Genomic DNA, 110,575 nt, shown 5'->3' with positions numbered 1-110,575 from the left:
CGAGCGGGCGAAGCCGCCCATGACCAGGAACTCGACCCCCTTGTCGGCGGCATAGGCCTGGAACGCCTCGGCGATGTCTCGCCCGGCGTCGTCCACCTCGTCGACGGTGGCCGTGATCCCGTGGGCCGCCAGGTGGCGGACCAGGTCGTGACCGCATCCGGCGGTGACCGAAGGCTTCTCGTTGATGACGCTGAGCACGCGCACGTCGCGCGCCTGCTTGAGGAGCGGCAGGGCGTCGCCGACGGCGCGGGCCGCCGGGCGGCTGCCGTCCCAGGCGATGGCCACGGTCCGGTAGGGACCGGTCTCGGCGTCGAGCGGGCCGGTCTCGGGCGTCACCACTACCGGGCGGCCGCTGTCGAACAGCAGGTGCTCGGCGATCGGCTGGCTGGAGGCGGGGGCGGGACCGACCGGCACGATGGTCATGTCGCGGGTGCGGGCGTGTCCGACCACGACGTGAGCCTCGTCGTAGAGGTGGCTCGCCTGAATCTCCTGAAAGGCGGTCAGGCCGACCGCGCGCGCGTCGTTGCTGAACCGGTCCAGCGCCTCGCGCAGGGAGGCGGCGCTCTTGGCGCGCTCGCCGGCGGCCAGTGATTCCAGTCCCAGCAGGGCCTCGGCGAGCATGTTCTTCGGCGCCTCGACGCGGATCTGGACGCCGAGCGCGGTGACCTCGCCGCCGAGCCGCCGGGCGACCCGGACCGCGCGGTCGATGGCCGGGCCCGGGGTCGCGTCGGGATAGCTGACCAGCGCCAGGAGGATGTCGTGAAAGGCCATGAGCCGATTTCCCCTTGCGCCGGGGGACCGAAGCCGGCGCGTCTCGGACATCCTAAGCCTCGTCCAATTCGCGGCCCTGATGCAGATCAAGGCCGGTCGGGCTCAGGCCCGGAGGCGGTAGCCGACGCCGGGCTCGGAGACGATGCGCTCGGGCCCGAGCTTCTGGCGCAGCTGGCCGAGGTAGACGCGCAGGTACTGGATGTCGGCCCGCTCGTCGCCCCAGACGGCGCGCAGCAGGTCCTTGTGGCGGACGGTGCGGTCGAGGTTGACGGCCAGCTCGCAGAGCAGATCGAACTCCTTGGGCGACAGCTTGATCGGCTCGCCTGCCCGGGTGACCGTCCGTCGGCCGAAATCGATCACCACGTCGCCGGCCCGAACCAGCGGCTCGGCGCCGCGCGCCTGCACCGCATGGCGCAGCCCGGCGCGCAGGCGGGCGAGCAGTTCATCGACGCCGAATGGCTTCTGCACATAGTCGTCGGCCCCGAGGTCCAGCGCCTCGACCTTCACCGCCTCGGTGTCGCGGGCGGAGAGCACCACGATGGGGGTGCGGCTCTTGTGGCGGATCTCGGCGATCACCCCGAGGCCGTCGCGGTCCGGCAGGCCGAGATCCAGCAGGACGAGGTCGGGCGCATAGTGCGCGAACCAGCGCAGGCCCTCGGCGGCGCTGCGCGCCGTCACCGCCCGATAGCCGGCGAGGCGCAGGGTCGTGGCGAGCGCGGTGTTGAGGCTCGGGTCGTCCTCCACCACGAGCACGGTGGCGGGATCGGTGACGGCGTCAATGGCGGGGCTCACGCGGGCTGCGTCCTCGCGGCGGCGACGGGCGCGATCAGCCGCACGTAGGCGCCCGGCGCATCGGCCCGCGCCCCGGCCTCGATCCGGCCGCCCTGCGCCTCCAGGAAGCCCTTGGCGATGGCGAGGCCGAGGCCCGTGCCCGGCGGTCGCCCGTCGCCGGCGACGCCGCGGGCGAACTTCTCGAACAGCGGCTCGGGCGGGCCTGGGAAGCCGGGGCCCTCGTCGGCCACCTCGATCCAGCCCTCGCCCTCATCGAAGCCGGCGCTGATCCGCACACCGGTGCCCTTGGGCGCATATTTGCCGGCGTTCTCCAGCACGTTGGCGAGGGCGCTCTCGAAGAGCGAGGCGTCGACCATCAGGCGCGGGCCGGCGGTGACCTCGTTGGCGAGCGGGTGCCCGGCGAGCGGCGCCTGGGCGCGGCGGACCGCCTCGGCGACCAGGTCGGCGGCGTCGACGGGGGCGGCGCGCACGGCCACGGCCCCGCCCTCGAGGCGGTTCATGTCGAGCAGGTTGCCGACCATGCCGGAGAGCCGCGCGGTCTCGGTCTCGGCAAGGTCCAGGAGGGCGTCGCGGTCGGCGCTGTCGCGGGCCTTGAAGCGCTTGAGGGTCTGCAGGGTGAAGAGGATGGTCGAGAGCGGCGTCTTCAGGTCGTGCGAGACGGCCGCCAGGAGGTTGGTCTTGAGCTGCTCGGAGGCCTTCTGGACGCGGTTCTCGAGGAGCTGGCGGGCGTATTCCTCCCGGTCGAGGGCCACCGCGAGGTAGCCGCCCACCGTCTCCACCAGCCGCTCGGGCTGGGCGGGGCGGCCTTCATCGCGGCCGCTGATCGCCAAGCCGATGGCGATGTGGCTGCGCAGAGGCGTGACCACCGGCCAGAAGTCGAAGCTCGCCGTCTCCACCGGATAGGCGCCGCCGCGGGTCGGCAGGCGCGAGGCGAGCGCCCAGCGCGCGGCCTCCCTGTCGCCGTCCGAGACCTCCGCGCCGCCCTCGAGCCCGAGCCCCGACTGGGCCACCAGGATCATCTCCTCGGGCCCGGGCGCGAGGATCACGGCCGGCGCATGGAAGAGGGCGTGCAGGGCCTCCGCGCCGGCGGCGACGATGCGCTGGCGGTTGGCCGCGCCGGCCAGCTCGCGCGCCAGCGCCTGCAGCGCCTGGGCCTGCTCGCCGGCCGCCGCGCCGGCCAGCGCCTGGCGGCGCGCCTGCGCGGCCAGGGCGCTGACGATGGCCGCGGCGATCAGGAAGAGCCCCAGCGCCCAGAGGTTGCCAGGGTCGGCGACGCGGAAGGTGTAGAGCGGCGGGATCAGGAAGAAGTTGTAGGCCACCACCCCGAGCAGGGCGGCCGCGAGCGCCGGTCCGAAGCCGAAGCTCATCGCAGCGATCAGCACCGGCAGCACGAAGACCAGCGACAGGTTCGGGATCGCCACCAGCTGGTTGACGATCACCGCGGCCAGGGTGGCGGTCGCGACCAGCAGCACGGACAGGCCGTAGCCCAGCCATCGCGGCCCCTCGCGCAGCGGGCTTCCGAGGGCAGGCGGGATCGTCTCGACCATGGCGCGCTCCTTTCGAACGCGGGGTTCCATGCAGAGAGAAAGGACTCCCATTGCGGCAAAGCAAGGACGGCGACGCTTCGAAGGCCCACAACCACATGGGATTTTTATGCGATCGGAGTGAGAAGCCGCGCCGCAACAGCGCCGGATCTTCATCGCACAATGTCCGCGTCCCTGGCCGAGACGGGCCGTGAGCCGTCCAAGTCCCTCAAGAGCCTCGCCATCCTGGCGATCGCCTCGGCCGGCGTGGTCTATGGCGATATCGGAACCAGCCCGCTCTACGCCTTCAAGCAGTCCATCGGGCACCTGCGACACGCGGACGGGAGCATCGCCGCCGCCGACATTGTGGGCGTCGTTTCGCTGATGTTCTGGACCCTGATGGTGATCTGCACCGTCAAATACGTGCTGGTCCTGCTGCGTTTCGACAACAAGGGCGAGGGCGGCACGCTGTCCCTCACCGCCCTGGTCCAGAAGGCGGGCGGGTCCGGCCTGAAGGCGATCACCGCCATCGGGATGTTGGGGGCGGGGCTGTTCTTCGGCGACGCCATCCTGACGCCCGCGATCTCGGTGCTCTCGGCGGTGGAAGGGCTGAAGGTGATCGACAGCCTGAACGGCCGGATCGACGCCTTCGTCGTCCCGATCGCCCTGGTGATCCTGGTGGCGCTGTTCATGTTCCAGCGGCGTGGCACAGGGGGGGTGGGCCGCTGGTTCGGTCCCATCTGCATCGTCTGGTTCGCGGTCATCGCCTGCCTGGGCCTGGCCTCTATCGCCCACGCGCCGCGCATCCTTCAGGCCCTCGATCCGCTGGAGGGGCTGGCCATCTTCGAGCGCCATCCGCGCCTCTCGCCGGCGGTGCTGGGCTCGGTGTTCCTGACGGTGACGGGCGCGGAGGCGCTCTACGCCGACATGGGCCACTTCGGTCGCAAGCCGATCCAGATCACCTGGCTGGCGCTGGTCTTTCCCTGCCTGACCCTCAACTACCTGGGCCAGGGGGCGCTGGTGCTCTCCGACAACGCCGCCGCCGCGAGCCCGTTCTTCCTCATGGCGCCGGACTGGTTCCAGCTGCCGCTCGTCTTCCTGGCCACAGCGGCGACGGTGATCGCCAGCCAGGCGGTGATCTCCGGCGCCTTCTCCCTCACCCAGCAGGCGGTCCAACTCGGCCTCCTGCCGCGCATGACCCTGACCCCGACGTCCGAGGAGCACGAGGGGCAGATCTACGTGCCGCAGATCAACTGGATCCTGATGACCGGCGTCGCCGCCCTGGTGCTCGGCTTCGGGTCTTCCGACGCGCTCGCCGACGCCTACGGCATCTCGGTCGTGGGGGCGATGATCACCTCCTCGATCCTGGCGGTCGTCGCGGTTCGCCGGATCAAGCATCGGCCATTGTGGCAGGCGGTCATCGCCTTCTCGCCCTTCCTCCTCGTGGAGGGCGCCTTCCTGGCGGCCAACCTGCTCAAGGTGATGCACGGCGGATACGTGCCGCTCGCCATCGCCTTCGGCCTGATTCTCGTCATGTGGACCTGGACCCGCGGCCTCGAGCGGCTGGCGCGGGCCGAGCAGAGCGACCTCTCGATGGCCGACGTTATCGCCATGCTGGCCTCGCGACCGCCGATGCGGGCCCGCGGCACGGCGGTGTTCCTGACCCAGGACCCGGAGATCGCGCCGGCCTCGCTGCTGCACAACCTCAAGCACAACCAGGTGCTCCACGAACAGGTCGTGCTCCTGACCGTCAAGATCCAGCGCCGCCCCCGGACACCCGAGGCCGAACGCGTCGAGGCGCGCGAGCTCGGCCCCGGCTTCAAGGCGGTCACCCTCAACTTCGGCTACATGGAGCGGCCGAATGTGGCCCAGGGCCTGGCGCTCGCCCGCGCCAAGGGCGTGAAGTTCGACATCATGCGGACGTCCTTCTTCGTCAGCCGGCGCACCCTGCTTGCCCGGCCCCACGCGGGGCTGCCCCACCTGCAGGATCTGCTGTTCATCTTCCTGATGCGCAACGCCCAACGGGCGGCGGACTTCTTCCAGATTCCGCCAAGCCGGGTGGTGGAGCTGGGCGCCCAGGTCGCCTTCTGAGGCAGATCAAGACTGAGCGGGCATCGCCGGGCTAGATTGCGGCGATGCCCAGCACATCCTCCGCGCGCGGCGAGGCGCCGACGGATCTCCAGCGCCTGCTTCAAGGTCTGACGGCGGAGGAGGCCGCGCGGCGGCTGGAGGCGTTCGGGGCGAACCGGCTGGCCGTGCGGCGGACGCGCAACGTCTTCCAGATCGTCCGGGAGGCCATGCGCGAGCCGATGTTCCTGCTGCTGCTCGGCGCGGTGGGCATCTACTTCGCCATGGGCGACCCGGCCGAGGCGCTGTTCCTGCTGGTCAGCTCGGTGGCGACCATCGCCCTGGTGGTCTTGCAGGAGGCCCGCAGCGAGCGGGCGCTGGCGGCGCTGCGCCGGCTGGCCGAGCCGCAGGCGCGCGTGATCCGCGATGGCGAGACCCGGCGGGTGGCCGCAAGCGACCTAGTGCCCGGCGACATCCTGCTGACCGGCGAGGGCGAGCGTCTGCCCGCCGACGCCACCCTGATCGCCGGCGACGTGCTGAGCCTCGACGAAAGCGCCCTCACCGGCGAATCCGTGCCGGTCGACAAGACCCCCCATCCCGAACTCGCGGCCGACGGCGCGGGGGCTCGGCCGGGCGAGGCGGACGGCCCCTGGCTGTTCGGCGGCACCTTGGTCACCCGCGGCCAGGGCGTGGCCGTGGTGACGCGGACCGGCGCGGCCACCGAGATCGGCCGCATCGGCGCCTCCCTGGCCGGCCTCGACCTCGAGGCCGCCCCGCTGCAGAAGGTGACCCGCCGGCTGGTCCGTCAGATGGGCGTCCTGGCGCTGCTGACCTCGGCCGCGGTGTTCCTGCTCTACGGCGTGGTGGAGGGCGACTGGACGCGCGGCGCGCTCTCCGGGATCACCGTCGGCATCGCCCTGGTGCCGGAAGAATTCCCGATGGTGCTGGCGATCTTCCTGGCGCTCGGCGCCTTCCGCATGGCGCGGGAAAAGGTGCTGGTGCGCCGCGGAGCGGCCATCGAGACCCTCGGCGCCATGAGCGTGCTCTGCGTCGACAAGACCGGCACCCTTACGGAGAACCGGATGCGGGTCGCTGCCCTCTGGCGAGAGGGCGAGACGCTCGCGCCGGACGCCCGCTCGCGGGAGGCCGAGCGGCTGGTGCAGGCTGCGGCGCTCGCTTCGGCGCCCGAGCCGGTCGACCCGATGGACCGGGCCGTCCGCGAAATGGCCGGCGCGCGCGCCGACGCCGGTCGCCGGCCCCTGAAGACTTTCCCCTTGACGCCGCAGCGCCTCGCCTTCGTGCAGATGTGGCGGGAGCCGGACGGCCAGATGCTGCTCGCCGCCAAGGGCGCTCCCGAGGCGATCTTTCGCCTCTGCCGGATGAGCGCGGCGCAAGCGGCGTCGGTGGAGGCCGCTGTCGCCGGCTTCGCCGCCCGCGGCCTGCGGGTGCTGGGCGTCGCCTCCGCCAGGCTGGCCCACGACGGCCTGGTCGATCCGGCCGAGGCGGCCTTCGCCCTGGAGGGCCTCGTCGGCTTCGAGGACCCGGTGCGGGAGGACGTCCCGGCGGCGCTCGCCAGGGCGCGCGCCGCCGGGGTCGAGGTGGCGATGATCACCGGCGACTATCCCTCCACCGCCCTCGAGATCGCACGCCAGGCCGGCCTCGACGTTTCGGGCGGCGTGCTCTCGGGCGCGGAGATCGCCGTCCTGTCGCAGGCCGCGCTCATCGAACGGGTGCAGCAAGTCCGTGTCTTCGCCCGCGTGGCGCCGGAGCAGAAGCTGGCGCTCGTCGAGGCGTTCCGGGCCGGCGGGGCCGTGGTCGGGATGATCGGGGACGGGGTCAACGACGCCCCGGCCCTGGAGGCCGCCGACGTCGGCGTGGCCATGGGCCGCCGGGGTACGGACGTGGCGCGCGAGGCCGCGGACCTCGTGCTGCTCGACGACCGGTTCGCCTCCATCGTGCAAGGCGTCGCCCACGGCCGGCGGATCTTCGCCAACCTGCGCGCCGCGCTTTCCTACATCATCGCCGTCCACGTTCCGGTGGCCGGCCTGGCGCTCCTGCCGGTCATCCTCGGCATGCCGCCGGTCCTCTTCCCCATGCAGGTGGTGGTCCTGGAGCTGATCATCGATCCGATGTGCTCGGTGGTGTTCGAGGGCCGCCGCGCCGCCCGGGGCGCCATGGCTCGCCCGCCGCGGCGGCTGGGCGAGCCGCTGTTCAACGGCGCGCGCGTGCTCGTGGCTTGCCTGCAAGGCGTGGCCATGTTGGCCGTCGCCTTCGGCCTCGACTGGGGCCTCATGGCTCTGGGCCAGGGCGAGGGGGCGGCCCGCGCGGCCGCGCTGATCGCCGTGGTCGGCGGCGACCTCGGCCTCGCCGGGGTTGTGGCGGGACTGCGCGGCGGCGAGGGGCGGCGCGGCTTCATCGTTACCTCGGCCGTGGCGGTGGCGCTGCTCGCCACGGCCCTCGCCACCCCATGGCTCGCCGCCCTCTTCCAGTTCACCACCCCGGCGGCTTGGGCCATCGCCCTGGCGGCCGGCGCGGGGTTCGGCGCCGGCGCCCTCGCAGGCCTGGCCGGCGCCGCCGTCACCCGCGGCCCCTAGGCGTCACCAGTCGTACTTCAGCTCCGCCAGCACCGCCCGCTGGGGGAAGGGATGGAACAGGAAGTACGAGCGGTCGCCGAGGTTCTCGACCCCGAGCGCGGCCTGCCAGTGCTCGTCCAGCTTCAGGACCGCCCGGGCGTCGACCACTAGGTAGCCCTCGAAGCCCATGTAGGTGTGGGAGAGCCGGTCGGAGTTGTCGATCGTCCCGTACACACGGTCGGAATGGCGGATGGCGCCGGTCAGGGTGAGCCGCTCGCTGGCCCGCCAGGTGGCCACCGCCGTCCAGCGCAGGCGCGGGATCTGCGGCGTGCGCTTGCCCTCGGCCGCCGGTAGGGCGCGGTCGCGCACGATCTTCGAGTCCACGTAGGTGAGGCTCGCCGCCAGATCGAGCCTCGGCAGGACGTCGCGCGCCTCGACCTCGGCCTCGGCCCCGCGCGACCGCACCCTGTCGACGTTCTGCACGAAGGCGCTGGAGCCGAACGGGGTGAGCGCGGTCTGCGAGATGAGCGCGTCGTCGACGTCCTCGGTGAAGACCGTCAGGCGCGTCTCGCCCCAGGCGAAGCGCCGACGGGCCGACAACTCGGTGGAGATCGCCCGCTCGGGCGCGAGGCTCGGGTTGGGGACATAGACCTGCGAGCCTTGGGGCACGGCCTGGTAGAGCTCGCTCACCGTCGGAAAGCGCCACGCCATGCCGCCCGCAGCGGTCAGGGTCCAGTCGGCGTCAGGCGTCCAGGCGAGCACGGCCTTGGGCGAGGTGCGGCTGGCGCGGCGGCCAGGCTGATGGACGGCGAGGGCCGGCGCGCTCTGGAAGTTGAAGCCGTCGGAGGCGCGCCAGGCTTCCTGCCGCGCGCCGAGGGTCAGGTTCAGCGCCGGGGTCAAGGCGATGAGGTCCTGCAGATAGAGCGCCCTGGTCTCGGTCCGGCCGCGCGCGGCGGCGAGGAGCGCGCCCTTGGGGCCGCCGATCCAGTCGGTGGTGGCGTAGCGATCGGACCCCAGGCGGTACTGGTCGTAGTGCGCGCCGCCGGTCAGGCCCTTCCAGGTGAGGCTCGCATCGAGGGTGCGCCAGCCCGTGCCGCCGAGGTCGAGGATCGTGCCTGCGCCGCCGGCGGCCGCGGCAGGCAGGGCGAGCGTCGGCGTGCGCTGCCGGTCGAGGCCGTAGTCGTAGAGGCTTGCGCTGGCCCGCCAGACCAGGTCGGCGGAGGGCCGGCCGGAGAGCGTGAGCGCCTGCATCCAGTGCCGTTCGTCGAGGCGGTAGGTGTTGTTCGAGAAGGCGCTGGCCGGGACCTGGTAGGCGTAGCCGCCGATGTTCAGGGCGCCGGCATAGACCGGTCGGCCGGCCGCGTCGGTCAGGTAGCTCTGCACCTCGGCGCGGTCTTGGTTGGCGAACAGGCCGGCGCGGTAGCGCGCCTCGAAGAAGGGCGACGGTGTCCAGGCGAGGGCGAGGCTGGCGTTGTCCACCTGCTGGCGCTCGATGCCGCCGGCGCCCAGCACCACGATCGGCTGGCCCGTGCGGTTTAGGTCCGGATAGGCGCCGGTGACGACCGTCCCGGCGGCGCTGGGGCGGGCCGGCCGGGTCGCGGTCACGAAAGCGAGCGGCTGGCCACGACTGTCGAGGTGCTCGAAGCTCAGCCGCCAGGCGAGCTCCCCCGCGCGATCGCCGATCGAGGCTTGGCCGAGGTAGGCCGGATAGGTCCCCTTGGTCCCGTACTGGCGATAGGACTGGACCTCGACGGTGGAGGCGAGGCTGGCCTCGAAGGCCGCCGGCTCACCCGTCGCGATCTCGACGACGGCGCCGATCGAATTGCCCGGGTAGGCGGCGGAGAAGGGGCCATAGCGGACCTCGATCCGGTCGATCTCGCTCGGCTGGACCATGCCCCAGCGCGGGGAGGCCGTGGAGTTGTTGTTGCCGATGAGGGCCGAGATCAGCACCCCGTCCACATAGATCAGGCTCCGCGCGCTGGACCCGACGCCAGAGGTTCGGGTGGTGATCGGGGCCTGGGTGTCGCCGATGTGACGACGGCGGGCGAAGATCGCCGGCTGGTACTTCAGGGTGTCTTCGGCGGTGGTGGCGTTGATCGTCCGGGCGATTTCCTCGGCCGCGAGGCTGCGGGTCGAGAGCGGTTCGTCCGGCGCTGGCGCGTGGCCCTGGACGGTGACGGGACCGAGGACCGGCGCCTCGTCGGCGAGGGCGTGGGTTGCGGGAAGGGCGCCGGCGGCGGCGCAGGCGAGGACGGCGCGGCGGAGCGCGCAGAAAAGCGTGACCATGTTGTTCCTGAGATGCGAGGACGCAGGCGCGCCTGATGCGGACGCGCGGCTTCGACGTGCGGCTCTGAAGTCTCAGGGGATCGGTGGGCCTTGCCCAAAGGGGCGCGGCGGCGCGCGGGCGAGCGCCAGGCGAACGGCCGGGCGGACATCGTGCGCGATGCGGACGAAGACGGCGGGGCCCGGTTCGACGGAGAGGACCGGGGTCGCCAGGAAGGCGCTCACCGCCACCAGGCAATCCTGGCAGGGCAGGCCGGCGAAGCCCTTGGGCTTGGGCTGCGGCAGGGCCTGGCTGAAGACCGTCTTCGAGCCGTCGAGGGTGCAGACCACCAGGGCCGGGCCGTCGCCGCGGGTTGCGGCCAGGGCGGCGGCGGGCAGCAGGGCCTGGATCAGCAGGGCGAAGACCGCGAAGGCGGCCGCGATGGGCGCGAGCCCTTCGCGCGAACGATCGCCGTTTCTGCGTCCCCGGTTCATGGCGGCGCTTGTGGTGAGGCAGGGGGGCGGGGGGCGTCGTGTCTGGCCGGCGTGCGCAGAGAACGCCGGTCCGAATTGGCCGTTCCCGGGCCCCCGACAACTCTCCGCCAGGCGGAATCTTGCGCCTCGCCCACCGGTGCGGGCGAAAAGTTGCGGGGCGGCGCCTTGTCAGGGGCGGCCCATGCTGTAGCGGTAAGCGCAATCGCAAATCCGCGCCGGAAGTCGCGCGGCAAGCCTCGGGGAAACCGCCTCATGAATCCGATCCGCACGCTTCTTCTGGGCGCCGCCGTCTGCGCGCTGGCCGCCGCCGCGGCCGACGCCGCTCCGGCCAAGGCCGGCAAGACGCCGGCCGCCGGCGCCGCCGGAAGCGTCTTCGCCAAGCCGAGCCCGCTGTTTCTGCACGCGCCGCAGTTCGACAAGATCAAGGACGCCGACTTCAAGCCGGCGATCTACGCCGGCATGGCGGAGCAGAAGGCCGAGATCGCCAAGATCGCCAACAACCCCGCGCCTGCGACCTTCGAGAACACCATCGTCGCCATGGAGCGCTCGGGCCAGATGCTGGACCGGGTGATCAACGTCTTCTCGGCCCTGACCAGCGCCAACACCAACGACACCCTCGACAAGATCGACGCCGAGACCTCGCCGAAGCTGGCCGCCCACCACGACGCCATCTTCCTCAACCCCAAGCTCTTCGCCCGTGTCCAGACCGTCTACGACAAGCGCGACAGCCTCAAGGATCCCGAGGCGCGCCAGCTGGTGAAGGTCGTCTATGACGAGTTCGTCCGCTCCGGCGCCAAGCTTTCGGCCGCCGACCAGACCAAGCTGAAGGCGATCAACGAGCAGCTCTCCAGCCTCGGCACCGCCTTCCAGCAGAAGCTGATCGCCGCGGCCAAGGCCGGGGCCTATGTCACCGACGACAAGTCGAAACTGGCCGGCCTCTCCGAAGCCCAGGTCGCGGCCGCCGCCCAGGCGGCCGAGGCGCGCGGCCTCAAGGGCAAGTGGGTCCTGCCGCTGCAGAACACCACTCAGCAGCCGCTGCTGCAGGATCTCTCCGATCGCAGCGTGCGCCAGGAGCTGTTCGAGCACAGCTGGACGCGCGCCCAGAAGGGCGACGCCAACGACACCCGCGACCTGATTGCCTCCATGGCCAAGCTGCGCGCCGAGAAGGCCAAGCTGTTCGGCCAGCCGAACTACGCCGCCTACGTCCTCGAGAACCAGATGGCCAAGAACCCCGAGGCGGTTCAGCGCTTCATCGGCCAGCTCGCCCCGGCGGCGCGCGCCCGCTCGGAACGCGAGGCGGCCGACATCAACGCCGCCATCAAGGCGGGCGGCGAGGACTTCACCGTCAAGCCGTGGGACTGGGAGCGCTACTCCGAGCGCGTGCGCAAGGCCAAGTACGACCTCAACGACGAGGAGCTGAAGCCCTACTTCGAGATCAACAAGGTGCTCACCGATGGCGTGCTCTACGCCGCCACCGAGCTCTACGGGATCACCTTCAAGGAGCGGAAGGACATCCCGACCTACGTGCCCGAGATGCGGGTCTTCGAGGTCCACGACAAGGACGGCTCGGTGCTGGGCCTGATGTACTTCGACTACTGGAAGCGCGACAACAAGTCGGGCGGCGCCTGGATGAGCAACTTCGTCGGCCAGTCGAAGCTGCTGGGCACGAAGCCGGTGGTGTTCAATGTGGCGAACTTCACCAAGCCCGCGCCCGGCCAGCCGGCGCTGATCAGCTACGACGACGTCACCACCATGTTCCACGAGTTCGGCCACGCGCTGCACGGCCTGTTCGCGGCGCAGGAGTATCCGACCCTCTCGGGCACCAACGTCGCCCGCGACTTCGTGGAGTTCCCGTCACAGTTCAACGAGAACTGGGCGCTGGAGCCGAAGGTGCTCGCCCATTACGCGGTGCACTACAAGACCGGCGCGCCGATCCCGCAGGAGCTGGTGGCAAAGATCCGCCGGGCCAAGGACTTCAACCAAGGCTACACCATGGGCGAGCTCATCGCCGCGGCCGAGCTCGACATGCAGTGGCATTCGCTGGGCGCCGACGCGCCCAAGCAGACCGACATCGACGGCTTCGAGGCGAAGGCGCTGAAGGCCGGGAACGTCGACTTCGCCGACGTGCCGCCGCGCTACCGCTCCAGCTACTTCCTGCACATCTGGGGCAACGGCTATGCGGCCGGCTACTACGCCTACCTCTGGACCCAGATGCTGGCGGACGACAGCTGGAGCTGGTTCTCGAGCCATGGCGGCCTGTCGCGCGAGAACGGGCAGCGCTTCCGCGACCTGATCCTTTCGAAGGGCCACACCGAGGAGTACGGCCCGATGTTCCGCGCCTTCTACGGCAAGGATCCCGACATCGGCCCGATGCTCAGCCACCGCGGCCTCGCGGCCGAAGGCGGCGACAAGTAGTGATGACGAAGGGCGGCTCTCGGGCCGCCTTTTTTTTTTTGGACCGCAGAAAACGCGCGGAGGTCAGGCCTTGCGGAACCGCACCGGCATGGCCTTGGGCCCCGAGATGAAGTTCGAGGCCAGCCACTCGGGTTCGGCGGCGAGCTCGAAGTCCTTCATGCGCGTCAGGACCTCCTTGAACATCGCGTCAATCTCGATGCGCGCCAGGTGCTGGCCCAGGCACACGTGCGGCCCGTTGCCGAAGGCGATGTGTTCGTTTTCCGGACGGGCGAGGGCCAGGGCGTCGGGCGCCTCGAACTTGGCGGCGTCGCGGTTGGCCGAGCCGAAGTACATGACGACCTTGTCGCCTTTCTTGATCTGCGTGCCGCCCAGCTCGGTGTCGCGGGTCGCGGTGCGGCGCATGTAGATCACCGGAGAGGTGTAGCGCAGCAGCTCCTCGCGGGCGGCCGGCAGGCGGGCGTCCAGATCCTCCATCAGCCAGCGGAAGTGGTCCGGGTTCTGCATCAGGGCCAGGAGGCCGCCGGACAGCAGGTTGCGGGTGGTGTCGCCGCCGGCGTCGACCAGCAGCAGGAAGAACAGCAGGAACTCCGGATCCTCCAGCCGGCGGCCGTCGACCTCGGCGTGGATGATCTTGGAGGCGAGATCGTCGGTGGGGCGGGCGCGCTTCTCGGCTAGCACCCCCATGGCGTATTCGAACATCTTGCCGACGGCGGCCGCCCCGGCGCCGGGCGGCAGGGCCTCGGGCGCGGTGTGGATGGTCTCAGTCAGCTCGTAGAGCTTACGGCCGTCGTCGAGCGGCAGCCCCATCAGCTCGGCGATGACGTAGGAGGGCATCTCGCCGGCCACCTCGGCCACGAAGTCGACCTCGCCCTTGTCGGCCACCGCATCGACGATCTGGCGCGCCAGCTCCTGGATGCGGCCCTCGCGCAGGTGGGCGGCCGGCTGGGTGAACTCCGAGCGGATGAGCTTGCGGAAGCCGGTGTGCTCCGGCGGGTCCATCATCAGCATCATCTTGTAGGGGCCGAACGCCGTGCCCGCCTCCGGCGTCGGGTCGGCGATCATGATCGTCGGCTCGGAGGAGAAGGTCTGGAAGTCACGGTCGACCGCGCGGACGTCCTCGTAGCGCGTCACCGCCCAGAACCCGGGACCGCCCGGCTCCGCGTGCCAGTGGACGGGGTCGTGCTCGCGCAGCCAGCGGAACTGGTCGTGCGGCTGGCCGCCGGCGAAGCGCTCCGGCGACAGGAGATCGATGTCCATGGCGGCCCTCCCAAGGCACTTGCCCAAAGGCTTTTACCCAAGGGCTCTTCTTGGGGAGGGATCAGGCCAGACTTACCGCGGGGCAGGCAAGCGCTAGCCGACGCTGACCGGCAGGCGGAGGAAGACATGGCCGCCAGGCGTCGGCGGGGGCAGGGCGCCGGCGCGGATGTTGACCTGCAACGACGGCAGGATGAGCGCCGGGGGCGCCAGGGTGGCGTCACGCGCGCGGCGGACCTGGACGAAGGCGTCCTCGGTGACGCCCTGGTGGGCGTGGACGTTGCCGGCGGCCTCCTCGGCGATGGTGGTCTCCCAGCGGTTCTCGGTGCGACCTTCGGGCGGCAAGTAGTCGTGCCCGACAAAGACGCGCGTCTGCGGCGGGAGGCTGAGGATCCGGCGGATCGAGCGGTAGAGGGCGGTCGCGTCGCCGCCGGGGAAGTCCGTCCGCGCAGTCCCGTAGTCGGGCATGAACAGGGTGTCGCCGACGAAGGCCGCATCGCCGATCACATAGGTCACGCAGGCCGGGGTGTGGCCGGGCGTGTGCATGACCTCGATGTTAAGGTCGCCCAGGGCCAGGGCCTCGCCGTCGTCCACCAGGTAGTCGAAGACGCTGCCGTCGGCGCTCACGTCGTCGGCCTCGAAACGGGGGATGAAGACCTTCTGCACCTCGGTAATGTGCGCGCCGATGACGATACCGGCGCCGGTCTCGCGCCGGATGTAGTCCCCGGCCGACAGGTGGTCGGCGTGGGCGTGGGTCTCGAGCACATAGGTCACGTGCAGGCCCTGAGCCTTGGCCGCCTGCAGCACCGCGTCGGCCGAGCGGGTGGAGATACGCGCCGACTTGGGATCGAAGTCGAGCACCGGGTCGACGATGGCCGCGGCCTTGGTCGCCGGATCGGAGACCAGGAAGGTGGCGGTGGACGTGGCCGGGTCGAAGAAGGCCTGGACGTCGGGTCGATGGGCGGAAGGCATGGGCGCGGCTCCTTGTCTCCTGCATATAAGAAGTTGCTAATTTAGAAACAACTCATATATCGGAATCATGTTCGATCTCGCCAGCTTCGACATCACCGAATTTGAGGCCAGCGCCGGCCGCGCCGCGCAGCTGATGCGGGCGCTCTCCAACGAGCGGCGGCTGATGATCCTTTGCCAGCTCGGCGACGGCGAGCTGTCGGTCGGCCAGATCCAGTCGCTGGTGGGCCTCTCCCAGTCCGCGCTCTCCCAGCATCTCGCGCTGCTGCGCGAGCAAGGGGTGGTCGCCACCCGCCGCGAGGGCCAGACGATCTTCTATCGCTTCGCCGACGAGGCCGCCGCCAAGGTGGTGGCCACCCTGGCCGAGATCTTCTGTCCGCCCCGGGAGGGCAAGGCGCCGTGACCAGCACCATCACCCTGGCCGCCTACGATTCCCTGGACCTGTGGGCCTATGTGGCGGCGGCCTTCGGCGGCGCCGGCATCGGCTTCCTCCTCGCCCTGTTCGGCGGCGGGGGCTCGGTTTTGGCGACGCCGCTGCTGCTCTATGGGGTGGGCGTGCGCGACCCCCACGTGGCGATCGGCACGGCTTCGGCGGCGGTCAGCCTCAACGCCCTGGTGGCGCTCGGCGCCCAGGCCCGCGCCGGCCAGGTGAAGTGGCCGTGCGCCGTCGCCTTCGGCGCCGCCGGCCTGATCGGCTCGCTGACCGGCGCCCAGATCGCCAAGCAGGTCGACGGCCACAGCCTGCTGCTCTGGTTCGCCCTCGCCATGGCGGTGATCGGCGCCTCCATGCTGGCCCCGAAGAAGAGCGAGGGGGACCCGTCGGTGCGGCTCACCCTGCGCCACGTCCTGCGCATCGCCCCGCTGGGCCTGATCACCGGCCTCGCGGCCGGCTTCTTCGGCATCGGCGGCGGCTTCCTGATCGTGCCCGGCCTGATGGCCGCCACCGGCATGACTCTGGCCCACGCCGCGGCCTCGTCCCTGGTGTCGGTCGCCCTGTTCGGCGCGGCGACCAGCGCCAGCTATGCGGCCTCGGGCCTCGTCGACTGGCCGCTGTTCCTCGCCCTGATCGCCGGCGGCGGCCTCGGCGCCCTGGCCGGCGCCCCGACCGCGCGCCTGCTGGAAGGCCATGCGACCACGGCCCGCCGAGTGTTCGCGGTGATGGTCATCCTGGCCGCCGGCTACGTCGCCTGGCGCGCCACGCATTAGCGTCTGCGGGGCCTGAAGAACCTGAGCTTCGCCGCTTCGGTGGCCGCCAGATAGGCCGCCACCAGGGCGAAGATCCCGAGCAGCAGCATGGGCGGCAAGGGGGCGAAGCCGAACAGGCGGGAGACCGGCCCCAGGAACGGGGTCAGGAGCGCCGCGGTGCCGACGACCGCGGCCGTGCCCTCCAGCAACGGGCTCGCCCGGCTCTTCCAGACCGGCCCATGGGTGCGTAGCACCATGATCACCGTCAGCTCCGTCAGCACCGAGAGCATGAACCAGGCGGTCTGGAAAAGGGGCTCGGTGGTGCGGAACACGGTCAGCAGAAGGGCGAACGCGGTCAGGTCGAAGACCGAGGATATGAGGCCGAAGACCACCATGAAGCGGCGGATGTCGGCGATGGTCATGCGCTGGGCGGTGCGCAGCTGGGCCGGATCGACCGCATCGCTTGAGATCGCCAGCGCCGGCAGGTCGGAAAGGAAGTTGTTGAGCAGGATCTGCTTGGCGGCCATCGGCAGGAAGGGCAGCAGCGGCGCGGCCAGGGCCATCGAGACCATGTTGCCGAAGTTCGCGCTGGTGGTGATCGAGATGTATTTCAGGGTGTTGGCGAAGGTGCGCCGGCCGCCGGCGACTCCCTGGCGCAGGACGTCGAGATCGCGCCGCAGCAGCACCACGTCGGCGCTCTCGCGCGCCACGTCGACGGCCTGGTCGACGGAGATGCCCACGTCGGCGGCGTAGAGGGCCGGGGCGTCGTTCACACCGTCACCCATGTAGCCGACGCAATGGCCACGCCGCTGCAGGGCGCGGATGATCGCCTCCTTCTGCTGCGGATCGACCTCGGCAAACAGCTGCGCGTGCTCGACCCGGTGCGCCAGGGCCTGGGCGGAGAGGCCGGCGAGGGCCTCGCCGGTCACCACCTGGTTGGCCTTCAGCCCCACCGCCTCGGCCACGTGGCGGACCACATGACGGTTGTCACCGCTGATCACCTTCACGGCCACGTGCATGCCGGCTAGGTGGTGGATGGCCTCGACGGCCTCGGGCTTGGGCGGGTCGAGGAATATCAGAAACCCCTCGAAGCGCATCTCCGCCTCATCGCCGAGCGTCAGCCGCCCGCCGGGTGCAAGGATGCGCGTCGCCAGCCCGAGCAGGCGCAGCCCTTCGCGTCCCTTGGTCTCGTAGAACGCCTGCAGCTTCGCCCTCGCCTTGGCGTCCAGCGCCGCTTCGCCCCGGGCGGTCGCCACCCGTGTGCACAGGGCCAGCACCGGGTCGAAGGCGCCCTTGGTGATCAGCAGCGGGCGATCCGGATGACCATCCTCGCGCACCAGCACCGACAGCCGTTTGCGCGTGAAGTCGTAGGGGATCTCCCCCAGCTTCCGGATGCGCTTCACGGAGAGACCGGCGCCGGCCTGGCGCACCGCCTCGTCGAGCGGATTGTCCATGCCGTCCTGGAGCGCCGCGTTCAGGAAGGCGAGGCGCTTGACGTCGGCCGAGGGGTGGCCGGCGGGATCCACTGCGTCCATGAGCCGGATCGCGCCCTCGGTCAGGGTGCCGGTCTTGTCGGTGCACAGCACGGTCATCCCGCCGAGATTCTCGATGGCCTCGAGCTGGCGGACGATGACCCCTTCGCGCGCCAGGCGCCGCGCACCGGCCGAGAGGGTGACGCTGACGATGGCCGGCAAGAGCTCCGGCGACATGCCGAGGCCGAGGGCGACGGAGAACAGCAGGCTGTCGATGAAAGGCCGCCCAAGGAGCTGGTTCACGATCAGCACGAAGAGGACGATGCCGATCATCACCTGGATCAGCATGGTCCCGAAGCGGCGGAGCGAGCGGGCGAACTCCGTCTCGATGGGCTTCTGCTTCAGCCGTTCGGCGATGGCCCCGAACTCGGTGGCGCGGCCGGTGCGCGCCACCAGCGCCTCGCCCGCGCCGGATCGCACGGAGGAGCCCAGGAAGACGGCGTTGGTGCGGGCGGGCAGGGCGGCCTCGGCGGCCACGGTCCCGGGCTTCTTCTCCACCGGGAAGGATTCGCCGGTCAGCGCCGCCTCGCTGACGAGCAGGTTGGTGGCCTTCAGGATCAGGGCGTCGGCCGGAACGACCGCGCCGGCCGAGAGCAGGACCACGTCGCCAGGCGCGATCTCGGAAAAGGGCAGGGTGGCCACCGCGCCGTCGCGGCGCACCTTGGCGGTCAACGCCAACCTTGCGCGCAGCTCGGCGACGGCCCGCGAGGCGCGGTGCTCCTGGAAGAAGCCGAGGAGGGTCGAGCCCAGCACCATGGCCAGGATGATCGAGGCGTCGATCCATTCGCGCAGGCCGCCGGCGATCACCGCGGCGAACACCAGGATCAGCACCAGCGGGCTCTGGAACTGGCGCAGCAGCAGGCGGGCGGCCGAGAGGGCCTCCTGCTCGTGCACGCTGTTAGGACCATGGACCTTCAGCCGCCGCGCCGCCTCGGCCGAGGTCAGGCCCTCGGGGCTGGCGCCCAGGCGCTCGAGCAGCGCCTTCGGCGCGGACGCCCAGAAGGGCGGCGCGGACTCTCCGGCCAGCGTCGGGGAGCGAGCGTGCATGAGGTTTCATCTCATGCGCGGCGCGGACGCGGCCTTGATCTGGATCGCCGTTGCTTGACCGGCGATTTTGGGGGAACAAGCGGCAAGGACCCATCCGTGACTGATTTCGCCCCCGACGCCGCCCAGCCGAACGCCGCCTCGTCCGACAGCGCCGGCCCCGACGCCGGGCCGGCCGCGCAGCGCATCCTGGAACTCCTGCCCGATCCCGTCCTGCTGGTCCGAGCCAACGGAGCCGGAGCGCCGGAGATCGCCTACGGCAACCAGGCCGCCCGCAGCCTCTACCGGGTCGAGCTGGCCGGATCGCCGGTCGGGGCCGTGCTGCGCCAGCCGCAGGTGCTGGAGGCGGTCGAGGAGGCCATCGCCACCGAGAAGCCGGTCGAGGTCGCCTACGAGTCCATCGGCGTCCAGCCACGCTACTGGCGCGCCTTCGTGCGGCCGCTCAAGGATGACGACGTGCGCGAACTCGTCGTCATGCTGCGCGACGAGACCGACGCCAAGCGCACCGAGCGCATGCGCGCCGACTTCCTGGCCAACGCCAGCCACGAGCTGCGCACCCCGCTCGCCTCCCTGGCCGGCTTCGTCGAGACCCTGCGCACCCACGCCAAGGACGACGCCGCGGCCCGGGACAAGTTCCTGGCCATCATGGCCGAGCAGGCCGGCCGCATGACCCGGCTGATCGGAGACCTGCTGTCGCTCAGCCGCATCGAGCTCAACGAGCACGTGCCGCCTTCCGGCGTGGTCGACCTCGCCCAGACGGTCCAGGATGTCGTCGACGGCACCCGCCCGCTGACCGCCGAGCGCGGCGTGACGGTGGAGGTGGAGACCGGCGAGGGGCCGTTCACGGTGACGGGCGACCGCGACCAGCTCGTCCAGGTGATCCAGAACCTGCTGGACAACGCCCTCAAGTACTCGCCCGACGGCAAGGCGGTCCGGGTGCGCATCGAGCGCGCCGCCACTTTGGAGGCGGCGCGCGCGGCGAGCGGCCGGGAAGGCTGGGTGGCGCTGTCGCTGCTGTCGCCCGACGCCAGCCCCCAACAGGCGGCGGGCCAGGCGTTCGTGGCGGTGCGCGTCACCGATGAGGGCCGCGGCATGGCCCGCCAGCACCTGCCGCGTCTCTCCGAGCGGTTCTACCGCGTCGAGGGGCAGAAGAGCGGCGGCACGGGGCTTGGCCTCGCCATCGTCAAACACATCGTCAACCGCCACCGCGGCGGCGTGCTCGTCGAGAGCGCCGAGGGGCAGGGGACGACCTTCAGCGCCTATCTGCCGGCGGCCTGAACGGCCCGAGCGGCCTAGCCGCCCAGCATCACCCCGCCCTCGACCATCAGCACCTGGCCGGTCGTGTAGCCGCCCTTCATCGAATAGAGGTAGGCCTGCGCCGTCTCCTGGGGCGTGCCGATGCGTGGGATGAGTTGGCGCTGGGTCATCAGGGCGATGCGCTCCTCGCGGATCTCCGCCGGGATCAGGCTGTCCCAGATCTCGGTGCTGATCATGGCGGGGCAGACGCAGTTCACCCGGATCGGGGCCAATTCGACGGCGAGCGCGCGGGTCAGGTGCTCGAGCCCGCCGGCCATGGCCGTGGAGATGGCGCTGCCCTTCGAGGGTCTGTGGGCGATGGTGCCGTTGGTCAGGGTGAAGGAGCCGCCGGCCGGCAGCCGGCGCGCGCCATGCTTGGCCACCGCCACCGCGCCCCAGAAACGGACCTTGAAGGTGTCGGCCGCGGCGGCGAGGTCGAGGCTTTCGAGCGTGCCGCGCCGCATGCCGCCCCAGTCGCCGGCGGTGAAGACGATGTGGTCGAAAGCATGATCGGCGTCGAAGAAGGCCTGCACGCCGCCCTCGTCCGTCACGTCCAGCGGGCGGCCCTCCGCGCCGGCCCCGAGCCGGGCCGCCGCGGCGGTGATCTTATCCGGGTTGGAGGAAGCGACCACCGCCCTCGCGCCCTCGGCCAGGGCGGCCTCGGCCACCGCGTAGCCGATCCCCGAGCCGCCGCCGACCACCAGGATGCGCTTGCCTTCGAGACCCATCGATCACTCTCCGTTTGAGAGGCGACTATAGGTGCGGGGCAGTCGGTCGCAGGCAAGTTTCGCGCAGGGTCAGCGCGACTGTCACATAACTGTCATACGGCACCGCTACTTTCCCACGCCTGAACGAAGGTGCGCGCTGTGGCCCAACCGATTCCCAAGAGTTCCTACGCCGCCGAGCTGCGGGCCCTGGTGGCGGAGGTCATCCGCATGGGCGGCCTCGCCGAAGCCCAGGTGGTCGATGCGGTCGACGCCGTGGTGCGCCGCGACGTGCCGCTGGCCCAGGCGCTGATCGTCCGCGACCTGCGGCTCGACGACATGCAGGCCGACATCGAGCGGCGCGCGCTCTCGCTGATCGCCGACCAGGGACCCTCCGACGAAGACCTGCGCCGGGCGGTCTCGACCATGAAGCTGGCGATGAACCTCGAGCGCTGCGGCGACCTGGCGCGCAACATCGCCAAGCGCAGCCTGGTGCTCTCCGGCTCCGACCCGGTGCTGCCGCTAATGAGCGCCATCCAGCGCATGGGCCGCCTGGTGGCCGCGCGCCTGCGCGAGGTGCTCGACGCCTACGCCGCCCAGGAGATGGACGCGGCCATGGCCGTCTGGCGCCGCGACGAGGAAGTCGACGAGCACTACGAGAGCATCTTCCGCGAGCTGCTCACGCTGATGGCCAACGAACCGGACACGGTGGCGCCCGGCGCCCACCTGCTGTTCATCGCCAAGAACCTGGAGCGCATCGGCGACCACGCCACCAACATTGCCGAGATCCTCCACTTCCAGCTGACCGGCGAGGAGCTCTCGCAGCCCCGGCCGAAGGTCAGCCTGCTGGAAGCCGACCGTCCGAGGGATACGCCGCAGTGACGCCGTACATCATGGTGGTCGAGGACGAGGACGCTCTCGCCACCCTCCTGACCTACAACCTCGAGAAGGAGGGTTTCCGCGTCGAGCACGCCGGCGACGGCGAGGAGGCGCTGCTCAAGGTCGAGGAGGAGACGCCCGACCTGATCCTGCTCGACTGGATGCTGCCCAAGGTCTCCGGCGTCGAGGTCTGCCGCCAGCTCCGCGCGCGGCTGGAGACCAAGCGCACCCCGGTGCTGATGCTGACCGCCCGCGGCGAGGAGACCGACAAGATCCGCGGCCTCGACACCGGCGCCGACGACTACGTGGTCAAGCCCTTCGCCATGAGCGAGCTCACCGCCCGCATCCGCGCCCTGCTGCGCCGGGCGCGGCCGGAGCTGGTCGACGAGCGCCTGGAATACGCCGACATCGTCCTCGACCGCGGCAGCCGCCGGGTGACGCGCTCGGGCCGCAACGTCCACCTTGGGCCCACCGAGTTCCGCCTGCTCGACTTCCTGATGCAGCGGCCCGGCCGGGTGTTCAGCCGCGAGCGCCTGATGGACGCCGTCTGGGGCCCCAACACCTATGTCGAGCTGCGCACGGTCGACGTCCATGTGGGACGCCTGCGCAAGGCGCTGCGCGCCAACGGCTCGGACGACCCGATCCGCACGGTCCGCTCGGCTGGCTACTCCCTGGACCAGCAGGGGTGAGCGCGAGGCGTGTCACGCGCCCGTCACCGATTCAGCCGCTAGCTCATCTCCGTTGGGGGAGATCGCCATGACGCAGACGCTGCGCTGCCGCACCGCCTTCATCTCGGACGTCCACCTGGGGACCAAGGGGTGCCAGGCCGAGCAACTGCTCGAGTTCATCCGGGTGCTCGACTGCGAGACGCTCTACCTGGTCGGCGATATCGTCGACGGCTGGAAGATGAAGAGCGGCTGGTTCTGGCCCCAGGCGCACAACGACGTGGTCCAGAAAATCCTTCGCCTGGCCCGCAAGGGCGTGAAGGTCGTCTATGTGCCCGGCAACCACGACGACCGGGTGCGCGACTTCTGCGGCGTCCACTTCGGGGGCGTGGTGGTGGCGCGCGACGCCATCCACGAGGCGGCCGACGGCAAGCGCTACCTCGTCACCCACGGGGACGAGTTCGACGGGGTGATCCAGCACGCCCGCTGGCTGGCCTTCCTGGGCGACTGGGGCTACCGGGCGCTGCTCGGCCTCAACACCCATTTCAACCGCCTTCGCCACGTCATGGGCCTCGGCTACTGGAGCCTTTCGGCCTATGTGAAGCACCGCGTGAAGAACGCGGTCGCCTTCATCGACAAGTTCGAGGCGGCCATGGTTGAGGAAGCTCGCCGGCGCGGCGTTCAGGGCGTGATCTGCGGTCACATCCACCATGCCGAGATGCGCGACATCGACGGCGTCGCCTACGTCAACGACGGGGACTGGGTCGAGAGCTGCACGGCGGTCGTCGAGCGCTTCGACGGCGGCCTCGAGGTAGTCCGCTGGCACGAGGTCCGCGACCGGTACGCCGAGGCCGGTCTTGGCGAGCTGCCCGGCGCGGAGCCCCTGGCGGCCTAAGTCCTCCCGAGGACGGGAGCCTCTCCCCAAAAAGAAGCGGCCGCGGCCCGATGGTGAGCCGCGGCCGAGAAGGCCCTGCGTTGGGGGCTGGTTTCCTACAGGGCGGATCTCATTGGGCGGATCTCATTGAGCGGGGTCACGCGGCGACCGCCGGCGCGCGGGGCGTTGCGCGCAATCGACCGGCCAGGCTGCCGTCGCGGAGGTAGATCAGGACTTCGGCCGGCTCGCCGGCGTCGGCGAGCCGATGGGCTAGGCGCCGGGCGGCGGCCTCGGCCTGCGCCCCGGTGGTGAACACCTGGAAGCCGTCCTGCGCGTCGATGCGCAGGCTCCAGCCGAAGGCGGCGGGACGAACGGCGAGGATGCGGGTCATGGCGATGCTCCCGATGTGATGGCCCAGCCCGAACGCCGCGCAATCTAGGGGTGCGGTGTGTCGGCCCTATGACGACTTGATTGCAGTCCTGCGCCGGTGCGGCCGGACCAGGGACTCGGGCTCGCCGCATGTGTGGCGGGTTTGATGCGCCTCAACGCGTGAGGCCGGCTTTCGGCGCACTTACATCGAAGTGTCACGCAAGCTTTGTAAGACGCCCTCGCGCGGCACGACGGAGGCCGTGCGGAAGAGGGGTTTCCAATGAACAAGAAGATGTCGCTGCTCACGGGGGCGGCGCTGGGCGTCTTCCTCGCCGCCGGCGCCACGGCCCAGGCCGACGCCAAGACCAAGGCCAAGCCGCATCACGCGCCGGCCGAATCGCTGGCCGCCAAGCAGGCGCAGGAGATCGAGCTGCTGAAGGCCCAGGTCGAGTCGCTGAGCGAGCGCCTGCTGGCGATCGACCAGCAGCAGGCCCAGGTGAAGGCCCAGGCCGACCAGGCGCAGGCCGCCGCTCAGGCCGCGCAGGCCGAGACCGCCGCCCAGATCAAGACCATCCCGGCCACGGTGAAGACCCAGGTCGCCGCCGCCCTTCCGAAGCCGAAGCCGAGCTGGGCCGACAGCACCCAGGTCAGCGGCCGGATGTACTTCAACCTCTCGAACATCGAGCAGAAGAGCAACGGCGCGAAGGTCGCCCCGTCCGGCACGGGCTTCGACATCAAGCGCTTCTATGTGGGCATCGACCACAAGTTCAACGACACGTTCTCGGGCAACATCACCACCGACATGAACTACGTGTCGAACGACGGTGAGACCCAGGTCTACATCAAGAAGGCCTACCTGCAGGCCAAGCTGTCGGACGCCGCGATCATCCGCGTCGGCTCGGCCGACCTGCCCTGGGTGCCCTTCGCCGAAGACGTCTACGGCTACCGCTTCATCGAGAACACCGTGGCCGACCGCACCAAGTTCGGCACCTCGGCCGACTGGGGCGTGCACGCCTCGGGCAAGCTGATGGACGGCAAGCTCGGCTACGCCGTCGCGATGATCAACGGCAACGGCTACAAGAACCCGAGCCGCGCCAAGTCGGTCGACTTCGAAGGCCGCGTGAACCTCAACATCGACAAGGCCGTGTTCGCGGTCGGCGGCTACACCGGCAAGCTCGGCAAGGAAGTCACCGGCGGCGTCGCCACCCCGCACACCGCCACGCGCGTCAACGCCCTGGCCGCCTGGGTGGACAAGAAGTACCGCGTCGGCGTCGAGTACTTCTCGGCCAAGGACTGGAACAACGTCACCACCGCCGCCGAGGACAAGGCCGACGGCTACTCGGTGTTCGGCTCCTACAGCTTCACCCCGGAGATCTCGGCCTTCGGCCGCTGGGACCGCGTGAAGCCGTCCAAGACCCTCAAGGCCTCGGAGAAGGACAACTACTTCAACCTTGGCCTGAACTGGGAGCCCACCAAGATCGTCGACCTGGCGCTCGTCTATAAGCGCGACAAGGTCGACAACGGCCTGCTGTCGACCAGCAATGGCACGATCGGCGGCTCCAACAGCGGGACCTACGACGAGGTCGGCCTGTTCGGCCAGTTCCGCTGGTAAGGAGAGCGCCCGCGGCGCCTTCCTCCCAGCCGCGGACGAGACCTGCGAAGAGCCCCCGGAGACGGGGGCTCTTTTGCGTTCGGGCCGCTCCGTGACGCTGTCTCCGATCCGTCACGCAAGCTTCGCCGAAGCGACATCTGCGGGGGTTAAGCCGTGCTGCGAGAGCGACGGGGACTCGGGCGCTCGAATTCAGGAGACACCAATGTTCAAGACCCTCGCAGCCGCCCTGGGCGTCGCGCTCACCGTGGGCGCTTCGACCGTGGCTCAGGCGGCCACCATCACCGGCGCCGGCGCGACCTTCCCGGCGCCCGTCTACGCCAAGTGGGCGGAGAGTTATAAGGCCTCCACCGGCACGGCCCTGAACTACCAGGCGATCGGCTCCGGCGGCGGCATCAAGCAGATCAACGCCAAGACCGTCGACTTCGGGGCTTCCGACAAGCCGCTGAAGCCGGAAGACCAGGAAAAGAACGGCCTGACCCAGTTCCCGACCGTCATGGGCGGCGTCGTGCCGGTCATGAACCTGGAAGGCTTCAAGCCGGGCCAGATCAAGCTCACCGGCACCCAGCTCGCCGACATCTACCGCGGGGTGATCAAGCGCTGGGACGACCCGCTGCTGCAGCTCACCAACAAGGGCCTGGCCATGCCGCACCTGCCGATCACGGTGGTGCACCGCTCGGACGGCTCGGGGACGACCTTCCTGTTCACCAGCTACCTCGCCATGAAGGCCCCGCACTGGGCCTCGGACGTCGGCGCCTCGGACAGCGTGAACTGGCCGACCGGGCTCGGCGGCAAGGGCAACGACGGCGTCGCCGCCATGGTCAAGCAGACCCCCGGCGCGATCGGCTACGTCGAGTACGCCTACGCCAAGCAGAACAACCTCACCTACGCCCTGATGCAGAACAAGGCCGGCAAGTTCGTCGCCCCGACCGCCCCGGCCTTCGCCGCGGCCGCGGCGGGCGCCGACTGGTCCAAGGCCCCGGGCTTCTACCTGCTGCTGCTCGACCAGCCGGGCGCGAACTCCTGGCCGATCACCGGCGCCACCTTCATCCTGATGCACAAGGAGCAGGCCAATCCGGCGGCCGGCGCTGAGGTGCTGAAGTTCTTCGACTGGGCCTACAAGAACGGCGACGCCGCGGCCCAGCAGCTCGACTACGTGCCGATGCCGGCGAGCGTGAAGACGCTGATCCGCAAGGCCTGGAGCCAGCAGATCAAGGCGGGCGGCAAGGCCGTCTACGCCAGCCGCTAAGAGGACGTGGGGACGCTCCGCCGGGCTTCGCCGGGGCGTCCTTCTCTTGACGGCGATCAAGGCCGCGCGCCCGCTGTCATCCAAGCTTCGCGAAACTGTCACGGAAGTGTCTTCGGGGGCGGTTATGCCCCTGTCACCGAATTGCCGCGAAGGTCGGAGGACAGGTGATGATCAGACGAGTTTTCCTGGCGCTCGCCGCCACGGCCGCCCTGGCGGCGCCCCTGGCGGGCTGCTCCGGCAAGGGTGGTGAGGCCAAGGCCCCGGCCGGGCCGCAGATTTCCGGCGCCGGCGCGACCTTCCCGGCGCCGCTCTACGCCAAGTGGGCCGAGGCCCAGAAGCAGGCCACCGGCCTGACCCTCAACTACCAGGCCATCGGCTCCGGCGGCGGCATCAAGCAGATCGAGGCCAAGACCGTGGCCTTCGGCGCGTCCGACAAGCCGCTGAAGCCGGAGGACCTCGAGAAAAACGGCCTCCTGCAGTTCCCGACCGTGATGGGCGGGGTCGTGCCGGTGGCCAACCTGCCGGGCGTGACCCCCGGCGGCCTCAAGCTCACCGGCCCGCTGCTCGCCGACATCTACCTCGGCAAGGTGACCAAGTGGTCGGACCCGGCCATCGCCGCGCTCAACGCCGGCGCCAAACTGCCGAACCTGCCGATCACGGTGGTGCACCGCTCGGACGGCTCGGGCACCAGCTTCCTGTTCACCAGCTACCTGACGACGGTCGCTCCGCAGTGGGCCAAGGTCGGCGCCTCCGACAGCGTCGCTTGGCCGGCCGGGCTCGGCGGCAAGGGCAACGACGGCGTCGCCGCCATGGTCAAGCAGACCCCCGGCGCGATCGGCTACGTCGAGTACGCCTACGCCAAGCAGAACGGCATGACCTACGCGCTGCTGCAGAACGCCTCGGGCGCCTTCGTGGCCCCGACGGCCGCCAACTTCGCCGCCGCCGCGGCGGGCGCGGACTGGACCAAGGCGCCCGGGTTCTACCTGCTGCTGCTCAACCAGCCGGGGAAGGACGCCTGGCCGATCACCGGCGCCACCTTCATCCTGATGCACCGCCAGCAGAGCGACGCGGCGACCGCCAAGGCCGTGCTCTCCTTCTATGACTGGGCCTTCAAGAACGGCGACGCCCAGGCCCAGGCGCTCGACTACGTGCCGCTGCCGGACGCGGTGAAGACCCTGGTGCGCCAGAGCTGGTCGGGCGTGGTCGGACCGGACGGCAAGCCGGTCTACCAGCCGGCGTCCTGAGCCAGCGGATCGGCGGGGGCTGACGAGAGATGAGCGCCGAGACGGATCAAGTCGAGACCGCGCCCGCCCGCACGGCCAAGGGCGTGGTCTTCGACCGCACCTTCGAGGCCCTGTGCTTCGCGGCGGCGACCCTGCTGCTCACCGCCCTCGGCGGCCTCATCGTCAGCCTGGCGATCGGCGGCTGGCCCGCCTTCCGGACCTTCGGCCTGAGGTTCTTCTACACCTCCACCTGGGACCCGGTGCAGGAGGTCTATGGCGCGTCCGGCGCTATCGTCGGCACCCTGATCACCTCGGCCCTGGCGCTGGCCTTCGCCCTGCCGTTCGCCCTGGGCGTGGCGATCTTCCTGGTCGAGCTCTGTCCCGAGCGCCTGCGCCGCCCGATCGGCACGGCGGTGGAGCTGCTCGCCGGCATCCCCTCGATCGTCTACGGCATGTGGGGGCTGTTCGTCTTCGCTCCCTGGTTCGCCAAGCACGTCCAGATGCCGGCGATGATGGCCTCGCCTCCCGGCTCGGTGTGGGAGAAGCTGACGGCCGGGGTGCCGAACGGGGCCAACATCCTCTCCGCTTCGCTCATCCTGGCGATCATGATCCTGCCGTTCATCGCGGCGACCATGCGCGAGCTCCTCCTGACGATCCCGCCGGCGGTGCGCGAGAGCGCCTATGGCCTCGGCTCGACCACCTTCGAGGTGATCCGCAAGGTCTCGATCCCCTACGTCCGCTCCGGCGCGGTGGGGGCGATCATGCTCGGCCTCGGCCGCGCGCTCGGCGAGACCATGGCGGTCACCTTCATCATCGGCAACGCGCACGGCTTCCCGAGCTCGCTGTTCGCCTCGGGGGCGACCATCGCCTCGACCATCGCCAACGAATTCGCCGAGGCCACCGGCGAGCTGCACACCGCCTCCCTGGTGGCCCTGGGCCTCGTGCTCTTCATCATCACCTTCGCGGTCCTGGCGCTCGCCAGGCTGCTCATCGGCCGGCAGGCGCACTCATGAGCGCGGGATCCCCGAGACTTTCCAGGCGCGCGGCGGAGTACGCCTTCCTGGTCTTCTGCTGGCTGGCCACCGGCCTCGCTCTGGTGGCGCTCGCGGCCATCCTGTGGGCGCTGTTCAAGCAGGGCGTCGGCGGGCTGAACCTCGCGGTGTTCACCAGGTCGACCCCGGCGCCGGGCTCGGAAGGCGGCCTGCTCAACGCCATCCTCGGTTCGGTGATGATGTGCGTCGTCGCCATGGCCGGGGCGGTGGCGGTGGGCGTCATGGCCGGCACCTGGCTGGCCGAGTTCGCCAAGGACAGCGCCTACGGCAAGGTGGTGCGCTTCGTGAATGACGTGCTGCTATCGGCCCCGTCGATCCTGGTCGGCCTGTTCGTCTACGAGCTGCTCGTGCGGCCGATGAAGGGCTTCTCGGGCTATGCGGGGGCCGCGGCCCTGGCGCTGCTCGCCATCCCGGTCATCGTCCGCACCACCGAGGACGTGCTGCGGCTGCAGCCGGTGGCCCTGCGCGAGGCCAGCGTCGCGCTCGGCGCGCCGGTCTGGAAGACCATCCTGGCGGTGGTCTGGAAGGCGGCCCAGGGCGGCATGCTCACCGGCGCCCTCCTGGCCTTCGCCCGGATCAGCGGCGAGACCGCGCCCTTGCTGTTCACCGCCCTCAACAACCAGTTCCTGAGCCTCGACCTAGGCAAGCCCACCGCCAACCTGCCGGTGGTGATCTTCCAGTACGCCCTGTCGGCCTACGACGACTGGCGCAGGCTCGCCTGGGCCGGCGCCATGCTGATCGCGGTCGCGGTGCTCGCCGTCACCATCATCGCCCGCCTCTCCACCCGGGAGCCGAAACGCTCATGACCGTCCAGACCTTCGAGGTTCCCGACACTGCGGAGACCCGCATTCTGGCCCTGCCGGGCGAGGAGGTGGTGATCCAGGCGAAGGGGCTGAACTTCTTCTACGGGGCCAAGCAGTCGCTGTTCGATGTCAGCGTCGGGTTCAAGCGCAAGGCGGTGACCGCGCTGATCGGCCCGTCCGGCTGCGGCAAGTCCACCCTGCTGCGCACCCTGAACCGCATGTACTCGCTCTATCCGGGCCAGCGGGCCGAGGGCCAGGTGCTGCTCGACGGCGAGGACATCCTCGGCCGCGGGGTGGACCTCGCCGCGCTGCGCGCCCGGGTCGGCATGGTGTTCCAGAAGCCGACGCCGTTCCCGATGTCGATCTACGACAACGTCGCCTACGGCGTGCGCCTCTACGAGAAGCTGTCCAAGGGCGACATGGCCCAGCGGGTGGAGGAGAGCCTGCGCCGCGCCGCCCTGTGGGACGAGGTGAAGGACAAGCTGAAGGACAGCGGCCTTGGCCTGTCCGGCGGTCAGCAGCAGCGCCTGTGCGTCGCCCGCGCCATCGCCGTGAAGCCCGAGGTGCTGCTGCTCGACGAGCCGGCCTCGGCGCTCGACCCGATCTCCACGGCCCGCCTGGAAGAGACCATCAGCGAGCTGAAGAGCGACTACACCGTGGTGATCGTCACCCACAACATGGGCCAGGCCGCGCGTCTCTCCGACCACACCGGCTTCATGTACCTCGGCAAGATGATCGAGTTCGGCGAGACCGAGCAGGTGTTCACCAACCCGGCCACCAGCCGGGCCCGTGACTACATCACCGGCCGCTTCGGGTAGGGGGAGCGCATGGAACATACGTTCAAGGCCGTCGACGAGCAGCTCCAGGGGCTGTTCCGCGACGTGGGCGTCATGGGCGACCTGGCCGTCGCCCAGCTGCGGGGCGCGGTGACCGCCTTCGTGGCCAACGACACCGCCTCGGCCGCGGCCATCGCCGCCGGCGACGCCAGGCTCGACGAGATGGACGCCGACATCGAGCGCCGTGCGGTCCGATTCATCGCGCTGCACCAGCCGATGGCCGACGATCTGCGGGCCCCGATCACGGCCATGAAGACGGCCATGAACCTCGAGCGCTGCGGCGACCTCGCCAAGAACCTCGCCAAGCGCACCGCCCAGCAGAAGGGCCCGCCATCTCAGGCGCAGGCGAAGGGACTGACCGATCTCGGAATGCTGGTCGCCGACCGTCTGGCCGAGGTGATGATTGCCTACCGCAACGCGGACGCGGGCAAGGCCAAGGTGGTCTGGGAGCGCGACACCGACATCGACGAACTGCACGAGAAGGTGTTCCGCCACATCCTCACGGACATGTCCGGCGATCCGAAGTCGATCGAGGCCTCCACCGACCTGCTCTTCATCACCAAGAACCTGGAGCGGGTGGGCGACCACGCCACCAACATCGCCGAGCTGATCTACTACCAGGCCACGGGCGAGGAGCTGTCGGACCGCCCCAAGGCGGGGTGAGCCGTCGTCAGGCGTTCAGCAGACGCACCGGCGCGCGCCAGGTGAGGCCGTTCGGCTTGAGGTCGAACACCACGCGTCCTCGGCTGGAACTGTCGACCCCCAGCTTGAGGAGGCGCGAGCCGAAGCCGGTCCGGCTGGGCTCGGCCACGCGGGGGCCGTCGTGCTCGGTCCATTCCAGCAGCGCCTCGTCGGGATGGCGCGGATCGCGCGAGGTCCAGGACAGCCGCACCCGGCCGTGGGCGTCGGACAGGGCGCCGTACTTGACGGCATTGGTGGCGAGCTCGTGCAGCGCCAGGGCCACCGACACCGCGCTCTCGGCCGAGACGCAGGCCGGGCCGCCCTCGATCAACACCCGCCGGTCGCCGTCGACGTAGGGCGCCAGCGAGGCCTCGGCGAGCGCCCGGAGCTCGACCCCGCGATGGTGCGACTCCAGAAGCAGGTTGTGCACCCGCGCCAGCGCCATCAGCCGCTCGTTGAAGGCCGGCAGGAAGTCCTCCAGCCGCTGAGACGTGCGGGCGGTCTGGGAGGCCAGGCTCTGGACGATGGCCAGGTTGTTCTTCACCCGGTGCTGCAGCTCGTGCACCAGCAGGGTCTCGCGTTCGCGGGCGAGGGTGAGGTCGCGCAGGGCGCGGCGCAGGATCAGGCTGACCAGCACGATGACGCCGCCGGACCCGACGAAGGCCACGAGCGAGGCCAGGTCGTCGGTCTTCAGCAGGAAGCTGTATCGCGGCGGCACGAACAGCCAGGCGGTGGCCGCGCCGGTGAGGACGAGGCAGATCAGGCCAGCCCAGCGCCCGCCCCAGAGGGCCGCGACGAGCAGGGCCGGAAACACCGTGACATAGGGCGCGCGGTCGCCGAGGGCCGGGTTGAGCAGCTCGCGCAGCAGGATCGCGAACACCGCCGGGGCCAGGCCGAACCAGAGCACCTGCGCCAGGGTCGGCGAGGTGGTGATGACGACGCGGCGCAGCCTCTCCAGCACGTTCGTTCCTAGCCCGCTCCCAACATCTGGCTAGCACAGCCGTCCGCCGGCGACGCCAACCCAGGTCAAAACGCGCGATCAGGCCGCTTCGATGAGGCGGGCGGCCTTCAGGAAGTCGAGCAGGGCCGCGTTGAACGCCTTCGGGTTGTCGATGTTGGCCGCGTGGCCGGCGTTTGGGATCACCGCCTTCTTCGCGCCTGGGATCTTGGCGGCCATGTAGTCCGAGGCCGCCAGGAACGGGGTGTCGTTCTCGCCGACGATGACAATCGTGGGCACGGCGATGGCGGGCAGGCTCTCGATCACCTGGGCGTCGCGCTGGGTGAGCATGCCCCGCGCGGCGTGGGCGAGGCCCGTGGCGTCCCGGTGGTGGGCGGCCTGCACCTCGGCGCTGGCCTTGGAGAGATCGCCGAGGCCCTTCTCGTCATAGCGCTCGGCGCGGGCGATGGCGTTGGCGTTCCAGCCGGCGCGCGCCTCATCGTTCTTGTAGCCGGGGCCGGTGTCGATGATCAGCAGGCCGCGCACGCGCTCGGGATGGCGGCGGTGGAAGGCGAGGCTCATGTAGCCGCCCAGCGACAGTCCGCCGACGACGGCGGTGCGAGCGCCCACCCTGTCCAGCAGGGCGGCCATGTCGGCGACGGTGGCCTCTTCGGAATAGGCCTTCGGATCGGCGGGATAGTCGCTCTGGCCGTGGCCGCGCATGTCCCAGGTGATCACCTGAAAGTGGGGCGCGAGGGTGTCGATCTGGCCCTTCCACATCTGGGAGGTGGCCGAGAAGCCGTGGGTCAAGAGGAGGGCGGGACCCTCGCCGTGGACCTCGTAATAGAGCTGGACTCCGTCACGTTCGAGCTTGGGCATGCGAACTCCTCCGCGGCCCTTTTGGCGGGCCTTGGAGCCAGCATGCCAAACGGCTCGGCGATCAGCCAGCCCGGCGCAGGCGCAGCGCCGGCTGGGCCACGCCCGCAGCGCGGGTCACCGCGGCGATCAGGCCCTGCACCATCACCGGCTTGGGCACGAAGCCCGAGAAGCCCAGGGCCAGGTACTCGGCCGGCTCTCGGCTCAGGATGTCGGCGGTCAGGGCGATGACCGGGGTATCGCGTTCGGGACCGGCGCGCTCGCGGATGCGCTTCAGGACCTCGATGCCGCTCATCTCCGGCATGTGGATGTCCATCAGCACCACGTCGAACGCCTGGCGGGACATCTGGTCGAGGGCCTCGACGCCGCTCAGCGCCTTGACCGCGCGGTGGCCGAAGGCGGTGAGGATCTCCTCGACCACCCGCAGGTTCACCGGATCGTCGTCCACGTGGAGGACCGACAAAGCCCGCTCGGGCTTGGAATTGGAAACGGACACTCGACACTCCCGCCTGCCGGTCGCGGCCGCCAAGCTGCGGTCCGACCTCCTGCAACCTTAACGTGGCGCCAGAAGGCTAAGGTAAGGCTGACAGATACGGCTAATGGCCGTTAACCCGCAGGCCGATCAGATGATCTTCCCCTGCGATACTGTGCCGGGGCCGTACAACCGGCGGTGATGCATTAATATTCGAGGGGCGGGCACGGTTAAGCGGCGCGCGCGCTATTCGCCCTCCGACAGGATTTCGCTGCCTCGGCGCAGCACGATCTTGCGGCCAAGGTGCTCGCTCTGCGCCGCGGCGAAGATCGCCCGCGCCAGCACTGCGCTGGCTGCGCGGCCGAGAACCCGCTCCGGGGCCGTGCGCGTCAGGTTCCACAGCTCCACGGCGTACGGCAGCCGGGCCGCAGGCGCCCCGGCCAGGGCGGCGTCCGGCGGCGCCTCACCCTCTTGCTCCCTCATGCCCCCGCCCGCCGGATCAGTGGGTCTTGCCGGCCCAGCGGCTGATCACCGCGGACTTGTGGCGAAGCGTGATGGTGCGGCCCGGATACTCGCGCGTAGCGGCGAAATAGGCCGCGTAACCGATCGCCGGGCTGACGCTGACCGCCACCACCAGTTCCACCACCTTGCCGTTCTCGTCCCAGACCTCGACCTTGTAGGGAAGATCTTCGGTCTCACCTTGGAACTCTCCGTATGGTGGAGGCGTTCTTTGTGTTTGATCTGGCGGCTCGTCGGGGGGACGAAGCTTATGAATGTTCCAGCCCATGCTGCCTCTCTCGCCGGCGCGCGCGCATCCTTCGCCACACGCGTCGGTCGTGTCAATTCCGCGGTGGGCGCTTGTTGCCGAAAGTTCAGTCGTCTAAGTAACTTAAGGGTGGCTTCGCCCTCTCAGTGACGGCGTATTTCGATGAATGATCTCCCCCCGCAGGACCGAGCGTTGCACTTCCTGGTGGAGTCGGCGGTCGACTATGCGATCTACATGCTGGATCTCGAGGGGCGGATCGTCACCTGGAACACCGGCGCGGAGCGGCTGAAGGGCTACACGCGCGACGAGATCCTCGGCCAGTCGTTCGAGCGCTTCTTCAGCCTCGAAGATCGCCGGGCCGGGCTGCCGCAGCGCCTGCTCGCCCGCGCCCGAGAGGAGGGCCGCATCGAGAGCGAGGGCTGGCGGATCCGCAAGGACGGCAGTCGGTTCTGGGCGCTCGCCGGTCTGCACGCGGTGCGCGACGACGCGGGCCAACTGATCGGCTTCGCCAAGATCACCCGCGACACCACCGCCCAGCGCCAGGCCCAGCAAGCGCTGATGGAGAGCGAACAGCGCTTCCGGCTGCTGGTCGAAGGGGTGATCGACTACGCGATCTACATGGTCGACGTGAACGGCTCGATCACCAACTGGAACAAGGGCGCCGAGCGCATTGAGGGCTATCGCGCCGACGAGGTCATCGGCCGCCACTTCAGCCTGTTCTACACGCCCGAGGACCGCCAGGCCGGACTGCCCGCCAGGGCTCTGGCCAGCTCGCTCGCCGATGGGCGTTACGAATCCGAGGGCTGGCGGGTGCGCAAGGACGGCTCGCGCTTCTTCGCCTCGGCGGTCATCGATCCCATCCACGACGATCGCGGCGTGCACATCGGCTTCGCCCAGATCATCCGCGACATCAGCGAGCGGCGCGCAGCCGAGGATGCCCTGGCCGACAGCGAGCGCCAGTTCCGCCTGCTCGTCTCGGGCGTCGTCGACTACGCCCTCTACATGCTCGACCCCAACGGGATCGTGACCAACTGGAACGCCGGGGCCCAGCACATCAAGGGCTACTTGGCCGACGAGATCGTTGGGCAGCACTTCTCGCGCTTCTACACCGAGGCCGACCGCGCCGCCGGGGTGCCGATGCGTGCGCTGCAGGCCGCCGCCGAGCACGGTCGCTACGAGGCCGAGGGCTGGCGCATGCGCAAGGACGGCACCTTGTTCTGGGCCAGCGTCGTGCTCGACGCCATCCGCGACGAGGACGGCCGCATCCTCGGCTACGCCAAGATCACCCGCGACATCACCGAGAAGCGCAACGCCCAGCTCGAGCTGCAGCGCGCCCACGAGCAGCTCGCCCAGGCGCAGAAGATGGAGGCGCTCGGCCAGCTCACCGGCGGCGTGGCGCACGACTTCAACAACCTCCTGATGGTGGTCAGCGGCCAGGCTCAGCTGCTGCGCCGCAAGCTCGCCGACGATCCCCGCGCGCTGCGGGCGCTCGACGCCATCGAGACCTCGGCCCGTCGCGGCGAGGACCTGACGCGGCACCTGCTCTCGTTCGCCCGTCGCCAGCGGCTGCAGCCTGTCTCGGTCTCGCTCAATGACCGCGCCAAAGGCCTGCGCGAGCTGCTGTCCGCCAGCCTGCCGCCGAACGTCCAGCTGATCGTCGACTTCCCCAGGAAACTGTGGCCGGTGAAGGCCGACATCTCCGAGCTGGAGCTGGCGGTCCTCAACCTGACGGTCAACGCGCGCGACGCCATGCCGAACGGCGGCGCCCTGACGATCTCGGCCGAGAATCAGCGCCTCGAGCGCGGCAAGGGTCCAGGCGACCTCGCCGGCGAGTTCGTCGCCCTCAGCGTCCACGACACGGGGCAGGGCATCCCGGCCGACATCCTGCCGCGGGTCTTCGATCCCTTCTTCACCACCAAGGAGGTGAGCAAGGGCACCGGCCTTGGCCTCAGCCAGGTCTACGGCTTCGCCCAGCAGTCCGGCGGCCGCGTGTCGGTGACCAGCGAGCTGGGGCAGGGGGCGAGGTTCACCCTGTATCTGCCGCGCGCCGAGGCCGCGCCCCAGGCCAAGGACGCCGAGGCGCCCCTCGAGGCCGCCACCGGCGCGGAGATCCTGCTGGTCGAGGACAATCCCGAGGTCGCGGAGGTGGCGGCGGGCATGCTCGAGCAGCTCGGCCACAATGTGCGCATGACCGGCAACGCCGCCGCCGCCCTCAAGGCCATCACCGAAAAGGGAGCGCCGGACCTGGTGTTCTCCGACATCGTCATGGCCGGTGAGATGGACGGGGTGGAGCTGGCGCGGCGCCTGCGCGAGGAGCGGCCCGAACTGCCGGTGCTGCTGGCCACCGGCTACAGCCAGGCGGCCGAGCGGATCGGCGACGAGTTCCCGATCCTGCGCAAGCCCTATCAGATGGCCGAGCTCAGTCACGCGGTGACCGCGGCCCTCGCCGGGGCCGGCGACAAGCTGGTTCGCATCGACGCCGCGCGCCGCGCCCGCGCCCGGCGCCAGGACCGGGCGGGCTGAATTCGCGAGGCCAGGCCTCACGCCCCTTTGATCAGGCTTGGCCGCGCCGGGCCTTGCGATCGGGAACCTCCATCCACAGCTTCGGTTGGAATCCCACGAGGCGGCAATGTCCCGCCGCCGTCCCACTGGCAATTGTGGAGGTCACGCCATGGGGGACTATTGGTTCCGCGCCCTGCAGGCCGCCGAGGAGGCTGAAGAAGCCGCCAAGCGGCTCCGCAACCGCTACGGCCGCGAGGCCGAAGACCATCTCGACGACGCCGCGCCCCGCGCCGAAGCCGAAGAGGCCCGCCGCGCACGCATGGCGGATGTCCGCCGGGCCCTTCGCTGGACCTGACGCCCCTTAGGGGCTGAAGCCGGCGATGAGGCTCCGCAGCTCCGGCTCGTCGACGAGGCCGGCGCCTTCGTCGAGCGACACCCAGAGCTTGTCGCGGATGTTCATCTCCGGCCATTCGGCGTGCTCGTGCACAACCTCAAGCCCGTAGACCGTCACCTTCAGGCGCTGCAGCCGGCCGCTCTTGAAGAGCTTCTGGTAGCGGTATTGGCCGAGCGGCTTCTCGGCCACGCGGCCGGCGACGCCGGTCTCCTCCAGGGCCTCGCGGGCCACGGCGATGGTCGCCGGTTCGTCCTTCTTGCCCCAGCCCTTGGGCAGCACCCAGCGCCGCGTCTCGCGCGAGGTGATCAGCAGGATCTCGACGCCGGTCTCGGTCCGCCGCCAGGGCAGGGCGGCGTACTGGCGCCGCGGCCGCTTGGGCTTGGCCCCCTTGGGCTTCGGCGACTTGGCGGCCTTCCCGTCCTTAGGCATCTCAGCCCCACAGCCGGTCGGCGAACCGGGCCAGGAAATAGAAGCCGGCGGCGAGCAGCGCCGAGGCCGGCATGGTGATGATCCAGGCCCAGACGATACCGCCGGCGACGTTCCAGCGCACCGCCGAGACCCGCCGGGCCGCGCCGACTCCGACGATGGCTCCAGTGATCGTGTGAGTCGTCGACACCGGCACGCCGATATAGGTCGCGGTGAACAGGGTGATGGCCCCGCCGGTCTCGGCGCAGAAGCCCTGCTGCGGCGACAGGCGGGTGATTTTCGAGCCCATGGTGTGCACGATCCGCCAGCCGCCGGCGAGGGTGCCAAGGGCCATGGCGGTCTGGCAGCTCAGCACCACCCACATCGGCACGTGGAAGTCGCCGCCGCCGGCGCCCCCGGCCTGGTGGGCGTAGAGCAGCACGGCGATGATGCCCATGGTCTTCTGGGCGTCGTTGCCGCCGTGGCCCAGGGAATAGAGCGAGGCCGAGACGAACTGCAGCTTGCGGAAGGTGGAGTCGGCCAACGAGGGCGAGGCCTTCACGAAGGCCCAGGAGACCGCCAGCACCAAGAGGAGGGCGAGCACGAAGCCCATGCCGGGCGACAGCACGATGCCCATGATGGTCTTGTTGACCCCGGCCCAGACCACCGGCGAGAGGCTGCCGGCCTTGGCGATGCCGGCGCCGAGCAGGCCGCCGATCAGGGCGTGCGAGGACGACGAGGGGATGCCACCCAGCCAGGTGATGACGTTCCAGGTGATCGCCCCGCCGAGCGCGCCGAAGATCACGGCGTCGGAGACGATCTTGGGGTCGATGATCCCCTTGCCCACGGTGTTGGCGACGTGCAGGCCGAACACCAGGAAGGCGACGAAGTTGAAGAACGCCGCCCAGAACACCGCGTAGCGGGCCGGCAGCACCCGGGTCGAGACGATGGTGGCGATCGAGTTCGCCGCGTCGTGCAGCCCGTTCAGGAAGTCGAAGAGCAGGGCGACGCCGATGAGGAAGATCAGCAGCAGCCCGGAGCCGGCGAGGTCCATCCGCGCGCGGCCCTTAGAGGTGCTCGATCAGCACGCCGCTGATCCGGTTGGCCACGTCTTCGAAGCGATCCACCACCTTCTCCAGGTGGTCGTAGATCTCGGCCCCGACGATGTAGGCCATCGGGTCGGTCTTGGCGGGCCCGCGGTAGAGGGCCGCCATGCCGTCGTCGTAGAGCTTGTCTGAGAGGTCCTCGAGCCGCGTCACCTCCTCGGCGATGCGGTTCAGCTGGCCGGCGTTGGCGCGCATCGAGCGCAGCAGCGGGATGGCCTCGGAGGTGTGGCCCGCCGCCTCGACGATCAGATCGCCCAGCTTGACCATGTCCGGATGGAAGCTGCGCTGGTCGAACAGGGTCACCGCCTTGGCCGTCTTGTGCATCTGGTCGATGGCGTCATCCATCGCCGTGATCAGGTCGATGATGTCGCTGCGGTCGAAGGGGGTGATGAAGGTCCGCCGCACCGCCAGCATGCACTCGCGCGTGATCTGGTCGGCGTCGTTCTCGTGGCGCGCCACCTCTGCGCACAGCTCCGGCACCTTGTCCCCGCCGTCCAGCATCCGCCGCAGGGCCTCGGCCCCGGCGCACAGCGTCTTGGCGTGCGCCTCGAAGAGGTCGAAGAAGCGGCCCTCCTTGGGCATCAGCGCCTGGAACCAGCTCAGCATGAGACCCCCGGACGAATCTTGACAGTTATGTGACTACGCGGCCGGCAGCGGTACGGCGCAAGGGGGCGCCTGTAAACCGCCTTCCCTGCGGCGGGCTCTAAACCCGTGGGTCGCGCCCGGCGTTCGGCAAGATCAAATAAGACAACCATTGAGGGATGAAACCGCCGCCCCGGCGCGTTGGACGCGTGGGACGTCCCTGCGGCCAAGCTTCCATGGAGCCCTTCGGCTCGGCCCGTCGCGGGGATCAGAGGGGAGCGAGCCCATGGCGCGCGTGGTGGCGATCGGCGAAGGCCTGGTGGAGCTCAGTCTCACCGAGAACGGGGCCGCCGCGGTGGCCTACGGCGGCGACGCCTTCGCCACCGCCGTCTATCTCCGCCGCCTCGGCTGCGAGGTGAGCCTGGCCACGGTCATCGGCCGGGGCGACCCGTTCAGCGGCGGCATGCTGCGCAAGATGGCCGACGAAGGGCTCGACGCCTCCCTGGTCGCCCTCGCCGAAGGACGCCTGCCGGGCCTCTACGCCATCGAGCGCGGCGGCCTGCGCGGGCGTGGCCTCTACGAGTGGCGCGGCGAGGCGCCGGTGCGCGACTTCTACCGCTACGCCAACGAGCCGATCCTGCGGTCGGCCCTGCGCTCGGCCGATCTCGTCTGCCTGACCGGCGCGACGCTCGCGGTGCTGGGCGAGGCCGGCCGCGGGGCCCTGATGATCATGCTCGCCGAGGCAGTCCACGCCGGGGCCCAGGTGGCCTTCGACGTCAACTGGCGCGCGGGGCTGTGGAAGTCGCCGCAGGCCGCCCGCGCCGCGGCCGAGATCCTTGCGCCGATCTGCCGATACGTCTCGCTGAGCGAGGAGGACGCCGAGGGGCTCGGCGGCTGGCGACCGCCGCCCGGACCGGAGGTCGTGGAGCGGATGAGCGACCGCACGGTGCGCGTGCGCTCGGAGGAGGGGGATCTGGAGTTCCGGCCGACCCGCGCCGCGGTGCCCGTGGTCGACGCCACCGGCGCCGGCGATGGCTTCAACGCCGGCTACCTCGCCGGCCGGCTGGCGGGAAAGCCGGTGGCCCAGGCCGTCACCTGCGCCAGGCTGCTGGCCGAGGCGGTGATCGCCTACCCGGGCGCGGTGATCCCCAGGCTCGCCATGCCCAGCCTGCAGGCCGCGGCGGCCGATCCGAGGGCCTGCCGGGCCGGCTGAGCCATCCCCGTTGAGTGTTGGCTGAGGCGTGCGCCGAATGGATCGGCCCGGCTGCTGGAGAGAGGGGCTCGTCTGGGGCCGGACCGATCCGTTCGGACGCGGCCGGATGGGGGCGACCGGCCACGCGAACGGCCCACCAACCGAGGGCCCTTCTGTCGAGTTCCAGACGCTAAGAAATGACTACAGCTTCATCGTACCGCCGCTGGCGATCCAGCTGTCGACCACGTCTCCGAGGACGGTGATCGGCACGGCCCCGGTCTCGACGATCAGGTCGTCGAACTTGCGCAGGTCGTATCGCGCGCCGAGCGCGGCCTTGGCCTTCTCGCGCATGCGGTTGATCTCGGTGTGACCGATTTTGTAGCCGCAGGCCTGGCCGGGGGTGCCGCAGTAACGGTCGATCTCGCTGGTCATGGCGTCGCGGGTGCGGCCGGTGTTGTCCATCGCCCACTGCACCGCCTGCTCCCGGCTCCAGCGCTTGGCGTGCAGGCCGGTGTCGACCACCAGGCGCACGGCGCGGAACTTCTGGGCCTGCAGGTAGCCGAGGCGCCCGGCCCAGTCGTCGTCGTACATGCCGATCTCGTCGCCGAGCTGCTCGGCGTAGAGGGCATAGCCCTCCACATAGGCGTTGAAGCCCGAGATCAGCACCCGGATGAGCGGCATCTTGCCCGTCTCGGTCAGATAGGCGCCCTGCCAGGCATGGCCCGGAATGCCCTCGTGGAAGGTGAGGGTGGGCAGCGAGAACTTCGGCCAGTTCGAGGTGGTCTTGAGGTTGATGTAGTAGATCGACGGCCGCGAGCCATCGAGCGAGCCGGTGTTCATATAGCCCTGGCCGGCGCCGTCCTGGATCTCCACCGGCACCCGCTTCACCTGGATCGGCGCCTTCAGCTTCAGGTCGAAGGCCTTGGCGAGCTTCGGCCGCACGGAAGCGATGACGCCGTTCAGATAGGCGATGAGCTGCGCCCGCCCGGCGTCCGTGTCAGGGAACAGGTACTTGGGATCCTTGCCGAGGGCGGCCATCCGCTCGCCCACCGAGCCCTGGGTCAGGCCCTGCTTCCTGAGCAGCCCGTCCATGCGGTCCTCGATGGCCCGGTTCTGCTCCAGGCCCATCTGGTGGATCTGCTCGGCCGTGAGGCTGGTGGAGGTGCCGACCTTCAGCAGCCAGGAATAGTAGGCCTCGCCGTCGGCCAGTCGCCAGACGCCGGCGTCGTGGCCGGCCTTGGGCTGCAGGCTCTTGAGCGTCTCGAGCTGGCGTCCGAGCGCCGGATAGACCTCGCTCTCCACCAGGCGCGCGGCGCGCGCGCCGTAGTCGCCGCCGAGCTTCTTCGCCGCGGCCCGCCGGGCCAGCGACTGGGCCAGGCGCGACTTCTCCGCCGGGATCGCCAGCAGGTCCTGCTGCTGGCCGATGGCGTTGGCCAGGATGAAGTCCGGCGGGATCACGCCCTTGCCGGCGTCGCTGACGATCCGCTCGTTCTCGTGGGCGATGGTGCGCGCCATCTCGTGCAGGCGCGACAGATAGGCGTCGGCGTCGGCCGCAGTGTCGACCTTGTGCTGGCTGTCGAGGAACTCCGGCAGGGACGAGTAGGCGCCCGACTGCTGGTCCACGACGTGCGGGCCGGCGGCCTCGCTCATCGCCGAGGCCAGGGTGTTGTTGCCGAAGTCGAAGGGCGCGGCCTCGACGCCGAGCTGCAGGGCGTAGGCGACGGTGGCCTTGTCCAGCTTCGAGCGCGGCGAAAGGCCGGCGTCGGGAATGGCGGTGAGTTGGCGCAGGGCGTCGGCGCTGAAGCTCACGTCCGAGGCGTGCGCGCTCGGCGAGGCGTCGGACAGCGCCGACTTCAGCCCCGCCCGGGCGCCCGTGTCGAGGCCGAGGTTGGTGGCCGTCTCGGGCCAGCGGCTGAGCAGGGTCTCGGAGAGCCCCGTCATGTGGTCGGCGAGGCGGCTGTCCGGGGTCGCCGGGGCCGCAGCCTTGGCCAGGTGGTGGGCGGCCTTGTGGCCCTTGGCGAAGGAAGGCGAGCCGGCCACGAGGCCCGCGGCGGCGCCGGTGAGAAGCAGGTGTCTGCGATCGAGCATCATGGGCTGGACCGTAGGGCGCGCCGCCCGGAGGCGGCAAGTGCGAGCCGCGGCAAAAGGTAGCATTCGGCCAAAGCCAAGCTCGTGGGACCGTCGGTCGCCGAACGTCTGCGCCGGCCGCCTCCCGCGGCTCGTCGGGCGCAGATCACGGCCGAGGGAGGAAATCTATGAACCTTGGCGCGATCGCGTTCTACGCCGTGGCTGCGGCCGCCGTGCTTCTGGGCGTCTGCATGTTGCTCGGAGCCATCTCGGGCCAGATGGCCGAGGGCCTGTCCCTGGTCTTCATCGGCCTGATGGCGGCGCTTTGGGCGCGCGCCAACGGCAAGGCCCTGGGATCCTGACGCTGTAAGGGGGGCGGGGCCCAGGAGCCCCGCCGACCCCAACTGAGCCTTCCTCAGGCGCCGAAGATCCAGCCCGAGGACAGGCTCGACATCTGCACGCCGACCAAAGTCGTGGTCGCGCCGCTGCCCATGGTGATGACCACGTCGCCGCCGACCTGGGCGGTCGTATAGGTCGTGCCCGGATCGAGCTGGATGCGGTCGCCCTCAGCGGCGTTGAAGTCCATGATCTTGTCGGTTCCACCGCCGGCGAAGGCGCGGAAGGTGTCCGCCCCGGCGCCGCCCGTCATGGTGTCGTTGCCGAGGTCCCCGGTCATCCAGTCGTTGCCGTCCTCGCCGTAGAGCACGTCGTCGCCCTGGCCGCCGCGGACCACGTCGTCGCCCGCGCCGCCATAGCCGGTGTCGGAGCCGAGGTTGCCGTTGAGGATGTCGTTGCCGGCGTCGCCGTAGAGTACGTCGCTGTCCTGGCCGCCGGTCACCCAGTCATTGCCGCCGGCGCCGTGCACGGTGTCATTGCCGACGTTGCCGTTGGTGCGGTCGAAATCGTCGCCGCCGTTGATCACGTCATTGCCGTCGCCGCCGGTCATGAAGTTGGCGCCCGGGCCGCCGGTCAGGGTGTCGTTGCCGGTGCCGCCGTCCAGCCGGTCGTCGCCCTCGCGTCCGTCGAGGTTGTCGTCGCCGCTGCCGCCGAGGAGGACGTTGTTCTGCCAATCGCCCTTCAGGTCGTCGTTGAAGGCGCTGCCGGAGATGTTCTCGATCGACTGGTAGGTGTCCTTCCAGGTGCCCGAGTAGATGTCGGCGGCGATGCCGGCGCTGTAGTCGGAATAGTCGGCGGTGTCGTAGCCTTCCCCGCCGCGCAGCACGTCGTGACCGTCGCCGGGCTTGAGGATGTCGTCCCCGGCGCCGCCGTCGAGGGTGTCGTTGCCGCCGCCGCCGACCAGGATGTCGGAGCCGCCGCCGGCGGCGATCGAGTCGTCGCCCGACCGGCCGTCGAGGTAGTTCGCGCCGTCGTCGCCGGTGATCTGGTCGTTGAAGCTCGTGCCGCCGATCTGCTCGATCGAGATCAGATGGTCGGTCCCGCCGTAGCCGTCCTGCACCACGCCGGTGGCGAGGTTGGCGACGATCGCCGCGGGGGCTGCATCGTAGTCGGCCGCGTCGGAGCCCGCGCCGCCGTCGAGGGTGTCGGACCCGCCGAGGCCGACGAGAATGTCGCTGTCCGCCGTCCCGACGAGGGAGTCGGCAGAGGAAGTCCCAGTAATGATCGCCATGTGAGCACCTATCGGAAGCGAGGAGCCCGGGGCGGCGACGCCTATGGCGCCGCTCTCCCAAGGCCGCGCTTCCAAACCGGAAAAGCTCGGCTTTGTTCCTATGGCGACGCTGTCAAAGCAGTCCGAGCGCCTTGAAGCTCGCCACACCGTGGCGGCCGACCACCAGGTGATCGTGCACCTCGATGCGTAGGGATCGCGCCGCGCCGACCACCTGGCGGGTCATGTCGACGTCCGCGCTGGACGGCGTCGGATCCCCGGACGGGTGGTTGTGCACCATTCCGCTAGGGAGATCCAAGCGATTGAACTATTGGATTTTTTCCGGTTGCGATTGAGGGCAGGGGACGTGGTCTGGGGTTGGTTCCGGCGCGCGAGTCCGCTGTGTACCGAGCGCTCACCCGTGCTCACGCCGATTGGTGCGCAATGTGCGTGCTTGGCGCGCGCCGCCGCTTCTAAGCGCCTGAGTTCCCGGGCCGAAATGGCGCCGCAGCGAAACAATCCACGCGCGGTCGCCTCGACGCTGTTGCGGACGGTTACGTTCGGTTGGTTGTCAATGGCGCCTAGCATGGGTCGAGCCTAACACGGCGGCGCCTCGGATCCGGACGCCGTCGGACCGCGACGGCCTGGGGTTACGCATCGCAAGCTTTCCGGCGTCTGCTTCAGTTTGCCGTCCGACCCGGACGTGCGGCGAAATATCGGTGCATTGGTGCGACCTGCGTTTCAGCTAGGCGGTTTGCTCTGGCTGTTTGGGTAGGCGACTTCGGCCTTCAGTCGTTCCTCGGCGACGAGCGCCTCGATCCGCCGACGCTCGTCGGGATCGCTCGTTCGGTCCAGAAGCCGCTTGAAGTGGTCGAGATTGGCCTTTTTCAGTTCAGCGGGCGTCATGGAGCCCTCCTGCGCAAAGCCGATCCTCAGCATAGGCAGGAGGCGCGCAACTCAGCCAGATAGCGAGCTAATTCGACTCCCGGTCCGCAATAGGATGCATAGTCGGCGGAGCCGTGCCCCGGTCTGGCCTATTCCCCAGCCAATCCCGCCGATGTGTGGGCGCCCGTTCAAGTGCTCATCCTTGGAACGGCAGGCCCGCCAGATCGTTCGGTGTTGATCACTGGCTTTCTTTCCGAGGCGCCGGTGGCTGTGGGCCAAGTGCTCTCGCCTCTGATGGGAGGCGGTTCATGCCTCGGTATTTCTTCAACGTCTTGGACGACGCGCTGCCGGATCTTCAGGGCACCGAACTCGCTGGCCTCAACATCGCGCGCGACGAGGCGCTTCGCCTTGCCGGCGCCGTGATAAAGGAGCGTCCTGAGACTTTCTGGAACGCGAAACGATGGTCGATGGAAGTCTGTGACGACGCGGGACTGCTCTTGTTCGCCCTGACCCTTGCCGCGACCGAAATGCCGTCCGCCAAGGTCGTGCCTTACCAAAGGAACCTCGGGGGCCTATAGCCCAAAGCCGGGGCCGCCGCCGCAAGAGCTGGGGGAGCCTACCGTTTCTGACTTCCCAAGGCGTTCAGCAGCCTCGCTGTGTCGGTGAGGTCTCGCGAGATCCTCGACCAGGTGTTCGCAGCATTGCGGCCGGCGGCGTCTCCCGCAAAGTCTGGGCTCGCGAACACGGCCTGCAACTCGGCCAGAAGGCGGGGCTCCCGCGCAGACAGAATTGCGATGAGGGTGCTGAGGAGCCGCTCGGACGCCAGCACCCGCTGCTCAAGTTCCACGACGTCGACATCGTCACGGTTCATCGCAATCTCCGAGCTCTGGAAGTTCCCGCGCCCGAGACATGGTGATGCGTCACGAGGACGGAAAGCCTTCCGGCGCGATCTGCCGGGATCGTGAAACGCCGGCGCGAGAGCGTCAGCGCCGGTCGACCCGCGACCGGCGCCGCCATATGGCTTTGAATCCTGGCATCTACGCTGGGCATCACCATATTCAGGACGCGCCGTCGGTCCTGTGCCGCGAGCCAAGCGGTCGATCATCGCCGACTCGGCGCGTATCTGAGACGAAACATGTCCACGCTCTTCGTAGCGGTTACACCCCTCGCCTTCGGCGGTTTGGCGTTGGCGCTCGCCTGTTCGTCTATCGGCATCGGGGAGCGCAAATGAGCCCCCCCGTCTGCCCATTCGACCTCGAGCGAGAGAACGCGCTCCTGCGGCGGCGGAACGCCCAGCTGCAGTGCGACCTCATGTCCGCCAGGGCGCAGTTCGACCTGCTTTGGCAGAGGGTGGAACGGCTGATTTCCGGCGGCACGCCCTCTGTGTCTCCGAGCGCTTCGAACGCGAGGCGGTAGGGCCATGATCAAGAGCAGGATCCTGGCCCCCGAATATCTTGGGCGCGCTGCGCAGTCTTTCGCGGCGGCCGCGGCCAGCCCTCTGCCTCAAGTACGGTTGAGGCATCAGTTCGCCGCTTCTGTGTGGCTGGACCTCGCCGTCTTCGAGGATCAGCGAACGTCCCACCTCCAGGCTGTGGCCGTGCGGCTGCTTGCCCAGGCCGCGGCGCGTAGGTCGGCGCAGTCTCCGGAGACATCTCCATGCATCACCTGAACTTGCCCGCGGGCGCTTCCGCCCGCTTCAGCGCCACCGCCCGTCCAGAAAGCGGTCATCATCGCTGGGACGTTCGCGTGTTCGACGCCTCCAATGCCGCGCCGCGCCTGGCCTACGGCTCCCACATCGGCGGCCGGGACCTCGACCAGCGGGTCGAGATCCCGCCGCAGGCGATGGACTGTCGCCTGGAGATCCGATCAAGCCATGAGACGGCGACGGGCTGGAGCGACGATCGCGCCACCTGCTTGGACGATACGCCTGACCGGCTGCTGATCGGCTTCTGTGATCCCGCGCGGCCCGGCGCCCAGCGTGACGACGTCCTGCTCGGCTTTGCCTTCAGCAAAGCCGCCGTCGATCAGAAGAAGGAGTGAGTCCATGGCCAAAGGGCAGATGCGATCGAACCGGGAAGCGCGAAAGCCCAAGCAGGCGAAGCCGAAGGCGCCGGCGGCTGTCCGCTCCATCTTCCAGGCGCCTGAGGGGCGCGGCGCAAAGGTCAGCGCGCGCGTGAGTCGCAGAGCCTGAGCGTTCGGTGATCTAGTCGGCGAAGGGGCCGCTGCAACTTGGCAGGGCCATTTCGCCGACCCGGCGCGTCGGGTCGAATTCAGCCGGTGGGACGCAAACTCACTCGCCGAAATGCGGCTCATAGTGTGGTACGCGTTGGTCTCCTGGCGTTATCAGCACCTTCGATCCGCCGCCGTGCCGATCCTGATTTCGAGCGCCGAAGCAGGCGGCACGCACAGCGTCGCCGCGCGTGTGGAATTCGCCATAGAACCTATCGTCGCGCGAGACCTGCCATTTCGCGGATGTCTGAAGGACCCGAAATGTGCATCCCGCTCTGCGGGGGCGGGCGACGTTCACGCGCCACCTCGTTCGGCCACCGTGGCGCGTTCCGAGGCATCGTGAGCCGCCATCAGTTCCGCCCATTCCGCCGGATCGGCGACCATTTGGTGCTCGCCGAGCAGAGGCAGCGTCGCCCTGCTCCCCTCAAGTCGGCCCTTGTCGATCCAGTAGTAGCTGAAACCGTGGACGCTGAGCGCGGAGCCCATCAGGCGTCCGGCGATCGCGGCGGCCGAGGGATCGTCCTGCGCCTGGCACAGGTACTGCTTTCCGGGGCCGGCAGCCTCGCTCTGCCGGATTTCCACTGCCCAATAGCCGGGCATCTGTGAGCGATGGATTCTTTGAGAGATCGTGCTCATCGGAGTGAGCTTTCAGGATCCGGTACAGAGCTACGCTGCGCGCAGCTTGCTGTCCCTGAGGGGCGGTTGGCCACTCTTGATCTTTTTTATTATAGCAGATCGACGCTGAATGATCGCCCAGAATTGTAGAATATATTTTTGAGGTAATCCGGACGTGGTCGGAACTATTCACTGTTTTTGCAGCAGGACCGTCAGCCCCTGCGCGGCTTGCGTCAGCGCGAGGACCTCCTTCTCTCGGAGTTGGTCGATTTTGTCGTGGAGAAGCTCGATCTCGAGCTCGGCCTTGATGTTGATGCGATAGTCGTTCGCCGCTTCCCGGCGGTCGACGTCCTGCTGACGGTTCTGGCTCATCATGATGAAGGGAGCCGCGTAGGCGGCCTGGAACGAGAGCGCGAGGTTCAGCAGGATGAAGGGGTAGGGGTCCCAGTGCTGGATATAGGCGGTGATGTTCAAGGTCACCCACAAGACGAGCGAGGCCGATTGGATGACGATGAAGCAGCAGGACCCCATGGTCGCTGCGACCAGGTCGGCGATTCGCTGGCCAGACGTAAGCGGCGCGACGAGGGCGTTTGGCGCAAGGGCGCGCTGACTTCTGCGCAGGGCTCTCAGCTCGGCCAGCAGCCTGGCTTCTTCGTCGTGCAGTTCATGCCTCAGATGCAGCGCGCCCATGATGTTCGCCTTACGGTAGGTCTCAGGCGCCTGCGGATGACGCCAGCCGCACCTTACCATCTGGCAGACGAGCGGCTCCTACCGCCGATCCGCGCCAGGCGAGCCGCGTCTACCGGGGCGCCTCGAAGACCAGCTCCGCTCGACCGCCCTGACTTTCGATCTCGCGCACCGCCTTTGCGGCGGCGTCCCGGGCCGGACCTTCCGCCAGATAGTCTCCAAGGAACACGTGGTCGCGCGTAACGCGCCAGACGCCTCCGACCGGCGCGGCGCGGATCACCACGGGCGGGTCGGGATTGTTGGCTTTCGCGGCTGGCGTGGTCTTCTGGGGCGTGACTGAGGGCCGATTGGCGGATTTCGCGTCTTGGACGCGCCCGAGCCGCATCACCTCGTGCAGGAAGGCTTCTGCGTAGTCGGCGGTTTCGACGTAGTCGTGTTCGTGGGCGCCACGCCGCGCGCTGGCGAAACGCTCGTGCATTCGGTCCAGAAGGCCGGGCTGGCCTTCCGCCAGCTGAGCCATGAGGGCTTGCAGGATCTGCTCATGCGCCAGAACCCGGCGCTCCAGGTCGGTGTTTTCAACGGGCATTCTGACCTCCTCGGGAACATCACGTCCCTCAGTCGCGGCTCCAACTCGGCCCGCGGATGGCGCGTGCGCGCTGCGCGCCACCTACGAGCGAGCCTCCCCCAATACCTCTCGCCGCTCGGCCTGGACTGAAGCCCACTGGCCATGAATAAGCGACACGGTTGTGCCGGGGTGCGCGTCGGTGACCTGAACACGAGCGCGCAGCTGGGTTGCCAGTGCCGCTATGATGCCGGTCCCAAGTCCCGGGGAGGCGCTCGCCGCGTCCTTGGGCATCCCGATGCCGTTGTCCGTGACCGCCAATTCCCAGTTCGGGCCGTGCGCGTGGTATTCCACCACGATCCTGCCTCGGCGATCGCCGGGAAAGGCGTGTTTCAGCGAGTTGATCACGAGTTCGGTGACGATTAGCCCAAGACTCACGGAGGTCTGCGCGGGAACGGGGCTGGCGTCGGCATTGACCTCCAGGGTCAATCGGTCGCGATCGCGGATCATCGAGGCGCCGATGCTTTCGCAAAGCTGCGTGAAATAGGGGCGAAGGTCGACGTCGCCCAGGCGCGATGCGGCCAACTGCTGCTGCAGAGTAGCGACCGACATGACCCGGCTGTGGGCGTCCCTGAGATAGCTCCGAGCTTCTTCCGACTGCGCGTGGCGCGCGCTCTGGAGGATCACACTGGCGATGATCTGCAGGCTGTTGGCGACCCGGTGCTGGATCTCCTGAAGCAGGATGGCCTTTTCCCGCAGCAGGTCATCCTTCAGCTTGTCGGCAAGTCGCGCGTCGGTGACGTCGGTCACGGAGAGCAGGAGCCGTACGTGCTCTGGGTCGCCATAGTCGAGTTTCCGGGCATTGACCACCAGGTGTCGCGGTTCGACCCGGTCCCCCGTCAGGTCCATCTCATAGGCCTCGACCCGAGCGTCTCCGGCGGCCGTCGCCTTCAGCAACGCCCGCAACTGAGGGACATTCCATTCGCCTGAGCTCAGGTCGAAGAGGGAGCGACCCTCGGCGTCGCCGCGAGCAAGCTGGAAAGCGTCGAAGAAGGATACGCTCGCCGCCACGATGTTGAAGTCGCCGTCGAGGAGGACGAGCGGCGAAGTCGAGGAGCCTACGACGGCCAAGGCCAGGGCGAGGCCGGTATCCGGATCAAGAATGGTGCGGGCAGCCATGGCTGTCCCTTCACATCCGGAGTCTCTCGAAATGAAAGACTTACCCGGGAGAACTCAGATGGTAGGCGCTCCAAGCTCATAGTCACCTTAGCACGCCTCAGGCGTCGCGGCGCGCTTTTGAGCCGTGTATGACGATGCGAAACGAATGCGACGGGTCTCGCCTCTGACTCAGGTCAGCACCATCCATCCGAGGTTTCGTGCGCAACCCGGGCCAGGGTCTTGGTTCTGCCGAAAATCGGGACACCCGCGTAGATGCGCGCAACTATGACGTCGTCGGACTGGAGGTCCGCCTTGACACTGTAGCTCTTGCCGTCGTCCGGATTGTAGAACCAGCCGTCGACCCAGTGATTGGAGCCCGTGGGGCGCAACCCCCAGAGGATGGTCAGTCCGCAGAGTTTACGCCGCCGCAGTGCCGGAACGGGATTCTTCTTGTCGAGGTTGAACTGGCCTTGGGGATCGCGCGGGACCCGCAGCCAGACGACCCGACCGCACATCAGGCCCTCGCACTCGAAGATCTGCACTGCCACCCTGCCGTCCATCAGCCACACGCCCTGCGGCACGGCCGGCTGGGACATGGCGCGCGGCCCGGGGGGAAGGGCGATCGCGGCGACGACAACGGCGATGCGGCCCGTAGTTCTCGGTCGGCCGCGCCGGCGCGGACGCCGTCCTCCTGCTGGGCCTGAGACCAGCGCCGTCGTCGCGATGGGCTCAGAGCGCACGGCGTCCGAACAGCAGATGGTACAGAACGAGCACCACGACCGCGCCCGCCACAGCCACGAACATGCTGTAGAGGTTGAAGCCGGTGACGCCGGCGGCGCCGAAGAAGCGCGTGAAGACGAAACCGCCCACGAACGCGCCCACGACCCCCAGCACGATGTCCGTGACCAGACCCGAGCCGGTCTTGTTGACGAGTTTGCTGGCGATGAAGCCCGCGATGAGACCCAGAACGATCCACCCTATGATCGACATTTCAGCTCTCCTTTGATGTTTCCAAGAGGCGGTATGCCGGGCCGCCGCCTCGGACTGGGCGGCGACGCAATCCTATCGCCAAGATCGCTGTACGCGCTCGCCCCGTGTGAGTGACAAGTGTCCGAGGCCTCCGCATGTCGAATGTCTCCGCCGCCTTACGGCGATCGATGCAGACTATTGGGAAATCCGCGTTAGGCCACCTTGGCGGGGGTCAAGCCCTACGTGCCCCCGCGCATTGATCCGGAGCGGAGATGGGGGCCGGAACGACGCGCGGCGTCTTGCCGGGGCGAGCGCTGGCCCCGCCTTCATCCTCCCACCGCTCGGTGGAAGCATTCTCCGATGGCGGCGCGGGGGTGCGGCGGGGCTCAACGGCGCCTGGCGCGAACCTTTCAACGGGCGATGGACTCATGGTGTCGAACTCCAATACATGCGGCGTAGCCAGCCGCCTGGCGCGGCAAGCTCACTCGCCGAAATGGGGTTCATAGTGGGGAACCCGCTGATCCCCCGGCGCAGCCAGCACCTCGGCCCCGCGGCCGCGGCTGTCCTCTGAACGCGCGCCGAAGCAAGCGCCGCGAACTGCATCGCCGCGGGTGAGGAATTCGCCGTAGAGAGCGCCATCACGCGAGACGCGCCAGACACCGGCCGTCTCCCGGACACGGAACGTGCAGCCGCTCTTGCGCGGGACGCTGACGCTAGTGCTTGCCGTCGCTGGCGGGCGCTCCGCCGCGACGTGTGGTGAACTGTCATCAGGCGTCTTCGACAGAAGAATGTTTTGAGAAATCGTGCTCATCACATGAGCTTTCAGGATCCGGTGCAGAGCTACGCTGCGCGTACCTTTCTGTACCCGAGAGGCGATCCGGCCGCTCTTGATCGGCTTGAGATTAGCATATCGGAGCCGAAAAATCCGATAAATCTTACAAATTCTCTCGCGAAAATCCGCACGAATTCCAGGGACGGGATCACGACTTTTGAAGAAGACCCACCAGACTCTGGACGGCCTGGGTCAGCGCGAGAACCTCCTTGTCGCGAAGCTGGTCGATCTTCTCGTGGAGGAGTTCGATCTCCAGCTCCGCCTTCACGTTGATGTGGTAGTCGTTCGCCGCTTCCCGCCGGTCGACGTCCTGCTGGCGGTTCTGACTCATCATGATGAATGGAGCTGCGTAGGCGGCCTGGAATGAAAGCGCGAGGTTCAGCAGGATGAACGGGTAGGGGTCCCAGTGGCGCACATACGCGGTGATGTTCAGGGTCACCCAAAGGACCAGCAATACCGACTGGATAACGATGAAGCGCCATGATCCCATAGTGGCGGCGACCAGATCGGCGACGCGCTGGCCAGGCGTGAGCATCGTGTTGACGGTGGTCGGATCTGCGGCCCGCTGGCTTCGGCGGAGCGTTCTCAGTTCGCTCAGGAGCCTCGCCTCTTCATCGTGCAATTCGTGCCTCAGACGCAGGGCATCCATGGTCGTTGCCTCCCGGGCGGTCAGCGGCGCTCATTGGCGGACCACAGTAGCACGTTACCATCGAGGGGAGCTTGACGGGCACCTGGCCGCCCAAGCTGACCGCGGCCATATTCGCTCGGTCAAGGGTTGTCGGCCTCGTCCTTCGCGATCAGTGCGTCGAACTCGAGAATGCTGCGCCTGAGATCAGCCATGGCTTCTGCGGAAGTGTTCACCCCGTTCGAACGCAGGATGAGTGCGCCGCTTTCGAACATGTCGAGTTGCTGGATCATCATCTCTCGCAAATCGTGCCAGCGCTGAACGACTTCGGCGTGCGTTTCCATCGGTCAAGCATACAGCTGAGTGTCCCCAAGGGCCACCACGTTGGCCGGCAACAGTCGACCCCCGGGTCGCGGCGGTTGCTTCAGGTGCTGTGGGGCCGAGTGGAGGCTGTTCCGTCTTCATTGGCCCAGCGCTGTTCCTACTCCCGCAGCGACGCTTTTTTCCTCCGCCGCCGGCGGCGTGCTGTCGATGCGGACGCCCGACCGCGCAAAAATTGGTCTGCATCAGCCCAAGCGCCTTCGGGCTGGCATCGAGGTGGCCGAGGCGCGGCGGCTGGTCGAACACATCAATACAACTGTCTGGAGGCGACGACGGTCTTCTAACCAACGCCGCCGCCGCCAAGCCGTCGCTCCTTCATAAGCTGCAGCCCAAGCCCGCGCCGAGGCATGTTCTCTACACTTCCAGCATTGCGCGCATCGCCGATACGACTTGCGTCGGCTGAAAGGGCTTCTGCACCATCAGGCTCTCAGCCACCCCGTGGAGGCCCCATTCATGTCCGCTGTCCCCGGACATGTAGATCACTGGGGTCGTGGGGCTGAGTTCGCGGACGCGCCGCCCGATCTGCCATCCGTCCGGCGCCGCTCCCAGATTGATGTCGGTGACGAGCCCGCGCGGAAAATTGGCGCAGCCATCCAAATAGGCCATCGCTTCGGCGCCGCTTGAGAGCACATAGACCTCGAAGCCTTCGTCGGTAAAGGCGCTTTCGAGAAGGTCTTGGATGAGGATTTCGTCCTCAACGATCAGAACGATAGTTGAGGTGGGCATGGCAGGCCCTTAGCCGCGGGGGCGACATATGAAAGACCATTCCCGCTGGCGGCATAAGGGAACCGTGGCGAATTAGGTTCCACCGAGACAAGCCCTCCGTGGGACGGTCTCGCCCTCGCCCAAGCCGCACCTTGGACAGACGCTGTGCGCGGCCTGGGCCTAAGGCTCGGAAATAGCTGGCAGCCGCCGCTGCGTGCCTGGGATGCCGACGGAGTTGACGACGCTGGCGGCGCACGAATGGAACGCGCACCATTCGGCGGCCGACGGGCGCACGTGGTGGACAGCCCTGGGAAAAAGGAGTCTCTTGGGGGACGCGGTCCCAACCTGCTGGGCTCGGCCTCGCCGTCGCGGAGAGCTCCATGAGCGACAGCCTCACCGACGGACAACTACACGCTTTGCGGAATCTCGCCGCCAAGCGCTCGGGGAAGATCACTGCATTCGTGAATATTGCCGACGCCCGCCACCTCACGGAATTGGGCCTGGCAATTCGCAGCCGTCAGGGATGGGACATCACCGCCGCGGGGCTTGCCTGCATTGCCGTCGCTGATGGACCTGAGATTTGTGGTGGCTCGTCGGGGACGGACCTGCATGGCGCGCCCAGCCAGGAAGGAAATCCAGAATAGGCGTGCGGGTCGGACCGCGCGTGGGTCTCGGCGGCCGGCCGGAAGGAACCTCTTGGAACGTCTGACGCCTGGAGGCTTCCGACGGCGGCGGGCGCCCCATCATGGGGGCGAGAGTTCCTCTCCAGAGGGCGCGGAGACATGAATCACACCCCAGACCTCGCCGAAGTGGAGGAGGAGACGCTCGCGACGGAGCGCCTGCTCGGCGCCTTGATCGCGCGACTGTCAGCGCGCGATCCCCGCCTGCAGGAATATCTGCAAACCATTTTCTCAGACCTCGACTTTGCGTCCGATGAAGCGGGCAGGGCGGCGTCGGAAACATGGGGCGGATCGAAGCGACTTGAACGGCGCCGGCAATCTCGTCGGCGGCCTGCGCAGCCGATCACGCGAATAGGGAGGCGTTTCGGGCGGGGTGGCCGAGGGCCTGGACCTAACCTCTGTTGCGCGCGCTAGAGCAGTCCGAGGGCTTTGAAGCTGGCTGTGCCGTGGCGGGCGACCACCAGGTGATCATGCACCGTGATCCGTAAGGCTCGCGCCGCCTCGACGACCTGCTTGGTCATGTCCACGTCCGCGACGGATGGTGTCGGATCACCCCCTGGATGATTGTGCACCAGGATGATGGCGCTGGCCGAAAGCTCCAGCGCCCGGCGCACCACCTCGCGCGGATAGACCGGCGCGTGGTCCACGGTGCCCCGGTTCATCGTCTCGTCGGCGATGAGCTGGTTCTTCTTGTCGAGGAACAGCACGCGGAACTGTTCTCGCGCCTCGTGCGCCAGGGCGGTCTTCACATAGGCGAGCAGGGCCGACCAGGACGAGATCACCGGCCGTCTGGCCACCGCCTCGCGGCCGCTCCGCAGCGCCACTTCGTGCCCGAGCTTGAGATCCAGGGCGACGCCTTCGCCCACGCCGCGCACGGTCTTCAGTTCCTCGAGGCTCGCGCCCATCACTCCGGCGAGGGAGCCGAAGCGGGCCAGCAGCTGCTTGGCGAGGGGTTTGACGTCGCCGCGCGGGATGGCGCGGAACAGCAGCAGCTCCAGCACCTCATAATCGGGCAGGGCGGCGAGCCCGCCGGCGAGCGCCCGTTCGCGCAGCCGCTCGCGATGACCGAGGTAGTGCGGCGCGTCGGCCTTCGCGGCGGCAGCCTTTCGCGCAGGCGCGGCCGCCGCCCACAGATCCGGCTGACCGGAAGCGTCCTCGAGGCCCCCCGATATGGCGCGCGGCTTGACCATAAGCGCGAGTTGTTCCGCATTTGTTCGACGCTGGCAAGCCCTTGAAATATTCCCCCGCGGCGGTGAACCTGTCGCCCCTATCATGCGTTAAACGCCATCGGGGACTTTCCGAAATCGTCGAGAGACGGGGCGTGAGGGGCGCATGACCGCTGGTATCCGCAAGGCTGCGACAGGAATCGAGGGCTTCGACGAGCTGACGCTCGGCGGCCTGCCGGAGGGACGGCCGACGCTGGTCTGCGGCTCGGCCGGCTGCGGCAAGACCCTGTTCGCGACCACCTTCCTGATCAACGGCGTGCGCGAGTTCGGCGAGCCGGGAGTGTTCGTCACGTTCGAGGAGCGTCCGGGCGACATCGTCGAGAACGTCTCTTCGCTGAACTTCGGCCTCGACGAGCTGGTGGCCGAGGGGCGGATGGCCTTCGAGCACATCGCCATCGACCCGCGCGAACTGGCCGAGGCCGGCGACTACGACCTCGAAGGCCTGTTCCTGAGGCTCGAACTCGCCATCGACTCGGTAGGCGCCAAGCGGATCGTCCTCGACACCATCGAGAGCCTGTTCTCGGCCTTCACCAACCAGGCCGTGCTGCGCGCCGAGATCCGGCGCCTGTTCGACTGGCTGAAGGAGAAGGGCCTCACCGCCGTCATCACCGGCGAGCGCGGCGACGGCGCCCTGACCCGCCAGGGCCTGGAGGAGTACGTCTCCGACTGCGTGATCCTGCTGGACCACCGGGTGAACAACCAGGTCTCGACCCGCCGGCTGCGGATCGTGAAGTACCGGGGCACGGCGCACGGCACCAATGAGTATCCCTTCCTCATCGGCAGCGACGGCTTCAGCGTGCTGCCGGTCAGCGCGCTCGGCCTGACGCACAAGGTCTCCGACGAGCGGATCTCCACGGGCATTCCCGACCTCGACGAGATGCTCAGCGGCGGCGGCTTCCACCGCGGCTCAAGCATCCTGGTCAGCGGCGTGGCCGGCTCGGGCAAGAGCTCGATCGCGGCCTCGTTCCTGGCCGCCACGTGCCAGGCCGGCGAGCGGGCGCTCTACTTCTCGTTCGAGGAGTCGCCGCCGCAGACGGTGCGCAACATGCGCTCCATCGGCATCGACCTGCAGCCGTGCCTCGACTCCGGGCTGCTGCGGATGATCGCCTCGCGGCCGACCTTCTACAGCCTCGAGGCGCACCTGGCGGTGATGCTGCACGAGGTGGCCCGCTTCAAGCCCTCGCTCGTGGTGCTCGACCCGATCTCGGCCTTCATCGACTCCGGCGAGAGCCTTGAAGTCCAGTCGATGCTGCTGCGGGTCATCGACTACCTGAAGTCCAACGGCACGACGGGCGTCTTCACCCACCTGTCGCACGTGCAGGGCGAAGCGAAGACGGAGGCCGGGCTCTCCAGTCTGATGGACGCCTGGATCCTCCTGCTCAACCGCGAGAACAACGGCGAATTCAACCGCGAGCTCTACCTGCTGAAAGCCCGCGGCATCTCGCACTCGAACCAGGTCCGGGAGTTCGTGATGAACGAGCGCGGCATCTCGCTCCTGTCGCCCTATCTCGGCGAGACCGGCGCGCTTACCGGCTCGGCGCGCCGCGCCGAGGAGGCCCGCGAGCGCCGCGAGGAGGCGGCGCGTCGCGAGGAGGTCGAGATGGCCCAGCGCAAGCTAGAGCAGAAGCGCAAGCGCACGCTCGCCCAGATCCAGGCGCTGGAGGCGGAGCTGGCCGCCGACGAACTCGAATACAGCTCGGCCACCGCGGCCGAGACCCGCTTCCGCGAACAGGCGGAATTCGACGTGGCCGAGATGGCCCGGTCCCGGAGGGCCTGAGCGATGACCATCCAAGCCACCACGCCGGCCGGCGGAGAGACCGCCGCCCCCTTGAAGCTCACGCTCTACGTGGCGGGCCAGACGCCCAAGTCGGTGGCCGCGATCCGCAACCTGGAGCGGCTCTGCGCCGAGCACCTCGGTCCAGGCCGCTACCAGATCGACGTGGTCGACCTGCGCTCCTCGCCGCAGCTCGCCCGCGAGCACAACATCGTCGCCATCCCGACCCTGGTCCGCCAGTTGCCGGTGCCGATCCAGAAGATCATCGGCGATCTCTCCGACACCCAGAAGGTGCTGGTCAGCCTTCAGCTGGACACCCTCGCGTGAGCCTCGCCGGCGCCGCCGAGGTCGCCGAGCTTCGCCGCCGCCTCGATGAGGCCGAGGAGACCCTGCGGGCGATCCGCGAGGGCGAGGTGGACGCGCTGGTGGTCCGTGGCGGCGAGGCCGAGCAGGTCTTCCACCTGGTGGGCGGCTCGGAATCCTATCGCGCTTTCATGGAGAGCATGGACCTCGGCGCGGCGGCCCTCGATGAGGACCGTCGGCTGCTCTACGCCAACGCCGCCCTCGCGGCCCTGCTCGGCGAGAGCGCCGAGGGGCTGGCGCAGGGCGGGCTGCAGGACGCGCTCGGGCCCCGGGCCTGGGCCGCCCTCGAGCCGCTGCTGGCCCTCGCCGCCGAGGGGCGGCAGAGCGCTCAGGTGGTGCTCCCGACGAGGGGCGGCCAGCGCCACCTCGTGGTCACCGTGGCGGAGCTGCCGCTGGCCTTCTCCACCGGCTCCGCCCTGACCTTCACCGACGTCACCGAGCGGATCGAGGCGGAAGCCGCGGCCGAGAGCGAGCGCATCGGCGGCGCGATCATGGCGTCGGCCAATGAGGCGGTGGTCGTCTGCGACCGCGACGGCGTCGTCACCCATGCCAACGCCGCGGTGCTGGAGCTGCTGCCGGCCTCGCCCATCGGCCAGCGCTTCGAGGCGGCGTTTCGCCTGACCTTCGCGGCCGGCGCCGGGCCGATGCAGGCCGACGACCTGGTCGTCATCGCCCTGGCCGGGGGCCAGCTGCGCAGCGTCGAGGCCAGTCTCGCCCTCCCCAAGGGAGCGCGCGACCTGCTGGTCAGCGCCGCGCCGCTGCGCCAGGCGGGCGGGGTGGCGGCGGGCTGCATCGTGACCCTGCTCGACCTCACCGAGCGCAAGGCGCTGGAGAAGCGCCAGGCGCTGCTGATGCGCGAGCTAGACCACCGCATGAAGAACATGCTGACGCTCGTGCAGTCGATCAGCACCCGGACCCTCTCCACGGCGCGCGACCTGCGCGACTTCGGCGACCGCTTCACCCAGCGCCTGGCCGCGCTCGCGGCGACGCAGAACCTGCTCGCCGAGAAGGCCTGGCAGGAGGTGACGTTGGAGGAGCTCGTCGCCGCCGAGCTCGCACCCTACGTGGCGCCGCGCAGCGCCCGCATCCGCCTCGAGGGGCTCGGCGTGCAGGTCTCGCGCGACGCGGCGGTCTCGCTCGGCCTCGTGTTCCACGAGCTGGTCACCAACGCGGTGAAGTACGGCGCACTCTCCAACGGGACCGGCCGCGTGATGGTGGACGGCAAGCCGCTCCCCGAAGGCGGCCTCGAGGTCTGCTGGAAGGAGACCGGCGGGCCCGCCGTCCGGCCGCCGGAGAAGCGCGGCTTCGGCCAGACCGTGATCGCCCGCGGGCTCGGTCAGGCCGGGGCAGGCTCGGCCGAGGTCGAGTTCGCGCAGGGCGGCGTGATCTGCTGCATGCGGCTGGCGGCCGACAGCCTCGTCTAGCCGGCCGCCGGCGGCGTCCCCTCTGCGTTGTTCACCGCCGAGATCCAGGTCACCAGGTCCCAGGCGTTGCGGATGGTGATCAGCAGGATGCCCACCAGGCTGGCGCCGATCGCCAGATCCGCGATGCGGGTCGTGCCCCACCACACCGCGCTCGCCGCCGTGGTGAGCGCCAGGTCAGCGGCGAGGGCGGCCACGCCGTAGCACCAAAGGTCCGTCCAGTGCGCGCCGGCGAAGGTCTTGGCGATGGCCAGGTGATAGACGACCCGCGCCGAGGCGACGACGCCGACCAGGCCGGCCGCCCCGACGAGGAGCCCGCCGGTGCGCGGAGAAATGCCGGGAACGGCGGCCAGGGCGCTGATCGACAGGACGAGCGCGAGGTGGAGCACCACCGGCGACATGTAGACGCTCGCCCCGTGCAGGGCGCTGTCGCGGTCACGGCCGCGCGTCAGGGTGGCGACGATGAACAGCAGGCCAATCAGCGCGCCGGCGGCGCCGCCCACGAGCAGATAGAAGCTGTCCCAATGTTCGAACATGGCCTTCCCCCGAAGGCCGCGAGCTTAGGCCGATTGCACCGGCGGCTTGAAGAGGCCCGCGGGCGATACGGTGAAGATCTCGTAGCCCGTCTCGGTGACGCCGATCGAGTGCTCGCACTGGGCCGACAGGGATTTGTCGCGGGTGACCGCCGTCCAGCCGTCGGAGAGCAGCTTCACCGGGTACTTCCCGAGGTTCACCATCGGCTCGATAGTGAAGAACATGCCCGGCCGCAGGAGCTCGCCCGTGCCGGGATGGCCGAAGTGCAGGATGTTCGGCGCGTCGTGGAACACCTTGCCCAGGCCGTGGCCGCAGAAGTCGCGCACCACCGAGCAGCGCATGCTCTCCACATAGGTCTGGATGGCGTGGCCGATGTCGCCGGTCTTGGCGCCGGGCTTCACGGCGGCGAGGCCGCGCTCCAGCGCCTCGTAGGTCACGTCGACGAGCCGCTTGGCCCGCGGGGCCACCGCGCCGACGCCGTACATGCGGCTGGTGTCGCCGTGCCAGCCGTCGACGATCACGGTGACGTCGATGTTGACGATGTCGCCCTCGCGCAGCACCCGCTCGCCGGGGATGCCGTGGCAGACGATGTGGTTGGGGCTGATGCAGACGGTCTTGGTGTAGCCGCGGTACCCGAGGCAAGCGGGCAGGGCGCCGTGGTCAAGAATGAACTCCCGGGCCAGGTCGTCGAGCTTCTCGGTCAGCACGCCCGGAACGACGTGCGGGGTCAGCATGTCCAGGCACTCGGCGGCCAGCTTGCCGGCCTTGCGCATGCCCTCGAAGTCCGCCGGGCCGTGAATCTTGATCTGGCCGGTGCGATGTTCCGCGTCGAGGATGTCGGTCGAAGACATAGGCTACTCCACGATCCCGCCGCGCCAGAGCAAGGCGCCGGCCGCTGGATCGGCTTGAGGCTTAAGTCGCAATCCTAGCACGGAATTTCAACGCCCGGTCGATGGCGGCGTTCAGGCGCGCCGATGAACCGGGCGCGCCCCTGCGTCGTTGTGCGTCCGCTGGCCGAAGCGCCAGCGCAAGGGAGGACTGTATTCATGAGGGCTTATCTCGCACCCGCCGCCGCGTTCCTCGCGGCCGCGAGCCTCGGCGGCGCGGCCGCGGCTCAGACGACGACACCCAGCATCCCCAGCCTGGTCACCGTCGATCTGCGCAATGTGCTGAACGACCTGGCCGTGAAGCTCAATCTCGACCGGGCGAACGTGCCCGTCACCGCCCAGGTGCCGATCACGGTGGCGGCCAACGTCTGCGGCGTCTCGGTCAATGTGCTCTCGGTCTCCACCGGCGGCCAGGCGGTCTGCACCGCCAAGACCGGCTCGGTGCAACTCGCCCAGGCGGTTCAGCAGCAGATGGCGGCCGGCGGCTCGGTCGCGGGCTCGCAGAGCGGCGGGACTTCCGCGGTGGGCGGCACGGCCGTCGGTTCGCTGGGCGGCACGACCGGCCAGACGGCCGCCGGCGGCACCACCTCGACCGGCATGAACTCGACCACCAGCGGCACGACCACGGGCCAGACCACGGGCCAAACGAGGGGCCAGACCACCGGCCAGACGGCGAGCACCGCTCCGCCGGGGACCACAGCGGGCCAGACCGCGACCACGACCACTGGAACAACCGCTACCGCCCAGCAGACGCCGTCGCACACCACGCCGTCAGCCGCCAACGCCGCGAGCGCCAGCGGTACGCCGGCCTCGACCGCCGCCGCCACCGGACCGGGCGCCAGCAGCCGCGCCCCGGGTCACGTCAAGAAGCGGCATCACGCCCGGAGCGCGCGGGCCTACGCGCCCGGCCACCGGCAGTAGCCGCCGACGCATCCCCGGCCCGGCGCTCGGGCGTCGGGCCGTAGCCGGCCTCGTGTGAGCCATCTCGGATGGCCTTCACCTCCTCGATCATCGCCAGGATGTCGCGCCGGCGGCGGCGCATCTCGGCCATGTGTGCGTCGAGCTCGGCGAGCTTGGCTTCCAGGGTCTCGACGAGCCCGACCTTGGCCCGCCGCTCCGCCTCGGGCAGGCGCATGAAGCGCGCGATGTCGGCCAGCGAGAAGCCGAGGCTGCGGCATCGGTCGATGAAGGTCACGATCCTCAGGTCGGTGGCGTCGTAGCTGCGATAGCCGCTCAGCGTCCGCGCGGCCGTCGGCAGCAGGCCGCGCGCCTCGTAGAAGCGGATCTTCGAGGCGGAAAGGCCGGCTCGCCTGGCGAATTCCCCGATGCGCATGGTTTCGCTCGCGTCCTGTTGACCTTCAACCGTGGTTGAAGGTGTAGCCTCCTTTGCGTCGGCCTCGCCAACGCAAATCGCGTCTTGTCCCGGGCAGGGCCGGCGCTCCTCCCACAGGACAGATCACATGCGCATCTTCGTCACCGGAGCCACCGGCTTCATCGGCTCCGCCGTCGTAAAGGATCTCCTCGCCGCCGGGCATGAGGTGCTCGGCCTCACGCGCTCGGAGGAGGGAGCCCGCGCGCTCGCCGCCGCCGGGGCGCAGGTTCACCACGGGGATCTGCAGGACCTTGGCAGCCTCACGGCCGGGGCGGCCGCCGCCGAGGCGGTCATCCACCTGGCCTTCAACCACGACTTCACCCGCTACCTCGACAACTGCGAGGACGACCGCCGCGCCATCGCGGCGCTGGCCGAGGGGCTGGCGCGGTCCGGCGGGCCGATGGTCGTCACCTCGGGCACGGGCATGGGGCGCAGCGCGCCCGGTGAGCCGGCCCGCGAAACCGACCAGCCGGTCAGCGCCGCCCAAGTGCCCCGCGCCGCCTCCGAGGAGGCCGCTGACGCCGCCGTCGCTGAGGGCCTGAACGTCTCGGTCATGCGCCTGCCGCAGGTGCACGACACCCGCCGTCAGGGGCTCGTCTCGCCGATGATCGACATCGCCCGCCAGAAGGGCTTCGCCGCCTATGTCGGGGACGGCGCCAACCGCTGGACGGCCGCTCACGTCTCAGACGTCGCCCCGCTCTATCGCCTGGCCCTGGAGCGCGCCGAGCCCCGCGCCCGCTATCACGCGGTGGCGGAGGAGGGCATCGCCATGCGCGACATCGCCGGGGCGATCGGCCGTCGTCTCGATTTGCCGGTGAAGTCCCTCACGCCTGAGGAGGCGCCCGGTTACTTCGGCTGGCTCGCAGCCTTCGCGGGCCATGACGTTCCGGCCTCCGCCGCCCTCACGCGCGAGCGCCTGAAGTGGACCCCAAAGGGGCCGACCCTGATCGAGGATCTCGAGCGGCTGGAGTTGGCGGTCGCCTGACCGTTGGGGAGGGCTGGGTCGGCGCCGCGGGTTGGTCGATGGAGGACGATCCGCGGCAGGAACCCCAATTTACGGAATGTCAGGACAGCCTAGTGCGGTCATTTTCCGGCGGATCGCCGTACGCATCTGATCCTCGCTATAGGCCGCCGTCGCGCCTGCGAACGGACTGAAGATGTCCGCCGCGACGGATGAGGCGGACGAGGGGCTCGGCACGTTGGCGAAGTCGTGCCGCAGATCGTTGCAGGTGTTGGTCGTCGCCAGCGTCATCTGCGCGACACAAGACTGCAGGTCTGCCTTCACGCGGCCGGCGTCGTCGTTGAACGCCGCGACGTGAGAAATGGCGACGATCTGCCCCGTGTAGACCGCGTGGCAAGCTGGCGTCGCGCCGTCGATCATCTTCTCCAGGTCCGGATTTGGGCTGTTCGGTTCGATGGCCTGAGTGATCACCGGGCACCGGTAGGTGGCGTAGGCCTGCCTGACCCGGCCCTCCTCGTAGAGGTGCTCGCGGACCTGATCCGACATCGACAGCAGCTCGCCGATGCCCTGGCTCAGGCATCCGCCGACCAGGCCGCTGACCGCCTTCAGCGCCTGAACCTGATCGGTCCGCAGCTGGGTGACCGCGAGATCGGGAAACCATGGGTTGGCTTGTGGAGCCGGCGACTGCGCAGCTGACGTTTGCGCCGCAAGCAGGGCCATGCCCGCAGCCGCGAGCAGCAGATTCTTCATTGGATCGTCCCCCTCGATAACAACGGTATTTTCGCGCGGCGCGCTGCGCAAGGCTGGACGACGTCGGCGTTCGGCGGACGCTCGACTGACCCCACGTCAAGGCCCAACAGTGTTCGGCAAGTCGCCCGCAACGAGGCGATCCGCAGGGAGACGCCTATGACGGTCCAGGCCACGGCCCAGCCGACGGACGATGGGATCATGGGCGTCGGCGCCCTCGCGCCAGCCGGTCGAGGATACCGGCGCTATGCGCTCGTCCTGCTGATGCTGATCTACGTCTTCAACATGGTCGATCGCCAGGTGGTGAACATCCTGGCGGAGTCCATCAAGCGCGACCTGGCGCTTCACGACTGGCAGATCGGCATGATGTCCGGCCTGTCGTTCGCCGTGCTCTACACCGTGCTGGGCATTCCCATCGCCCGCTATGCCGAACGCGGCGACCGGCCGCTGATCATCGCCGCCGCGGTCGCCCTGTGGAGCGGCTTCACCGCGCTCTGCGGCCTGGCCCAGAGTTTCGTCCAGCTCGCGCTCATCCGGGTCGGCGTCGGCATCGGCGAGTCCGGCTGCACCCCGCCCGCCCTGTCGCTGATCGCCGACACTGCGCCCAAGGAGAGCCGCGCCTCGGCCATTGCGATCTACATGCTCGGCGCGCCGATCGGCAGTCTCCTGGGCGTCGCCTTCGGGGGTCTGGTGGCGGACGCCTACGGCTGGCGCGCGGCCTTCATGATCGTCGGCCTGCCGGGACTGCTGCTCGCCGCCGCCGCGGCCGCCACCCTGCGCGAGCCGCGGCGCGGGGCGCCCAAGGCCAGCCTCGCCGCGGCCGAGACGGCGCCGTCGCTCCGCGACACCCTGAGGGAGCTCGCCGGCAAGCGCGCCTACTGGCGGATGGTCGCCGGCGTCACCCTGCAAGCCTTCATCTCCTACGGCGCGCTTGCCTTCACCGCCTCCTTCTTCCTGCGCAACTATTCGGCGGAGCTGGCCGAGGCCTCGGCGCGCTTCGGCCTCAAGAGCGTCGGCCTACTGGGGCTCGGACTGGGCCTCGCCAGCGGCGGCACGGCCATCGTCGGCACCCTGCTGGGCGGGCGCCTCGCCGACCGCTTCGTGGCGCGCGATCCGCGGGCTTACGCCGTGATCCCGGCGGTCGGCGCGATCGCCGCCCTGCCGTTCTCCCTGGCGGTCCTCAACGCGCCCTCAATGACGATCGCCTTCGCCCTCCTGCTGGCGCCGGGCCTGCTCAGCGCCATGTGGCTCGGCCCTTCCTACGCCTCGGTGCAGGGGCTGGTGCGGCCCGAGAGCCGGGCCACGGCCACCGCCATCCTGCTGTTCATCGCCAACCTGATCGGCCTCGGCCTCGGCCCGCTCGCCGTCGGTCTCGTCAGCGACCTGCTCCATGCCCGCGCCGGCTTCACCGAGGCCGCCGCCATCAAGTGGTCCCTGACCGGCTTCGCCCTGCTCGCCCTGCCCTGCGCCTGGGCTTTCTGGTCCGCCGGCAAGACCATGCGCGAGGATCTGGTGAGCTGAGGGCTCAGGCCTTTGCGCGCCGGCCGAGTTCGACGAGGATCCGGTCGGCGCCGTCGGAGAGTTCGCGGACGATGTCGGCGGCGGGCTGGGCCTGGCGCACCCCGCTCACGCCCTGGCCGGCCCAGAGCGAGAGGGCCTCGATGGCGCCCTCGGCGTCTGGGCCGGGCGTCGCCGCCTGGTATCGCGAGAGGGGCCCGCGGGGCGTCCTCGCGAGAGGCTCGCCTTCGCCCGGACGCGCGCCGGTGACCGGCGAACCCGCCTGCAGCCAGGCCTCGTAGGTGGTGTTCCGCAGGACGCGGTGCGGGGCGTCCGGCCAGCCCAGGTCGAAGAGGCTGGTGTGCACCGTGGCGGTCTCGTCCGCCGCGATCAGGCGCGCGCGGTAGGCCGGGTGGATCTGCGCCTCCTGGCTCGCCAGGAAGCGGGTGCCGACCCAGGCGCCCGCCGCGCCGAGCGCCAGGGCGGCGGCGAGGCCGTGGGCGTCGCTGATCCCGCCGGCGGCGAGCACCGGGCGGTCGGGCGCGGCCTCGACCACCGCGCGGACCAGCGGCAGGGTGGCGACCTCGCCGAGCACGTGGCCGCCCGCTTCCCAGCCCTGCGCGACGAGGACGTCGACGCCGGCTCCGGCCGCGGCCCTGGCCATGGCGCCGCTGGCGACGGTGCTGGCGACGAGCGCGCCGGCCGCGTGGCAGCGCGCGACGAACGGCGCCGGATCGCCCCAGAAGAACGAGATCAGCCGCACGCCTTCCTCGAGGCAGACCGCGAGCCGCTCGTCCTGCGGGAAGGCGAGCACCAGGTTGACCCCGAACGGTCGCGTCGTCAGTTCGCGCGTGCGCCGGATCTCCGCGCGCACGGCCTCGGGCGGATGCCACGAGAGCGCCAGCATTCCGAGACCCCCGGCGTTGCTGACGGCGGCGGCGAGTTCGGGCGAGGTGGCCCCGCCCATCGGCGCCTGGACGAGCGGCGCCGCGACGCCGAGCAGATCGGTGAAAGCCGTTTTCATGGCTCGGAGCTTAATCTCTTCATGCGAGCCGTCACATCATCAGGATCCGCCAGGTGAGCGACAGCCTTCCGACATCGGAGCGATCGGCGCGCTACCAGCTCGCCTTCCTCACCGACGAGTGGGAATGGGAGGCCGACCTCGTCGCTCCCGGGCCAGATCAGGCGCGGGCGGCGGCGCGCCAGGCGCTGCTGGATCTGGTCCGCAAAGAAAAGCCGGCGCTCGCCTGCGTGACCCTGCTCGAAGGCGCGGTGAAGGTCGGGGTCTGGGACTGGGTCCAGGAGCAGGCGGTCTGGACGCCGCTCTGAGGCTGCGGCCACGCTCAGCCGCCGGTCTCATCCACCTCGATCATCACCGGCTTGCCGCGGGACAGCGGCTCCCATCCGGCCGCCACTGCCGAGGCGATCGCCTTGGCCACCAGGGCCGGCTTGATCTGGGCCGCCTTGAGTTGCGGCGCGCCGAACCTCGGCTGCGGGCCGACGGGAAACTCCAGCACCGCCTCGCGCTGGCCTTCCTTGTGTCGCGCGGCGATCGCCATGCCGCGCCGCTCACTGGGATCGCTCGACCAGTGCGGCTTGCGTTGCAGCCACCAGACGTAGGTCTCCCCGTCGACCACGATCTCGAACTCGTCGGCTGGTTTGCTGCGCGCCATGCGGGGGGAATTAGCGCGGTTGGCCAGGCGAGGCCACCGGCAGGGCGAAGCTCGTGCAGGTGCGCGGCTCAGTTCTCGTGATGTGCGTCCAGGCCTTGGGCCGCCTGCCGCACGCCTTCCGCATAGGTGACGAGGCCCAGCTCGGCGGACACGCGCTCGCGCACCCGTGGGACGTCCTCGGCCGTTCGCGCCTGCGCCGGCGAGGCCTGGGTGGCCCGCACATGCGCGAGCCGCTCCGCCAGTCCCGCGTCGACCTCTTGCGCCAGAACGGCGCGCACCTTGGACAGGTCTCCGGTGGCGACGGCAGCCTCCGCCGCCGGGATCGCCGGCCCATGGTCGACTCCGGCGGGCTTCAGGCCATCGTAGGGCGCGCCTTCGCCCTGGCGGTGCAGCCGGACGACCGTCTCCATGAAGCTCCGATCCGCCAGGGCGCGGGCGTCCGGTCCCAGGCTGCGGACCTTCAGCGCCCGCTCGAACTGGGCGCGGATCTCGGGTTCGGCGGCGGCCGGCGCGTAGGGCAGGGCGATGTTCACATTGCGCTCTTGCAGAGCCGTCGTGGCGGCCTGGGCGACGGGCCCGTCGATGGCGTCGCAATGGGCCCAGGCGAAGGCCGGCAGGGCGACCGCCGCTGCGACAGCGGCGAGCAGCCGGCTGAAATGGACGCTCATCGGAGTCCTCCTTGCTTGAACCCTAGGAGGGTGTCCCGAAGGGCGCCTTGACGGGGATCAAGCGCAGCGCTCCGTCACGCGCGCCTGGGATCAGTCCCGCCGCCACGGCAGGCGGCTGCCAAGCGTCACGCCGGCAAGGCCGATGTCGCAGCCGTAGACCAGCACCTCGACGCCGGCGTCCGCCGCCTGGTCGAGGCTCCTGGCGAAGGCGGGATCGAGCTCGCGGCAGGCGGCGAAGCGCTCGCAGTCGGTGCGCTGGACCACGAACAGGACCACCGCGCGGTGACCTTCCGCCACCATAGCCTCGAGTTCCCGCAGGTGCTTGGCCGAGCGCGCCGCGACGCAGTCGGGGAATTCCGCCAGCCCCGGCGTGCGCATCAGGTGGACGTTCTTCACCTCCAGCCAGCAGGGCGCGCGGTCCGGGTGTTCGAGCAGGAAGTCGACCCGGCTGTTCGCCCCATAGCGCACCTCGCGCCGATGGCTCGTGTAGCCGGCGACTTCGGGAATGGCGTCCGCGGCCAGGGCTTCGGCGACGATCCGATTGGGGTGGAGGGTGTTGATGCCTACCAGCGCGCCGTCGGCCTCGACCAGTTCGAGGCTGTGGGCGAGCTTGCGCTTGGGATCGTCGGATTTCGATAGCCAGCAGGTCAGGCCCGGCGTGTTGAGCCCAAGCATGGCGCCCGGGTTCGGGCAGTGGGCGGTCACCGCCCGCCCGTCGTCGAGCAGTACGTCGGCGAAGAAGCGCTTGTAACGCTGGGTGAGACGGCCGCGGACGAGCGGTTGCGGAAGGTCCATCGGGGGCTGTAGTCGGAGGGATCGGAAGACGGCTTCATCTAGGCGAGGACAGGCGCGATGGCGAGCGGCGAGACGGGCGATCGGGTGACGGCCGCGGTGCTGATCATCGGTGACGAGATCCTCTCGGGCCGCACCCAGGACACCAACCTGCGCGATATCTCGCGTTACCTTGGCACCTTCGGCGTCGACCTCGCCGAGGCGCGGGTGGTGCCGGACGTCATCGAGGAGATCGTCGCCGCGCTGAACGCATTGCGCGAACGCTACGACTACGTGATCACCACGGGCGGCATCGGCCCGACCCACGACGACATCACCGCGGACGCCATAGCCGCGGCCTTCGGCGTCGAGCTCTACGAGCATCCCGATATCCTGGCCCTGATGACCGCCCGCTGGGGCGGCGAGCTCAACGCGGCGCGCCGGCGCATGGCCCGGGTGCCGGTCGGCGGCGACCTGGTGAAGAACCCGGTGCAGGGCCCGCCGGGCTTCACCATCGGCAACGTCTTCGTCCTGGCCGGGGTGCCGCAGATCATGCGCGGCATGCTCGAGGACGTCGGCCCGCGCCTGCGCACCGGGGCGGTGACCATCTCCCGCACCGTGCGGGTGGAGGGCTCGACCGAGGGGGTCATCGCCGCGCCGCTCGAAGGCGTCGCCCGGGCCCATCCCGCCATGTCGCTTGGCAGCTATCCGTTCTTCGGACCGGACGGCTACGGCTCCAACCTCGTCCTGCGCGGCCGCGACCCGGAGGAGGTGGCGGCCACCGTCGCCGAGCTGATGGCGGTCCTCAAGGACGCCGGCTGCACGAACGTGAAGGAAGTCGAGCCGGGCGCCTGAACGGGCTGCAACCCAGGGTTCGAAGCGACACTGATTCGACCTGTGGATAAGTCTGTGCATTAATGCCGCCTTCTCGAGGCGCGGGGGCGATGCGCGCGTGAAAACCTTGGCGGTGGTGTCCCGCAAGGGCGGGGCCGGGAAGACGACGGTCGCGGTCAACCTGACCCTGGCGGCCCGCGCCATGGGCGTGAAGGCGGTGCTCGCCGACGCCGATCCGCAGCGTTCGGCCAGCGAGGTGCTGAAGGGCCGCGAGGACGGCGCCAGCCTGGTCTTCGAGACCAGCGCCGCCAAGCTGTTCGCCCTGATGGAAGCCTCGCGCCGCTCGGGCGCCGAACTGCTGGTCATCGACACGCCCGCCACGCCCGAGCAGGACGTCGCCGAAGCAGTGAAGATCGCCGACCTATCGATCGCCGTCGCCCGCCCGACCTATCTCGACCTCGCCGCCGCCGTGCGTTCGGTGGCCATCGTCCAGCGGCTCGGCCGCGACGGCGTCATCGTGCTGAACCAGTGCGCGCCGGCGCGCCGGCGGGTCGAGCCGCCGCAGGTCGTCAAAGCCTGCGAGGCGCTTCGCTTCGCCAGCCTGCCGGTGGCGGCCGTGGCCCTGCGCAACCGCGTCGTCTACCAGACCGCCTTCGCCCAGATGCGTTCGGTGCTGGAGCTCGACGGCGCCGAAGCGGCCTCGGCCGAGGTCCGCGCCCTGTTCGCCGAGGTCTGGCGTCGCCTACGCGGCGAGGCGGGCGCGCCGGTGCGCAGCGCCAACGACGATCTCGGTGAGGTCGGCGCTCACCTGGGCGCGGCGCGGATGGCCGCTGGCCCGGGCCTGACCCTGGCCCCGATCGCTTGATTAGGGCTGGGCCGCGGCCACCGGTTCGGCCGGGTGGCCGCCGACGTTGAGCCCCGCGACCCCGATCGCCGCGGCGATCAGCCCCGCCAGGCATGCGGCCACGAAGGCGGCCGTCACCGCCACCTTCGGTCGGTTGCGGTAAAACCAGCGGTTCAGGCGGTACTTCAAGTCGCCAGAGCGGCGCCCGAGCCGCTTGCGGACCGTCACTTCAGGCATGGCCGCGCCCCTTCTCCCCGGGACGGACTCCTAGCCTGTCGGGCGCAGCCGCGCCACGGCCGACGAAATCGGCGAGATGTGGGCGTGCCTGTCTCTCAATTGCGCCTTCGAACGTCAGCAGTCGGAGCATACCGACGACTCAAATGAAGGGGGCGAGCAGGCGCGGCCGCGTTCAAGGCTTCCGTTTTGGGGGCGGCTGGCGGTATCGTACCGGCCATTCGGGGAGCGGGGCGGATCGGACGCCCGGCAATCGAGCTTCCCGCCAGTGAGGGTCCGATGTCCGCCGGCTCCAGCGCAACGGCCGAAACGCCGCCGAGGCCAGATGTCCCCACCATCGGTGCGCCGGGTCGCGCGCCGACCCGCCGCTACGAGGCGCGGCGCAACGCCATCCTGGCCTCCGCGGTCCAGGAACTGAACCATCGCGGCCTGCGCGGCATGACGCTAGGTGAAGTGGCCGCCCGGCTCGACCTCGTGCCGACCGGCGTCATCTACTACTTCAAGAACAAAGAAGAGCTGGCCTCGGCCTGCTACATGCGCGCCCTCGACCGCTTCGAGGCGCTGATCACCGACGGGCTTTCCGAGACCCTGCCGCAGGCCAAGGTCGAGCGGTTCATCCGCGCCTTCTTCGACTTCAAGCGCGAGGCCGAAGAGGGGACGGCCGAGCGGATCGCCATCTTCAGCGACGTGCGCACCCTGAACGCGGCCGCGGTCAACGAGCGCTATGTGGAGATGTTCCGCCACCTGCGCCGGCTGCTCGACGGCCCGGGCGCGACGCGCCTGCCGAGGCTCCACCGCAACGCCCGCGCCCACCTCCTTCTGTCGGAGACCACCTGGGCGCCGGCCTGGCTGCGGGACTTCGAGCTCGCCGACTACTGCCGGGCTGCGGCGCGGATGTCGGCGATTCTCACCGAAGGATTGGCGGCGCCGGGCGCGGCCTGGCCGACGCCGCGCAAGCTCGACCTCACCCACGCCGACGATCCCGACGCGGACGCCTCGTCCGAGCTGTTCCTGCGGGCGGCCACGGAGCTGATCAACGCCGAGGGCTACCATGGCGCGTCGGTCGAGCGGATCTCGGCCCGGCTCAATGTCTCGAAGGGCGCCTTCTACCATCACAACGAGACCAAGGACGAACTGGTGGTGGCCTGCTTCCAGCGCGCCTTCGACATCATGTGGCGGGCGATCCGCGCCGCCGAGCAGGGCGGGGTCTGCGGCCTCGAGGTTCTGGTCTCCTTCTCCGCCGCCCTGGTCGAGCACCAGCTCGGCGGCGGCGCGCCGCTGCTGCGCACATCGGCCCTGGTGACCGTGCCGGAGTCCATCCGCCCGGCGCTGATGGCCAAGTTCGACCGCCTGTCGCGCCGTTTTGCGTCGATCCTTTCCGACGGCATCGCCGACGGCTCGATCCGCCCGGTCGACGTCAACGTCGGCGCCGAGCTGATCACCGGGATGATCAACGCCGCGGCGGAGCTGCACGACTTCGCCCCCGGCCTGACGCCGGAGGCGGCCACCGACCACTATGTGCGGCCCCTGTTCGAGGGGCTGCTGTCGGCGCCGGCGGGCGCCTAGCCGACTTCCGGGGCCTTGGCCTCCGCCTCGAGCGGCAATGCGATGGCCCCCTGCTTCAGCAGCTCGGCGGCGCGCGCCGGATCCACCGGCTCGCTGAAGTAGAATCCCTGCGCCTTGGTCGAGCGGCCGATGGACAGCAGCAGCGAGCGCTGCTCGTCGTTCTCCACGCCCTCGGCGATGACCTTGATCCCCAGCTCCCGCGCGGCGCCGATGATCGCCCGCACGGTCGCGGCCTGGCCGGTGTCGTGGGTGGCGTTCTCGATGAACTCGCGCGCCACCTTCAGGTGGTTCACGCGATAGGCGCGCAGGTAGTCGAAGGTCGAATACTCGGCCCCGAAGTCGTCGAGCGCCAAACGCACGCCCGCATCGGCGAGCCGGTCTAGGATGTCGTTCTGCGCCAGGGTCACCTTGGCCAGCATGGATTCGGTGACGTCCAGCTCCAGCTCGCCGGGAGCCATGCCGTGGCGCTCCAGGGTGTCCTTGACCAGGCTGAAGAACTCCCCGCCGTTCTTGAGCTGGTGCATGGCCACGTTGACCGCCATCACCGGCGGGGCGAGGCCGGCCTTCTTCCAGGCCGCCATCTGGGCGCAGGCGTTCTCCAGCACCCAGCGCCCCAGTTCGTCCATCACGCCGCTGGACTCGGCGATGCGCAGGAAGTCGCCGGGCTTCAAGAGGCCGCGGTTCGGGTGCTTCCACCGCACCAGGGCTTCCATGCCGACGATCTTGCCGGTCAGCAGCTCCACCTGCGGCTGGTAGTCGAGATAGAGCTGGCCCTTGCGGATCGCCTTGCGCAGGTCGGTGGAAATCGCCACCCGCTCGCTGACCTGTTCGTCCAGGTCGTCGGAGTGGAAGCGGTACTGGTTGCGACCGTCCTCCTTGGCCCGATAGAGCGCCAGGTCCGCCTGCGAGAGCATGACGTCCGGGCTCGTGGTGTTCGGCGCGAAGGGGGAGATGCCGACGCTGGCCGTGACGTGCAGTTCGGCGCCGTCGATCAGATAGGGCTGGCCCAGGGCGTCGACGATCGCCTCGCCCAGGGCGCCGGCGTCGGCGGCGTCCGCCACCTCGGTCTGCAGCACGGCGAACTCGTCGCCGCCCAGCCGGGCCACCACGTCAGTCTCCCGCACCCGGCTCTTCAGCCGCTCGGCGGTCTCGCGCAGCAGCTTGTCTCCGACCGGATGGCCGCGGGTGTCGTTGATGTCCTTGAAGTGGTCGAGGTCAAGGTAGAGCACCGCGAACGGGTGGGCGCCGCGCTTGGCCGCCGCGAACGCCTGGTGCAGGCGCTCCACGAAGGTGGCGCGGTTGGCCAGGCCGGTCAGGGAATCCGTGCGCGCCAGCAGGGCGATCTTCTCCTCGGCCGCCTTGCGCTCGGTGATGTCGATGATGATGCCTTCGATCTCGACCAGCCGGCCGACCTCATCGCGCACCAGGGTGTAGCGGTTCTCCACCCAGCGGAACCCGCCGGACGGCAGGATGAGGCGGAACTCCACCGTCGCGCCCGAAGCGTTGCGCTCCATCAGTCCGGCCATCGCCTCGTTCAGCTTGGCCTGGTCGTCGGGGTGGACGATCTGCTGCAGGAAGTTGTTGGCGGCGACCAGCGTCTTGGGGTCGTAGCCGAACTTGGTGACGTTGTGGCTGATGTAGGTCAGCTGCAGCTGCGGGTCGCCCTTCAGGCGGTAGAGCACCGTCGGGCTGTTCTGGACGATGGTGTTGGCGTCGGCCAGTTCCTGCAGGTAGCGGGCGCGGGCGGTCGAGACTCCCATCAGCCCGGCGAGGGTTTCCAGGGTGTCGGTCTCGGCCCAGGTCCAGTTGCGCATCGTGGGGTTGGAATCGACGAACCACATCCCGCCCCACAGCCGGCCCTCGATCATGATCGGTACGAACAGGGCCGAGGTGGTGTGCGAGGGCTCCATCAGGGCGCGCAGCGGCGGGGTGAGGTCGTCCATGCCGAGGACCGTGCGGTCGCCGACGATGGCCGCCGAAGCCAGCCGCGGCAGGGCCAGCGTCAGGTCGGCGCCGTTCAGCAGCGGATGGTCACGCAGGCGTTCGACGCCGGGCGCGCACCACTCCTGAACCACGCTGGAGAACAGGTGAGCGTCTCGCCCGACGGTGATCTGGGTCAGCTGCACCCGGCCCACGGCCAGGGTCTGTCCGATCAGCTCGAGCACGCGGGCGATGGCGTCGTCCAGGTTCAGCGAGCCGAGCAGCTCGCCGGCGCTGCGCGTCACCGCCTTCAGCATGGCGTCGTGAGCGTGCAGCTCCTCCTGGGCGATGCGCCGGTCGGTCAGCTCCTTCTCCAGCTTGACGTTGGTCTGCTGCAGCTCGGCGGTGCGCTGGCGCACCGTCTCCTCCAGCACTTGCTGGTGCTGGGCGAGCTTGGTGTCGCGGTCCTGCACGACCGCCAGCATGGCGTTGAACGACTGGGCGAGCACGCCGATCTCGTCGCGCGTCGCCGGCATGGCGCGCAGGCTGTAGTCGCTGGTCCGCGACACCCGCTCCATGGTCGTCGTCAGATCGCCGATCGGGCGCACGATGCCGCGCTGCACGCGGCCGACCACCAGAGCGTAGGTGATGAAGCCCATCAGCGCGACGACCACCATGACCACCAGGTCGTTCAGCAGCTTCTGGTACAGCTCCGCCAGGTCCATCTCCTGGTACAGCACGCCGAGGCGCTGGCCCTGGAAGACGATCGGCTCGACGCGCAGGGCGTGCGTGCCGCTGCGCTGCAGCCGCGCCGCGGCGGGCGGCGGCCCGGCCAGGTGGGCGGCGGCGGATTTCGCGTCGCCATAGACGGCGAACAGCGCGCCCTGCTGGTCGTAGATCGCGCCATAGACCACATGCGGCGTGGAGCTCAGGCCGGCCAGGGTCTCCGTCGCCGCGCGGCTGTCGCCGAACAGCAGGGCCGGAGCGGCGTTGGCGGCGATGATGTGGCCGGAGGTCTCCAGCTGCACCGACGCGCGCTGGCCCCAGTCGCTGACCTCCTTAACCATGCCGACGCCGGCGAAGGCGGCGAGGAGCAGGGCGGTGATCCCCGCCGAAAGCGCGAAGAGCTTGCGCCCGATGGGCATGTCCCGCAGGGCGCTCAGGCTGATCATGGGCATCAGGTCCTGTCGTGGGTGATGCGCGCCAGCTTGAGGAGCTGGGAGCTGATGGTGAGGCCGGACCGCTGGGCGGCGTCGATGTTGATCTCGAAGCGCACGCGGCTTTGTTCGAGGAAGAGGTTGAGCACTGCGCCGCGCTCGGCGGCTCCTGGCGTCTCGGACACCGTCAGCACGGGCCGGCCGTGCAGGGCCGCCAGGACGCCGGGCAGGCGCGTTGCCTCGGAGCCGGGGATGAACAGCATGTTGCAGAGGCCCGTTTCCTCGGTCCGCGTGACGCGCCGGATCTTCAGGACGCCCTGGCCCACGGGCCGGCCGTCGAAGGCGTCCAGCGCCGGACCGAAGGGATCGGAGCCCAGTACGCAGAGTTGCACGCTGGTCTGGCCGCGTCGGGTCTGGGGCCAGTCGACAAAGCGGGCGATGTTGTAGAGCATCGCCCCCTTGACCTGGTACTCGGTCTGGGCGGCCGCTGGCGCGCCGAACAGCAGCGCGACGACCAGCGCAGCGGCGAGGCGCCAGTTGCGTGCGGCCGCGACGGTGCGGGGCCGGCGCATCAGAAGTTCGTCCGCAGCTGGACGAAGGCGGTCCGCGGGATCTCCTCCAGATCGCGCAGCGCCATCGGAGTGATCTCCGGATGCCGCGCCTTCAGCAAGTCCTGGCCGACCACGGCGATCTCCAGCCGCGGGGTCGGCCGCCAGCCGAGCCGCAGGTCCAGCCGCGTGTGCGCCGGGATCGATCCCGTCGCCAGGCGGCCGATGCGGAACAGCGCCGCATCGAGGGCAAAGTCGTGCGGCAGATCGAGCTGCGAGCGGAGCTGGAACTGGTTGCGCGGGGAGGATCCCGGGTCGTTGTAGCGCTCGGGCGAGATGTTGGCCGCCGGCGTCTCGGCCTTGATCGACAGCGCGCTGTAGCTGCCGATCAGCCGCCAGGCCTGGGTGACCTGCCAGTTGGCGCTGAGTTCCAGCCCGCGAGTCTGGCCCTTGCCGAGGTTCGCCACCTGGGCCGGAATGACGATCATCGGCGGCGGCGGGCTGGTGACCAGGACCGACGCGCCCTGGGTCAGCGTCGTCAGCTTGCGATAGTGAGTGTCGAAGACGGCGAGATCGATGCTCAGCCGCGAGCTGAGCATGGCGCGATACCCCGCCTCGAGACTGACTTCGACCTCTGACTTGGCGTTCGGATCGCCCAGGGTCTGGAGGCCGATCAACATGGGCTCGTAGCTCAGCGGGGCCAGCAGACGCAGGCCGCGGTCGGCGATCGAGGGCGAGCGCACCGCCCGCGAGGCGGCCGCCCAGAACGTCTGGTTGGGCGTGGCCGTCCAGGCCAGGCGCAGGCTCGGTTCGAACTCCCAGCCGGTCTCGGTGCTGTGCTCGGCCTTGGCTCCGGCGGTCAGGGTCAGATCGTGCGCGACGGAGATGGAGTCCTGGCCGAACAGGCTGACCTGGCGCAGAGGCTCGGCAGGGGCCGTGGCGACGATCGAGATCACCAGGCCGTCCAGGGTGGAGAAGTCCCGCTGCCGGTATCCGGCGCCGAGGACGACCTGATGATGTTGGCCGAGGGCGAAGCTGTATCGCCCCTCGCCCTCGAGGGTGCCCATCCGCAGGATGCCGCCGAATTGGCCGATGCGGTCGCGCTCGTAATAGGCCTGGGCCGAGACCGAGCCATTCGCCAGCGACCGCTCCCAAGCCGCCTGCACGAACCAGGTCTGGTTGCGCTCATCGAGGATCAGGCGGCCGTCGGGCTGCACGGGCAGGGGGATGAAGGCGCGCAGACTCGCGGGGAACGGGCCGGCGGTCACGCGCGTGCGGCCGGCGAGGTATTGGCCCTCGGCCGTGACGTGATCGACGGCGCTCGGCGTCCAGTCGAGGCGGAAGCCGGCGTCCCAGGTGCGCAGGGGGTCGCCTGCGTCGCGGCCGTCCGCGGTCTTCAGCGCCGGATCGCGGACATCCCGGAGGAACACGCGGTAGGCGGCGGTGTCCGAGATCCGGCCGCCGAACACCACCGTCGCCTGCTCGCGCGAGGCGCCGTCGCCGCCGGTGAGGCTCACGGTCGTGCCCTGGGTGGCGTCCGCCGACTTGGTGATGATGTTGATGACGCCGTTGACGGCGTTCGCGCCCCACACCGCCGCGCCCGGCCCGCGGATCACCTCGATCCGCTCGATGTCCTCCGGCGGCACGTCCTGGACGAACCAGAGCACGCCGGCGTAGGCGGCCGAATAGATGGGCCGGCCGTCGATCAGCACCAGCAGCTTCGAGGAATAGACGTCATTGAAGCCGCGGATCGACACCGCCCACTGGCCGGTGTGGGCCTGGGCGACGTTGACCCCCGGCGCCAGGCGCAGGACGTCGGGCAGGGTGGTCATGCCGGAGCGGCGGATGTCGTCGGCGGTGATCACGAACACTGCCGCGGCGGCCTCGCCGACCTTCTCCGGCCGCCGCGAGACGCTGGTGACCTCCACGTCCATCAGCTCCTGCAGGCTCATCTCCGCCAGGGTCGGCGGGGTGTCGCGCGCCGCGCTGGCGGACGCGCCGGCCGCCGTGGCGCCGGCCTCGGCGGCATGCGCCGAACCCGCCAGCGCGGTCAGGCAGGCGGCGGCCAGGAGGGCAGGTCTCAGACGTCCGGCCGACGTCGTTTTGGCGGCATGGTTCATGTGTGCTCGAAGCAACCCCGGATTGCTTTGAGCAAATCATGATCGCTCGCTGGGCGTGTTGACTTGCGTCAATCGCGTGAGAATTGAAGTTGCGGTGAAGCTCAAGACGCGGCGAAGCTTGATCTAGCTCAACGGACTATACCCAGGGCTGTCATAAGCTGATCATCTCGCGACGCTTGCACACGGGGGTGGGCGCGCCGAACCGGTCACCAATCAGGGACGACGAGTGCCCACGACGTCGCCAAAGGCGCTCCCGAAGAGGGCATTGGGCCCGAAGCCGCCCGACGTGGGCGGAGAGGTCCTGCGCCGGGACGTCGGCCTCGGCGAGGAGCCCTATCGCGACCTCCTGATGGCGACCGCCGACTATCTCTGGCAGGTCGACGCCGATGGCGTCCTGCGCGAGCTCGTCGCGCGAGATTCCCTCCCGCTGCAGTACGAGCCGGGCGAGCTTATCGGCCGGCCTGTGCTGGACCTGACGCCGGAGGGCGCGCGCGCGGCGCTGGGACGGCGGCTCTCTTCACAGCTCGCCGCCCGCGCGGCGGTCGATCGCCTCGACATCCTGGTCCTGCGCAAGGACGGGGTGGAGACCACGCTGGAGGTCAGCGCCCGCCCGATCTTCGACGCGGGCGGCGTCTTCCGCGGCTATCTGGGCGCTGCCCGGGAGGTCGGCGACATCCGCGCCAGCCGGCGTGAACTCGAATACCGCGACCGCCTGCGCGTCGCGGTGGCCCGCGCGGCCAGCGAACTGGTCGGCGCCGCGAGCGTCCAGGTGGGGGCGCCCCGCGCGCTCGGCATCCTTGGGGAGGCGATGAAGCTCGACCGCCTCCTGGTGTTCGAGAACCGCGCCGAGCAGCCGGGGCCGGTGGCGCTGCTGTTCAACTGGTCCGCATCCGAGGTTCCCGCCAAGGACGCCCCGCTGGGCGAGCCCCTGCAGGACGACGGCGGCGAATGGACCCAGGCCATGCGGGCGGGACGCGCCTATGTGGCGCAGGCTGGCGAGGTCGATGGCCTGATCGGCCAGCTGCTGGATTTCGCCGGGGCCAAGACCATCCTCTTCGCGCCGATCTCCGTGGCGGGCGACTGGTGGGGCACGCTGACCGCCGACGACTGCAAGTCGGCCCGCGAATGGACCGCCGCCGAGAAGGAGGTCCTCACCATGTTCGCCGAGATCGTGGGCGCCTCGATCCTGCGCGAACGCCACCAGCTGGAGCGCGCCCGCGCCGAGCAGGCGCTCAACCTCTCGAGCCATCACGACACCCTCACGGGTCTGGTCAGCCGCAAGCTGTTCAGCGAGCGCCTCGACCGGGCGATCGGCGCCGTGGCCTCCGGCGGACCGCGCTTCGCTGTCCTCTATGTCGACCTCGACCACTTCAAGGACGTCAACGACACCCTCGGCCATCCGGTCGGCGACGTGCTGCTCCAGGCGGTGGCCGAGCGGTTGCGCTCGGTGACCCGCGAAGGCGACGTGGTCGCCCGTTTCGGCGGCGACGAATTCGCCGTCCTGCAGTTCGGGGTGGCGAGGCCCGAGGACGCGGCGGGCATGGCCCGCGAGATCATCGAGGTGCTCAAGGAGCCGTTCCGCATCGCCGAGCACAACCTGCACATGGGCGCCAGCATCGGCATCGCCCTGCAGGAGGCCGGCGCGGCCCGCGCCGAGACGATGCTGTCCCACGCGGAGCTCGCCCTCTACCGGGCCAAGGCCGAGGGGCGACGCACCTATCGCTTCTTCACCGCCGCCATGGACACCGAGGCCCGCCGCCGCGTGGTTCTGGCCGACGAACTGCGCAGGGGCTTGGCCGGGGGTGAGTTCTTCCTGGTCTACCAGCCGCAGGTCGACATGCGCCAAGGCCGGATCATCGGCGTGGAGGCCCTGGTCCGCTGGCGCCACCCGACGCGCGGCGTCGTTTCGCCGGCCGAATTCATTCCCGCCGCAGAGTCCAACGGCCTCATCGTCCAGCTGGGCGAGTGGGTCCTGCGCGCGGCGGCCTATCAGACCCGGGCCTGGATGGACCGCGGCCTCGCGCCGCCTTCGGTTTCGGTAAATGTGTCTCCCATTCAGTTCCGTCACCCGGAGCAACTCGAGGACTTCATCGGCGCGCTCGTCCGTGAAACCGGGCTGCCGCGCGGGGTGCTGCAGCTCGAGCTCACCGAGTCGGCCCTGATGGAGGCCTCGATGGCCCAGGCCGACGTGCTCGACCGTCTGCACCGGCAAGGGTTGAAGATCTCGCTCGACGATTTCGGCACCGGCTATTCCTCGCTCGACTACCTGCATCGCTACCGGGTCGATGAGATCAAGATCGCCCAGGAGTTCGTCCAGCGGATGGTCGACAATCGGGGCGACGGGGCCATCGTGCGGGCGGCGATCAGCCTGGCCCAGGCCCTGGAGCTGCGGGTGCTGGCCGAAGGCGTCGAGCGGGCCGACCAGGCCAAGATGCTCGCCGACTGGGGCTGTCACGAAGTTCAGGGCTTCTATTTCGCGCGGCCGCTGCCGGCCGACGAGGTGGAGAAGCTGCTCGCCCAACGAACCGTCAAGCCGGCCAGCGCGCCGGTCGCCTGACGCAGGCTTCGGCGCGGCGCGACCCATCAAAAAGGCGCGGCGCCCGCAGGCGCCGCGCCTTTGCTTTGTCGGGCGGCGGCTCGCGCCTAGCGGTGGAGCACCGCCATCAGGCGCAGCACGGCCGGGCCACCGACGATCATGAAGATCGTGGGCATGATGAACAGCATCATCGGAACCGTCAGCAGGCTGGGCAGGCGGTTGGCGCGCTCCTCCATGAGCAGCAGGCTCTCGTTGCGCAGTTCCGCCGCGGCGGTGCGCAGGGCGTTGGCCAGCGGGGTGCCGAAGCGCAGGGTCTGGGACAGGGTCTTCATCACCGAGCGCACTGCGGGTGAGCCGACCCGCTCGGCCATGGCGTTGAACGCCGCGTCGCGATCGGGCAGCACCTTCAGGTCCGCCGCGGTGGTGGCCAGCTCCTCGGCCAGCGCCGGCTGCGAACGCTTCAGCTCCTCGGTGATGCGGTCCAGGCCGTCCTCCAGCGACAGGCCAGCCTCGACGCAGACCACCAGCAGCTCCAGCGCCTCGGGCAGGCCGTGGGTGACCTCGTCGGCGCGCTCGCGGGTCATCCGGCGGATGATCACGAACGGCAGCAGCCAGCCGGCGGCGGCGGCCAGCGGGGTGATCGCCACCACGGCCAGGGCGCCGACCATGCTCGCTTGGCCGATCGAGTGGAGCGCCGTCAGGGTGAGGAGGATCATCGCCCCGCCGAGCAGCAGGCGGGCCATGGCGAAGGCGAACGGCGCCCGGCGGTCCGGCACGCCGATGCGGCGGCAGATGCGGGTGATCTCCAGGAGGTCGGCGTCGTCGAGACCGGCGGCGGAGATCCGCACCAGCCCCGCTTCGGGCCCTTCGTCGGCGCGCGACGGCCGCTGGGCCGCGCCGCGGGCGGAGACAAAGGCCACCCGCTCGGCGATCAGCTTGCGCTCGGAGCGCGCCGCCTCGATCACCATGAAGGCGCCGCCGCAGATCAGGCCCAGCGACAGGATGGCCGGGAAGAACTGGAGGAATTCCATCGGGGAGCCTCGATCAGACCTTGAGGACCTTGCGCATCATGCTGCGCATGGTGAGGAAGCCGGCCACCAGACTGCCGATGGCGGAGAGCGCGATCACCTGGCCGCGCGGATCCACGTAGAGCGGCTCCAGATAGCCGGGCTGGATGAACAGCAGGCCGGCGATGATGACGAACGGGATGCAGCCGAGGATGTAGGCGGTCATCCGCACTTCGGCGGTCACCGCCCGCGCCTTCAGCCGCAGCGCCCGGCGCCGGCGGATGATCTCGGAGAGGATCTCCAGCGAGGCCGCCAGGTTGCCGCCGGTGGCGTGCTGCAGCGAGACCGCGACGGTGAAGAAGCGGAAGTCCGGCAGCTGGATGCGCTCGCCCGAGGTCGCCAGGGCGTCGCTCAGGGGAATGCCGATCTCCACCTGGTCGGCGAGCTCGGTGAAAACGTGGTTGACCGGCTCGGGCGCCTCGTTGCCGACGGTGCGGATGGCGGCGCTGACCGGCAGGCCGGCGCGCAGCATGCGGATCACCATGTCGATGCCGTCCGGGAACAGATCGGTGAATTTGGCCTCGGCGCGGCTCTGCTCGAGGCTGAGCACGAAGCGCGGCAACAGCAGGAAGCCGGCGGCGGCCACCAGGCCCGCGATCCAGTCGGGCAGGCGCAGCACGGCGTGGCCGAGCAGCCAGCCGGCGGCGGCCGCGCCCAGGGCGTAGAGCAGGAGCACGCGGCCGGGGGTCGGCGCGCCCCAGCGGCGGCGAAGGCCGAGGCTGAACAGGCGCTTGAGCGCTTCCTCGGCGCCGGCCAGCCAGCGCGCCGCGGAGAACGCCTCCTCGGCGGCGGAGGTGCGCGAGGCGTGGGCGATCAGGTCGACGCGCCGGGCCAGGGTGCGGCTGGCGCTCTGGGCGCCGGCGAAGGCCGTGGCCAGCATGATCGCGCCGAGCCCGACCAGGATGATGGTGACGATGAGCAGTCCCACGGGATCAGGGCCTCCTGCCTTCCTTGTCGCCGCTGAGCGCCTTCATGAAGGCTTCGCCCAGGCCGAAGTAGTCGAGCCGCCGGTAGAACCGCGGCCGCACGGGGTGGGATTCGAAGACGCCCTTCAAGGTGCCGTCGGGGTTCTCGCCGACGTAGCGGTAGTTGAAGAGCGACCCGAGGGAGATGATGTCGCCCTCCATGCCGGTCACCTCGTAGACCTCTGTCACCCGGCGCACGCCGTCGCGCATCCGCTCGGTCTGGACGATGAGGTCAAGGGCGCTGGCCATCTGGGCGCGGATGGCCGGCACGGGCAGGGCCGTGTTGGCCATCAGGATCATGTTCTCGATCCGCGCCAAGGCGTCGCGAGAGGAGTTGGCGTGGACCGTCGACATCGAGCCGTTGTGCCCGGTGTTCATGGCCTGCATCATGTCGAAGGCCTCGGACCCGCGGACCTCGCCGACGATGATCCGGTCAGGGCGCATGCGCAGGGCGTTGCGCACCAGGTCGCGCTGGGCGATCTCGCCGTGGCCCTCGATGTTGGCCGGGCGCGTCTCCAGCGGGATGACGTGCGGCTGCTGCAGCTGCAGTTCGGCCGCGTCCTCGATGGTGACGATCCGCTCGTTGGGGTCGATCATCCGCGAGAGGGCGTTGAGCAGGGTCGTCTTGCCCGAGCCGGTGCCGCCCGAGATGATGATGTTGAGGCGGCAGCGGGAGGCGATCTCCAGCGCCCGGCCGAGGTCCGGCGACACGGTCCCCAGGCTCGTGAACCGCGAGAAGTCCATCATCTCCTTGGCGAACTTGCGGATGGAGATGCAGGGCCCGCGCAGGCTGAGCGGGGGGATGATGACGTTGACCCGGCTGCCGTCCGGCAGGCGCGCGTCGAGCATCGGACTGGACTCGTCGACGCGGCGTCCGATCGTCGACGCGATCCGCTGGGCCACGTGCATGACGTGGGCGTCGTGGCGGAAGCGCAGCGAGGTCAGCTCCAGCTTTCCCCGCCGCTCCACGTAGATCTTGTTGGGCCCGTTCACGAGCACGTCGTTGACGGTCTCGTCGCGGAGCAGGGGCTCCAGCGGGCCCAGCCCGATCATGTCGTTGACGATGTCGGCGGTCAGGGTCCGCTGCTCGGTCTTGTTGAGCAGGAGACGCCGCTCGTCGGCGATCGCGGCCACCAGCTGATCGATCCGGGCGGTCAGGTCCTGAGCCGCCATCCGCACCGCGACCGCCGGCTCGATCCGCATTAGGACGAGGTCGCGGATCTGGTCGGTCGCGGAGTTGCTGCGAGCTTTCGGTATCGTATCAGCGGGCGGCATTCTCAACCCAGGACTCGTTCGAACAGGGACTTCTTGTGATTGCCGACGTCGCCCGAGAGCATGGCGAGCACCGGCTCGAGGCCCCGATCTAGCGTCGGAATCTCGGGCTTGGCTTTGACACCGAGCAAAGCGCCCGACGCCACGTCCTTGGCCCACGGGATCACCACGTCCGGCGCCTGGTCGGCGGCGCGGGTGAACTCCGCCAGCGGCAGGCTGCCCGGCGCGCCGTTCATGTTGAGCACGTGCAGGATGGTCCGCTCGGCGGTGTTGCCGCCCAACCATTCGCGCCAGCGCGCCACTTCACGGGCCGACACCAGCCGCGCGTCGGAGACGAGCAGCAGGGTGGAGGGCATGTGCAGTGTGCGGCTGAGGCTCGCGGCCTGGGCGGCCGGCACGTCCACCACCACGTAGCGGTAGCGGCGCGAGACCTTGTCGAGCAGCGCGATCAGCGCCGACTCGTCATAGCCGGTCTGGGCGTCCAGCGGCTCCAGGGCGGCCATCAGGTCCAGCCGCTTCGTGGCGTGGATCAGGCCCCGTTCGAGGAACAGGTCGTCCACCCGGTCGGCCTGGCTCAGCGCCTCGGTCAGCGCGTGGTTCGGGGTCGCGTCGAGCTGCAGGGCGGCGTCGCCGGACTGCAGGTCGAGATCGACGGCCAGGACCGGCCGCGGCGGATTCTCCGACAGCCGCAGGGCGGTGCGGACCGCCACGGTCGTGGCGCCTACCCCGCCGCGGACGCCGACCACGAACACCGTGCGGCCCGTGCGCGACTGCGGCGCCTCGGCCTCGCCCGAGAGCACGGCCTGGCAGGTGCGGGCCACCAGCGCGGTGACCAGCGGCTTGAAGAAGTATTCCACCGCGCCCGCCTCGCGGATATTCCGGTAGAGGCGGATGTCGTTGGTCTCGCCCACCGCCAGGATCGCCATCGACGGCTCGATCATGTTGGCGAGCTCGCGGATGCGCGCGCCCGGATCGTCCTCGCCGCTGACGTCGACGATCAGGAGGCGCCCGGAGGTGTGCTCGGTGGCGTCGGTCAGGGCCGTGGCCACGCCGCCGGTCTTGATCACCGTGTCGGCGGCGCCGAGATCGCTGAGCGCTTGGCGCACCACGCCGGCCGAGTCGTCGTCGCGGATATAGGCGACGACCCGCGGCGTATGGGCTTCGGCCGAGCCGTACTGGAGCTGGTCAGCCATCAGTTGCCTCCCGAGGTCGAGGTGTTGGTGGTCAGAAGGGTCGTGGTCGGAACCGCGAGCACCTTCTTGTCCGGACCCTTCTTCAGGTTCTCCACGGCGACCGCCTCGCGGTTGCCGAGCGCCGGGGTCTCGGCGCGGCCACGGACCAGGTCGGCGGGATCGGCGACCATGGCGGCGAGGTTGGCCTTGTTGGCGCAGCCCAGCATCGGAGCGGCCAGGCTGGGGCCCGCCGGGTTGGACGTGCAGACCGGCGGCGCGGCCTGCACATGTTCGGAGAGGACCTTGCTGTTCTCGGCGCAGGCGCCGAGCGAGAGGGCGAGGCCCGCCACGGTCGCGGTTAGCGCGGCGCGGCGCAGGGTGGTGCGGGAGGCGATCAACGCTTTTCCTCCATCTTGAAGCCCGCCGGCCCGGCGAGGTGGGGTTGCGGTCCAGGAGCGGCGGCGACCTTGCCCTTCACGACCTGCTCGAGCTCGTTGGCGAACACGATGCCCTGGTCGGGGGTGGTCAGGGCGGCGGTCTTGTTCACCGGCCGCACGATGTAGGGGGTGACGATGATCACCAGCTCGCTCTGGTCGTGAGTGAACTGCGAGGAGCGGAACAGCGGCCCGAGCACCGGGATCTCACCCAGCCAGGGGTACTGCTTCACCGTGCTCGCCACGTTGTTCTGGAACAGGCCGGCGATCGCGAAGCTCTCGCCGCTGGCCAGCTCGACCGTGGTCTCCGCCCGGCGCACCGAGATGCCCGGAATGGTGATGTTGTTGATGGTCACCGCGCTCTTGGTGGAGATCTCGCTGACCTCCGGCCGGACGCGGACGCTGATGCGGCCCGCGTCGAGCACGGTGGGCGTGAAGTCCAGGGCGACCCCGAACTTCTTCCATTCCACCGTCACGGTGTTCTGCTGCTGGGCCACCGGCACCGGGAACTCGCCGCCGGCCAGGAAGCTGGCGGTCTCGCCCGACACGGCGGTCAGGTTCGGCTCGGCCAGGATGCTGATCAGGCCTTCCGACTGGAGGGCGTCGATCATGGCGTTGATGTTCGCCGACCCGCCTTTCGAGCGGTAGCCGAGCACCAGGGAGCCCACCGACGGATCGCGGGTGAAGGTGTTCGGCGAGTCCGAGGGGATGAAGTCGCGGCCGTAGCCGAGGCCGAACACCGTCGAGCCGTTGTTGATCAGGGTTTCCCAGTTGAAGCCGAACTGGCGGCCGACCGAGCGCGAGACTTCGGCGACGCGGACTTGCAGGTTCACCTGGTTCCCGCCGATCACGCCGACGTTCATGTTCACCGCGTCCTTGTCCTGGACGAACTGCTGGGCGGTGGACTTCACCGCCTCGGCTTCGCGCGGGGTGGCGACGAGGCCGTTGATCGTCAGGCCCTTGGGCGTGGCGGTGACGCGCAGGTCGCCGCTCGGCGCCTGGGCGCGGATGGCGGCCGACACCGTGCCGGCCGAGCGCTCGACGTTGACCGTGTAGGACGCCACCTTGCCGCTGACCGAGGTCACGTGGATCGTCGTGGAGCCCGGCTTACGACCGTAGATGGCCAGCTTGCGGTGGTCGGTGGCCTGCACGTCGGCGACGTCCGGATCGGCGATGAACACCGTCTTGGCGGCTTCCGGCAGGATCAGCATCTGCGCCTTGCCGACTTCCACGGCCAGCGAACCGGAGACCACGGTGGCGGCCGGCGCGGAGACCGGGCGAACCTTGGTCTTGCGGACCGTCTCGTGGGTCGGGGCGGCCACCGCGGTGGCCAGGGCCAGGACCGCGATGGGAGCCGACAGCGCCAGGGCGCGGCTGCTGGTCGAGGCCTTGGGCGCCGACTGCAGCTCTTGGAGGGGGTTTCTGTTGGGCATCGTTGCGCCTGTCGCTATTGGGTGGACTTGGAGCCGCGCAGGATCTGGACCGGCGGATAGGCGTCCGCGCGGCGGGCCTGCGGGGCGCGCTTGGGGGTGACGGCGGCGGCCGAGGGAGCGGGAGCCGCGCCGCGGCCGAGGGCTGCGGAGACGTCGCCGGCCCAGACGGGGCGGCGGTCGGCCACCTCGATCTTCGGCTCGGCCACGGGGCGCAGCGCCACTTCGAGCTTGCCGAGCTGGCTCGCGACGAACAGGCGCTCGGCGTCGGTCGGCAGGGCTTCCAGGGTGAGAGTGCGCGGGGCGGTGTCGGCGGTCTGCTGAGCGCCGTTGGGGCCCTGCTCGTTGGCCGGCTGCATGGCGTGGCCGACGGCGACCACGCGGGCGTCCTGCAGGACCGTCTCGCCCACCGACTTGCGGCCGGCGTCCTTGCCGTCGAGCTGCTGGACCAGGATCACGTCGACCCGGTCGCCCGGCAGCACCAGGCCCGAGGAGGTCTGCGGCGCGTCGACCGAGATGGTCGCGGCGCGGTAGCCTGGACGCAGGGTGGCGGCCAGGAAGCCGCGCTCGGTCGGCCGCAGGATGCCCGCCTGGGCGATCACCTCTCCCGCGGCGAACGCGCGGCGGGAGACGGAGCCGGCGATTTCGGTCTCGGAGGTCTGGCCGCGCACGAAAGCGCCGGCCGGCGCCTTGGCCTCGCCGATCTCGCGCCAGGTCAGGTCTTCCGGGCGCAGGAGCGTGCCGGGTTCGATGGCCTTGGCGGCCACCAGGACGGCGGGACCGGCCTTCTCGGCCTGGACGGAGCCCGATTGCGGGCCGCCGCTGCGGAGCCAGACGACGCCGATGGCCACTCCGGTGAGGAGGGCGAGGGCGCCGACGGCCAGGAGGATGTTTCTAACGAAGGGGGTCATGCCAGCCGTGTCAGGGTTATGGCGACGCCAGCGAGGATCGCGACCGCATAGGGAAGCTGCTCGTGGTCGGCGCTCGGGGTTGAGCCGGTGGAGGCAGGCTCCGGAGCGAGTCCGGATCCGGCGGGGGCGGGCTTGCGGCCCGTAGAGGCGAGCCGGGCCTTGCGCGCCAGCCAGAAGCCCGCGGCCAGGACGCCTCCGGAGAGGATGATGGCGGCGAGCAGCTGCAGGACGTGAGCAGGCTCGACGAGGAAGGTGGCGGCGGCGATCATCTTGGCGTCACCGCCTCCGATCACGTCCCGCTGCGCCATCAGGGCGAGCGGCACGAAGATCGCGAGGGCGACCCCGAGGCTGATCCAGGACAGCGCCCCATCGGTGACGATCCGCGCCGCGAAGCCAGCCGCCAGCACGCCCAACACCAGGGGGTTGGGGATCAGGCGCGACTTCAGATCGGTGAAGGTCGCTGCGACCAGGCCCAGGAGGCCTGCGCCTTCGAACAGGACTGCTGCCGGGGAGCCGAATTCGGTCATCCGGCGAAACTCCAGATCGCCAGGCCGGCCCGTTGGAGCTGGGTCTCGACCTGGCCTCGGTGCGGCGCGTTACGGCGCCTTCACCTGGTTGCCGACGGCGCTGAAGGCGCCCGAGAGGTTGGTCCCGACCGTCGCGACGACGCCGATGATGGCGAGCACGATGAGAGCGGCCAGCATGCCGTACTCGATGGCGGTGACGCCCTTCTCGTTCTTCGCGTTGAGGAAGGCGGCGGTCTTCACCAGAGCGGTGGTGGCGATCTTGCGCATTATTTTGGCTTTTCTCTCGATGATTTAGGCCGCCGCGCGTCGTGCCCGGCCAAGATCTGGCGGCGCGACGCGCGGAGCTTGAGCGCCCGGCTTAGCCGTGGACGTTCGTGGCCACCTTGTTGAACACGCCGCTCAGGTTGCCGCCCAGCGTGGCGATCACGCCGATGATGGCCAGCACGATGAGGGCCGCGAGCATGCCGTACTCGATGGCGGTGACGCCCTTCTCGTTCTTGGCGTGCAGGAAGTTGCCGGCCTTGATCAGGGCGGTGTTGACGATCTTGTTCATAAGGAGGGTCTCTGTGTTGAGTTGAACCGACGATCTTTTGATTACCGGCCGCAAAGCTTGACCACTTTGACCCACGTCAACGAGCAACGGTTTTTATTGGAGGAGAAGGATGACACGCGCTGCGTGCGCGACACCTTATGAATCCCAAGCACTCGGGGTGCTGATGCTAGAGTTGCATGCAACTGGAACGCGCGACGCCAGACGACGCCTGCGCTTGAAGAACGCCGGCTTGGCCATCTCCGTCGGCCTCGCGGGCGCCATCGCCGGCCTCGCCGTCCCGGCTCAGGCCGCGCCGAAGGCCGAGCAGGCCGCTCCCGACGGCGCGGCGGCCCTGCGCATTGCGCGCAGCTTCCGCGCCGCTGGCGACGCCCGCTCCGCCGTGCCGGTCTACCGCACCCTCCTGGCGCGACGCCCGAACGACGCGGCGGTTCAGGTCGAGCTGGCGGATGCTCTGCTCGACACGGACATGATCGATGACGCGATCGGCCTCTACACGGCTGTCGACCCGGCCTCGCCGAGCGGCGGCGACGCCGAGCTCGGACTGGCCCGCGCCCAGCTCAAGCTGAACCGCGCCGACCGCGCGCTGGCCCACATGGATCGCGCCGTCCAGCTCGCTCCGACCAATGTCCGGGTCCTCGTCGGTCGCGGCGTGGTGCTCGACCGACTCGGCCGCCATGCCGACGCCCAGGCCAGTTATCGCAAGGCCCTGTCGCGCGAGCCGCGCAGCGTCGCCGCGCGCACCGACCTGGCGCTCTCCCTGGCGCTCAGCGGTCAGTATGACCAGGCCCTCGAGATCCTCGAGCCCATCGCCCGCTCGGCCGGCGCCAGCGCCCAGGACCGTCAGAACCTCGCCTTCGTCTATGGGCTGAAGGGCGACAAGGCCGACGCCCTGGCCATGAGCCGGGTCGACCTCGACGAATCCCAGGCCCAGGCCAACGCGAAGTTCTTCGACTACGCCCGCGCCCAGCCGCGCTGAGGGTTCCCCGTCGCGAGACCACGGAAAGGGCGGCGCAGCCTCTGCGCCGCCCTTCTTCTTTGGCCAGGACTGCAGGGCGCGTGTCGCTCAAACCACAACGGGCGGAGGGCCGCCCGCTGACGATCCGCCACTGCCGCGAGGACTAGGGGATGACGGGGTAGCAGGCGCTGGCGGACAGGCTGATGTCCGGAGAGATCAGGGGCGCGGAGAACTTGTAGGGCAGGGTCACGCTCACCTGCCTGCCGCAGGTCGGGCTGGTGAGGGCGAAGGCCGCGCCGGTGAACGGCAGGCCGTAGTTGGTCGTCGTCGCGAAGGTCTCGATCTGGGCTGACGAGCCGCAGGTCCCCGGCGTCACCACAGCGCAGCGCGCCGCCTGCTGGACGAAGCGGTCGAGCGACACCTGGGTCCAGAGCAGCCGGCCCATGTCCATGGCGCCCAGCACGAACAGCAGGAAGACCGGCAGCAGGATGGCGTATTCCACGGCCACCGCGCCGCGCTGTCCGAGCCGCCGGGTCAGGCGGGCGTGCAGCCGCGGGCGCCGGTCGCGCCGGGCGGAGGGAAGGGCGGTCACGGGAGCCTCACGACGGAGCTGGCGGTGGCGTTGGCGGGCAGGTCGAAGGACGAGCCCAGGATCGAGGTGCGCGGCGCCGCGGCGCTGACCGTCACATAGTGGCGCGCGGCCTTGCCGTCGCCGCACAGCGAGCCCGCCGCGACGGCGGTGATGGCGGTGGTGCTGGGGCAGCCCCACCAATCGGCGGGCGCCGGGGTCGCCGAGATGGCGGCTTCGCTGCTGGCCGAGGTCACCGCGTTGGCGATCGCCGTGGCGTTGAAGCTGTGCTGGCTGGCGTAGAGCGCGCCGGCGGAGGCGGCCTCTTCGGCGAGGATCTTGGCGCGCATCATGAAACCGAGCTCGACGGTCGCCACCAAGAGGAGGACGAGCAGGGGTGCGAGGACCGCGAACTCGATGGCTGCGGTCCCGCGGCGGTCGCGCCGCAGGCGCGCGAGCAAGGTGAGGCGGGGGAGGGGACGCATCTCGCCTACTCCGCCAGCTTCGCGCCGTACGGGCCGATCGGACGGATGCCGGTGCCCGTGCAGTTGTAGTTGAAGGTCACGTTGTTATCGAACTCCAGGTACCGGCCGACCACCTGGGTGCAGCGGCTGGCGCTGGTGTCGACGTTGTTGGAGAAGAGCACCTTCTGGCTCGGCATGTAGATCGCGCCCACGATGTTGATGGTCGCGTTGTTCCAGAAGATCTGGGTGTTGAGCGTGTTGCTCGCCCAGCTCATCAGGGCGATGCCCGAGAAGGCGCCGCTGGTCGGCGCGGTGATGTTCAGCTTGGCCTTGCTGCCGATCTGGATCTGGTAGTTGTTGTCCATCACGATCGTCACGCCGCCGGTGGCGTTGAGGACCGAGTTGTTCCCGAAGCTCAGGGTGTTGCGGATGTAGTAGGTCCCGGGCGACAGGGTGCGGGTGTCGCCGTTGTTCAGCGTCAGGCCGTTGTAGCAGCCGGGGGTCAGCGATCCGCTGCCGGTCACCGCGGCCTGGCAGCTCGGCGCGGCCGGGAAGCTGACGCTCGCGTAGGGGTCGATCATCGTCGCGCCATAGGTGGTCTTGTCGGTGCTGGAGGCGGTCGCGCCGTTCTCCAGGACCAGGCCGCCGTGGCTCCAGATCGGGCCGCTGACGCTTGAGTTGTTGTAGAGGTGGATGGCGCTGGCGCTGCCGGAGTTCGAGGCGAGGCCGCAGTCCGGGTTGGCCAGGATCACGTTCTGCTTGATGTAGATGGAGTCCCCGGCCGTGGGATCGAGCGCCAGGAGGCAGTAGGCGCCGTTCTGCCCGGGGTTGCGGACCGCCACCGCGCGACCGCCGACGTCGTAGTCGCCGGGCCGCAGCAGCTTGGCGAGCGTGACCTCCTGCGGCTGGCTGATGATCACCTCGACGTAGTTGCCGTTGCCGACGTTGGGCCCTTTCGAGGGCGGGTTGTTGACCGTCACGACCGTGCCGTTCTGGCCATTTATGTAACCGTGGGCGGCCGCGACGGCGCGGGCCTCGGTATCGGCGCTGGCGTTCATGTTGAGGGCCGCGACGCCCGCCATGGCGGCGGCGTCGGCGGTCTGCTGGATCTGGCGGTGCTTGACCAACACGAGGGTGATCTCGACCCCCAGCGACACCAGCGCCAGCAGCACCACGAGGATCACTGCAGCCTGCACGGCGATCGCGCCGCGCTGGTTCTGCAGCACGCCGCGGTTGTGCATTTGCGCATTCAATTTATTGGGGTTTTCGCGCGTCATGGCCGGTGCGGAGAGAGTTGGGGGACATGGCTTGGGCTTAGCCGCGGTATCGCTGTTCGGCGTTGATGTGGGTCAATGGCTCAGCTGCCCTCTCCCCAGGCCTTCGCCCGCCGCGAGGTGCTCGCGCTCGGAGCTGGCGAGCTCGGGACGACACTGGTCGGGGGCCGCGTACTCGAGCCCGTCGAACATCCATTCCCTGAGCAGGGCGTAGCGGTTCGGGGCCCGCATACCGAGCAGGTGCGGCATGTAGCGGTACGCCGTGGCGCTCTCGGCGAAGTCCTCGTCCTGGCTGCGCTGGGCGTAGAGCGAGACGACGCTCGTGGACTGCCCCGTCGCGAATGCGAAGCGGGCGTCGGCGTCCATGGCGCGCCGCCAGGCGTCCGGCCAGCCGAAGGACGCCCCCTGGCTTTCGATGAACTGGTGGGCGAGCTCGTGAAGGATCGAGGCGCGGCGCTCCGCCGGCGTCGCCGCGTGCCAGGCGTGGCCGATGAGGATGCCGTCGATCTGGCCGCCGCTGGCCGCCATCGGCTGGTCGTCCATCGGATCGCGGTCGCTGCGCTCCATCAGCGCCGCGTCGTGGTCGTGCGCCAGGGTCCGAACCCTGTCATCGAAGGGCGCCAGATTGGGCGGCAGGTCGCCGAACGCGGCCAGGGCTTCGTCCAGTTCGCTGGGCTCCCAGGCCTTGCCGCCGGTGACGAGCGGCGAGCCGTTGTAGCCGTAGCGCGCCAGCAGGTAGAGCAGCTTCGGGCCGATGTCGGCGCCGAACACCGCCGCGGCGGCGCAGGCGGCCGTGTGGCAGGCGGGGTCGGGCGACGCGCCGGCGTCCGTCGGAACGAGCCGGCTGAGGGCCTCGGCCAAAGGCCGGGTTTCGTCCTTGAGTTCAAAGCCGGCCACGGTCCGGTCGACCCTGGGCTCGCCGGCGCCGAGCCGCGCCAGCCGGGCCTCCACCGAGCGGGCGTTCAGCCGGTCCGGGGCCAGGCACGCGGCCTCGCCGGTCCAGGCGCTGGCGACGGTGGCCCGCGGGGCGGCGTCGGCCGCTCCGGTGAGGGCGATCGGCTCAGGCTCCAGCGGCAGGGTCGCGACGAGGGCGAGGACGCCCGCCGTCATCCAGGTTCGAAGCATTGGTACGCTCAGACCGGGTGTGGAAGCTGAATTTCAACCTATTGGCTTGCCCTTCCTGCGCCCTTGATCCGGATCAACGGACTGATCTGAAAAGAAAAAGGGCCCGGGCGGCTGGCCCGGGCCCTTCGTAAAGAGGTGCTGGCGCGATCAGCGGGCGGTGTAGCCTCCGTCGATGACCAGCTCGGAGCCGGTGACGAATTTGGCCTCGTCCGACGCCAGGTAGACGCAGCCCCAGGCGATGTCGTCGGGCTCGCCCATGTGCCCGAGGGGGTGCAAGGCGCCGGTGGCCTTCTTGCCTTCCTCGAGGTCCCCGAGGCCCTCCAGGTGGTGCTCCACCATCGGCGTCCAGATGAAGCCCGGGTGGACCGAGTTCACGCGGATCTTGTCGTGCGCATAGATCAGGGCGTCGTTCTTGCTCATCAGCCGCACCGCGCCTTTCGAGGCGTGGTAGGGCGGCACGTCGCCGGCGCCGATGAGGCCGTAGATCGAACTCAGGTTGATGATCGACCCGCCGCCGGCGCGCTTCAGGTGCGGGATGGCGTGCTTGGTGCAGAAGAACACGCCCTTGACGTTGATCGCCTGCACGAAGTCCCACTCGGCCTCGGTGAGCTCGTGGGTGGGCTTGTTGATGCCGGCGACGCCGGCGTTGTTGACCAGGATGTCCAGCCGGCCGAAGTGGGCCGCCGCCTCGCTGATGCAGCGGGCGACCTCCTTCTCGTGGCTCACTTCGCAGCGCCAGTAATGGGCGCTGAAGCCGCGGTCGTGCAGCTCGCGGGCGAGCGCGCCGCCCGGCGCGTCCTGGACGTCGAACAGGGCGACGGCCGCGCCCTGCTCGGCCATGCGGATGGCCGTGGCGCGGCCGAGGCCGAGCGCGGCCCCGGTGATGATGGCGACCTTGCCCTTCAGACGGTCCATGAAGCTTCCCTGATGCTCGCGCTGATGCCTGGTTGGACGGCGAACCTAGGTCCGGGCGCGGCGCCGGCCTTGCGCTCCGTCAAATTCCCCAAACCGGGGATCGCGCTGCGGTTGACCGGAATCAAGGATTGTCGCCGGCCCGCGCGGCATCTTCCGCCACGACGCGCCGAAGAGGAGCTCCGGGCTTCCGGTCCATGCCCGCTCATCTCTCATCCGCGGAGGCGGCTCCCGCCTTCGACATCCATGGCTTGGCCAAGGTCTATCGGACCGAGGCGGGGGAGGTGCACGCCCTGCGCGGCGTCGATTTCCACATCGCTCAGGGCGAGACACTGGTGCTGATCGGGCCCTCGGGCTCGGGCAAGTCCACCTTGCTCAACATCCTCGGCGGCCTCGACCGCGCGACCTCCGGCTCGGCCCGCTTCCACGGCTTCGAGTTGACCGCCGCCACCGACGTCGAGCTCACCCGCTACCGCCGCGCCTCGGTCGGCTTCATCTTCCAGTTCTTCAACCTCGTGCCCAGCCTCACCGCGCGCGAGAACGTCGCCCTGATCACCGAGATCGCCGCCGACCCCATGTCGCCGGAAGAGGCCCTGGCGCGCGTCGGCCTGGACGATCGGATGGACCATTTCCCGGCCCAGCTTTCCGGCGGCCAGCAGCAGCGGGTGGCGGTTGCGCGGGCGATCGCGAAGCGGCCGCAGCTGCTGTTCTGCGACGAGCCCACCGGCTCCCTCGACAGCGAGAGCGGCGTGCAGGTGCTGGAGGCGATCGCCGAGGTCACCGCCGCGGTCGGGGCGACGACGATGATCGTCTCCCACAACACCTCGATCGCGGCCATGGCCGACCGCGTGGTGAAGTTCCGCGACGGCCAGATCGCCGAGACCGTGGTCAACGCGCGCAAGGTCGCGCCGCGGGAGATGAGCTGGTGAGGCCCTCGCCCCTGGACCGCAAGGTGCTGCGCGACCTTTGGCGGATGAAGCTGCAGGCCCTGGCGATCGCCCTGCTGATCGCCTGCGGCGTCTCGGTGGCGGTGATGAGCTTCTCGGCCCAGCGGGCCCTCGCCCAGGCGCAGGCCCGCTACTACGCGGAGACCCGCTTCGCCGATGTCTTCGCCCAGGCCAAGCGCGCGCCGCTCTCGCTGGCCCGCGAGCTGGCGCAGATCGACGGCGTCACGGCCGTGGACGTGCGGATCTCGGCGGCCGGCCTGATGCATGTGCCGGGACTGACCCGTCCGGCCACCGCCCGGCTGATTTCCCTGCCGACGGCCGAGGAACACGCGCTCAACCGGCTCCGGCTGACCGAGGGGCGCTTGCCCGATCCCGGCCGCACCGACGAGGTGGTGGCGCTGAAGACCTTCCTCGAGGCGGCGCACCTTAAGCTCGGCGACCGGCTGAACGCGGTGATCGGCGGGCGCGCCTACGCCTTCACCGTCGTCGGGGCCGCCCTGTCGCCGGAGTACGTCTACGTCCCGGCGCCGGAGTCCTTCATGCCCGACGACGCCCACCAGGGGGTCTTCTGGGCGCCCCGGGCGGCGGTCGAGCGGGCCGGCGGTATGACGGGCGCGTTCAACACCGTGGCCGCGACGGTCGCGCCGGGCGCCTCCACCGGCGCGGTCCTGCGCGATCTGGACCGCATCCTGGCGCCCTACGGCGGCCGCGCCGCCTACGCCCGCGCCGACCAGCCCTCCAACAATTTCCTCGAGGCGGAGCTGAAGGAGCTGTCGACCTCGGCGTCGGTTCTGCCGCCCATCTTCCTGATCATCGCCGCCAGCCTGGTGCATCTGGTCGTGACGCGCCTCGTCGAAGCGGAGCGCGAGCAGATTGGATTGCTGAAGGCCTTCGGCTACGGCGACGCGGAGGCCGCTGCGCCCTACGTCAAGCTGGCCATGGCGATCGGGCTCGTCGGCGCCCTCGCCGGCGGCCTCGCCGGCGCGGCCCTGGGCGCCTCGATCGTCGAGCAGTACCGGCGCTACTTCCGGTTTCCCGTGCTCAACGTGACCTTCCATTGGGAGGCGTTCGCCGGCGCCGCGGCGGTCGCCATCGCGGCCGCGCTGATCGGCTCCCTGCTGGCGGTCCGCAGGGCGGCGGGGCTCTCCCCTGCCGTCGCCATGCAGCCGCCGCGGCCGGCGGTCTATCGCGAGGGCCTGCTCGACCGCCTCACCAAGGGCGGCCACGTCGACCAGGCGACCCGGATGATCGTCCGCCACCTGGAGCGCTTTCCCGGCCGGGCGGCGCTCTCGACCGTGGGGCTGGCCGCCAGCCTCAGCCTGCTGGTCGGCACGCAGTTCATGTTCGACAGCCTCGATAAGGTGGTCGAGCAGGCCTACTACCGCACCCAGAGCTGGAGCGAGCAGGTGGGCTTCGAGGAGGCTAAGGCCATCGCCGGCGTCGCCGAGGTGGCGCGCCTGCCCGGCGTCCTCGCCGCCGATCCCACCCGCGTCGTCGCCGCGCGCCTGAAGGGCGGCGGGCGCGAAGAGCTCACGCGGATCATCGGGCTGCCAGCCGATCCGCGCTTCCAGCATCCGCTGGACGGGGCGGACCGGCCGGTCCCGTTCAAGGGCGACGGCATCATCCTCAGCGAAGCCCTGGCGAGCCGTCTCGGCGCCAGGCAGGGCGACAGGATCTGGGTCGAGGTGATCGACGGCCGCGGGCCCAAGAGCCTGGTCACCGTCACCGGCCTGACCCGCGACTATTCCGGCTTCGCCACCTACATGGAGCGCCGCGCCCTCAACCGTCTGATGGGCGAGGGAGACGTGGCCAACGGCGCCCAGCTGCTGGTGGCCGCCGACCAGCGGCCCGCCTTCTATCGCGCCATCGAGGCGATCCCGCAGATCGTCGGCGCCTCGTCGCGGGACGAGACGGTGGCGGCCTGGCGCCTGGCCATGGCCGAGGCGTTCCGGGTGACCATCTCCTTCTACGTGGGCTTCGCCGGGGCGATCGCGTTCGGGGTCGCCTACAACACCCTGCGCATCTCCTTCTCCGAGCGGGCGCGCGACCTCGCCACCCTGCACGTCCTTGGATTCGGGCACGGCGAGTGCGCCTACATCCTGGCGGGCGAGCTGGCGATCCTGGCGATCCTCGCCGCGCCGCTCGGCGTGCTCGGCGGCCAGGCGCTGGCGCACGGCCTCGGCGCGGCCTATTCGCGCGACGAGGTGCGGCTGCCGGCGGTGATCACCCTGCAGAGCTATGGTGTCGCCTTCTCGACCTATTTCGCCGCCGTCCTCCTCGGCGGCGTGCTGGTCACACGACGGATCTGGGGCCTCGATCTCGTGGCCGTTCTCAAGACGCGGGAGTAGGGCGTGGCCAAGACCAGATGGACGCGATGGGTGCTGGGCGGGGTCGTGGTCGCGATCGTCGCAAGCCTGCTCGGCCTCACCCTGGCGCCCCGGCCGGCCGAGGTCGTGGTGACCAAGGTCGCTCGCGGCCCGATCGCCGAGACCGTCGCCGACCAGGGCTATGCCCGGGTGCGCGAGGCCTATGTGGTCTCCGCGCCGGTGTCCGGCCGCCTCGAGCGCGTGCCCCTGAAGGTCGGGGACCGCGTGGAGGCCGGCGCGACGGCGGTCGCCCGCATCCGGCCCGCGTCCCCCGACCTCCTCGACCCGCGGGCGCGGGCGCAGGCCCAGGCGGGCGTCGCCGCCGCGCGCGCGGCCGTCGGCGCGGCCCAGGCCCAGCACGACCAGCTCGCCGCCCAGGCGCGCAAGACCGAAAACGACCTCGTCCGCGTGCGCATCCTGGCGGATAAGGGCTTCGCCTCCCGCCAGGCGCTGGACGTGGCCGAATCCACGGCGCGCGCCGACCGGGCCGCCGTGCGCGCGGCCACCGCCACCCTCAACGTGCGGCGCTCGGAACTCGCCGTCGCCCAGGCCGCCCTGCTGGGCCCGGAAGCCGCCGGCGCCCAGGTGGTGACGGTCACCTCACCGGCCTCCGGCTACGTCACCCGGGTGCTGCAGGAGAGCGAGCGGACGGTGCAGATGGGCGCGCCCCTCGTGGAGGTCAGCGACCAGCGCGGCCTCGAGACGGCCATCGAATTCCTCAGCCAGGACGCCGTGCGGATCCGCGAGGGCATGCCGGCCGAGATCTACGACTGGGGCGGGCCGGGCGTGCTGCCGGCCCTCGTCCGGCGCGTCGAGCCGCAGGCGTTCACCAAGACCTCGGCCCTCGGGGTCGAGGAACAACGGGTGCTGGTGATGTTGCAGTTCACCGGCGATGCGAAGACCTGGCGCAAGCTGGGGCCGGGCTACCGCGTCTGGGGCCGGGTCATCCTGCGGCGCGAGGCCGACGCCCTGAAGGCGCCGCTCGGGGCCCTTGTCCGCCAGGACGGCGGCTGGGCGGTCTACCGGTTCGTCGACGGCCGGGCGCGGCTGACGCCGGTCGAGGTCGGCGCCCTGACCGACCGCGAGGCCGAGATCCGCAAGGGCCTCTCGCCCGGCCAGGCGGTCATCGTCTTCCCCTCCGACAAGGTCCGCGACGGCGGTCGGGTGCGCGAACGCGGGAATTGACGTCGCTCAAGGATCGCGCCGCCCAGCTTGCCTAGGCTCGGCCGGATTCCCACGGGCAGGCGGCGACATGGCTGACGACATCCGACCCTTCGAGACGCTGGGGCTGAGCGACGTACCGCTGGTGGGCGGCAAGACGGCCTCCCTGGGAGAGCTCTACCGGCTGCTCGAGGGCGCCGAGGTCGGGGTGCCGCGCGGATTTGCGATCACCGCCAACGCCTATCGCGAGGCGCTCACCCAGGCGAACGCCTGGGAGCCGCTGCACCGCCTCCTGGACGACCTCGACGTCGACGACGTGGAGGAGCTGTCCGTCCGGGCCGCCAAGGCGCGCGACATCGTCTACCGGGCCACGGGCGGCGAGGCGCTGCGCCGGGAGATCCTCGCGGCCTTCCACGAGCTGAAGCGGATCTGCGGCGGTGCGCTCAGCGTCGCCGTGCGCTCGTCGGCGACGGCGGAGGACCTGCCGACCGCCAGCTTCGCCGGCCAGCACGAGAGCTATCTGCACATCCGCGACGACGCGGGCCTGATCGAGGCCTGCCGGCGCTGCTTCGCCTCGATCTTCACCGACCGGGCGATCGTCTACCGGGCCAACAACGGCTTCGATCACTTCAAGGTCTACCTCTCCGTGGCCGTCATGCAGATGGTCCGCTCGGACGACGCGGCGAGCGGCGTCATCTTCACCCTCGACACCGAGAGCGGCTTCCGCGACGTGGTCTTCGTCACCGGCGCCTATGGCCTGGGCGAGAGCATCGTCCAGGGCAAGGTCGATCCGGACGAGTTCTACGTCCACAAACCGACCTTCCGGCAGGGCTATCGCAAGGTCCTCAAGCGCAGCCTCGGCTCTAAGGAGACCAAGCTCGCCTGGCGCGAGGAGCGCCGTGGCGCCGCCATCCAGACGGTGAAGATCGCCAAGGCCGAGCAGGCCGAGTTCTGCCTGGCCGACGAGGAGGTGCTCAAGCTCGCCGACGTCGCGATCCGGATCGAGGACCACTACTCCAAGCGCGGCGGCCACCCGATGCCGATGGACATCGAGTGGGCCAAGGACGACGTCAGCGGCCAGCTGTTCATCGTCCAGGCGCGGCCCGAGACCGTCGCCTCCCAGCGCGGGGCGGAGATCGAGACCTATCGTCTGACCGGCAAGGGCGAGGTGCTGGTCGCCGGCAAGGCGGTGGGCGAGAGGGTCGCGGCCGGCGCCGTGCGGGTCATCCGCAACGCCAGGGACCTCGAAGCCTTCCAGACCGGCGAGGTGCTGGTCGCCTCATCCACCAGCCCCGACTGGGAGCCGGTGATGAAGCGCGCCGCCGGCATCGTCACCGACCGCGGCGGGCGCACCTGCCACGCGGCCATCGTCGCGCGCGAACTCGGCGTTCCTGCGGTGGTAGGGACGGGGGACGCCACCGAGAAGCTGGCCCGCGGCGGCCGCGTCACCGTCTCCTGCGCCGAGGGCGATCAGGGCCATGTCTATCGCGGCGACGTGCCGTTCGAGGTCGAGCGGCTCTCGGCCAGGGACCTCGTCCAGCCGCAGACCCACGTGATGCTCAACCTCGCCCATCCGGACCTCGCCTTCCGCTCGGCCCTGCTGCCGAGCGCCGGGGTCGGTCTGGCGCGCCTCGAGTTCATCATCGGCGAGCAGATCGCCATGCACCCCATGGCCGCGGCCCATCCCGACCAGGTGATCTCGCCGCGCGACCGCACCACCATCGCCAAGCTCGCGGCGGGGTACGACACGCCGCGGGAATATTTCATCGACCAGCTGACCCAGGGCGCCGGGGTGATCGCCGCCGCCTTCTATCCGCGGCCGGTGATCGTGCGCCTGTCGGACTTCAAGACCAACGAGTACGCCCGCCTGCTCGGGGGCGCGGGCTTCGAGCCGCACGAGGAGAACCCCATGCTGGGCTTCCGCGGCGCGGCCCGCTACGCCCATCCGATGTACGCTGACGGCTTCGCGCTCGAGTGCGAGGCGCTGCGCCGGGTGCGCGCCGATCTCGGCCTCACCAACCTGAAGGTCATGGTGCCCTTCTGCCGCCGGGTGGACGAGGCGGAGCGGGTGCTCGCCGCCATGGCGGCGAACGGCCTGGTCCGCGGCGAGGCCGGGCTCGAGGTCTATGTGATGTGCGAGATCCCCAACAATGTCATCCAGATCGACGCCTTCGCCAAGCTGTTCGACGGCTTCTCCATCGGCTCCAACGACCTGACCCAGCTGACGCTCGGCGTCGATCGCGACTCCGAAGTCGTCGCCTTCGATTTCGACGAACGCGACCCCGGGGTGCTGGAGATGCTCCGCCTGGCGGTCGCCGGGGCCAAGCGCAACGGCCGCCACGTGGGCATCTGCGGCGAGGCGCCGGCCACCTATCCCGAGATCGCCGCCTTCCTCACCCAGATCGGCATCGAGTCGATGAGCGTGAACCCGCAGAGCCTGCCGAAGACCCTGGCGGTGGTGCGGGAGGCCGAGGCCAAGGCGCAGGCCGCCTAGGGAGCGGGGCTCACGCCGGGCCGTAGATCTCGCAGAGGGTGTCGATCATCCGCACCGCGGCGGGATCCTTCAGCGAATAGTAGATCGTCTGTCCCTCCCGGCGGACCTCGACGATGTGCTCGGCGCGCAGCTTGGCGAGGTGCTGAGAGGTCGCCGCCTGCGCCAGCCCCGCATAGTGCGCCAGCTCGTTGACCGAGGCCTCGCCCTCGCCGAGCCGGCAGAGGATCCGCAGACGCTGCTCGCTGGCCAGCAGCTTCAGCATCCGCGAAGCCTGGGCGGCGCGGTCGTTGAGCTGCTCGAGTTGCGCCGGATCGGGCAGGGTGGCGCCGGTGTCGGTCGGAAGGGTGGCCATGGGCGCAACATAGGCGCCTTGGCCCTCGCGGTCAGGTCCCGCCATCGTCAGGCCGCGTCCCGCAGCGCCGGGGCCTGGCCGCCGGCCGGCCGGCCGTCGTCGCGCAGGACCACATAGATCGCCGGGATCACCAGCACGGTCAGCAGGGTGGAGGAGGCGAGGCCGAACAGCAGGGAGATCGCCAGCCCCTGGAAGATCGGGTCGAACAGGATCACCGCCGCCCCGATCATCGCCGCCAGGGCGGTCAGCAGGATCGGCTTGAAGCGGATCGCCCCGGCCTCCAGCAGCACGTCGCGCAGGGCTTTGCCCTCGCCCTGGCTGTGGCGGATGAAGTCCACCAGCAGGATCGAGTTGCGCACGATGATCCCCGCCAGCGCGATGAAGCCGATCATCGAGGTCGCGGTGAACGGCGCGTGGAAGAGGATGTGGCCGAGGACGATGCCCACCAGCGTCAGCGGGATGGGGGTCAGGATGACCAGCGGCAGGCGGAAGCTTTTGAACTGCGCCACCACCAGCACATAGATCCCGAGGATCGCCACCCCGAAGGCCGCGCCCATGTCGCGGAAGGTCACCCAGGTGATCTCCCACTCGCCGTCCCACAGGACGGTGGGCTTGGCCTCATCGGCCGGCTGGCCGTGCAGGCGGATGTCGGGCTTGGGAGCCTCGACCCAGGTCTTGTCCTTGATCGCCTTGTCGACCGCCAGCATGCCGTAGATCGGCGCCTCGTACTGGCCGGCGAGTTCGCCGGTGACCATCTCGGCGTCGCGGCCGTCGCGGCGGTAGATCGGATAGGAGCCGGCCTCGCGGGTCGCGCTGACCACCTCGCCCAGCTCCACCAGCCGCTGGCTGCCGTCCTTGGCTGTCACAGCCACCGGGGTCGCGGCGAGCCGCTCGGTCCAGCTGCGGTCGGACTGCGGCAGGCGCACCGAGATCTCCAGCGGCGTGCGGCCGCCGCCACGCTGGGCGTAGCCGACGGTCTGGCCGCCCATCACCGCGCCGATCGAGTCGAACACGTCGCCTTCCTTCAGGCCGAAGTATTCCAGCCGGTCGCGGTCCGGGGTGAGCCGCAGCTTGGGCCGCGGCTGGCCGTAGCTGTCGTCCACGTCGACGATGTACGGCACCTTGTGGAACAGCTTTTCCACCTCGGCGGCCACGGTGCGGCGCACTTCCGGCGTCGGGCCGTAGACCTCGGCGATCATGGTCGCGAGCACCGGCGGTCCCGGCGGCGCCTCGACCACCTTCAGGGAGGCGCCGGGCGGCAGGGGCAGCTTGGCGAGGCGCTGGCGCAGGTCGAGGGCCACCGCATGGCTGGCGCGCTTGCGCTCGCCCTTAGGCTTCAGGCTCACCGCCAGGTCGCCCATCTCGGGCTTCGAGCGCAGGAAGTAGTGGCGCACCAGGCCGTTGAAGTTGAAGGGCGAGGCGGTGCCGGCATAGCTCTCCAGCGAGACCACCTCGGGCAGGGTCTTGGCGACCTCGGCCGCGGCCGCGAGGGTCCGCTGGGTGGTCTCCAGGCTCGTCCCTTCGGGCAGGTCGGCGACCACCTGCAGCTCCGACTTGTTGTCGAACGGCAGCAGCTTCACCGTCACCGTCTTGGTGGCGAACATGGCGCAGGCGATGAGGGTCGCCGCCCCGACGCTGAGCAGGAAGATCCAGGCCGAGCGGCGGGTGGCGATCACCCGGCCGGCGATGCGCCGGTAGAGGCGTCCCAGGGGACCCTCGCCATGTTCGTGGCCGCCCAGCGTCTGGCGGGCGAAGCGCACCATCAGCCAGGGCGCGATCACCACCGCCACGAAGAAGGAGAAGACCATCGCCGCCGAGGCGTTGACCGGGATCGGCGCCATGTAGGGGCCCATCAGGCCCGAGACGAACAGCATCGGCAGCAGGGCCGCGACCACGGTCAGGGTGGCTACGACGGTCGGGTTGCCCACCTCGGCCACGGCGTCGATCGCCGCCTCGCGCCGTGAGCGGCCGTCGGCCATGGCCCAGTGGCGCGAGATGTTCTCGATCATCACGATGGCGTCGTCCACGAGGATGCCGATCGAGAAGATCAGGGCGAACAGGCTGACGCGGTTGATCGTGTAGCCAAGCATCTTCGAGGCGAAGAGGGTCAGCAGGATGGTGGTCGGGATCACCACGGCCGTCACCGCCGCCTCGCGCCAGCCGATGGCGAAGCCGATCAGAATGACGATGGAGACCGTGGCGAGCCCCAGGTGCATCAGCAGCTCGTTGGCCTTCTCGTTGGCCGTCTCGCCGTAGTTGCGGGTGATGTTGACCTCCAGGCTGTCGGGGATCAGCGAGCCCTTCAGCTGCTCGACGCGCTGCAGGATCGACTTGGAGACCACCACGGCATTGGCCCCGGCGCGCTTGGCGATCGCCAGGCTGACGGCCGGCGTCTGGCTCCAGGCGGCGTTGGCGCCTTCGCCTTCGCGGGCGTAGCGCCAGACCTGCGCCTGGTCCTGGCGCGGCGCCTGGACGATGTTGGCGACGTCGCGCAGATAGACCGGCTCGCCGTTCACCGAGGTGACCGTGATCAGGCCCACATCGGCGGGCGAGGTCATGGAGCGCCCGGCGGCGACGTCGACCGCCTGGCCGGCGTCGCGCAGCGTGCCGGCGGGGAAGCTGCGGTCGGCCTGGCGTACGGCCTCGATCACCGCCGACAGCGGCACGCCGCGCAGCGACAGGCGGGCAGGATCGGGCTCGACGCGGATCTCGTCCGGACGGCCGCCGACGATGAAGGTCAGGCCCACCTCGTCGACCTTGGCCACTTCGGTGCGCAGCTTGCTGGCGATGTCATAGAGCGCCTGGTCGCTCCAGTGTCCGGCCGCGCCGGGCTTGGGCGAAAGGGTCAGGACGACCACCGGCACGTCGTTGATGCCGCGCACCACGACCTGGGCCGGTGGGATGCCAACAGGGATGCGGTCTATGTTGTTCTGGATCTTCTCGTTCACCCGGATCGCCGCGGAATCGGCGTCCTGGCCGACCTTGAAGCGGGCGGTGACCATCACCTGGTCGTCGCTCGCCTGGGTGTAGACGTGGTCGACCCCGTCGATGCTCTTGACGATGGTCTCCAGGGGCTTGGCCACCAGCTCGGCGCCGTCCTGGGCCTTCAGGCCCGGCGCGCTGACCATGATGTCGACCATGGGCACGCTGATCTGCGGCTCCTCCTCGCGCGCGATGGTCACCGTGGCCAGCAGGCCGACGAGGATCGCCGCCAGCAGGAACAGCGGCGTCAGGGGCGAGGCGATGGTCGCTTTGGCGAGCCGGCCTGAGAGACCCAGATTCATGGCTCAGCCCTTGGGTGCGAGGATCACGTCGCCGCCGCCGACGCCCGACAGCACCTCGACGCGGCCGGCGTCGGGGCCGGGGGCGAGCTGGACGGCCACGTCCGAGGCGTGGCCCTGGCGGTCGAGCACCCGCACGTAGTCGATGCCGTAGCGGTTGGCGACGAAGCGGCTCGGGATGACGATGGCGGACCGCTCGCCGACCTTGACCATGACCCGCACGCTCTGGCCGACGCGGTCGGCGGCGAGGCCGGGGACTGCGATGTCTGCGGTGACGCGGCCGGCGGTGATCGCCGGATAGACCTGGACGATGACCCCTTCGGCCGTGGGGCCGGGCAGGTCGCGGCCGTCAAGCCGGACCCTGTCGCCCACGTGCAGGGTTCTGGCCTGGGCCTCGGGGGCTTCCAGGCGCAGCAGCGGCTCGCCGGCGGTGACGGTGACCACCGTCTGGCCGGGGCTGACCACCGCGCCGGCCGGCACGTCGGCCTTCAGCACCCGCCCGGAGGCGGGGGCCAGGATCGCGCCCTGGGCGTTGAGCTCGGCGCTCGCCGCGGCCTGGGCGCGGGCCGCCTCGAAGGATCCCAGCGCGGCCTTGTTGGAGGCCTCGGCCTGGTCGAGCCGGGCCTTCGCATAGATGCCCTTCTCGTAGAGCGTCTTGACGCGCGCGTAGTCGGCCTGGGCGCGTACCGCCTCCGCCTGGGCGGCGGCCGCCTGGGCGGCGTAGCCGCGGCTTTCCAGGTTGAGACGCTGGTCGGCCACGAGCGCCAGCACCTGGCCCTCGCGCACCTGATCGCCCTCGCGGACGTTCAGCCGCATCAGGGTGCCGCCGATGCGCGCGCGGGCCTCGCCCATGCGGCGGGTGGTGACCACCGCCGCCACCGGCTTCCAGTCGGGGATGACGGCCGGCTGCAGCGTCAGGCGCTCGCCGGTGGCCGCCGCGGCGACGACGGGCGGCGCCTCGGTCTTGCCGCCGCAGGCGGAGAGGGCAAGGCCGAGGCCGAGGGCGATCCCCGCCCCGATGATGGGCTGAAGGCGCATGGCGGCCGGTCCTGGATCAGCCGGCGTCGCGCACGGCGCCGCTGGTCGGGTCGAACACTGTGGTCGGCAGGCCCGCGGCCCGCCAGGCCATGATGCCGCCGCCCAGGTGACTGTCGACGTCGACGCCGGCCCGGCGGCACATTTCGATGGCGTTGGCCGATCGCTTGCCCGAGCCGCACTGGAGCACGACCTTCTTGGCCGCGTCGGGCAGGGGGAGGGCCTTGGGATCGAAGGTGCTGAGCGGGAAGTTCAGCGCCCCGTGGATGCGGCCCGCGGCGAACTCGGCCGGCTCGCGGACGTCGATCAGCACGATCTCGCCCTTCTTGAGCAGGGCGTCGACCTCGTGGGGCGTGAGGTCCTTGGTCTTGGTTTTTCCGAACATGGGCAGGGTTCCTGGAAAGGCTCGGCGCGACCCGGTTGCCATAACATGCATGAATGCGCATATATGAATAGAGGCGGCCGGTTCAAGCCTGTTCCGAATAGGCCCGGGGCCAGAAGACCGCTTTGACGCACCTCAAGGAGGACGCACGCGCGCCGTGCATCATGAAGCTATGACTACGCCTCACATCGTCGTGCTCGGCGCCGGTCTCGGCGGCTCCATCGCCGCCTTCGAGATCAAGGACGCCGTCGGCCAGAACGCCAGGGTCACCGTGGTGAGCCAGGGCGACACCTTCCACTTCACCCCCTCGAACCCCTGGGTGGCCGTGCGCTGGCGAAAGCGCTCGGCGATCGAGATCGACCTGCCGCCGGTGATGGCCAGGAAGGGCGTCGACTTCACCGGCGTGGGCGCCAGGCGCGTTCATCCGGCCGAGAACCGGATCGAGCTCAACGACGGCCAGAGCCTCGCCTACGACTACCTCGTGATCGCCACCGGCCCGGACCTCGCCTTCGACGAGATTCCCGGTCTCGGCCCGGCGGGCGAGACCCAGTCCATCTGTCACGTGGCGCACGCGGAGAAAACCGCCGAGGCCTTCGAGGCGCTGGTGAAGACTCCCGGCCCGATCGTGGTCGGCGCGGTGCAGGGGGCGTCCTGCTTCGGCCCGGCCTACGAGTTCGCCATGATCCTCGACACCGAGCTGCGCCGCCGCAAGGTGCGCGACCGGGTGCCGATGACCTTCGTCACCTCGGAACCCTACATCGGCCACCTCGGCCTCGACGGCGTCGGCGACACCAAGTCCATGCTCGAGAGCGAGTTCCGCGACCGCTATGTGAAGTGGATCACCAACGCCCGCGTGGTGAAGGCCGAGAACGGCGTCATGACCGTCGAAGAGGTGGCCGAGGACGGCTCGGTCAAGCAGACCCACGAGCTGCCCTTTGCCTTCTCGATGATGCTGCCCGCCTTCCGTGGCGTCGAGGCGCTGCGCGGGATCGAGGGCCTGACCAACCCGCGGGGCTTCGTCGTCGTCGACAAGAACCAGCGCAATCCGACCTATCCCAACATCTTCGGCCTTGGCGTCTGCGTCGCCATCCCGCCGGTCGGCAAGACGCCGGTGCCGGTGGGCGTGCCCAAGACCGGCTTCATGATCGAGAGCATGGTCACCGCCATCGCCGAGAACCTGAAGGCGCTGATGGAGGGCAAGCCGGCGACCGCCGAGGCCACCTGGAACGCCATCTGCCTGGCCGACTTCGGCGACGGCGGCGTGGCCTTCGTCGCCCAGCCGCAGATCCCGCCGCGCAACGTCAACTGGTCGGCCGAGGGCGGCTGGGTCCACCTCGCCAAGGTCGGCTTCGAGAAATACTTCCTCAGCAAGGTCCGCCGCGGCGAGAGCGCCCCGTTCTACGAACGCCTGGCGCTCGACATCCTCGGCCAGAAGAAGCTCAAGGGCTCTCGGAAGGAACCCGCATGACCATCGATCGCGCCGTCTTCGTCTTCGCCGGTTTCGTCGTCCTGACGGGCCTCTTGCTCGCCCACTATGTGAGCCCCTGGTGGCTGCTGCTGCCGGCGTTCGCGGGCCTCAACATGATCCAGGCCGCGTTCACCGGCATCTGCCCGGCGGCCATGGTGTTCAAGAAGCTGGGCCTGAGGCCGGGCGCCGCCTTCAACTGAACGGTGGCCTCGACCATCGCCGTCTTCGCGGCTAAGCCTCCGGTCCAGCCGGCGGCCGCGGGGACATGGCGGAACTGGTAGACGCAAGCGACTTAAAAGCGCTTCAGGCTCCTATTTTGCGTTTTAAATCAGTCACCTAGTCGAGCCCGGACGCTTACACATGTCTTACACACCTGCTCCATCGCAGCAGCTTGGGACATTTCGGCCGAAAGCCACCTCATCCTCGACGGCAAGGCGCGCCTCTATCGCCGCCAGGGCAGCCGCCACTGGCAATGCGCCGTCTTCCTCGACGGCCGCAACCATCGGGCCTCCACGCGCCAGGATCGCCTGGCGCTCGCCATCGAGGTCGGGCGCGAATGGGCGCTCGACCGCATCGCCGAGGATCGGCTCCGCAGGCGCGGCTTCGATCTCACGCCTAGCAATGCCGCTCCCGCGCGCGGCCGCCCGGCTGGCGCGCCATCCCAGGACAAGCGCTCCGATCCGGCCTCGCTTGAGAAGACGTTCCGGCAGGCTGGCGAAGCCTTCCTGGCCGAATACGAGGCGATCACCCAGGGCGAGCGGAACGCGAGCTACGTCGCCTCCAAGTCCCGCCACCTCCGGCTCCGCCTGCTGCCGTTTTTCGGCGATCGCCCGCTATCGGAGGTCACGGCGGGGCTGATCCAGGACTACCGTGTGCACCGCCTCGCGGGGCCGAAGCGTCCGGCGGGGAACACGCTCCACCAGGAGCTGGTCACCCTGCGCCAGGTGCTCAAGACGGCCAACCGCAAGGGCTGGCTGCCGTCGCTGCCGGACATGTCCGCGCCCTACAAGACGAACGGCAAGGTCTCGCACCGGGCCTGGTTCTCGCCCGAGGAATATCAGCGCCTGTACGAGGCGACCCGCGAACGGGCGCGCCATCCGAGGAACGAGCGGTGGCGTGGCGAGTGCGAGCAGTTCCACGACTACGTGGTCTTCATGATCAACACTGGCCTGCGCCCGGACGAGGCCTCCAGGCTCGAATATCGGGATGTGAAGGTGGTGATCGACGACGCCACAGGGGAGCGGATCCTGGAGATCGACGTGCGCGGCAAGCGCGGCGTCGGCTACTGCAAGAGCACGCCCGACGCCGTCGCGCCCTTTCTGCGCCTTCACAAGCGCAACGCCCCGAAGCCGACTGACATCATCTTCGGCTCCGTGCAGCGAGAGCTCCTGAACGCGATCCTCTCGGAGCTCGGCCTGAAGAAGGACCGCGAGGGCAACCCCCGCACCGCCTACAGCCTCCGTCACACCTACATCTGCATGCGCCTGATGGAGGGCGCCGACATCTACCAGGTCGCCAAGAACTGCCGCACGAGCGTGGACATGATCGAGAAGTTCTACGCCTCTCACATTAAGACGAGGCTCGACGCCTCGGCCATCAACGTCCGCAGGACGCCCAACCCGCGGAACGCACGTTCCGCGCCAGAGGCGCAGGCGAACGCCTGAGCGCCGACCAGGCGAAGGCCTAAGATCTCGCAGCACGGGCGAGGCCCTCAGCCCTTCTGGTGCCCTTTCTTGCGCAGCTGGGGTTTCGCCGCCCCGGACAGCAATGGCCAGTGGTTTGTGCCCCAAGGGCAGGTGCTGGCTCCCGAAGGGATACTACGCGCCGAGTTGGCTCAAGCGCTCCGCAGCGACTTGGATCTGAGCGCGAACCTGTTCGGACCCGCTGGTCGCAGCGAAGTCGTCGGGCAGAGCCGCGAGCGACGCCGCCACCCTATGCAGCCAAATCTGCATCGCAGTCCGCTCCGCTGGTTGCAGGTCGGTGCCCCGCGACCGGACAAACGGCTCCACCCCGTCGAGCACGCGAACTGCGTATGCGCGGTGGCTATCTTTTGAGAGCATCCCGTCTATTCGTTCTATGCCCTCGAGGATGCGCTCGATGCTCGACACGGGTGATCCTTTCGGCTCGTCCATCGCCCGCATAATCGAGATGCGAAACGCTTGCGTATCAATCTGAAAGGTCTGGAAACCGGGCAGCGCTTGCGCCGTCCGATAAGCATGGTCGATGAACTCGCCGGCCGCATCGAGCTTTGGAATGTCTGCCATAGCGATTGCGTACTGCAGCCAGAAGAGCGGTTCCCTGTTGACCCGCTGGTCATGCCGCAGGCGCTCATAGACGCTTAGGATCGGGTGATCCGGGCCAGGCCGTCCGTCCAAGGTTCTCCGCAAGCTGGAGTAGGCCATCATATTGGACATGAGGAGCCTATAGGGTCGCTCGTTCCTGCGTTCAGCGGCCGCAAGCGTGATCTCGACCACGAGGTCGGCGATCTCCTTCGGGTCCATGAAGGCGTTGATTACGAAGTTGGAGAACACCGCCGAACGCGCACGGAAACGGTCCGCGGACAGCTCAAAGATCTCATTTGCGAGATCGTGCTGAAGGCGAAGTGCGGCAAACGGGTCTGTCCCGATCACCGATCGCACGAAGCCGGCGCCCACAGATGTCTGGTGGGACGCGATCAGAAGGGTCATCCCCACCACCCGCCGGGTTGCTCTAACCTCGAACAGTGGCCGCAGCGCCAGCTCGATGCGTTCTCGAATGGTCTGACTGTTCAGTAGCTCCAGCAGGAGGTCCCTAAGGTCGATGCCGCGTCCGGCAACCGGACGAGGCAGACCGGCATTTTGGCAAAGATTTCCAAAGGCTTCGATTTCAGAACTGGAGAGTGTGTTCAGGCTGATGCGGTCAAACGGCTTGGGTAGTAGCTGGGCGAGCTCGTGATACCGGACCTCGAATGTGCCGGTCCGGATCTCGACCACGAACCTCCCATCGGGAAGCGCGGCCTTAAGCCCATCAATGGCGTCCTGAGCCGCCGCATACTGCTCGATGAAGAGGACAAGCCGCTTGGCCTCGCGCAGTGCCGCGAGTTCCTTGGCGACGTCCGGATGGCCAGGCCTAAAGCTGAGGCAAGTCCATCCACGCCGCTCCAATTCGAATGCCAGAAGATGGAGGAAGACGGTCTTGCCGTTGCCGAGACGGCCATCGATTACAACTGAGGCGTTGCGCTCGACCAAATCGGCCGCCTCGCGCACCTTTGTGCTGCGTGAGATGGCGTAGCTCTCGCCCGGCTGCGTCTGGGCTAATCGCCCGACATTCAGATCGCCATAGACGAGCAGGTCGTAGACCTCTGGCGCTGTAGCGCGGCCGCTCGCGCGCCGGTCCCGCAACGGGCTGAGCGGTCTGAAAGCGTGCAGCATGGTCAGACTCGGAGCTTCGGCTCGGGGCGCGGTCTTTAGGACGTC

The 110,575-nt window shown here is 69.7% G+C and carries 109 protein-coding genes (2 of these 109 running past the window's edge); 42 read left to right on the top strand and 67 right to left on the bottom strand.

All coding sequences use genetic code 11. The annotated features are described in order from the left end of the window. From DJ017_RS16570 to DJ017_RS16560, 3 genes are all read right to left on the bottom strand, one after another. Positions 1-771, bottom strand: the 5' portion of a protein-coding gene (locus tag DJ017_RS16570) for a universal stress protein (protein ID WP_165830662.1). Its footprint begins 81 nt before the window's first position; only the first 771 of its 852 coding nucleotides appear in the window; the start codon lies at positions 769-771; its stop codon lies beyond the left edge, outside the window. Positions 772-873: 102 nt separating this feature from the next. Next, on the bottom strand, positions 874-1,563 hold the full coding sequence (locus tag DJ017_RS16565; protein ID WP_227000177.1) for a response regulator transcription factor: 690 nt from the start codon (positions 1,561-1,563) through the stop codon (positions 874-876). Further along, the gene (locus DJ017_RS16560; protein ID WP_165830661.1) at positions 1,560-3,110 is read right to left on the bottom strand and encodes a DUF4118 domain-containing protein; all 1,551 of its coding nucleotides are present in this window, start codon (positions 3,108-3,110) and stop codon (positions 1,560-1,562) included. Before DJ017_RS16560 ends, DJ017_RS16565 begins: the two co-directional genes overlap by 4 nt. A 159-nt stretch (positions 3,111-3,269) precedes the next feature. Here DJ017_RS16560 and DJ017_RS16555 point away from each other — a divergent pair, with 159 nt between their 5' ends. Further along, complete coding sequence (locus DJ017_RS16555) at positions 3,270-5,177, top strand: potassium transporter Kup (protein WP_111529754.1); 1,908 nt, start codon at positions 3,270-3,272, stop codon at positions 5,175-5,177. 44 nt (positions 5,178-5,221) lie between these two features. Then, a complete protein-coding gene (locus tag DJ017_RS16550) occupies positions 5,222-7,747 on the top strand; it encodes a cation-translocating P-type ATPase (RefSeq protein WP_111529753.1) in 2,526 nt (841 codons plus the stop codon). A gap of 3 nt (positions 7,748-7,750) precedes the next feature. On the opposite strand, the gene DJ017_RS16545 is transcribed toward DJ017_RS16550, so the two are convergent. Continuing rightward, entirely contained in the window at positions 7,751-10,012 is a 2,262-nt protein-coding gene (locus DJ017_RS16545) for a TonB-dependent receptor (protein WP_111529752.1), read from the bottom strand. 72 nt (positions 10,013-10,084) lie between these two features. Further along, on the bottom strand, positions 10,085-10,483 hold the full coding sequence (locus DJ017_RS16540; protein ID WP_227000176.1) for a DUF2946 domain-containing protein: 399 nt from the start codon (positions 10,481-10,483) through the stop codon (positions 10,085-10,087). 252 nt (positions 10,484-10,735) lie between these two features. Here DJ017_RS16540 and DJ017_RS16535 point away from each other — a divergent pair, with 252 nt between their 5' ends. After that, on the top strand, positions 10,736-12,898 hold the full coding sequence (locus tag DJ017_RS16535) for a M3 family metallopeptidase (protein ID WP_111529751.1): 2,163 nt from the start codon (positions 10,736-10,738) through the stop codon (positions 12,896-12,898). A gap of 63 nt (positions 12,899-12,961) precedes the next feature. Here DJ017_RS16535 and DJ017_RS16530 read toward each other — a convergent pair whose 3' ends face one another. Together DJ017_RS16530 and DJ017_RS16525 are read right to left on the bottom strand one after the other, a co-directional pair. Further along, positions 12,962-14,155: a cytochrome P450 gene (locus DJ017_RS16530; RefSeq protein ID WP_111529750.1), complete on the bottom strand. Its 1,194-nt coding sequence runs from the start codon at positions 14,153-14,155 to the stop codon at positions 12,962-12,964. Between the two features lie 93 nt (positions 14,156-14,248). Then, entirely contained in the window at positions 14,249-15,124 is an 876-nt protein-coding gene (locus tag DJ017_RS16525) for an MBL fold metallo-hydrolase (RefSeq protein ID WP_111529749.1), read from the bottom strand. Positions 15,125-15,191: 67 nt separating this feature from the next. Between DJ017_RS16525 and DJ017_RS16520 the strand changes: the two genes are divergently transcribed. Both DJ017_RS16520 and DJ017_RS16515 read left to right on the top strand, forming a co-directional pair. Beyond that, entirely contained in the window at positions 15,192-15,524 is a 333-nt protein-coding gene (locus DJ017_RS16520; RefSeq protein ID WP_111529748.1) for an ArsR/SmtB family transcription factor, read from the top strand. Between the two features lie 32 nt (positions 15,525-15,556). Then, on the top strand, positions 15,557-16,327 hold the full coding sequence (locus DJ017_RS16515; protein ID WP_111530145.1) for a sulfite exporter TauE/SafE family protein: 771 nt from the start codon (positions 15,557-15,559) through the stop codon (positions 16,325-16,327). Here DJ017_RS16515 and mgtA read toward each other — a convergent pair. After that, the gene (gene mgtA / locus DJ017_RS16510; protein ID WP_111529747.1) at positions 16,324-18,885 is read right to left on the bottom strand and encodes a magnesium-translocating P-type ATPase; all 2,562 of its coding nucleotides are present in this window, start codon (positions 18,883-18,885) and stop codon (positions 16,324-16,326) included. The two genes, DJ017_RS16515 and mgtA, sit on opposite strands and share 4 nt — an antisense overlap. Before the next feature lie 96 nt (positions 18,886-18,981). Between mgtA and DJ017_RS16505 the strand changes: the two genes are divergently transcribed. Then, positions 18,982-20,160, top strand: coding sequence for a sensor histidine kinase (locus DJ017_RS16505; RefSeq protein WP_111529746.1), 1,179 nt, complete (start codon positions 18,982-18,984; stop codon positions 20,158-20,160). Between the two features lie 14 nt (positions 20,161-20,174). On the opposite strand, the gene DJ017_RS16500 is transcribed toward DJ017_RS16505, so the two are convergent. Next, positions 20,175-20,906 (bottom strand): SDR family oxidoreductase, encoded by a 732-nt coding sequence (locus DJ017_RS16500; protein WP_111529745.1) that lies wholly within the window; start codon positions 20,904-20,906, stop codon positions 20,175-20,177. Between the two features lie 138 nt (positions 20,907-21,044). Here DJ017_RS16500 and phoU (DJ017_RS16495) point away from each other — a divergent pair, with 138 nt between their 5' ends. The 3 genes from phoU (DJ017_RS16495) to DJ017_RS16485 all read left to right on the top strand — a co-directional run bounded on the left by phoU (DJ017_RS16495) (position 21,045) and on the right by DJ017_RS16485 (position 23,321). Continuing rightward, a complete protein-coding gene (gene phoU / locus DJ017_RS16495) occupies positions 21,045-21,764 on the top strand; it encodes a phosphate signaling complex protein PhoU (RefSeq protein ID WP_165830660.1) in 720 nt (239 codons plus the stop codon). After that, complete coding sequence (gene phoB / locus DJ017_RS16490) at positions 21,761-22,450, top strand: phosphate regulon transcriptional regulator PhoB (RefSeq protein WP_111529744.1); 690 nt, start codon at positions 21,761-21,763, stop codon at positions 22,448-22,450. Before phoU (DJ017_RS16495) ends, phoB begins: the two co-directional genes overlap by 4 nt. Before the next feature lie 67 nt (positions 22,451-22,517). Continuing rightward, positions 22,518-23,321, top strand: coding sequence for a UDP-2,3-diacylglucosamine diphosphatase (locus tag DJ017_RS16485; RefSeq protein WP_111529743.1), 804 nt, complete (start codon positions 22,518-22,520; stop codon positions 23,319-23,321). 136 nt (positions 23,322-23,457) lie between these two features. Here DJ017_RS16485 and DJ017_RS16480 read toward each other — a convergent pair whose 3' ends face one another. Beyond that, a complete protein-coding gene (locus DJ017_RS16480; RefSeq protein ID WP_111529742.1) occupies positions 23,458-23,691 on the bottom strand; it encodes a DUF2188 domain-containing protein in 234 nt (77 codons plus the stop codon). A 258-nt stretch (positions 23,692-23,949) separates the two neighbouring features. Here DJ017_RS16480 and DJ017_RS20485 point away from each other — a divergent pair, with 258 nt between their 5' ends. From DJ017_RS20485 to phoU (DJ017_RS16445), 7 genes are all read left to right on the top strand, one after another. Beyond that, on the top strand, positions 23,950-25,281 hold the full coding sequence (locus tag DJ017_RS20485) for a hypothetical protein (RefSeq protein WP_111529741.1): 1,332 nt from the start codon (positions 23,950-23,952) through the stop codon (positions 25,279-25,281). A 202-nt stretch (positions 25,282-25,483) separates the two neighbouring features. Further along, entirely contained in the window at positions 25,484-26,527 is a 1,044-nt protein-coding gene (gene pstS, locus DJ017_RS16470) for a phosphate ABC transporter substrate-binding protein PstS (RefSeq protein WP_111529740.1), read from the top strand. Between the two features lie 167 nt (positions 26,528-26,694). Further along, positions 26,695-27,771, top strand: a complete 1,077-nt coding sequence (gene pstS / locus DJ017_RS16465) for a phosphate ABC transporter substrate-binding protein PstS (protein ID WP_111529739.1) — start codon at positions 26,695-26,697, stop codon at positions 27,769-27,771. A 29-nt stretch (positions 27,772-27,800) separates the two neighbouring features. Beyond that, entirely contained in the window at positions 27,801-28,763 is a 963-nt protein-coding gene (gene pstC, locus DJ017_RS16460; protein WP_111529738.1) for a phosphate ABC transporter permease subunit PstC, read from the top strand. Beyond that, a complete protein-coding gene (pstA, locus tag DJ017_RS16455; protein WP_111529737.1) occupies positions 28,760-29,608 on the top strand; it encodes a phosphate ABC transporter permease PstA in 849 nt (282 codons plus the stop codon). Before pstC ends, pstA begins: the two co-directional genes overlap by 4 nt. Next, a complete protein-coding gene (gene pstB / locus DJ017_RS16450) occupies positions 29,605-30,423 on the top strand; it encodes a phosphate ABC transporter ATP-binding protein PstB (RefSeq protein WP_111529736.1) in 819 nt (272 codons plus the stop codon). Before pstA ends, pstB begins: the two co-directional genes overlap by 4 nt. Before the next feature lie 9 nt (positions 30,424-30,432). After that, on the top strand, positions 30,433-31,104 hold the full coding sequence (gene phoU / locus DJ017_RS16445; protein WP_111529735.1) for a phosphate signaling complex protein PhoU: 672 nt from the start codon (positions 30,433-30,435) through the stop codon (positions 31,102-31,104). Between the two features lie 7 nt (positions 31,105-31,111). Here phoU (DJ017_RS16445) and DJ017_RS16440 read toward each other — a convergent pair whose 3' ends face one another. From DJ017_RS16440 to DJ017_RS16420, 5 genes are all read right to left on the bottom strand, one after another. Continuing rightward, complete coding sequence (locus DJ017_RS16440) at positions 31,112-32,083, bottom strand: sensor histidine kinase (protein WP_111529734.1); 972 nt, start codon at positions 32,081-32,083, stop codon at positions 31,112-31,114. Between the two features lie 78 nt (positions 32,084-32,161). Beyond that, positions 32,162-32,938 (bottom strand): alpha/beta fold hydrolase, encoded by a 777-nt coding sequence (locus tag DJ017_RS16435; RefSeq protein WP_111529733.1) that lies wholly within the window; start codon positions 32,936-32,938, stop codon positions 32,162-32,164. A gap of 61 nt (positions 32,939-32,999) precedes the next feature. Continuing rightward, complete coding sequence (locus DJ017_RS16430) at positions 33,000-33,431, bottom strand: response regulator (protein ID WP_165830659.1); 432 nt, start codon at positions 33,429-33,431, stop codon at positions 33,000-33,002. A gap of 222 nt (positions 33,432-33,653) precedes the next feature. Then, positions 33,654-33,890 (bottom strand): hypothetical protein, encoded by a 237-nt coding sequence (locus DJ017_RS16425; protein WP_111529731.1) that lies wholly within the window; start codon positions 33,888-33,890, stop codon positions 33,654-33,656. Between the two features lie 16 nt (positions 33,891-33,906). After that, the gene (locus DJ017_RS16420) at positions 33,907-34,194 is read right to left on the bottom strand and encodes a hypothetical protein (RefSeq protein ID WP_111529730.1); all 288 of its coding nucleotides are present in this window, start codon (positions 34,192-34,194) and stop codon (positions 33,907-33,909) included. Positions 34,195-34,335: 141 nt separating this feature from the next. Between DJ017_RS16420 and DJ017_RS16415 the strand changes: the two genes are divergently transcribed. Both DJ017_RS16415 and DJ017_RS16410 read left to right on the top strand, forming a co-directional pair. Then, entirely contained in the window at positions 34,336-36,696 is a 2,361-nt protein-coding gene (locus DJ017_RS16415; protein WP_111529729.1) for a PAS domain S-box protein, read from the top strand. A gap of 148 nt (positions 36,697-36,844) precedes the next feature. Beyond that, a complete protein-coding gene (locus tag DJ017_RS16410) occupies positions 36,845-37,030 on the top strand; it encodes a DUF4169 domain-containing protein (RefSeq protein ID WP_111529728.1) in 186 nt (61 codons plus the stop codon). Between the two features lie 6 nt (positions 37,031-37,036). On the opposite strand, the gene DJ017_RS16405 is transcribed toward DJ017_RS16410, so the two are convergent. Genes DJ017_RS16405 through DJ017_RS16395 form a run of 3 tightly spaced genes read right to left on the bottom strand, consistent with a single transcriptional unit; the run spans position 37,037 to position 39,186 of the window. Next, positions 37,037-37,498 carry an NUDIX hydrolase gene (locus tag DJ017_RS16405; protein WP_111529727.1) on the bottom strand — a complete coding sequence of 154 codons (462 nt, stop codon included), beginning with the start codon at positions 37,496-37,498 and terminating at the stop codon, positions 37,037-37,039. Between the two features lies 1 nt (position 37,499). Next, complete coding sequence (locus tag DJ017_RS16400; RefSeq protein ID WP_111529726.1) at positions 37,500-38,528, bottom strand: inorganic phosphate transporter; 1,029 nt, start codon at positions 38,526-38,528, stop codon at positions 37,500-37,502. 13 nt (positions 38,529-38,541) lie between these two features. Further along, positions 38,542-39,186 carry a DUF47 domain-containing protein gene (locus DJ017_RS16395; RefSeq protein ID WP_111529725.1) on the bottom strand — a complete coding sequence of 215 codons (645 nt, stop codon included), beginning with the start codon at positions 39,184-39,186 and terminating at the stop codon, positions 38,542-38,544. A 262-nt stretch (positions 39,187-39,448) separates the two neighbouring features. Between DJ017_RS16395 and DJ017_RS16390 the strand changes: the two genes are divergently transcribed. Continuing rightward, positions 39,449-40,375, top strand: coding sequence for a sugar kinase (locus DJ017_RS16390; protein ID WP_111529724.1), 927 nt, complete (start codon positions 39,449-39,451; stop codon positions 40,373-40,375). A gap of 180 nt (positions 40,376-40,555) precedes the next feature. Here DJ017_RS16390 and DJ017_RS16385 read toward each other — a convergent pair whose 3' ends face one another. After that, the gene (locus tag DJ017_RS16385; protein WP_111529723.1) at positions 40,556-42,445 is read right to left on the bottom strand and encodes a DUF885 domain-containing protein; all 1,890 of its coding nucleotides are present in this window, start codon (positions 42,443-42,445) and stop codon (positions 40,556-40,558) included. A 164-nt stretch (positions 42,446-42,609) separates the two neighbouring features. Between DJ017_RS16385 and DJ017_RS20480 the strand changes: the two genes are divergently transcribed. Then, on the top strand, positions 42,610-42,783 hold the full coding sequence (locus DJ017_RS20480; RefSeq protein WP_165830658.1) for a hypothetical protein: 174 nt from the start codon (positions 42,610-42,612) through the stop codon (positions 42,781-42,783). Positions 42,784-42,836: 53 nt separating this feature from the next. On the opposite strand, the gene DJ017_RS16380 is transcribed toward DJ017_RS20480, so the two are convergent. From DJ017_RS16380 to DJ017_RS20475, 3 genes are all read right to left on the bottom strand, one after another. After that, a complete protein-coding gene (locus DJ017_RS16380; RefSeq protein WP_111529722.1) occupies positions 42,837-44,048 on the bottom strand; it encodes a calcium-binding protein in 1,212 nt (403 codons plus the stop codon). Positions 44,049-44,160: 112 nt separating this feature from the next. After that, a complete protein-coding gene (locus DJ017_RS16375) occupies positions 44,161-44,343 on the bottom strand; it encodes a JAB domain-containing protein (protein WP_319417993.1) in 183 nt (60 codons plus the stop codon). 422 nt (positions 44,344-44,765) lie between these two features. Beyond that, a complete protein-coding gene (locus DJ017_RS20475) occupies positions 44,766-44,930 on the bottom strand; it encodes a hypothetical protein (RefSeq protein WP_165830657.1) in 165 nt (54 codons plus the stop codon). Between the two features lie 287 nt (positions 44,931-45,217). On the opposite strand from DJ017_RS20475, the gene DJ017_RS16365 reads away from it, so the two are divergent. Continuing rightward, entirely contained in the window at positions 45,218-45,487 is a 270-nt protein-coding gene (locus DJ017_RS16365) for a DUF6894 family protein (RefSeq protein ID WP_111529719.1), read from the top strand. A gap of 38 nt (positions 45,488-45,525) precedes the next feature. Here the strand turns inward: DJ017_RS16365 and DJ017_RS16360 are convergent, their stop codons facing one another. Further along, positions 45,526-45,780 carry a hypothetical protein gene (locus DJ017_RS16360; protein ID WP_111529718.1) on the bottom strand — a complete coding sequence of 85 codons (255 nt, stop codon included), beginning with the start codon at positions 45,778-45,780 and terminating at the stop codon, positions 45,526-45,528. 785 nt (positions 45,781-46,565) lie between these two features. Here DJ017_RS16360 and DJ017_RS16345 point away from each other — a divergent pair. Beyond that, positions 46,566-46,949 (top strand): hypothetical protein, encoded by a 384-nt coding sequence (locus tag DJ017_RS16345; RefSeq protein WP_111529715.1) that lies wholly within the window; start codon positions 46,566-46,568, stop codon positions 46,947-46,949. A 483-nt stretch (positions 46,950-47,432) separates the two neighbouring features. On the opposite strand, the gene DJ017_RS16340 is transcribed toward DJ017_RS16345, so the two are convergent. From DJ017_RS16340 to DJ017_RS16300, 10 genes are all read right to left on the bottom strand, one after another. Continuing rightward, positions 47,433-47,774, bottom strand: coding sequence for a hypothetical protein (locus DJ017_RS16340; RefSeq protein WP_133255475.1), 342 nt, complete (start codon positions 47,772-47,774; stop codon positions 47,433-47,435). 168 nt (positions 47,775-47,942) lie between these two features. Beyond that, on the bottom strand, positions 47,943-48,443 hold the full coding sequence (locus tag DJ017_RS16335; protein WP_111530143.1) for a DUF1003 domain-containing protein: 501 nt from the start codon (positions 48,441-48,443) through the stop codon (positions 47,943-47,945). A 109-nt stretch (positions 48,444-48,552) separates the two neighbouring features. Then, positions 48,553-49,026, bottom strand: coding sequence for a hypothetical protein (locus tag DJ017_RS16330; RefSeq protein WP_111529713.1), 474 nt, complete (start codon positions 49,024-49,026; stop codon positions 48,553-48,555). 81 nt (positions 49,027-49,107) lie between these two features. After that, on the bottom strand, positions 49,108-50,181 hold the full coding sequence (locus tag DJ017_RS16325; protein WP_111529712.1) for a sensor histidine kinase: 1,074 nt from the start codon (positions 50,179-50,181) through the stop codon (positions 49,108-49,110). A 173-nt stretch (positions 50,182-50,354) separates the two neighbouring features. After that, positions 50,355-50,756 (bottom strand): DUF2147 domain-containing protein, encoded by a 402-nt coding sequence (locus DJ017_RS16320; RefSeq protein WP_111529711.1) that lies wholly within the window; start codon positions 50,754-50,756, stop codon positions 50,355-50,357. A 133-nt stretch (positions 50,757-50,889) separates the two neighbouring features. Next, a complete protein-coding gene (locus tag DJ017_RS16315; RefSeq protein ID WP_111529710.1) occupies positions 50,890-51,150 on the bottom strand; it encodes a GlsB/YeaQ/YmgE family stress response membrane protein in 261 nt (86 codons plus the stop codon). 460 nt (positions 51,151-51,610) lie between these two features. After that, positions 51,611-51,940: a hypothetical protein gene (locus tag DJ017_RS20130; protein ID WP_133255474.1), complete on the bottom strand. Its 330-nt coding sequence runs from the start codon at positions 51,938-51,940 to the stop codon at positions 51,611-51,613. A gap of 169 nt (positions 51,941-52,109) precedes the next feature. Further along, positions 52,110-52,610, bottom strand: coding sequence for a DUF1003 domain-containing protein (locus DJ017_RS16310; RefSeq protein WP_111529709.1), 501 nt, complete (start codon positions 52,608-52,610; stop codon positions 52,110-52,112). A gap of 119 nt (positions 52,611-52,729) precedes the next feature. After that, complete coding sequence (locus DJ017_RS16305; protein WP_111529708.1) at positions 52,730-52,930, bottom strand: hypothetical protein; 201 nt, start codon at positions 52,928-52,930, stop codon at positions 52,730-52,732. A 391-nt stretch (positions 52,931-53,321) separates the two neighbouring features. Further along, entirely contained in the window at positions 53,322-53,693 is a 372-nt protein-coding gene (locus DJ017_RS16300; protein ID WP_111529707.1) for a response regulator transcription factor, read from the bottom strand. Positions 53,694-54,052: 359 nt separating this feature from the next. Between DJ017_RS16300 and DJ017_RS16295 the strand changes: the two genes are divergently transcribed. Further along, the gene (locus DJ017_RS16295; RefSeq protein ID WP_111529706.1) at positions 54,053-54,316 is read left to right on the top strand and encodes a hypothetical protein; all 264 of its coding nucleotides are present in this window, start codon (positions 54,053-54,055) and stop codon (positions 54,314-54,316) included. Positions 54,317-54,762: 446 nt separating this feature from the next. Here DJ017_RS16295 and radC read toward each other — a convergent pair whose 3' ends face one another. Beyond that, positions 54,763-55,542, bottom strand: a complete 780-nt coding sequence (radC, locus tag DJ017_RS16290) for a RadC family protein (protein WP_111529705.1) — start codon at positions 55,540-55,542, stop codon at positions 54,763-54,765. 142 nt (positions 55,543-55,684) lie between these two features. Here radC and kaiC point away from each other — a divergent pair, with 142 nt between their 5' ends. From kaiC to DJ017_RS16275, 3 genes are read left to right on the top strand one after another with little or no spacing between them, the layout of a single operon-like run. Next, positions 55,685-57,355, top strand: a complete 1,671-nt coding sequence (kaiC, locus tag DJ017_RS16285; protein WP_111529704.1) for a circadian clock protein KaiC — start codon at positions 55,685-55,687, stop codon at positions 57,353-57,355. Positions 57,356-57,358: 3 nt separating this feature from the next. Further along, positions 57,359-57,679 (top strand): circadian clock KaiB family protein, encoded by a 321-nt coding sequence (locus tag DJ017_RS16280; protein WP_111529703.1) that lies wholly within the window; start codon positions 57,359-57,361, stop codon positions 57,677-57,679. Continuing rightward, positions 57,676-59,139, top strand: coding sequence for an HWE histidine kinase domain-containing protein (locus DJ017_RS16275; protein WP_111529702.1), 1,464 nt, complete (start codon positions 57,676-57,678; stop codon positions 59,137-59,139). Before DJ017_RS16280 ends, DJ017_RS16275 begins: the two co-directional genes overlap by 4 nt. Here the strand turns inward: DJ017_RS16275 and DJ017_RS16270 are convergent. Together DJ017_RS16270 and map are read right to left on the bottom strand one after the other, a co-directional pair. Beyond that, positions 59,136-59,672, bottom strand: coding sequence for a hypothetical protein (locus tag DJ017_RS16270; RefSeq protein ID WP_111529701.1), 537 nt, complete (start codon positions 59,670-59,672; stop codon positions 59,136-59,138). The genes DJ017_RS16275 and DJ017_RS16270 overlap by 4 nt on opposite strands. Positions 59,673-59,696: 24 nt before the next feature. Next, entirely contained in the window at positions 59,697-60,521 is an 825-nt protein-coding gene (map, locus tag DJ017_RS16265; protein WP_111529700.1) for a type I methionyl aminopeptidase, read from the bottom strand. Positions 60,522-60,716: 195 nt separating this feature from the next. Between map and DJ017_RS16260 the strand changes: the two genes are divergently transcribed. Further along, entirely contained in the window at positions 60,717-61,478 is a 762-nt protein-coding gene (locus tag DJ017_RS16260) for a hypothetical protein (RefSeq protein ID WP_111529699.1), read from the top strand. Here the strand turns inward: DJ017_RS16260 and DJ017_RS16255 are convergent. Beyond that, positions 61,420-61,890 (bottom strand): MerR family transcriptional regulator, encoded by a 471-nt coding sequence (locus tag DJ017_RS16255; protein WP_111529698.1) that lies wholly within the window; start codon positions 61,888-61,890, stop codon positions 61,420-61,422. The genes DJ017_RS16260 and DJ017_RS16255 overlap by 59 nt on opposite strands. A 127-nt stretch (positions 61,891-62,017) precedes the next feature. Between DJ017_RS16255 and DJ017_RS16250 the strand changes: the two genes are divergently transcribed. After that, a complete protein-coding gene (locus tag DJ017_RS16250; RefSeq protein WP_111529697.1) occupies positions 62,018-62,914 on the top strand; it encodes an SDR family oxidoreductase in 897 nt (298 codons plus the stop codon). A 69-nt stretch (positions 62,915-62,983) separates the two neighbouring features. Here the strand turns inward: DJ017_RS16250 and DJ017_RS16245 are convergent, their stop codons facing one another. Next, positions 62,984-63,640 (bottom strand): hypothetical protein, encoded by a 657-nt coding sequence (locus DJ017_RS16245; protein WP_111529696.1) that lies wholly within the window; start codon positions 63,638-63,640, stop codon positions 62,984-62,986. Positions 63,641-63,796: 156 nt separating this feature from the next. Between DJ017_RS16245 and DJ017_RS16240 the strand changes: the two genes are divergently transcribed. Then, a complete protein-coding gene (locus tag DJ017_RS16240) occupies positions 63,797-65,158 on the top strand; it encodes a spinster family MFS transporter (protein ID WP_227000175.1) in 1,362 nt (453 codons plus the stop codon). A 4-nt stretch (positions 65,159-65,162) separates the two neighbouring features. Here DJ017_RS16240 and DJ017_RS16235 read toward each other — a convergent pair whose 3' ends face one another. Then, on the bottom strand, positions 65,163-66,158 hold the full coding sequence (locus tag DJ017_RS16235; protein WP_111529695.1) for an NAD(P)H-dependent flavin oxidoreductase: 996 nt from the start codon (positions 66,156-66,158) through the stop codon (positions 65,163-65,165). 53 nt (positions 66,159-66,211) lie between these two features. Between DJ017_RS16235 and DJ017_RS16230 the strand changes: the two genes are divergently transcribed. Then, positions 66,212-66,463 (top strand): hypothetical protein, encoded by a 252-nt coding sequence (locus DJ017_RS16230; protein WP_111529694.1) that lies wholly within the window; start codon positions 66,212-66,214, stop codon positions 66,461-66,463. 14 nt (positions 66,464-66,477) lie between these two features. On the opposite strand, the gene DJ017_RS16225 is transcribed toward DJ017_RS16230, so the two are convergent. The 3 genes from DJ017_RS16225 to sfsA form a co-directional block, all read right to left on the bottom strand. Beyond that, positions 66,478-66,807: a hypothetical protein gene (locus DJ017_RS16225; protein ID WP_111529693.1), complete on the bottom strand. Its 330-nt coding sequence runs from the start codon at positions 66,805-66,807 to the stop codon at positions 66,478-66,480. A gap of 68 nt (positions 66,808-66,875) precedes the next feature. After that, positions 66,876-67,475, bottom strand: a complete 600-nt coding sequence (locus DJ017_RS16220; protein ID WP_111529692.1) for a DUF6448 family protein — start codon at positions 67,473-67,475, stop codon at positions 66,876-66,878. Between the two features lie 90 nt (positions 67,476-67,565). Beyond that, complete coding sequence (gene sfsA / locus DJ017_RS16215) at positions 67,566-68,270, bottom strand: DNA/RNA nuclease SfsA (RefSeq protein ID WP_111529691.1); 705 nt, start codon at positions 68,268-68,270, stop codon at positions 67,566-67,568. Between the two features lie 57 nt (positions 68,271-68,327). Here sfsA and DJ017_RS16210 point away from each other — a divergent pair, with 57 nt between their 5' ends. Together DJ017_RS16210 and DJ017_RS16205 are read left to right on the top strand one after the other, a co-directional pair. Beyond that, entirely contained in the window at positions 68,328-69,101 is a 774-nt protein-coding gene (locus tag DJ017_RS16210; RefSeq protein WP_111529690.1) for a competence/damage-inducible protein A, read from the top strand. A gap of 97 nt (positions 69,102-69,198) precedes the next feature. Continuing rightward, a complete protein-coding gene (locus DJ017_RS16205; protein WP_111529689.1) occupies positions 69,199-69,945 on the top strand; it encodes a ParA family protein in 747 nt (248 codons plus the stop codon). Here DJ017_RS16205 and DJ017_RS16200 read toward each other — a convergent pair whose 3' ends face one another. Continuing rightward, a complete protein-coding gene (locus DJ017_RS16200) occupies positions 69,946-70,161 on the bottom strand; it encodes a hypothetical protein (RefSeq protein ID WP_111529688.1) in 216 nt (71 codons plus the stop codon). Between the two features lie 276 nt (positions 70,162-70,437). Between DJ017_RS16200 and DJ017_RS16195 the strand changes: the two genes are divergently transcribed. Then, positions 70,438-71,724, top strand: a complete 1,287-nt coding sequence (locus tag DJ017_RS16195) for a TetR/AcrR family transcriptional regulator (RefSeq protein WP_111529687.1) — start codon at positions 70,438-70,440, stop codon at positions 71,722-71,724. Here the strand turns inward: DJ017_RS16195 and DJ017_RS16190 are convergent. From DJ017_RS16190 to DJ017_RS16180, 3 genes are read right to left on the bottom strand one after another with little or no spacing between them, the layout of a single operon-like run. Beyond that, entirely contained in the window at positions 71,721-74,816 is a 3,096-nt protein-coding gene (locus tag DJ017_RS16190) for a bifunctional diguanylate cyclase/phosphodiesterase (RefSeq protein WP_165830656.1), read from the bottom strand. The two genes, DJ017_RS16195 and DJ017_RS16190, sit on opposite strands and share 4 nt — an antisense overlap. A gap of 5 nt (positions 74,817-74,821) precedes the next feature. Then, positions 74,822-75,373 (bottom strand): YfiR family protein, encoded by a 552-nt coding sequence (locus DJ017_RS16185; RefSeq protein ID WP_111529685.1) that lies wholly within the window; start codon positions 75,371-75,373, stop codon positions 74,822-74,824. Then, entirely contained in the window at positions 75,373-77,469 is a 2,097-nt protein-coding gene (locus DJ017_RS16180) for a TonB-dependent receptor plug domain-containing protein (RefSeq protein ID WP_111529684.1), read from the bottom strand. The genes DJ017_RS16185 and DJ017_RS16180 overlap by 1 nt, the downstream gene beginning before the upstream one ends. A gap of 286 nt (positions 77,470-77,755) precedes the next feature. Between DJ017_RS16180 and DJ017_RS16175 the strand changes: the two genes are divergently transcribed. Beyond that, positions 77,756-80,026, top strand: coding sequence for a putative bifunctional diguanylate cyclase/phosphodiesterase (locus DJ017_RS16175; RefSeq protein ID WP_133255473.1), 2,271 nt, complete (start codon positions 77,756-77,758; stop codon positions 80,024-80,026). A gap of 86 nt (positions 80,027-80,112) precedes the next feature. On the opposite strand, the gene DJ017_RS16170 is transcribed toward DJ017_RS16175, so the two are convergent. From DJ017_RS16170 to DJ017_RS16125, 10 genes are all read right to left on the bottom strand, one after another. Then, entirely contained in the window at positions 80,113-81,036 is a 924-nt protein-coding gene (locus DJ017_RS16170; RefSeq protein WP_111529682.1) for a type II secretion system F family protein, read from the bottom strand. Positions 81,037-81,049: 13 nt separating this feature from the next. After that, positions 81,050-82,000: a type II secretion system F family protein gene (locus DJ017_RS16165; RefSeq protein WP_111529681.1), complete on the bottom strand. Its 951-nt coding sequence runs from the start codon at positions 81,998-82,000 to the stop codon at positions 81,050-81,052. Positions 82,001-82,004: 4 nt separating this feature from the next. Further along, positions 82,005-83,240 carry a CpaF family protein gene (locus DJ017_RS16160; protein WP_227000174.1) on the bottom strand — a complete coding sequence of 412 codons (1,236 nt, stop codon included), beginning with the start codon at positions 83,238-83,240 and terminating at the stop codon, positions 82,005-82,007. A 74-nt stretch (positions 83,241-83,314) separates the two neighbouring features. Then, complete coding sequence (locus DJ017_RS16155; RefSeq protein ID WP_111529679.1) at positions 83,315-84,502, bottom strand: AAA family ATPase; 1,188 nt, start codon at positions 84,500-84,502, stop codon at positions 83,315-83,317. Continuing rightward, entirely contained in the window at positions 84,502-84,879 is a 378-nt protein-coding gene (locus tag DJ017_RS20870) for a CpaD family pilus assembly lipoprotein (RefSeq protein WP_227000173.1), read from the bottom strand. Before DJ017_RS20870 ends, DJ017_RS16155 begins: the two co-directional genes overlap by 1 nt. Continuing rightward, on the bottom strand, positions 84,876-86,348 hold the full coding sequence (locus tag DJ017_RS16145; protein ID WP_111529678.1) for a type II and III secretion system protein family protein: 1,473 nt from the start codon (positions 86,346-86,348) through the stop codon (positions 84,876-84,878). Before DJ017_RS16145 ends, DJ017_RS20870 begins: the two co-directional genes overlap by 4 nt. Positions 86,349-86,362: 14 nt before the next feature. Continuing rightward, a complete protein-coding gene (gene cpaB / locus DJ017_RS16140; protein ID WP_111529677.1) occupies positions 86,363-87,256 on the bottom strand; it encodes a Flp pilus assembly protein CpaB in 894 nt (297 codons plus the stop codon). Then, positions 87,253-87,783, bottom strand: coding sequence for an A24 family peptidase (locus DJ017_RS16135; RefSeq protein ID WP_111529676.1), 531 nt, complete (start codon positions 87,781-87,783; stop codon positions 87,253-87,255). Before DJ017_RS16135 ends, cpaB begins: the two co-directional genes overlap by 4 nt. 69 nt (positions 87,784-87,852) lie before the next feature. Next, positions 87,853-88,050, bottom strand: a complete 198-nt coding sequence (locus DJ017_RS16130) for a Flp family type IVb pilin (RefSeq protein WP_111529675.1) — start codon at positions 88,048-88,050, stop codon at positions 87,853-87,855. Between the two features lie 91 nt (positions 88,051-88,141). Beyond that, positions 88,142-88,336, bottom strand: a complete 195-nt coding sequence (locus tag DJ017_RS16125) for a Flp family type IVb pilin (protein WP_111529674.1) — start codon at positions 88,334-88,336, stop codon at positions 88,142-88,144. A gap of 229 nt (positions 88,337-88,565) precedes the next feature. Between DJ017_RS16125 and DJ017_RS16120 the strand changes: the two genes are divergently transcribed. Then, positions 88,566-89,312, top strand: a complete 747-nt coding sequence (locus DJ017_RS16120) for a tetratricopeptide repeat protein (protein ID WP_165830655.1) — start codon at positions 88,566-88,568, stop codon at positions 89,310-89,312. A 142-nt stretch (positions 89,313-89,454) separates the two neighbouring features. Here DJ017_RS16120 and DJ017_RS16115 read toward each other — a convergent pair whose 3' ends face one another. The 5 genes from DJ017_RS16115 to DJ017_RS16095 all read right to left on the bottom strand — a co-directional run bounded on the left by DJ017_RS16115 (position 89,455) and on the right by DJ017_RS16095 (position 93,637). Further along, a complete protein-coding gene (locus DJ017_RS16115) occupies positions 89,455-89,883 on the bottom strand; it encodes a TadE/TadG family type IV pilus assembly protein (protein ID WP_165830654.1) in 429 nt (142 codons plus the stop codon). Beyond that, entirely contained in the window at positions 89,880-90,344 is a 465-nt protein-coding gene (locus tag DJ017_RS16110; protein ID WP_111529671.1) for a TadE/TadG family type IV pilus assembly protein, read from the bottom strand. The genes DJ017_RS16115 and DJ017_RS16110 overlap by 4 nt, the downstream gene beginning before the upstream one ends. 5 nt (positions 90,345-90,349) lie before the next feature. Next, complete coding sequence (locus DJ017_RS16105; protein ID WP_111529670.1) at positions 90,350-91,564, bottom strand: hypothetical protein; 1,215 nt, start codon at positions 91,562-91,564, stop codon at positions 90,350-90,352. A gap of 108 nt (positions 91,565-91,672) precedes the next feature. Next, positions 91,673-92,722, bottom strand: coding sequence for a hypothetical protein (locus DJ017_RS16100; RefSeq protein WP_111529669.1), 1,050 nt, complete (start codon positions 92,720-92,722; stop codon positions 91,673-91,675). Between the two features lie 147 nt (positions 92,723-92,869). Then, a complete protein-coding gene (locus DJ017_RS16095; RefSeq protein ID WP_111529668.1) occupies positions 92,870-93,637 on the bottom strand; it encodes an SDR family NAD(P)-dependent oxidoreductase in 768 nt (255 codons plus the stop codon). A gap of 248 nt (positions 93,638-93,885) precedes the next feature. Here DJ017_RS16095 and DJ017_RS16090 point away from each other — a divergent pair, with 248 nt between their 5' ends. From DJ017_RS16090 to ppsA, 4 genes are all read left to right on the top strand, one after another. Further along, the gene (locus DJ017_RS16090) at positions 93,886-94,563 is read left to right on the top strand and encodes an ABC transporter ATP-binding protein (protein WP_227000172.1); all 678 of its coding nucleotides are present in this window, start codon (positions 93,886-93,888) and stop codon (positions 94,561-94,563) included. After that, positions 94,560-96,929, top strand: coding sequence for an ABC transporter permease (locus DJ017_RS16085; RefSeq protein ID WP_111529666.1), 2,370 nt, complete (start codon positions 94,560-94,562; stop codon positions 96,927-96,929). Before DJ017_RS16090 ends, DJ017_RS16085 begins: the two co-directional genes overlap by 4 nt. A gap of 3 nt (positions 96,930-96,932) precedes the next feature. Further along, a complete protein-coding gene (locus DJ017_RS16080; protein ID WP_111529665.1) occupies positions 96,933-98,132 on the top strand; it encodes an efflux RND transporter periplasmic adaptor subunit in 1,200 nt (399 codons plus the stop codon). A 67-nt stretch (positions 98,133-98,199) separates the two neighbouring features. Beyond that, positions 98,200-100,602, top strand: a complete 2,403-nt coding sequence (gene ppsA / locus DJ017_RS16075; protein WP_111529664.1) for a phosphoenolpyruvate synthase — start codon at positions 98,200-98,202, stop codon at positions 100,600-100,602. Positions 100,603-100,612: 10 nt separating this feature from the next. On the opposite strand, the gene DJ017_RS16070 is transcribed toward ppsA, so the two are convergent. From DJ017_RS16070 to DJ017_RS16055, 4 genes are read right to left on the bottom strand one after another with little or no spacing between them, the layout of a single operon-like run. Then, positions 100,613-100,954 (bottom strand): ArsR/SmtB family transcription factor, encoded by a 342-nt coding sequence (locus tag DJ017_RS16070; protein WP_111529663.1) that lies wholly within the window; start codon positions 100,952-100,954, stop codon positions 100,613-100,615. 47 nt (positions 100,955-101,001) lie between these two features. After that, positions 101,002-104,238 carry an efflux RND transporter permease subunit gene (locus tag DJ017_RS16065; RefSeq protein WP_111529662.1) on the bottom strand — a complete coding sequence of 1,079 codons (3,237 nt, stop codon included), beginning with the start codon at positions 104,236-104,238 and terminating at the stop codon, positions 101,002-101,004. Positions 104,239-104,241: 3 nt separating this feature from the next. After that, complete coding sequence (locus DJ017_RS16060; protein WP_111529661.1) at positions 104,242-105,273, bottom strand: efflux RND transporter periplasmic adaptor subunit; 1,032 nt, start codon at positions 105,271-105,273, stop codon at positions 104,242-104,244. Between the two features lie 16 nt (positions 105,274-105,289). Next, entirely contained in the window at positions 105,290-105,655 is a 366-nt protein-coding gene (locus DJ017_RS16055; RefSeq protein WP_111529660.1) for a rhodanese-like domain-containing protein, read from the bottom strand. Positions 105,656-105,824: 169 nt separating this feature from the next. On the opposite strand from DJ017_RS16055, the gene DJ017_RS16050 reads away from it, so the two are divergent. Both DJ017_RS16050 and DJ017_RS16045 read left to right on the top strand, forming a co-directional pair. Further along, on the top strand, positions 105,825-107,120 hold the full coding sequence (locus DJ017_RS16050) for an NAD(P)/FAD-dependent oxidoreductase (protein WP_111529659.1): 1,296 nt from the start codon (positions 105,825-105,827) through the stop codon (positions 107,118-107,120). Next, the gene (locus DJ017_RS16045; protein WP_111529658.1) at positions 107,117-107,320 is read left to right on the top strand and encodes a YgaP family membrane protein; all 204 of its coding nucleotides are present in this window, start codon (positions 107,117-107,119) and stop codon (positions 107,318-107,320) included. The genes DJ017_RS16050 and DJ017_RS16045 overlap by 4 nt, the downstream gene beginning before the upstream one ends. A gap of 165 nt (positions 107,321-107,485) precedes the next feature. Here DJ017_RS16045 and DJ017_RS20865 read toward each other — a convergent pair whose 3' ends face one another. Further along, positions 107,486-107,914: a hypothetical protein gene (locus DJ017_RS20865; protein ID WP_227000171.1), complete on the bottom strand. Its 429-nt coding sequence runs from the start codon at positions 107,912-107,914 to the stop codon at positions 107,486-107,488. Between the two features lie 78 nt (positions 107,915-107,992). Here DJ017_RS20865 and DJ017_RS20860 point away from each other — a divergent pair, with 78 nt between their 5' ends. Further along, positions 107,993-108,784 carry a site-specific integrase gene (locus DJ017_RS20860; protein WP_227000170.1) on the top strand — a complete coding sequence of 264 codons (792 nt, stop codon included), beginning with the start codon at positions 107,993-107,995 and terminating at the stop codon, positions 108,782-108,784. A 153-nt stretch (positions 108,785-108,937) separates the two neighbouring features. On the opposite strand, the gene DJ017_RS16035 is transcribed toward DJ017_RS20860, so the two are convergent. Continuing rightward, positions 108,938-110,575, bottom strand: partial view of an SIR2 family protein gene (locus DJ017_RS16035; protein WP_133255472.1) — the 3' portion only. 744 nt of this gene lie beyond the right edge of the window; 1,638 of the gene's 2,382 nt are visible here — the last part of the coding sequence; its start codon lies off the right edge, out of view; the stop codon is at positions 108,938-108,940.

The organism is Phenylobacterium soli (genome assembly GCF_003254475.1).
In the GTDB taxonomy this organism is placed as follows: Bacteria; Pseudomonadota; Alphaproteobacteria; order Caulobacterales; family Caulobacteraceae; genus Phenylobacterium; species Phenylobacterium soli.
The sequence above is the reverse complement of the archived record's forward strand: the minus strand, read 5'-3'. Positions and strand labels throughout refer to the sequence as shown.

Bases quoted from the DNA above. Each gene is read 5' to 3' on its own strand.
- DJ017_RS16560 (WP_165830661.1), bottom strand. From the start codon at position 3,110: ATGGTCGAGACGATCCCGCCTGCCCTCGGAAGCCCGCTGCGCGAGGGG.
- DJ017_RS16555 (WP_111529754.1), top strand. From the start codon at position 3,270: ATGTCCGCGTCCCTGGCCGAGACGGGCCGTGAGCCGTCCAAGTCCCTC.
- DJ017_RS16550 (WP_111529753.1), top strand. From the start codon at position 5,222: ATGCCCAGCACATCCTCCGCGCGCGGCGAGGCGCCGACGGATCTCCAG.
- DJ017_RS16545 (WP_111529752.1), bottom strand. From the start codon at position 10,012: ATGGTCACGCTTTTCTGCGCGCTCCGCCGCGCCGTCCTCGCCTGCGCC.
- DJ017_RS16540 (WP_227000176.1), bottom strand. From the start codon at position 10,483: ATGAACCGGGGACGCAGAAACGGCGATCGTTCGCGCGAAGGGCTCGCG.
- DJ017_RS16535 (WP_111529751.1), top strand. From the start codon at position 10,736: ATGAATCCGATCCGCACGCTTCTTCTGGGCGCCGCCGTCTGCGCGCTG.
- DJ017_RS16530 (WP_111529750.1), bottom strand. From the start codon at position 14,155: ATGGACATCGATCTCCTGTCGCCGGAGCGCTTCGCCGGCGGCCAGCCG.
- DJ017_RS16525 (WP_111529749.1), bottom strand. From the start codon at position 15,124: ATGCCTTCCGCCCATCGACCCGACGTCCAGGCCTTCTTCGACCCGGCC.
- DJ017_RS16520 (WP_111529748.1), top strand. From the start codon at position 15,192: ATGTTCGATCTCGCCAGCTTCGACATCACCGAATTTGAGGCCAGCGCC.
- mgtA (WP_111529747.1), bottom strand. From the start codon at position 18,885: ATGCACGCTCGCTCCCCGACGCTGGCCGGAGAGTCCGCGCCGCCCTTC.
- DJ017_RS16500 (WP_111529745.1), bottom strand. From the start codon at position 20,906: ATGGGTCTCGAAGGCAAGCGCATCCTGGTGGTCGGCGGCGGCTCGGGG.
- DJ017_RS16485 (WP_111529743.1), top strand. From the start codon at position 22,518: ATGACGCAGACGCTGCGCTGCCGCACCGCCTTCATCTCGGACGTCCAC.
- DJ017_RS16480 (WP_111529742.1), bottom strand. From the start codon at position 23,691: ATGACCCGCATCCTCGCCGTTCGTCCCGCCGCCTTCGGCTGGAGCCTG.
- DJ017_RS20485 (WP_111529741.1), top strand. From the start codon at position 23,950: ATGAACAAGAAGATGTCGCTGCTCACGGGGGCGGCGCTGGGCGTCTTC.
- pstS (WP_111529740.1), top strand. From the start codon at position 25,484: ATGTTCAAGACCCTCGCAGCCGCCCTGGGCGTCGCGCTCACCGTGGGC.
- pstS (WP_111529739.1), top strand. From the start codon at position 26,695: ATGATCAGACGAGTTTTCCTGGCGCTCGCCGCCACGGCCGCCCTGGCG.
- pstC (WP_111529738.1), top strand. From the start codon at position 27,801: ATGAGCGCCGAGACGGATCAAGTCGAGACCGCGCCCGCCCGCACGGCC.
- pstA (WP_111529737.1), top strand. From the start codon at position 28,760: ATGAGCGCGGGATCCCCGAGACTTTCCAGGCGCGCGGCGGAGTACGCC.
- pstB (WP_111529736.1), top strand. From the start codon at position 29,605: ATGACCGTCCAGACCTTCGAGGTTCCCGACACTGCGGAGACCCGCATT.
- phoU (WP_111529735.1), top strand. From the start codon at position 30,433: ATGGAACATACGTTCAAGGCCGTCGACGAGCAGCTCCAGGGGCTGTTC.
- DJ017_RS16435 (WP_111529733.1), bottom strand. From the start codon at position 32,938: ATGCCCAAGCTCGAACGTGACGGAGTCCAGCTCTATTACGAGGTCCAC.
- DJ017_RS16425 (WP_111529731.1), bottom strand. From the start codon at position 33,890: ATGAGGGAGCAAGAGGGTGAGGCGCCGCCGGACGCCGCCCTGGCCGGG.
- DJ017_RS16420 (WP_111529730.1), bottom strand. From the start codon at position 34,194: ATGGGCTGGAACATTCATAAGCTTCGTCCCCCCGACGAGCCGCCAGAT.
- DJ017_RS16415 (WP_111529729.1), top strand. From the start codon at position 34,336: ATGAATGATCTCCCCCCGCAGGACCGAGCGTTGCACTTCCTGGTGGAG.
- DJ017_RS16410 (WP_111529728.1), top strand. From the start codon at position 36,845: ATGGGGGACTATTGGTTCCGCGCCCTGCAGGCCGCCGAGGAGGCTGAA.
- DJ017_RS16405 (WP_111529727.1), bottom strand. From the start codon at position 37,498: ATGCCTAAGGACGGGAAGGCCGCCAAGTCGCCGAAGCCCAAGGGGGCC.
- DJ017_RS16400 (WP_111529726.1), bottom strand. From the start codon at position 38,528: ATGGACCTCGCCGGCTCCGGGCTGCTGCTGATCTTCCTCATCGGCGTC.
- DJ017_RS16395 (WP_111529725.1), bottom strand. From the start codon at position 39,186: ATGCTGAGCTGGTTCCAGGCGCTGATGCCCAAGGAGGGCCGCTTCTTC.
- DJ017_RS16390 (WP_111529724.1), top strand. From the start codon at position 39,449: ATGGCGCGCGTGGTGGCGATCGGCGAAGGCCTGGTGGAGCTCAGTCTC.
- DJ017_RS16385 (WP_111529723.1), bottom strand. From the start codon at position 42,445: ATGATGCTCGATCGCAGACACCTGCTTCTCACCGGCGCCGCCGCGGGC.
- DJ017_RS20480 (WP_165830658.1), top strand. From the start codon at position 42,610: ATGAACCTTGGCGCGATCGCGTTCTACGCCGTGGCTGCGGCCGCCGTG.
- DJ017_RS16380 (WP_111529722.1), bottom strand. From the start codon at position 44,048: ATGGCGATCATTACTGGGACTTCCTCTGCCGACTCCCTCGTCGGGACG.
- DJ017_RS20475 (WP_165830657.1), bottom strand. From the start codon at position 44,930: ATGACGCCCGCTGAACTGAAAAAGGCCAATCTCGACCACTTCAAGCGG.
- DJ017_RS16365 (WP_111529719.1), top strand. From the start codon at position 45,218: ATGCCTCGGTATTTCTTCAACGTCTTGGACGACGCGCTGCCGGATCTT.
- DJ017_RS16360 (WP_111529718.1), bottom strand. From the start codon at position 45,780: ATGAACCGTGACGATGTCGACGTCGTGGAACTTGAGCAGCGGGTGCTG.
- DJ017_RS16345 (WP_111529715.1), top strand. From the start codon at position 46,566: ATGCATCACCTGAACTTGCCCGCGGGCGCTTCCGCCCGCTTCAGCGCC.
- DJ017_RS16340 (WP_133255475.1), bottom strand. From the start codon at position 47,774: ATGAGCACGATCTCTCAAAGAATCCATCGCTCACAGATGCCCGGCTAT.
- DJ017_RS16335 (WP_111530143.1), bottom strand. From the start codon at position 48,443: ATGGGCGCGCTGCATCTGAGGCATGAACTGCACGACGAAGAAGCCAGG.
- DJ017_RS16330 (WP_111529713.1), bottom strand. From the start codon at position 49,026: ATGCCCGTTGAAAACACCGACCTGGAGCGCCGGGTTCTGGCGCATGAG.
- DJ017_RS16325 (WP_111529712.1), bottom strand. From the start codon at position 50,181: ATGGCTGCCCGCACCATTCTTGATCCGGATACCGGCCTCGCCCTGGCC.
- DJ017_RS16320 (WP_111529711.1), bottom strand. From the start codon at position 50,756: ATGTCCCAGCCGGCCGTGCCGCAGGGCGTGTGGCTGATGGACGGCAGG.
- DJ017_RS16315 (WP_111529710.1), bottom strand. From the start codon at position 51,150: ATGTCGATCATAGGGTGGATCGTTCTGGGTCTCATCGCGGGCTTCATC.
- DJ017_RS20130 (WP_133255474.1), bottom strand. From the start codon at position 51,940: ATGAGCACGATTTCTCAAAACATTCTTCTGTCGAAGACGCCTGATGAC.
- DJ017_RS16310 (WP_111529709.1), bottom strand. From the start codon at position 52,610: ATGGATGCCCTGCGTCTGAGGCACGAATTGCACGATGAAGAGGCGAGG.
- DJ017_RS16305 (WP_111529708.1), bottom strand. From the start codon at position 52,930: ATGGAAACGCACGCCGAAGTCGTTCAGCGCTGGCACGATTTGCGAGAG.
- DJ017_RS16300 (WP_111529707.1), bottom strand. From the start codon at position 53,693: ATGCCCACCTCAACTATCGTTCTGATCGTTGAGGACGAAATCCTCATC.
- DJ017_RS16295 (WP_111529706.1), top strand. From the start codon at position 54,053: ATGAGCGACAGCCTCACCGACGGACAACTACACGCTTTGCGGAATCTC.
- radC (WP_111529705.1), bottom strand. From the start codon at position 55,542: ATGGTCAAGCCGCGCGCCATATCGGGGGGCCTCGAGGACGCTTCCGGT.
- kaiC (WP_111529704.1), top strand. From the start codon at position 55,685: ATGACCGCTGGTATCCGCAAGGCTGCGACAGGAATCGAGGGCTTCGAC.
- DJ017_RS16280 (WP_111529703.1), top strand. From the start codon at position 57,359: ATGACCATCCAAGCCACCACGCCGGCCGGCGGAGAGACCGCCGCCCCC.
- DJ017_RS16270 (WP_111529701.1), bottom strand. From the start codon at position 59,672: ATGTTCGAACATTGGGACAGCTTCTATCTGCTCGTGGGCGGCGCCGCC.
- map (WP_111529700.1), bottom strand. From the start codon at position 60,521: ATGTCTTCGACCGACATCCTCGACGCGGAACATCGCACCGGCCAGATC.
- DJ017_RS16260 (WP_111529699.1), top strand. From the start codon at position 60,717: ATGAGGGCTTATCTCGCACCCGCCGCCGCGTTCCTCGCGGCCGCGAGC.
- DJ017_RS16255 (WP_111529698.1), bottom strand. From the start codon at position 61,890: ATGCGCATCGGGGAATTCGCCAGGCGAGCCGGCCTTTCCGCCTCGAAG.
- DJ017_RS16250 (WP_111529697.1), top strand. From the start codon at position 62,018: ATGCGCATCTTCGTCACCGGAGCCACCGGCTTCATCGGCTCCGCCGTC.
- DJ017_RS16245 (WP_111529696.1), bottom strand. From the start codon at position 63,640: ATGAAGAATCTGCTGCTCGCGGCTGCGGGCATGGCCCTGCTTGCGGCG.
- DJ017_RS16240 (WP_227000175.1), top strand. From the start codon at position 63,797: ATGACGGTCCAGGCCACGGCCCAGCCGACGGACGATGGGATCATGGGC.
- DJ017_RS16235 (WP_111529695.1), bottom strand. From the start codon at position 66,158: ATGAAAACGGCTTTCACCGATCTGCTCGGCGTCGCGGCGCCGCTCGTC.
- DJ017_RS16225 (WP_111529693.1), bottom strand. From the start codon at position 66,807: ATGGCGCGCAGCAAACCAGCCGACGAGTTCGAGATCGTGGTCGACGGG.
- DJ017_RS16220 (WP_111529692.1), bottom strand. From the start codon at position 67,475: ATGAGCGTCCATTTCAGCCGGCTGCTCGCCGCTGTCGCAGCGGCGGTC.
- sfsA (WP_111529691.1), bottom strand. From the start codon at position 68,270: ATGGACCTTCCGCAACCGCTCGTCCGCGGCCGTCTCACCCAGCGTTAC.
- DJ017_RS16210 (WP_111529690.1), top strand. From the start codon at position 68,328: ATGGCGAGCGGCGAGACGGGCGATCGGGTGACGGCCGCGGTGCTGATC.
- DJ017_RS16200 (WP_111529688.1), bottom strand. From the start codon at position 70,161: ATGCCTGAAGTGACGGTCCGCAAGCGGCTCGGGCGCCGCTCTGGCGAC.
- DJ017_RS16195 (WP_111529687.1), top strand. From the start codon at position 70,438: ATGTCCGCCGGCTCCAGCGCAACGGCCGAAACGCCGCCGAGGCCAGAT.
- DJ017_RS16190 (WP_165830656.1), bottom strand. From the start codon at position 74,816: ATGATCAGCCTGAGCGCCCTGCGGGACATGCCCATCGGGCGCAAGCTC.
- DJ017_RS16185 (WP_111529685.1), bottom strand. From the start codon at position 75,373: ATGCGCCGGCCCCGCACCGTCGCGGCCGCACGCAACTGGCGCCTCGCC.
- DJ017_RS16180 (WP_111529684.1), bottom strand. From the start codon at position 77,469: ATGAACCATGCCGCCAAAACGACGTCGGCCGGACGTCTGAGACCTGCC.
- DJ017_RS16170 (WP_111529682.1), bottom strand. From the start codon at position 81,036: ATGGAATTCCTCCAGTTCTTCCCGGCCATCCTGTCGCTGGGCCTGATC.
- DJ017_RS16160 (WP_227000174.1), bottom strand. From the start codon at position 83,240: ATGCGGATCGAGCCGGCGGTCGCGGTGCGGATGGCGGCTCAGGACCTG.
- DJ017_RS16155 (WP_111529679.1), bottom strand. From the start codon at position 84,502: ATGGCTGACCAGCTCCAGTACGGCTCGGCCGAAGCCCATACGCCGCGG.
- DJ017_RS16145 (WP_111529678.1), bottom strand. From the start codon at position 86,348: ATGCCCAACAGAAACCCCCTCCAAGAGCTGCAGTCGGCGCCCAAGGCC.
- cpaB (WP_111529677.1), bottom strand. From the start codon at position 87,256: ATGACCCCCTTCGTTAGAAACATCCTCCTGGCCGTCGGCGCCCTCGCC.
- DJ017_RS16135 (WP_111529676.1), bottom strand. From the start codon at position 87,783: ATGACCGAATTCGGCTCCCCGGCAGCAGTCCTGTTCGAAGGCGCAGGC.
- DJ017_RS16130 (WP_111529675.1), bottom strand. From the start codon at position 88,050: ATGCGCAAGATCGCCACCACCGCTCTGGTGAAGACCGCCGCCTTCCTC.
- DJ017_RS16125 (WP_111529674.1), bottom strand. From the start codon at position 88,336: ATGAACAAGATCGTCAACACCGCCCTGATCAAGGCCGGCAACTTCCTG.
- DJ017_RS16110 (WP_111529671.1), bottom strand. From the start codon at position 90,344: ATGCGTCCCCTCCCCCGCCTCACCTTGCTCGCGCGCCTGCGGCGCGAC.
- DJ017_RS16105 (WP_111529670.1), bottom strand. From the start codon at position 91,564: ATGCACAACCGCGGCGTGCTGCAGAACCAGCGCGGCGCGATCGCCGTG.
- DJ017_RS16100 (WP_111529669.1), bottom strand. From the start codon at position 92,722: ATGCTTCGAACCTGGATGACGGCGGGCGTCCTCGCCCTCGTCGCGACC.
- DJ017_RS16095 (WP_111529668.1), bottom strand. From the start codon at position 93,637: ATGGACCGTCTGAAGGGCAAGGTCGCCATCATCACCGGGGCCGCGCTC.
- ppsA (WP_111529664.1), top strand. From the start codon at position 98,200: ATGGCTGACGACATCCGACCCTTCGAGACGCTGGGGCTGAGCGACGTA.
- DJ017_RS16070 (WP_111529663.1), bottom strand. From the start codon at position 100,954: ATGGCCACCCTTCCGACCGACACCGGCGCCACCCTGCCCGATCCGGCG.
- DJ017_RS16065 (WP_111529662.1), bottom strand. From the start codon at position 104,238: ATGAATCTGGGTCTCTCAGGCCGGCTCGCCAAAGCGACCATCGCCTCG.
- DJ017_RS16060 (WP_111529661.1), bottom strand. From the start codon at position 105,273: ATGCGCCTTCAGCCCATCATCGGGGCGGGGATCGCCCTCGGCCTCGGC.
- DJ017_RS16055 (WP_111529660.1), bottom strand. From the start codon at position 105,655: ATGTTCGGAAAAACCAAGACCAAGGACCTCACGCCCCACGAGGTCGAC.
- DJ017_RS16050 (WP_111529659.1), top strand. From the start codon at position 105,825: ATGACTACGCCTCACATCGTCGTGCTCGGCGCCGGTCTCGGCGGCTCC.
- DJ017_RS16045 (WP_111529658.1), top strand. From the start codon at position 107,117: ATGACCATCGATCGCGCCGTCTTCGTCTTCGCCGGTTTCGTCGTCCTG.